Origin of the sequence: Nocardia sp. NPDC049149 (assembly GCF_043197455.1) — a bacterium.
Lineage (GTDB): Bacteria > Actinomycetota > Actinomycetes > Mycobacteriales > Mycobacteriaceae > Nocardia.
In genome coordinates this window covers 561,096-675,971 of the sequence record NZ_JBICTD010000001.1, presented here as the reverse complement: position 1 = coordinate 675,971, position 114,876 = coordinate 561,096, and the positions used below count along the sequence as shown (strand labels likewise).

At 66.1% G+C, this 114,876-nt stretch carries 106 protein-coding genes (2 of these 106 running past the window's edge); 72 read left to right on the top strand and 34 right to left on the bottom strand.

Going from position 1 to position 114,876, the window contains the following annotated elements:
• Positions 1–668, bottom strand: the 5' portion of a protein-coding gene (locus ACGFNJ_RS03250; protein ID WP_393443737.1) for an NAD(P)-dependent oxidoreductase. The gene continues 286 nt to the left of window position 1, outside the view; the window shows 668 of its 954 coding nt (coding positions 1–668); its start codon is at positions 666–668; its stop codon lies off the left edge, out of view.
• 95 nt (positions 669–763) lie between these two features.
• On the opposite strand from ACGFNJ_RS03250, the gene ACGFNJ_RS03245 reads away from it, so the two are divergent.
• The gene (locus tag ACGFNJ_RS03245; protein ID WP_393442823.1) at positions 764–1,114 is read left to right on the top strand and encodes a winged helix-turn-helix transcriptional regulator; all 351 of its coding nucleotides are present in this window, start codon (positions 764–766) and stop codon (positions 1,112–1,114) included.
• A gap of 133 nt (positions 1,115–1,247) precedes the next feature.
• Here the strand turns inward: ACGFNJ_RS03245 and ACGFNJ_RS03240 are convergent, their stop codons facing one another.
• Positions 1,248–2,372 carry a glycerate kinase gene (locus tag ACGFNJ_RS03240; protein ID WP_393442821.1) on the bottom strand — a complete coding sequence of 375 codons (1,125 nt, stop codon included), beginning with the start codon at positions 2,370–2,372 and terminating at the stop codon, positions 1,248–1,250.
• A 163-nt stretch (positions 2,373–2,535) separates the two neighbouring features.
• On the opposite strand from ACGFNJ_RS03240, the gene ACGFNJ_RS03235 reads away from it, so the two are divergent.
• The gene (locus ACGFNJ_RS03235) at positions 2,536–2,982 is read left to right on the top strand and encodes a nitroreductase/quinone reductase family protein (protein WP_393442819.1); all 447 of its coding nucleotides are present in this window, start codon (positions 2,536–2,538) and stop codon (positions 2,980–2,982) included.
• A gap of 39 nt (positions 2,983–3,021) precedes the next feature.
• On the opposite strand, the gene aroQ is transcribed toward ACGFNJ_RS03235, so the two are convergent.
• Positions 3,022–3,462, bottom strand: a complete 441-nt coding sequence (gene aroQ / locus ACGFNJ_RS03230; protein WP_393442817.1) for a type II 3-dehydroquinate dehydratase — start codon at positions 3,460–3,462, stop codon at positions 3,022–3,024.
• 132 nt (positions 3,463–3,594) lie between these two features.
• Complete coding sequence (locus tag ACGFNJ_RS03225; protein ID WP_393442815.1) at positions 3,595–4,206, bottom strand: hypothetical protein; 612 nt, start codon at positions 4,204–4,206, stop codon at positions 3,595–3,597.
• Between the two features lie 397 nt (positions 4,207–4,603).
• On the opposite strand from ACGFNJ_RS03225, the gene ACGFNJ_RS03220 reads away from it, so the two are divergent.
• Entirely contained in the window at positions 4,604–6,295 is a 1,692-nt protein-coding gene (locus ACGFNJ_RS03220; RefSeq protein WP_393442813.1) for an NTF2-like N-terminal transpeptidase domain-containing protein, read from the top strand.
• 8 nt (positions 6,296–6,303) lie between these two features.
• Here the strand turns inward: ACGFNJ_RS03220 and ACGFNJ_RS03215 are convergent, their stop codons facing one another.
• The 3 genes from ACGFNJ_RS03215 to ACGFNJ_RS03205 form a co-directional block, all read right to left on the bottom strand.
• Entirely contained in the window at positions 6,304–6,684 is a 381-nt protein-coding gene (locus tag ACGFNJ_RS03215; protein WP_393442811.1) for a DUF3054 domain-containing protein, read from the bottom strand.
• 112 nt (positions 6,685–6,796) lie between these two features.
• Positions 6,797–7,882: a YbhN family protein gene (locus ACGFNJ_RS03210; protein WP_393442809.1), complete on the bottom strand. Its 1,086-nt coding sequence runs from the start codon at positions 7,880–7,882 to the stop codon at positions 6,797–6,799.
• A gap of 4 nt (positions 7,883–7,886) precedes the next feature.
• On the bottom strand, positions 7,887–9,407 hold the full coding sequence (locus ACGFNJ_RS03205) for an adenylate/guanylate cyclase domain-containing protein (RefSeq protein ID WP_393443734.1): 1,521 nt from the start codon (positions 9,405–9,407) through the stop codon (positions 7,887–7,889).
• A 103-nt stretch (positions 9,408–9,510) separates the two neighbouring features.
• On the opposite strand from ACGFNJ_RS03205, the gene ACGFNJ_RS03200 reads away from it, so the two are divergent.
• The 4 genes from ACGFNJ_RS03200 (at position 9,511) to ACGFNJ_RS03185 (ending at position 13,453) form a co-directional block, all read left to right on the top strand.
• Positions 9,511–10,767 carry an AI-2E family transporter gene (locus ACGFNJ_RS03200; protein WP_393442807.1) on the top strand — a complete coding sequence of 419 codons (1,257 nt, stop codon included), beginning with the start codon at positions 9,511–9,513 and terminating at the stop codon, positions 10,765–10,767.
• 5 nt (positions 10,768–10,772) lie between these two features.
• Positions 10,773–11,948, top strand: a complete 1,176-nt coding sequence (macS, locus tag ACGFNJ_RS03195; RefSeq protein ID WP_393442805.1) for a MacS family sensor histidine kinase — start codon at positions 10,773–10,775, stop codon at positions 11,946–11,948.
• 81 nt (positions 11,949–12,029) lie between these two features.
• Complete coding sequence (locus ACGFNJ_RS03190) at positions 12,030–12,662, top strand: response regulator (RefSeq protein WP_393443732.1); 633 nt, start codon at positions 12,030–12,032, stop codon at positions 12,660–12,662.
• A 92-nt stretch (positions 12,663–12,754) separates the two neighbouring features.
• The gene (locus ACGFNJ_RS03185; RefSeq protein WP_393442803.1) at positions 12,755–13,453 is read left to right on the top strand and encodes a DUF1707 domain-containing protein; all 699 of its coding nucleotides are present in this window, start codon (positions 12,755–12,757) and stop codon (positions 13,451–13,453) included.
• Between the two features lie 23 nt (positions 13,454–13,476).
• Here ACGFNJ_RS03185 and ACGFNJ_RS03180 read toward each other — a convergent pair whose 3' ends face one another.
• Entirely contained in the window at positions 13,477–14,667 is a 1,191-nt protein-coding gene (locus ACGFNJ_RS03180; protein ID WP_393442801.1) for a helix-turn-helix domain-containing protein, read from the bottom strand.
• Between the two features lie 148 nt (positions 14,668–14,815).
• Here ACGFNJ_RS03180 and ACGFNJ_RS03175 point away from each other — a divergent pair, with 148 nt between their 5' ends.
• The 4 genes from ACGFNJ_RS03175 to ACGFNJ_RS03160 all read left to right on the top strand — a co-directional run bounded on the left by ACGFNJ_RS03175 (position 14,816) and on the right by ACGFNJ_RS03160 (position 18,507).
• Positions 14,816–15,328, top strand: a complete 513-nt coding sequence (locus ACGFNJ_RS03175) for a hypothetical protein (protein WP_393442799.1) — start codon at positions 14,816–14,818, stop codon at positions 15,326–15,328.
• Positions 15,329–15,463: 135 nt separating this feature from the next.
• Positions 15,464–17,599, top strand: a complete 2,136-nt coding sequence (locus ACGFNJ_RS03170; protein ID WP_393442797.1) for a DUF2339 domain-containing protein — start codon at positions 15,464–15,466, stop codon at positions 17,597–17,599.
• Positions 17,600–17,636: 37 nt separating this feature from the next.
• Positions 17,637–18,233, top strand: a complete 597-nt coding sequence (locus ACGFNJ_RS03165) for a type II toxin-antitoxin system Phd/YefM family antitoxin (RefSeq protein WP_393442795.1) — start codon at positions 17,637–17,639, stop codon at positions 18,231–18,233.
• A gap of 4 nt (positions 18,234–18,237) precedes the next feature.
• Positions 18,238–18,507, top strand: a complete 270-nt coding sequence (locus ACGFNJ_RS03160) for a Txe/YoeB family addiction module toxin (RefSeq protein ID WP_393442793.1) — start codon at positions 18,238–18,240, stop codon at positions 18,505–18,507.
• Positions 18,508–19,546: 1,039 nt separating this feature from the next.
• Here ACGFNJ_RS03160 and ACGFNJ_RS03155 read toward each other — a convergent pair.
• The 5 genes from ACGFNJ_RS03155 to ACGFNJ_RS03135 form a co-directional block, all read right to left on the bottom strand.
• Positions 19,547–19,765, bottom strand: a complete 219-nt coding sequence (locus ACGFNJ_RS03155) for a hypothetical protein (protein WP_393442791.1) — start codon at positions 19,763–19,765, stop codon at positions 19,547–19,549.
• Between the two features lie 85 nt (positions 19,766–19,850).
• Positions 19,851–23,207 carry an MMPL family transporter gene (locus ACGFNJ_RS03150; RefSeq protein ID WP_393442789.1) on the bottom strand — a complete coding sequence of 1,119 codons (3,357 nt, stop codon included), beginning with the start codon at positions 23,205–23,207 and terminating at the stop codon, positions 19,851–19,853.
• 1 nt (position 23,208) lies between these two features.
• Positions 23,209–23,937: an NYN domain-containing protein gene (locus tag ACGFNJ_RS03145; RefSeq protein WP_393442787.1), complete on the bottom strand. Its 729-nt coding sequence runs from the start codon at positions 23,935–23,937 to the stop codon at positions 23,209–23,211.
• Positions 23,934–24,788 carry a tRNA (guanosine(46)-N7)-methyltransferase TrmB gene (gene trmB / locus ACGFNJ_RS03140; RefSeq protein WP_393442785.1) on the bottom strand — a complete coding sequence of 285 codons (855 nt, stop codon included), beginning with the start codon at positions 24,786–24,788 and terminating at the stop codon, positions 23,934–23,936. The genes ACGFNJ_RS03145 and trmB overlap by 4 nt, the downstream gene beginning before the upstream one ends.
• A 59-nt stretch (positions 24,789–24,847) precedes the next feature.
• On the bottom strand, positions 24,848–26,194 hold the full coding sequence (locus ACGFNJ_RS03135) for a lipase family protein (RefSeq protein WP_393442783.1): 1,347 nt from the start codon (positions 26,192–26,194) through the stop codon (positions 24,848–24,850).
• A gap of 174 nt (positions 26,195–26,368) precedes the next feature.
• Here ACGFNJ_RS03135 and ACGFNJ_RS03130 point away from each other — a divergent pair, with 174 nt between their 5' ends.
• From ACGFNJ_RS03130 to ACGFNJ_RS03115, 4 genes are all read left to right on the top strand, one after another.
• The gene (locus tag ACGFNJ_RS03130) at positions 26,369–27,151 is read left to right on the top strand and encodes an SDR family oxidoreductase (RefSeq protein WP_393442781.1); all 783 of its coding nucleotides are present in this window, start codon (positions 26,369–26,371) and stop codon (positions 27,149–27,151) included.
• 53 nt (positions 27,152–27,204) lie between these two features.
• Positions 27,205–28,338: a hypothetical protein gene (locus ACGFNJ_RS03125; RefSeq protein ID WP_393442779.1), complete on the top strand. Its 1,134-nt coding sequence runs from the start codon at positions 27,205–27,207 to the stop codon at positions 28,336–28,338.
• A complete protein-coding gene (locus tag ACGFNJ_RS03120) occupies positions 28,325–29,983 on the top strand; it encodes a hypothetical protein (protein ID WP_393442777.1) in 1,659 nt (552 codons plus the stop codon). The genes ACGFNJ_RS03125 and ACGFNJ_RS03120 overlap by 14 nt, the downstream gene beginning before the upstream one ends.
• A gap of 279 nt (positions 29,984–30,262) precedes the next feature.
• Positions 30,263–32,095, top strand: a complete 1,833-nt coding sequence (locus ACGFNJ_RS03115) for a phosphoenolpyruvate carboxykinase (GTP) (protein WP_393442775.1) — start codon at positions 30,263–30,265, stop codon at positions 32,093–32,095.
• Between the two features lie 69 nt (positions 32,096–32,164).
• Here the strand turns inward: ACGFNJ_RS03115 and ACGFNJ_RS03110 are convergent, their stop codons facing one another.
• On the bottom strand, positions 32,165–32,815 hold the full coding sequence (locus ACGFNJ_RS03110; RefSeq protein ID WP_393442773.1) for a phosphohydrolase: 651 nt from the start codon (positions 32,813–32,815) through the stop codon (positions 32,165–32,167).
• Positions 32,816–33,392: 577 nt separating this feature from the next.
• Between ACGFNJ_RS03110 and ACGFNJ_RS03105 the strand changes: the two genes are divergently transcribed.
• Entirely contained in the window at positions 33,393–33,596 is a 204-nt protein-coding gene (locus ACGFNJ_RS03105; RefSeq protein ID WP_069162977.1) for a hypothetical protein, read from the top strand.
• Here ACGFNJ_RS03105 and ACGFNJ_RS03100 read toward each other — a convergent pair whose 3' ends face one another.
• Positions 33,597–35,042 (bottom strand): aldehyde dehydrogenase, encoded by a 1,446-nt coding sequence (locus tag ACGFNJ_RS03100; protein WP_393442771.1) that lies wholly within the window; start codon positions 35,040–35,042, stop codon positions 33,597–33,599.
• A gap of 209 nt (positions 35,043–35,251) precedes the next feature.
• Between ACGFNJ_RS03100 and ACGFNJ_RS03095 the strand changes: the two genes are divergently transcribed.
• Positions 35,252–35,554, top strand: coding sequence for a hypothetical protein (locus ACGFNJ_RS03095; protein ID WP_069162979.1), 303 nt, complete (start codon positions 35,252–35,254; stop codon positions 35,552–35,554).
• A gap of 4 nt (positions 35,555–35,558) precedes the next feature.
• Here the strand turns inward: ACGFNJ_RS03095 and ACGFNJ_RS03090 are convergent, their stop codons facing one another.
• Positions 35,559–36,335, bottom strand: a complete 777-nt coding sequence (locus ACGFNJ_RS03090) for a class I SAM-dependent methyltransferase (protein WP_393442769.1) — start codon at positions 36,333–36,335, stop codon at positions 35,559–35,561.
• 132 nt (positions 36,336–36,467) lie between these two features.
• On the opposite strand from ACGFNJ_RS03090, the gene ACGFNJ_RS03085 reads away from it, so the two are divergent.
• A complete protein-coding gene (locus ACGFNJ_RS03085; protein WP_393442767.1) occupies positions 36,468–37,640 on the top strand; it encodes a glycosyltransferase family 4 protein in 1,173 nt (390 codons plus the stop codon).
• 80 nt (positions 37,641–37,720) lie between these two features.
• Here ACGFNJ_RS03085 and ACGFNJ_RS03080 read toward each other — a convergent pair whose 3' ends face one another.
• Positions 37,721–39,640, bottom strand: coding sequence for a hypothetical protein (locus ACGFNJ_RS03080; RefSeq protein WP_393442765.1), 1,920 nt, complete (start codon positions 39,638–39,640; stop codon positions 37,721–37,723).
• Positions 39,641–39,746: 106 nt separating this feature from the next.
• Here ACGFNJ_RS03080 and ACGFNJ_RS03075 point away from each other — a divergent pair, with 106 nt between their 5' ends.
• The 3 genes from ACGFNJ_RS03075 to ACGFNJ_RS03065 all read left to right on the top strand — a co-directional run bounded on the left by ACGFNJ_RS03075 (position 39,747) and on the right by ACGFNJ_RS03065 (position 42,030).
• Positions 39,747–40,052, top strand: coding sequence for a hypothetical protein (locus tag ACGFNJ_RS03075; protein ID WP_393442763.1), 306 nt, complete (start codon positions 39,747–39,749; stop codon positions 40,050–40,052).
• Positions 40,053–40,326: 274 nt separating this feature from the next.
• On the top strand, positions 40,327–41,562 hold the full coding sequence (locus ACGFNJ_RS03070) for a polysaccharide biosynthesis protein (protein WP_393442761.1): 1,236 nt from the start codon (positions 40,327–40,329) through the stop codon (positions 41,560–41,562).
• A 108-nt stretch (positions 41,563–41,670) separates the two neighbouring features.
• Entirely contained in the window at positions 41,671–42,030 is a 360-nt protein-coding gene (locus tag ACGFNJ_RS03065; protein ID WP_393442759.1) for a VOC family protein, read from the top strand.
• A gap of 58 nt (positions 42,031–42,088) precedes the next feature.
• Here ACGFNJ_RS03065 and ACGFNJ_RS03060 read toward each other — a convergent pair whose 3' ends face one another.
• Positions 42,089–43,207, bottom strand: coding sequence for a DUF3068 domain-containing protein (locus ACGFNJ_RS03060; RefSeq protein ID WP_393442757.1), 1,119 nt, complete (start codon positions 43,205–43,207; stop codon positions 42,089–42,091).
• 200 nt (positions 43,208–43,407) lie between these two features.
• Between ACGFNJ_RS03060 and ACGFNJ_RS03055 the strand changes: the two genes are divergently transcribed.
• On the top strand, positions 43,408–44,586 hold the full coding sequence (locus ACGFNJ_RS03055) for an acyltransferase family protein (RefSeq protein WP_393442755.1): 1,179 nt from the start codon (positions 43,408–43,410) through the stop codon (positions 44,584–44,586).
• A gap of 18 nt (positions 44,587–44,604) precedes the next feature.
• Here the strand turns inward: ACGFNJ_RS03055 and ACGFNJ_RS03050 are convergent, their stop codons facing one another.
• From ACGFNJ_RS03050 to ACGFNJ_RS03030, 5 genes are all read right to left on the bottom strand, one after another.
• Positions 44,605–45,051, bottom strand: coding sequence for a DinB family protein (locus ACGFNJ_RS03050; protein WP_393443729.1), 447 nt, complete (start codon positions 45,049–45,051; stop codon positions 44,605–44,607).
• Between the two features lie 256 nt (positions 45,052–45,307).
• On the bottom strand, positions 45,308–49,585 hold the full coding sequence (locus ACGFNJ_RS03045; RefSeq protein WP_393442753.1) for an alpha-(1->3)-arabinofuranosyltransferase family protein: 4,278 nt from the start codon (positions 49,583–49,585) through the stop codon (positions 45,308–45,310).
• 142 nt (positions 49,586–49,727) lie between these two features.
• On the bottom strand, positions 49,728–49,898 hold the full coding sequence (locus ACGFNJ_RS03040) for a DUF2613 domain-containing protein (RefSeq protein WP_083894819.1): 171 nt from the start codon (positions 49,896–49,898) through the stop codon (positions 49,728–49,730).
• Between the two features lie 263 nt (positions 49,899–50,161).
• A complete protein-coding gene (locus ACGFNJ_RS03035) occupies positions 50,162–51,256 on the bottom strand; it encodes an isochorismate synthase MenF (protein ID WP_393442751.1) in 1,095 nt (364 codons plus the stop codon).
• A gap of 208 nt (positions 51,257–51,464) precedes the next feature.
• Positions 51,465–51,950 (bottom strand): universal stress protein, encoded by a 486-nt coding sequence (locus ACGFNJ_RS03030; RefSeq protein ID WP_069162987.1) that lies wholly within the window; start codon positions 51,948–51,950, stop codon positions 51,465–51,467.
• 144 nt (positions 51,951–52,094) lie between these two features.
• On the opposite strand from ACGFNJ_RS03030, the gene ACGFNJ_RS03025 reads away from it, so the two are divergent.
• The 3 genes from ACGFNJ_RS03025 (at position 52,095) to ACGFNJ_RS03015 (ending at position 55,261) form a co-directional block, all read left to right on the top strand.
• On the top strand, positions 52,095–53,258 hold the full coding sequence (locus tag ACGFNJ_RS03025) for a glycoside hydrolase family 3 N-terminal domain-containing protein (protein ID WP_393442748.1): 1,164 nt from the start codon (positions 52,095–52,097) through the stop codon (positions 53,256–53,258).
• Positions 53,259–53,347: 89 nt separating this feature from the next.
• Positions 53,348–53,947 (top strand): TetR/AcrR family transcriptional regulator, encoded by a 600-nt coding sequence (locus ACGFNJ_RS03020; protein ID WP_393442746.1) that lies wholly within the window; start codon positions 53,348–53,350, stop codon positions 53,945–53,947.
• 105 nt (positions 53,948–54,052) lie between these two features.
• Positions 54,053–55,261: a DUF5685 family protein gene (locus tag ACGFNJ_RS03015; RefSeq protein ID WP_393442744.1), complete on the top strand. Its 1,209-nt coding sequence runs from the start codon at positions 54,053–54,055 to the stop codon at positions 55,259–55,261.
• Between the two features lie 53 nt (positions 55,262–55,314).
• Here ACGFNJ_RS03015 and ACGFNJ_RS03010 read toward each other — a convergent pair whose 3' ends face one another.
• Positions 55,315–56,181: a MaoC family dehydratase gene (locus tag ACGFNJ_RS03010; protein ID WP_393443727.1), complete on the bottom strand. Its 867-nt coding sequence runs from the start codon at positions 56,179–56,181 to the stop codon at positions 55,315–55,317.
• The gene (locus tag ACGFNJ_RS03005) at positions 56,181–57,539 is read right to left on the bottom strand and encodes a 3-oxoacyl-ACP reductase (RefSeq protein WP_393442742.1); all 1,359 of its coding nucleotides are present in this window, start codon (positions 57,537–57,539) and stop codon (positions 56,181–56,183) included. Before ACGFNJ_RS03005 ends, ACGFNJ_RS03010 begins: the two co-directional genes overlap by 1 nt.
• A gap of 272 nt (positions 57,540–57,811) precedes the next feature.
• On the opposite strand from ACGFNJ_RS03005, the gene ACGFNJ_RS03000 reads away from it, so the two are divergent.
• Positions 57,812–59,134, top strand: coding sequence for an acetyl-CoA C-acetyltransferase (locus ACGFNJ_RS03000; RefSeq protein ID WP_069162993.1), 1,323 nt, complete (start codon positions 57,812–57,814; stop codon positions 59,132–59,134).
• A gap of 58 nt (positions 59,135–59,192) precedes the next feature.
• Here the strand turns inward: ACGFNJ_RS03000 and ACGFNJ_RS02995 are convergent, their stop codons facing one another.
• On the bottom strand, positions 59,193–60,947 hold the full coding sequence (locus tag ACGFNJ_RS02995; RefSeq protein WP_393442739.1) for an SDR family oxidoreductase: 1,755 nt from the start codon (positions 60,945–60,947) through the stop codon (positions 59,193–59,195).
• Between the two features lie 426 nt (positions 60,948–61,373).
• Here ACGFNJ_RS02995 and ACGFNJ_RS02990 point away from each other — a divergent pair, with 426 nt between their 5' ends.
• A complete protein-coding gene (locus ACGFNJ_RS02990; protein ID WP_393442737.1) occupies positions 61,374–62,645 on the top strand; it encodes a hypothetical protein in 1,272 nt (423 codons plus the stop codon).
• 1 nt (position 62,646) lies between these two features.
• A complete protein-coding gene (locus ACGFNJ_RS02985; protein ID WP_393442735.1) occupies positions 62,647–63,981 on the top strand; it encodes a lipase family protein in 1,335 nt (444 codons plus the stop codon).
• Positions 63,982–64,139: 158 nt separating this feature from the next.
• Here ACGFNJ_RS02985 and gnd read toward each other — a convergent pair whose 3' ends face one another.
• Positions 64,140–65,168 carry a phosphogluconate dehydrogenase (NAD(+)-dependent, decarboxylating) gene (gene gnd / locus ACGFNJ_RS02980; RefSeq protein ID WP_393442733.1) on the bottom strand — a complete coding sequence of 343 codons (1,029 nt, stop codon included), beginning with the start codon at positions 65,166–65,168 and terminating at the stop codon, positions 64,140–64,142.
• A 333-nt stretch (positions 65,169–65,501) separates the two neighbouring features.
• Here gnd and ACGFNJ_RS02975 point away from each other — a divergent pair, with 333 nt between their 5' ends.
• Positions 65,502–67,403 (top strand): VanW family protein, encoded by a 1,902-nt coding sequence (locus ACGFNJ_RS02975; RefSeq protein WP_393442731.1) that lies wholly within the window; start codon positions 65,502–65,504, stop codon positions 67,401–67,403.
• Positions 67,404–67,659: 256 nt separating this feature from the next.
• The gene (locus ACGFNJ_RS02970; protein ID WP_393442729.1) at positions 67,660–67,920 is read left to right on the top strand and encodes a hypothetical protein; all 261 of its coding nucleotides are present in this window, start codon (positions 67,660–67,662) and stop codon (positions 67,918–67,920) included.
• A 177-nt stretch (positions 67,921–68,097) separates the two neighbouring features.
• Here the strand turns inward: ACGFNJ_RS02970 and ACGFNJ_RS02965 are convergent, their stop codons facing one another.
• Complete coding sequence (locus tag ACGFNJ_RS02965; protein WP_393442727.1) at positions 68,098–68,316, bottom strand: helix-turn-helix domain-containing protein; 219 nt, start codon at positions 68,314–68,316, stop codon at positions 68,098–68,100.
• A 196-nt stretch (positions 68,317–68,512) separates the two neighbouring features.
• Between ACGFNJ_RS02965 and ACGFNJ_RS02960 the strand changes: the two genes are divergently transcribed.
• From ACGFNJ_RS02960 to ACGFNJ_RS02785, 36 genes are all read left to right on the top strand, one after another.
• Positions 68,513–68,737 carry a helix-turn-helix domain-containing protein gene (locus tag ACGFNJ_RS02960; protein ID WP_393442725.1) on the top strand — a complete coding sequence of 75 codons (225 nt, stop codon included), beginning with the start codon at positions 68,513–68,515 and terminating at the stop codon, positions 68,735–68,737.
• A gap of 112 nt (positions 68,738–68,849) precedes the next feature.
• Positions 68,850–69,095, top strand: coding sequence for a hypothetical protein (locus tag ACGFNJ_RS02955; protein ID WP_393442723.1), 246 nt, complete (start codon positions 68,850–68,852; stop codon positions 69,093–69,095).
• Complete coding sequence (locus tag ACGFNJ_RS02950) at positions 69,092–69,406, top strand: hypothetical protein (RefSeq protein WP_393442721.1); 315 nt, start codon at positions 69,092–69,094, stop codon at positions 69,404–69,406. Before ACGFNJ_RS02955 ends, ACGFNJ_RS02950 begins: the two co-directional genes overlap by 4 nt.
• A gap of 96 nt (positions 69,407–69,502) precedes the next feature.
• Positions 69,503–70,318: an alpha/beta fold hydrolase gene (locus ACGFNJ_RS02945; RefSeq protein ID WP_393442719.1), complete on the top strand. Its 816-nt coding sequence runs from the start codon at positions 69,503–69,505 to the stop codon at positions 70,316–70,318.
• Positions 70,319–70,328: 10 nt separating this feature from the next.
• Positions 70,329–71,111 carry a hypothetical protein gene (locus ACGFNJ_RS02940; protein ID WP_393442717.1) on the top strand — a complete coding sequence of 261 codons (783 nt, stop codon included), beginning with the start codon at positions 70,329–70,331 and terminating at the stop codon, positions 71,109–71,111.
• 40 nt (positions 71,112–71,151) lie between these two features.
• The gene (locus ACGFNJ_RS02935; protein WP_393442715.1) at positions 71,152–71,841 is read left to right on the top strand and encodes a hypothetical protein; all 690 of its coding nucleotides are present in this window, start codon (positions 71,152–71,154) and stop codon (positions 71,839–71,841) included.
• A 454-nt stretch (positions 71,842–72,295) separates the two neighbouring features.
• A complete protein-coding gene (locus ACGFNJ_RS02930) occupies positions 72,296–72,535 on the top strand; it encodes a hypothetical protein (RefSeq protein WP_393442713.1) in 240 nt (79 codons plus the stop codon).
• Between the two features lie 613 nt (positions 72,536–73,148).
• On the top strand, positions 73,149–73,346 hold the full coding sequence (locus tag ACGFNJ_RS02925) for a hypothetical protein (RefSeq protein ID WP_393442711.1): 198 nt from the start codon (positions 73,149–73,151) through the stop codon (positions 73,344–73,346).
• A 486-nt stretch (positions 73,347–73,832) separates the two neighbouring features.
• Complete coding sequence (locus ACGFNJ_RS02920) at positions 73,833–76,805, top strand: polymorphic toxin type 15 domain-containing protein (protein WP_393442709.1); 2,973 nt, start codon at positions 73,833–73,835, stop codon at positions 76,803–76,805.
• Positions 76,806–76,808: 3 nt separating this feature from the next.
• On the top strand, positions 76,809–77,450 hold the full coding sequence (locus ACGFNJ_RS02915) for a GAD-like domain-containing protein (protein WP_393442707.1): 642 nt from the start codon (positions 76,809–76,811) through the stop codon (positions 77,448–77,450).
• A gap of 31 nt (positions 77,451–77,481) precedes the next feature.
• On the top strand, positions 77,482–78,249 hold the full coding sequence (locus tag ACGFNJ_RS02910) for a hypothetical protein (RefSeq protein ID WP_393442705.1): 768 nt from the start codon (positions 77,482–77,484) through the stop codon (positions 78,247–78,249).
• Between the two features lie 48 nt (positions 78,250–78,297).
• Entirely contained in the window at positions 78,298–78,939 is a 642-nt protein-coding gene (locus ACGFNJ_RS02905) for a GAD-like domain-containing protein (RefSeq protein WP_393442703.1), read from the top strand.
• 271 nt (positions 78,940–79,210) lie between these two features.
• Positions 79,211–79,819, top strand: coding sequence for a hypothetical protein (locus ACGFNJ_RS02900; RefSeq protein WP_393442701.1), 609 nt, complete (start codon positions 79,211–79,213; stop codon positions 79,817–79,819).
• Positions 79,820–79,840: 21 nt separating this feature from the next.
• A complete protein-coding gene (locus tag ACGFNJ_RS02895) occupies positions 79,841–80,275 on the top strand; it encodes a hypothetical protein (RefSeq protein ID WP_393442699.1) in 435 nt (144 codons plus the stop codon).
• Between the two features lie 183 nt (positions 80,276–80,458).
• Positions 80,459–81,043: a hypothetical protein gene (locus ACGFNJ_RS02890; protein ID WP_393442697.1), complete on the top strand. Its 585-nt coding sequence runs from the start codon at positions 80,459–80,461 to the stop codon at positions 81,041–81,043.
• Positions 81,044–81,167: 124 nt separating this feature from the next.
• Positions 81,168–81,458 carry a hypothetical protein gene (locus tag ACGFNJ_RS02885; protein WP_393442695.1) on the top strand — a complete coding sequence of 97 codons (291 nt, stop codon included), beginning with the start codon at positions 81,168–81,170 and terminating at the stop codon, positions 81,456–81,458.
• Between the two features lie 62 nt (positions 81,459–81,520).
• Positions 81,521–81,835 (top strand): DUF5361 domain-containing protein, encoded by a 315-nt coding sequence (locus ACGFNJ_RS02880; protein ID WP_393442693.1) that lies wholly within the window; start codon positions 81,521–81,523, stop codon positions 81,833–81,835.
• Positions 81,836–81,897: 62 nt separating this feature from the next.
• Positions 81,898–84,405: a hypothetical protein gene (locus ACGFNJ_RS02875; RefSeq protein WP_393442691.1), complete on the top strand. Its 2,508-nt coding sequence runs from the start codon at positions 81,898–81,900 to the stop codon at positions 84,403–84,405.
• Positions 84,402–85,295, top strand: coding sequence for a phage tail protein (locus ACGFNJ_RS02870; RefSeq protein ID WP_393442689.1), 894 nt, complete (start codon positions 84,402–84,404; stop codon positions 85,293–85,295). The genes ACGFNJ_RS02875 and ACGFNJ_RS02870 overlap by 4 nt, the downstream gene beginning before the upstream one ends.
• Positions 85,295–86,914 (top strand): phage tail protein, encoded by a 1,620-nt coding sequence (locus ACGFNJ_RS02865; RefSeq protein ID WP_393442687.1) that lies wholly within the window; start codon positions 85,295–85,297, stop codon positions 86,912–86,914. Before ACGFNJ_RS02870 ends, ACGFNJ_RS02865 begins: the two co-directional genes overlap by 1 nt.
• 22 nt (positions 86,915–86,936) lie before the next feature.
• On the top strand, positions 86,937–87,977 hold the full coding sequence (locus ACGFNJ_RS02860) for a hypothetical protein (RefSeq protein WP_393442685.1): 1,041 nt from the start codon (positions 86,937–86,939) through the stop codon (positions 87,975–87,977).
• A 6-nt stretch (positions 87,978–87,983) separates the two neighbouring features.
• Entirely contained in the window at positions 87,984–89,069 is a 1,086-nt protein-coding gene (locus ACGFNJ_RS02855; RefSeq protein WP_393442681.1) for a hypothetical protein, read from the top strand.
• Positions 89,066–90,121, top strand: a complete 1,056-nt coding sequence (locus ACGFNJ_RS02850) for a hypothetical protein (RefSeq protein ID WP_393442679.1) — start codon at positions 89,066–89,068, stop codon at positions 90,119–90,121. The genes ACGFNJ_RS02855 and ACGFNJ_RS02850 overlap by 4 nt, the downstream gene beginning before the upstream one ends.
• A gap of 100 nt (positions 90,122–90,221) precedes the next feature.
• Positions 90,222–91,508: a hypothetical protein gene (locus tag ACGFNJ_RS02845; protein WP_393442677.1), complete on the top strand. Its 1,287-nt coding sequence runs from the start codon at positions 90,222–90,224 to the stop codon at positions 91,506–91,508.
• A gap of 292 nt (positions 91,509–91,800) precedes the next feature.
• Complete coding sequence (locus tag ACGFNJ_RS02840; protein WP_393442675.1) at positions 91,801–92,196, top strand: hypothetical protein; 396 nt, start codon at positions 91,801–91,803, stop codon at positions 92,194–92,196.
• A gap of 43 nt (positions 92,197–92,239) precedes the next feature.
• Positions 92,240–92,704, top strand: a complete 465-nt coding sequence (locus ACGFNJ_RS02835; RefSeq protein WP_393442673.1) for a hypothetical protein — start codon at positions 92,240–92,242, stop codon at positions 92,702–92,704.
• Between the two features lie 76 nt (positions 92,705–92,780).
• Complete coding sequence (locus ACGFNJ_RS02830) at positions 92,781–93,224, top strand: hypothetical protein (protein ID WP_393442671.1); 444 nt, start codon at positions 92,781–92,783, stop codon at positions 93,222–93,224.
• A 65-nt stretch (positions 93,225–93,289) separates the two neighbouring features.
• Positions 93,290–94,063 (top strand): N-acetylmuramoyl-L-alanine amidase, encoded by a 774-nt coding sequence (locus tag ACGFNJ_RS02825; protein ID WP_393442669.1) that lies wholly within the window; start codon positions 93,290–93,292, stop codon positions 94,061–94,063.
• Positions 94,063–94,272, top strand: a complete 210-nt coding sequence (locus ACGFNJ_RS02820) for a hypothetical protein (RefSeq protein WP_393442667.1) — start codon at positions 94,063–94,065, stop codon at positions 94,270–94,272. The genes ACGFNJ_RS02825 and ACGFNJ_RS02820 overlap by 1 nt, the downstream gene beginning before the upstream one ends.
• A gap of 15 nt (positions 94,273–94,287) precedes the next feature.
• Positions 94,288–94,572, top strand: coding sequence for a hypothetical protein (locus ACGFNJ_RS02815; RefSeq protein WP_393442665.1), 285 nt, complete (start codon positions 94,288–94,290; stop codon positions 94,570–94,572).
• Between the two features lie 81 nt (positions 94,573–94,653).
• A complete protein-coding gene (locus ACGFNJ_RS02810) occupies positions 94,654–95,253 on the top strand; it encodes a hypothetical protein (protein ID WP_393442663.1) in 600 nt (199 codons plus the stop codon).
• Positions 95,254–95,537: 284 nt separating this feature from the next.
• Positions 95,538–98,336 (top strand): hypothetical protein, encoded by a 2,799-nt coding sequence (locus tag ACGFNJ_RS02805; RefSeq protein ID WP_393442661.1) that lies wholly within the window; start codon positions 95,538–95,540, stop codon positions 98,334–98,336.
• A gap of 9 nt (positions 98,337–98,345) precedes the next feature.
• Complete coding sequence (locus ACGFNJ_RS02800) at positions 98,346–98,771, top strand: hypothetical protein (protein WP_393442659.1); 426 nt, start codon at positions 98,346–98,348, stop codon at positions 98,769–98,771.
• A gap of 55 nt (positions 98,772–98,826) precedes the next feature.
• Complete coding sequence (locus tag ACGFNJ_RS02795) at positions 98,827–99,729, top strand: DUF6881 domain-containing protein (RefSeq protein ID WP_393442657.1); 903 nt, start codon at positions 98,827–98,829, stop codon at positions 99,727–99,729.
• A 68-nt stretch (positions 99,730–99,797) separates the two neighbouring features.
• On the top strand, positions 99,798–100,340 hold the full coding sequence (locus ACGFNJ_RS02790; RefSeq protein WP_393442655.1) for a hypothetical protein: 543 nt from the start codon (positions 99,798–99,800) through the stop codon (positions 100,338–100,340).
• 759 nt (positions 100,341–101,099) lie between these two features.
• A complete protein-coding gene (locus ACGFNJ_RS02785; RefSeq protein WP_393442653.1) occupies positions 101,100–102,284 on the top strand; it encodes a diguanylate cyclase in 1,185 nt (394 codons plus the stop codon).
• A 51-nt stretch (positions 102,285–102,335) separates the two neighbouring features.
• Here ACGFNJ_RS02785 and ACGFNJ_RS02780 read toward each other — a convergent pair whose 3' ends face one another.
• The gene (locus ACGFNJ_RS02780; protein WP_393443725.1) at positions 102,336–104,171 is read right to left on the bottom strand and encodes an acyl-CoA dehydrogenase; all 1,836 of its coding nucleotides are present in this window, start codon (positions 104,169–104,171) and stop codon (positions 102,336–102,338) included.
• 228 nt (positions 104,172–104,399) lie between these two features.
• Between ACGFNJ_RS02780 and ACGFNJ_RS02775 the strand changes: the two genes are divergently transcribed.
• Entirely contained in the window at positions 104,400–104,996 is a 597-nt protein-coding gene (locus tag ACGFNJ_RS02775; protein ID WP_393442651.1) for an alpha/beta family hydrolase, read from the top strand.
• A 160-nt stretch (positions 104,997–105,156) separates the two neighbouring features.
• Positions 105,157–106,611 carry an alpha/beta hydrolase family protein gene (locus ACGFNJ_RS02770; RefSeq protein WP_393442649.1) on the top strand — a complete coding sequence of 485 codons (1,455 nt, stop codon included), beginning with the start codon at positions 105,157–105,159 and terminating at the stop codon, positions 106,609–106,611.
• 2 nt (positions 106,612–106,613) lie between these two features.
• On the opposite strand, the gene ACGFNJ_RS02765 is transcribed toward ACGFNJ_RS02770, so the two are convergent.
• The 4 genes from ACGFNJ_RS02765 to ACGFNJ_RS02750 all read right to left on the bottom strand — a co-directional run bounded on the left by ACGFNJ_RS02765 (position 106,614) and on the right by ACGFNJ_RS02750 (position 110,675).
• Positions 106,614–107,303 carry a class I SAM-dependent methyltransferase gene (locus ACGFNJ_RS02765; RefSeq protein ID WP_393442647.1) on the bottom strand — a complete coding sequence of 230 codons (690 nt, stop codon included), beginning with the start codon at positions 107,301–107,303 and terminating at the stop codon, positions 106,614–106,616.
• A gap of 31 nt (positions 107,304–107,334) precedes the next feature.
• Positions 107,335–108,540: an erythromycin esterase family protein gene (locus ACGFNJ_RS02760; RefSeq protein ID WP_393442645.1), complete on the bottom strand. Its 1,206-nt coding sequence runs from the start codon at positions 108,538–108,540 to the stop codon at positions 107,335–107,337.
• 101 nt (positions 108,541–108,641) lie between these two features.
• Complete coding sequence (locus ACGFNJ_RS02755; protein WP_393442643.1) at positions 108,642–109,751, bottom strand: DUF4185 domain-containing protein; 1,110 nt, start codon at positions 109,749–109,751, stop codon at positions 108,642–108,644.
• Between the two features lie 177 nt (positions 109,752–109,928).
• On the bottom strand, positions 109,929–110,675 hold the full coding sequence (locus ACGFNJ_RS02750) for a crotonase/enoyl-CoA hydratase family protein (RefSeq protein ID WP_393443723.1): 747 nt from the start codon (positions 110,673–110,675) through the stop codon (positions 109,929–109,931).
• 135 nt (positions 110,676–110,810) lie between these two features.
• On the opposite strand from ACGFNJ_RS02750, the gene ACGFNJ_RS02745 reads away from it, so the two are divergent.
• Genes ACGFNJ_RS02745 through ACGFNJ_RS02735 form a run of 3 tightly spaced genes read left to right on the top strand, consistent with a single transcriptional unit; the run spans position 110,811 to position 113,808 of the window.
• Positions 110,811–112,343, top strand: coding sequence for an acetyl-CoA acetyltransferase (locus tag ACGFNJ_RS02745; protein WP_393442641.1), 1,533 nt, complete (start codon positions 110,811–110,813; stop codon positions 112,341–112,343).
• Positions 112,340–113,158 (top strand): crotonase/enoyl-CoA hydratase family protein, encoded by an 819-nt coding sequence (locus ACGFNJ_RS02740; protein ID WP_393442639.1) that lies wholly within the window; start codon positions 112,340–112,342, stop codon positions 113,156–113,158. The genes ACGFNJ_RS02745 and ACGFNJ_RS02740 overlap by 4 nt, the downstream gene beginning before the upstream one ends.
• A 50-nt stretch (positions 113,159–113,208) precedes the next feature.
• Entirely contained in the window at positions 113,209–113,808 is a 600-nt protein-coding gene (locus ACGFNJ_RS02735) for a TetR/AcrR family transcriptional regulator (RefSeq protein WP_393442637.1), read from the top strand.
• Between the two features lie 36 nt (positions 113,809–113,844).
• Here the strand turns inward: ACGFNJ_RS02735 and ACGFNJ_RS02730 are convergent, their stop codons facing one another.
• Positions 113,845–114,633 carry an alpha/beta fold hydrolase gene (locus tag ACGFNJ_RS02730; protein ID WP_393442635.1) on the bottom strand — a complete coding sequence of 263 codons (789 nt, stop codon included), beginning with the start codon at positions 114,631–114,633 and terminating at the stop codon, positions 113,845–113,847.
• 182 nt (positions 114,634–114,815) lie between these two features.
• On the opposite strand from ACGFNJ_RS02730, the gene ACGFNJ_RS02725 reads away from it, so the two are divergent.
• Positions 114,816–114,876: the beginning of a hypothetical protein gene (locus tag ACGFNJ_RS02725; protein WP_069163046.1), read on the top strand. 164 nt of this gene lie beyond the right edge of the window; 61 of the gene's 225 nt are visible here — the first part of the coding sequence; it begins with the start codon at positions 114,816–114,818; its stop codon lies beyond the right edge, outside the window.

The following is a 114,876-nucleotide window of genomic DNA, read 5'->3' as shown; positions in this document are numbered from 1 at the left end:
TGGCCCGACTTCTCGATCATCGCGGTGGCCTGATCGAAGGCGAGCAGCCACGGATGGAAGATCGTGAGCAGGCCCTGGTAGAAGATCTGCGCCAGGCCGTCATCGGCGCCGAGGTACTCCTGCGGGCTCAGCGGACGCAGCAGCTCGGCGTGTGCGTCGAAGACCTCGCGCGGCCCGCTGTAGAAGATGTACGACGCGGGATGGGTGATGTTGTCACCGGCCGACATGACGCCGCCGGAAAGGAATTCCGCACCGTGCGAGCGGACCCATTCGCCGCCCGTGCGCGCCTTCTCCGGGGAATCCGAGGACAGGTTGGCGATCACCTTGCCGTCGAGGTGATCGACCGCGGGGCCGAGCACGTCGTACATGGCGGCGTAGTGGGTGAGGCTGAGCACCGTGACGTCGTTGGCGTCCAGCGCGTCGGCGACGGTGGCCGCCCGCTTCGCGCCGAGTTCGACCATCGCATCGACCTTGTCGGTGCTGCGGTTCCATACGGTCACCTCGACGCCTGCCGCCAAGAAGGCCTTGACCATCGACTGACCCATCGGGCCGAGGCCGACGACGGAGACGGAACGGCGGGTGGTCTGTTCGGACATTGTGTGCCCCTTCGGTTCTGGATCGGTGAGTGGTTTTGATCCGGTTCGGATCGTCTCGGCGCCGGAATCCATCGTGCGTTGCCGCAGGTAGGGTCGGGAAGACCGCACGTTCAGGTGTGGTTGCTTACCTCGAGGTTCGAAATATCGTCAGAAGGGTTTGGGTAGGCATGAGCGGTGACGCAGATCACGACGTGTGCGGCATGTCGATGGCGATCGATGTCGTCGGCGGCAAGTGGAAGCTGCACCTGATGTGGGCGCTGAGCGCCAGCCCGCAACGCTTCGGTGAGGTCCGCCGCCTGCTGACCGGGGTCAGCGAGAAGGTGCTCTCGGAGAACCTGCGCCAGCTCGAGGCCAGCGGGATCGTGCACCGTGAGATCTACCCGGAGATCCCACCCCGCGTCGAATACTCCCTCACCCCGCTCGGCGAGGAACTCGCCGTCGCCCTGAAGCCGCTGGAGGATTGGGGCGACAAGCATCGCGACGAACTCCTCGGAAAGACCCTCGCCTCGGTCGTTTAGCGTCCGACCCACACGCCGAGTCCCGTTGCCCCGCGCGATCGTTGGTGGGTTTACCGGACCCACAAACCGTTCACGCGGTTCACAGACCCAAGAGGGCTTGTGAACCGTACGAAGGCTCTGTGGGTCTAGCCCTTCAGCACAGGTGGCGTGCGGCTATCCGGGCGCCGAGATCCTCGAGCAGTGGGCCCGCGTGCGCGATAGAGCGGGCCGGGTCCGGTTCGAGGTCGCTGAGGGCATAGCAGGCGGTGAAGCCTGCCGCGCTGATCTCGTCGGCGCTGAGTAGTGTGCGGCCGACCGCGGCGACGACCGGAATGCCTGCCTTGCGTGCGGCATCGCAGACACCGATCGGAGCCTTGCCGTGCAAGCTTTGCTGATCCAGCGAACCTTCGCCGGTGACAACGAGATCGGCGTCGGCCAGCAGCGTGGGGAAGTCGAGCAGCTCGAGGATCACCGCGATGCCGCTGTGCACGTGCGCGCCGAGTATCGCGAGCGCGCCGAAGCCGGTGCCGCCTGCCGCGCCTGCGCCGGGTTGGTCGGCGAGGTCCGGACCTGCGAGCCGCGCCCAGTTCGCCAGTGCCGCTTCGAGAATGTCGAGATCGGTTGGGCTCGCGCCCTTTTGCGGTGCGTAAACCGCGACGGCGCCGGTAGGGCCGAGCAACGGGTTGTCGACATCGGAGGCCACCGTGAAGGTGGTGCTGCCGATCCGTGGGTGCAACTGTGCGCGATCGAGTGTTGCGGCGTGCGCCAAAGCCGCGCCACCTGTGGATAATTCGCGACCATCGGCATTGAGGAGGCGTGCGCCCAGCGCCTGCGCCATGCCTGCGCCACCGTCGGTGGACGCGCTGCCGCCGAGCCCGAGGACGATCTCGGTGGCACCTCGATCGAGGGCGTCGGCGATCGCGACGCCGAGGCCGAAAGTGCTTGCCCCGAGTGGATCTCGGTGTCCGCCAGGCAGTTTCTCCAGCCCGACGACGGTCGCCAACTCGATCACCGCGGTGGTGCCGTGTACCGCGTACGCCGTCTCGCCGAGAACCCCGGTCGGACCAGGTGCGGTGATTGCGACCCGGGTCCACCCGGCGGCCACGAACGCGTCGACCGTTCCGTCGCCGCCGTCGGCGACCGGCACCTGCCTGACCTCCGTCGTCGGCGCGACCCGCGCGATGCCCGCCGCGAGGGCGGCCGCCACCTGCGGTGCCGTCAGCGACCCCTTGAACTTGTCCGGTGCCAGCACCACCCGGCGAACGGCCTCGCGCGTCATCCCCACATTCTCGGCCGTTTCCACGCATGTCGCATGCCGACCCGACCGCAGAACGCCGCTGACCAGCAACAACAAGAAAAGAGAGCAGTGCTCTTGACTTCGTGGTCGTCAAAGTGGAACACTAATCACAACAGAGAGCAGTGCTCACTAAGAGGAGTTAGTCATGGACCACAGCACCCGCTACATCGGCCCGGCCGGCCTGGATCCGATCATGAACCGGATCTTCAACATGCTGCCCAAACTGGGCATCAGCGTCATGGGCTCGCGGCTGCTCGCGGTGCGTGGACGCAAGAGCGGCGAGTGGCGGACCACGATGGTCAACCTGATGGTGCGCGAAGACGGCGCCCGCTTCCTGGTCGCCCCGCGCGGCCACACCCAGTGGGTGCGCAATCTGCGCGTCGCAGGCGGCGGCGAACTGCGGCTCGGTCGCAAGGCCGAGGAATTCACCGCGACCGAGATCGCCGACGCCGACAAGGTCCCGCTGCTGCGGCTGTACCTGCAGAAGTGGGGTTGGGAGGTCGGCAAGTTCTTCGAAGGCGTGACCAAGGACGCCACCGACGCGGAATTGGCCGCCATCGCACCGGGATTCCCGGTCTTTCAGATCAATTGAGCGGCATCGGGCACGGCACGAACTTTCGCGCCTGCCGGATCAGGAAGTGCGGACCAAGAATTCGACCGCGGCCGCATACCCCTGAATCCCCATCCCGGCGATCACCGCGGTCGCGATCGGCGAGATATACGAGTGATGCCGGAACTCCTCACGCGCGTGCACATTGCTGATATGCACCTCGACAATGGGAAGTTCCGGGATCACCAGCGCGTCCCGCAGCGCCACCGAGGTATGGGTGAGGCCGCCGGGATTGATCACGATGCCCGCCTCGGCACCGCGTGCCTGATGAATGCGGTCGATCAGCGCGCCTTCGGAATTGGATTGGAAGGCGACGATCTCGCGGCCGTAGCGGTGCGCGGTCTGCCTGCAGAGCTCGACGACGTCGTCGAGCGTCGCCGCCCCGTAGACCTCCGGCTGGCGCGTGCCGAGCATGTTCAGGTTCGGGCCGTTGAGGACCAGAATCGGACCGTGTGCGGACATGCCAGCAACAGTAGTCGCACCGCGCCGCCGGACCGTTGTCCTCGAGGCCTGTGGAACTGTGTTTCCGGAGGCCCCGCGGACCTTTGTTCTAGAGGCCCTGCGGATGTTCTAGAGGCCCTCCGGAGCTGTGTTCTAAAGGCCCTGCGGACCTTCCGAACGCAGGTCGTCCACCTTACGCATGGCGCCGCGCAGTTCCTCCAGCCAGGCTTCCGCATGCTTGCCCGCCAGCTTCACCGTCCAGGCCAGCGCGTCGGCGCGGGAGCGGGCCACGCCCGAGTCGACCAGGGTGTCGAGCACCTGGCGTTCCGGCTGGCGCAGCCTGGTCATGACCGGAACCGCGAGGTGGGTGAACATGATCCGCTCGCCGTCCACCGAGACGCCCCACGCGACGCTGCGTCCGTAGCGGTGCTGCGCCTCGTCGGCGATCTGCATCCGGGCCGGGCGGGTCGACTCGCGGAAGCGCGAGATGGCGCCGTCCTTGGTAGCCTGCGGAACGCTCTCGGCGGGCGTCTCCGCGTCGACCTTCGCGTCCGGATCGGCGGTGGTCTTCTCGGGCTGCGGTATCGGCAGCTCGCCGACGACAACGATCTCGTCGCGATCGATCTCGATGACCGGCGCGCCGGTGAACCAGTTGTCGGGCAACCTGCCCGCGAACCAGTCCGCCGCGTCCGAGGGATCCGGGAGGTCGGCCTGCTGCCAGCCGCCGGATCGACCGAAACCCCGTCCTCGATGTGTGTGCCTCATGAGGGGTTCACCTACTTACTGTGAAGTGTTGCTTACATTGATTACAAGATTACTTCGCATCGGCTCGGAATGGTTCCGCTCTGTGCGAACGTAGTTAGCCGGTGATTCACAGGCACGATTCACGGTTGGTTGAAGGTGCATGTGGGTACTCATTGATCCGAAACGCCGAGTAAGGCAGTAAGTGCACAACTTTGCGTGGGTCCCGGTACGGTAGCGGCGCCGGTTCGTCGCCGTAGCAGTGGACAACGATCATGATCGCTCCCCAGCGATGGGAGATTTCGGGCACAATTGAGATGCTGAGCATGGGTAACGTCCTTGCGGCGGAGGCACCGCAGACAGGTCTTTTTCAGGTACGGTGGTCTTGTTACTGGAGTGACAAGAGTGAAGAGTGGGCGACATGGATGTGTGGGGATCCCGCCGCTTTCGCGTCCGCGGCGCTATGGCACTCGCGGGGGTGGCGGCGCTTGCGATCGCGATGGGATCGTGCGGGATACACGAGAGCAAGAATGAGGCCGAGGCTGTCGTCGAGCGCTTCACCGAACTGCTTGACAAACAGGACTACACGAAGGCGTCCGAGCTGACGTCGTACCCTTCTGCGGCTTCAGCAACGCTGAAGCAAATGTTCGCGGGTCTGCAGCCGGGCAAGGTCGACTACCGCAAGACCCAGTTCATCGGCCTCGATTCCGACGCGGCGATCTTCAGCATGGACGCCGACTGGACCTTCGGTGACCGGAAGAACTGGAACTACAGCCTCCAAGGCAACGTGCGCAAGCTCGCCATCGGCTGGCGGATCTCCTGGGATCCGGCCATCGTCATGCCGCAGCTCGACCACAACCGCACCGTCCGCCTGGTGCGGACCCAGCCGTCGCCCGCCCCACGGGTCAACGACATCGCGGGCCAGCCGTTGATGACCGAGCAGACCATCAACGTGATCAAGCTCGACCCCTCGAAAATGCCGGACCCCGTCGGCTCGACCAACGCGCTGGCCAAGGCCATCGAGCCGGTCGCGCCGCTGATCACCGGACCGTCGCTGATGCAGCAGGTCGCCACCTCGCAGGGCAAGCCGGTCATCGCGGTGAACCTGCGCCAATCCGACTTCGAGCTGCTGGAAAAGGACATGGCGCCGATCCAAGGCGTGGTTATGGAGAAACAGCCCCGGCTGATCTCCGCCGACCGCAGGGTCTGGTCGCCCATGCTGGACGCGCTGCGCAAGGTGCAGCAGGAAAGCCAGGACCAGCACGCGGGCTGGGGTGTGCAGCTGTTCGAGCAGGACGGGCGGTTCGTCAGCCAGCTCGCGGGCGAGCAGGGTCCACCGGGCCCCGACATCGCGGGCACCATGGATCAACGCCTGCAGCGCGCCGCCGAGGACGCGGTCGTCAGCTCGGCGACGCCGTCCTCGATCGTGGCGATTCAGCCGTCCAGCGGCGCGGTCGTCGCGGTCGCACAGAACAGCCAGGCCAGTGAGCACGGACCGGTCGCGTTCACCGGGCTCTATCCGGTCGGCGGCAATATCGAGCTGTTCCGCGCGATCGCGGCCGTCAACAAGAACAAGGCGCCGCACGACGTTTCGGTGCAGGAGGCGGCCGAGGCCGCGACCGCGCTCGGCGTCGGCATCGACTTCAAGGTTCCCGGACTGGACGAGGTGACCGGGCGGCTTGCCGTGGCAGGTCGCGGCGCCGAACAGGTCCGGCAGGGCGGCGGGTCGGATGCGGTGCTGGCCAGCCCCTTCGGGATGGCGATCGCCGCCGCCGCGATCGCGCGCGGTGAGGTGCCGCCGCCACTGATCGAGGTCGCACGGCCGAGCACAACGGACGCGCAGCTTGCCCCGCTCTCGCCCGCGATCAGCGATCGGCTGCACGGCATGCTGCGCGACGCGACCAACGCTCCGGAATTCGCGAGCCTGCGGATGTACCGCGACGTCACCGGGTTCAGCGCGACCGCAGGCCGGGACGGCTGGCTGATCGCGATCATGGGTGACCTCGCCTTCGCCGTCCACATCAACGACGTGGACAGCGGCGACGCCACCGCGCGGATGGCGGCGCGGATGCTGCAGTCGCTGGCGACGCCGGAGCCGACCGGCCAGCCGTAGTCAGTGCCCTAGTTCAACGCCTTGATCGCCGCACGCCAGCCGAGCAGGAACAGCGCGAGGACGGCGCCGGCGACCAGGATGAAACTGGCTGCCGTGCCCTGACCGCTGACGACGCGTAACAGCATGCCGCCGCAGAGCGTGCCGAGCCAAACCAGAATTCCGGTGGGCCACAAGGCGGTTCCGTCGAACCGCGCGTCCCGCCCCGCATCGCCGAACACCCTGCTCGCCGCGGCCACCGCGACCAGCCAGCCGATCGCGAGGCCGATCGCGAACGGCCATAGCGTGTGCAGTAGTCCGGCGACCACCGATTCGTCGTGGCTGCGCCTGCCGATCGCACAGAACAGGATCACCAGCAGCGCATCGACAACCAACGGCACCAGTTTCTTCACGCGGCCAGAGTAATGGGCGCAGTACCAAGACATGTGAAGCGCGACCGTTCGTCCACAACTCGACCACCACGCGCGAGGCTATCGAGCGCGAACCACGCCGCGGCCACGCGGCCTAAAACCTGCGCTGGGAGAATTCCTTCTCGAACTCGGCGTCGTCGGCTTGCGGTGTGCGGAACAGGAACAGGAAGACGATCCAGCCGACGATCGCCACCAGGATGAAGCTCACCAGCCGGTAGACGAACGCCGCGGCGACCGCCTGCGCGGCGGGCAGCCCGGCGGCCGCGGTGAGGCTGTAGATGAGTGTCGCGTCGACGTAGACGATCCCGCCCGGCGCGAACGGGATCGAGCCGACGGCCTTGCCGATCGCGAAGGCGAGCAGCAGCCCGGCCAGCCGTGGTTCCGCGCCGACGGCGTAGCAGGCCGCACCGAGGCAGGCGACGTCGGCGAACCGATGCACCAGCGCCCACACCGCGACCCAGGCGCCGTCGCGCTTGCCGAGATCCACCGACTCGAGCTGTGCGAGCACGTCACCGATCTTGTTGGCGCCCTGGTCGGCCGGGCGCTTGCGCAGCCGGTTGACCAGGCCGAGCGCCTTGCGCAGCAGTGCCTCTAGCGAGCCGGGGTTGCGCGAGACGTAGTTGCCTGCCCACACCAGGGCGATCACCCCGACCACCGACAGGATCAGCTTGAACGGCCCGACGCTCCCGCCGGACAGCAGCGTGCCGCTGACGCCGAGCAGCGCAAGCCCGGCCGCGGCGACCACGCCGGAGAACACTAGCTGCCAGGAGGCGACGATCGGGCTCGCGCCGAAGCGCCTGGTCTGCCGATAGGTGAAGGCGGTGGAAAACACCTGGCCCGCAGGCAAACTGACGGACATGGCGGTGGCGCCGTAGACCACGGCGACGGATTTGCGCTGACTCACCTCGACGCCGCCCGCGTGCAGCAGTTGTTTCTGCACCCGCCCGAATCCGCTCATCGACAATGCCTGCAGCCAAATGCAGGCGGCGACCCACCCCCAATGAATGTCGCTGAGTTTGCGCCACGATTCGTGTAGTCGTGGCCAGAGATAGATCCCCTCACCGATCAGCAATGCCAGCAGGGCGGCGCCTAGCAGCCATTTCACCCACCAGAATTTGCCACGGCGGGGTTCGGCCGTGGGCGGCGGCGGTTCCCCTGCCAGTTCCCCGTTGGCCGTCACCCGGTCAGCCTAACGAACGCACCGTTTCGGCGTCTGGAACGTCGAGCGCGTCGACGTGGTCTCGCGGCCAGGCCAGCAGAGTTTTTCGGCGCCGTCCGCGCAGCTGTACCTCGTCGCCGGTTTCCCACTTGTCTTGCTCGCTTTCCTCGGCGAAATACAGCGCGCTTCCCGAGGCCAAGGTACGGCCGGGTTGGTCTTTGGCGAGCTCGGTCAGCCTGGATGCCTCATTGACCGGATCCCCGATCACCGTGTATTCGAAACGATTTGCCGCACCGATATTTCCGGCGACGGCAAGTCCTGCCGAGACGCCGATACCGATATCGAGGCCGGGCACTTCTCTGAGCACCTCGCGCAGTTCGCGGGCGGCGGCCAGCGCGGCGGTCGGCGCGTCGGGGCGGTCGAGCGGTGCGCCGAAGATGGCCAGCGCGGCGTCGCCGACGAACTTGTTGACGAAGCCGTTGTGCCGGTCGATGACGTCGACGACGATCCGGAAGAACTCGTTGAGCAGGCTCACCACCTCGGTGGGCGGGCGCTCGGCGGCCGTCGCGGTGGAACCGACCATGTCGACGAACAGCACCGCGACGAACCGGGTTTCGCCGCCGAGCTCGGTGCCGTAGTCGAGGGCGCGCTGCGCGACTTCCTCGCCGACGTGCTGACCGAACAGCTCCTGCAGCTGGCGCCGCTTGGCGGCCTCTTCCATCATCCGGTTGAAGCCGACCTGCAGCAGGCCGATCTCGCTGCCGTCGAACACCTCGACCTGGACGTCGCGCGCGCCCTCCTGCACCCGGTCGATGGCCTGGCTGAGCTGGCGCACCGGGTCGGAGATGCTGGATCCGGTCAACATGGACAGCGCCAGCGCCTGCAGGATCACCACGCCGCAGAGCAGCAGGATCGAGATGGCCAGCGACTGGGCGGAGAACTTCACTTCCGACGAGATCTGGGTGATGCAGAGCAGCACGATGGCGATGGTGGGGGCGAAAGTGCCCATGCCCCAGGTCATCGCCATCCGCGTGCCGACGCCGGGCGTCAGGGTGTGATCGAAGGTGCCCGCGGTCAGCGCCTCGGCGGCGACCGGGCGCAGGATGCGCTCGCCGAGCATGTAGGTGAAGCCGAACACAATGGTCGCGGCCATGCATTCGGTGACGATCACCGCGCCGGCCAGCTTGGGTTCGTCGGAGATGATCAGGGCCGCGAGGATGGCGCCGCCGATCATCCACAGCGCCAGATGCAGGATCGCCTGGCGCAGCGGCGCATGCAGCGCGGCCATCTGTTCCTGGCGGCTCGGCGGCCCGCCGCGCATCTGCCAGCGCATCACCGGGCGCAGCATCAAGGCCGACGCGCCGACGCTGAGCAGGCCGCCGGTCACGAAGACCAGCGCGGGGATCACCAGGCCGGTGCCCCTGGCGCCGTGTTCGGCGCCTTCGGGGACAGGCAGCCCGTACTGGATGAACGCCCACACCAGCACCGCGCCGAAGGCATTGGCCAACAGCATCGAGGCCAGGTACAGCGGCCAGCGCGTTCGCATGGTCTGTTTGACCGCTTCCAAGGGCGCTGACACAACCAACAATCTAGCGTTTCGGTCATGTGAGCATGTTCTCGGCGCAGCTGAGCCGGTTAGGCTCAGCCAGGTGACGGACCCTAAGCCAAGCTCATCGCGGAAAGCCTCCCTGACGCGGCCCGCCGCGGACTCGGTGCACCCGATCGTCCGAGTGTCGGCGGAATGGGGCTGGCGGCTGCTCATCCTGTTCGCGGTGACGCTCGCGCTCGCCGCGATCGTGCAGAAGCTCGCGACCGTGATCATTCCGATGGCCATCGCGTTGCTCGCGGCCGCGTTGCTCGCGCCGCTGGTGGACTGGCTGCAGCGACTAGGGGTGCCGCGCTCGGTGGGGGTGTTCGTCGCGCTGATCGGCTCGCTCGGGCTGGTCGCGGGGGTGATGACCTTTGTGGTCGAGCAGTTCGTCGCCGGCGTGCCGCAGCTGTCGAACGAGTTCACCAACAGCATTCACAAGATTCAGGATTGGCTGATCACCGGCCCGCCGCACCTGAGCAACGAGCAGATCGGCAATGTGGGCGACCAGATCGTCAAGACGATCCAGTCCAATCAGGACCGGCTCACCAGCGGCGCGCTGACCACAGCGACGGTGATCTTCGAGCTGTTGACCGGCATCTTCCTGACCTTGTTCATCCTCATCTTCTTCCTCTACGGCGGCTACCAGATCTGGCACTTCGTCACCAGGATCGTGCCGACCCCGCAGCGCGAACGGGTGCGCACGGCCGGACAGCTCGGCTTCGGGACGCTGGTCGGGTTCGTGCGAGCGACCGTGGTCGTCGCGGCGGTGGACGCCATCGGCATCGGCGCCGGGCTCGGCATTCTCGGTGTCCCGCTGGCACTTCCGCTGGCGTCGCTGGTGTTCCTCGGCGCGTTCATCCCGATCATCGGCGCTTTCGTCGCCGGGTTCGTCGCGGTGTTCATCGCGCTGGTGACCAAGGGCCTGATCACCTCGCTGATCGTGCTCGGCATCATCATCGCGGTCATGCAGCTGGAAGGGCATGTGCTGCAACCGTTGCTGCTCGGTCGGGCGGTGAGCATCCATCCGCTCGCGGTGGTGCTGGCGATCACGGCGGGCGTCGTGCTCGGCGGGATCGCGGGCGGTCTGCTCGCGGTGCCGTTCGTCGCGGTGATGAACACAGCCATTCGATCACTGCTCGCGGAAAGCCCGGAGGAGTTGTTCGAGGAACTACAGACCGGCGAGAGCGAGGTCGAGCCGGACGAACCCGATCCTGGCCGCTTCGATGTGCCGACGACGCTGGCGAAGGCCGCGGCCGAGACACCGGAGGGGCGGGCGGGCGAGGCCGGATCCGATGACGGCGTCCTGAAGGACTGAATTCGATGCAGGCACGCAAGGCTGAGCCGCGTCCCTCCGACGTGGCGACCACGCCGCTGTGGCGGGCCGTGCAGGCGTTGCGGCTGGTGACGCTGCTCTACGCGGTCGGACAGCAGTTCGCGTCCGCGCCGTACTACCAGAACCAGCGGTTGAGCTGGGTGTTGATCGCGTTGATGGCGGTGTGGTCCGGTGCGTCGGCAATCATGTTGTCGCAGTGGCGAGTTCCCGACGTGCGGCGGTTGCGGGCCTGGGTGGTATTCGGTGACCACGTCGTTGTCATCGCGTTGATGGCCGCGACCAGGCTGGTCGCCGACTACGACTGGTATCACGGGCATCAGACGCTGCCGACCACGTTGTGGGCCGCGAACGCGGTGATCGGGGCGGCGATCCTGCTCGGGCCGATCGCGGGGGTGTGCTCGGGCGGGCTGATCGCGGCGGTGGCGCTGACCGTGCGGGATCAGTGGGGGCAGGACGTGTGGACCGATGCGACCGTTCCGGTGCTCGTCTCGGTCGGCCTCGCGCTCGGGTTGGCCGCGAGCACCGCGCGGCGAGCACAGGATCAGCTCGAACGCGCGGTGCGCTTGACCGCGGCCGCCGAAGAGCGGGAACGACTTTCCCGTGAGGTGCACGACGGCGTGCTGCAGGTGCTCAGCTACATCAAACGGCGTGGCACCGAGATCGGCGGCCCGACCGAGGAATTGGCGCAGCGAGCCGCCGAACAGGAAGTGGCGCTGCGCGTTCTGCTCTCCGAGCAGGGCGATCGTGGCGATTCCGGCGGGGCCGAGGTCGATCTGCGGCCGTTGCTGACGGTGCATGCGAAGCCGACGGTGTTCGTCTCGACGCCGGGTAGTCCGGTGCTGGTCGGGCGTTGGGCCGGGTCGGAGATCGCCGCCGCGGTGGCGACGGCGCTGTCGAATGTCGAGCTGCATGCCGGGCCCGACGCGAAAGCCTATGTGCTGCTGGAGGACACCGGGGACGAGCTGGTGATCAGCGTGCGCGACGACGGGGTGGGGATACCGGCAGGCCGGCTCGCGGAGGCGGAAGCCGAAGGGCGGCTCGGTGTTTCCCGGTCGATTGTCGGGCGGATCGGCTCGCTCGGCGGCACCGCGGATCTGCTGACCGAGGTCGATGGCGGGGTCGGTTTCGGCACCGAATGGGAATTCCGGGTACCACGACCATGACGGGTACGAGGCGAGGACACCCGAAGCAGAGCAAGGAGGTGCGCTGTGGCCGATGATGCTGTGGCTCAATCCATTTCCGTGATGGTGGTGGACGATCACCCGATGTGGCGGGACGGAGTCTCCCGCGATCTCGCGGAGGCGGGCTTCGAGGTGGTCGCCACCGCCGACGGGGTCGGCGCAGCGGGCAGGCGGGCGGCCGCGGTGCGGCCTGCGGTGGTGCTGATGGACATGCAGCTGCCCGACGGCAACGGCGCGCAGGCCACCGCCGAGGTACTGCGGGTTTCCCCGGAGAGCCGGGTGCTCGTGCTGTCCGCATCGGCGGAGCGTGAGGACGTGCTCGACGCGATCAAGGCCGGTGCCTCGGGTTACCTGGTGAAAAGTGCGTCGGTGCTCGAGCTCATCGAGGCGGTGCGAGCGACCGCCGCCGGGCAGCCGGTGTTCACGCCGGGGCTGGCCGGGCTGGTGCTCGGCGAGTACCGGCGGATGGCGACGGCGCCCGTCGCGCCCGACGAGCCGCACCGGCCCGCGCTCACCGACCGGGAGACCGAGGTGCTGCGGATGGTGGCGAAAGGGTTGTCCGCCAAGCAGATCGCGTCGCGGCTCGGGCTGAGCCATCGGACCGTGGAGAACCACGTGCAGGCGACGTTGCGCAAGCTGCAGCTCGCCAACCGGGTCGAGCTCACCCGGTGGGCGATCGAGCAAGGCCTCGAGTAAAGGGCCGCGGACAGTGCCCACCTCGAGGCGTAGTGGGGAATCGGGGATCGCCCTGATACCCGCGCGGCCACCGGATCGGTAATCTCGAAACCATGGGCGGACCCGAATCGGCTTCCAATGGTGTCGGCTCCGGCGACGCGGTAGGCGAGCGAGACCTACGCGTGTCCGATGTCGAGCGCGAACATGTCGGCCAGCTGCTGCAGCGGGCCGTCGGCCTCGGCATGCTCTCCCTCGGTGAGTTCACCGAGCGGATGGACACCGCGCTGGCCGCGAAGACCCGCGGCGAGTTGAACTCCGTGCTGATCGATCTGCCCGGCGTGCGGTTGGTCGGGCAGCCCGCGGCGCCGCCGACAACCTTCGTGAACACCGCGCCGTCGATGGTGAAGCACCCACGCCCGGTGCCGCCGATCGCCGCGGCCAACACCGCGGGTGGGGTGATCCGCGCGCGGATGTCGGGGGTGAACCGGCGCGGCCCATGGCAGGTCGCGCCGTCGCTGCAGCTCAACAATTGGCTCTCGGGCGTGACCCTGGATTTCACCGAGGCCATCATGTCGACGCAGGTGGTCGAGGTGATCGTCGACGACTACTGCAGTTCGCTCACCTTGATCGTGCCGAAGGAGGCGACCGTCGATCTCAACGAGGTCGATCTGATCGGCTCCAGCATCAACAACAAGGTCCGCACCGGCCCTCCGATCGGTCCACTGCACCTGGTCGTCCGCGGCCGTGTCCGCTTCGGCTCGATCACCGCCAAGCACACCTTCCTGTCGCACTGGCGCCGGATGATGGGCTAGCGCGTTCCTACGGAATTCGTGACCTAGGTGTTGACGCCGAGGCGACGGGCGAACGCGCGCAAGGGGACTCGACGATCGTGGTCGAGGAGCTCGGAGACTATGTGGCGGGGCAGGGACTGATACTTGAGCCAGTCTGGGCCGCCGACGCGTTCGGCGGTCAGCAAGGTGTCGAGTGCACGCTGGTGCTGGCCGGTGCGGGTCAGCGCGACAGCGGTGTCGGTGAGGTGGCGGGCTCGCGACGACTGCGGGAGGCCGCTGTTGGCAGGCATGTCCTTCGCGGCCGCCAACGCCTCGGGGTAGCGCTCCGAGGACACGTTCACGTCGACCGTCTGCATGACGACTTGGGAAGGGCCGAAATAGGTTTCGTAATCGCGCCGGTCGATGCCGATGCGCAGCGCGACCTCGCTCGCGGCATCGACAAGTGCCAGCGCGTCCGGCACCCGCTGGGCTCGGCCCGCGGCCGTCGCGCCCTGCAGCACCAGCGATCCGTAGGCAGACAGCTGCGCCTGGCTGACCTCGCCTGCGGGTTCAAGATCCGCCGCAGCGCGCAACGCCACCCCGCGCGATTCCTCGTAGCGGCCCTGCACCAGCAACTGCCAGGCGACCGAGCCGCGGATGGTGCCGAGCAGCAGCGGGTCGTTGCCCGCCTGCGCCGCCGCCAGCGCCTGGCGGATCGCGAGGAAGGCCGGATCGGTCTGCCCGAGATGCACCAGGGTGCAGCCGGTGACCCAATACATCCTGGCGAGTAGCTCGTTCGCGGGCGCGACCGAACCGTTGCGGGCGGCGTGCACGGTGGCGCGCAGCTGGGTGATGCCGAGCGGCAGGATCGAGGTGAGCAGTTCGTAGCGGCCGACCCAGTAGGCGCCCCACGCGTAGTCGACCGCGCGGCGGCCGTCGTCGAGGGTGACCGCCGCGTCCTCGTTGGTCTCGCCGAGCAGATCGTCGACCGGGGTGAGTGCGCGTCGGATGGCGACGATGCCGGAATCCGGGTCGGTGGACGGGACGCCCGCGCGTTTACCGACGAGATCGGCGATGTCCACATCCAGTGCGCGGGCCAGCTTCTGCAGGCTGGCGATCGAGGCGGTCTGGCGGCCGCCCTGCTCGAGTTTGCGCACTAAATCGACGCTGACCCCGGCCTGATCTGCGAGTTGCCGCTGGGTGAGCGTCTTGCCGCGGAACATTCGGATGCGAACGCCGATCGACGAATCGTCCATGGACCCAATTCCTTTGTTAAATCTGGGTTTCAGGGTACGACGCTAAGTCATCGCACTCGCGCAAAGTGGGACATTACGTACGACTCGTTGACTGCTGGATGGAATACCGTTGCCTTTCTGCAACTTTCATAACAAAGGGCGGCGGCAAATGAACATCGTGCCGAACACCACCGCGCAGGCCGGGGGCGCTGATCGCGTGCCTGGCCCCGAGCGCTGTCCCACATCCCTCGAAATCGCAGCTTTTCTCCGTCATCGCTACGGTCTTCCGGTCCAGCTGATCGCAGGCAGGCCGATGGTCACCACCGGCTCCGTCCTCGGCGCCATCGTGATGCCGCCCGAACTAGGGCGCAAAGTTCTCGCCACGCTGGACCGCACGCACCCCGCACCGGTGATCGTCGAACCGGAGGAGTCCAGCTGGACTTTCCTGGTCACCCCGCCGATTCCGGCCCGCCCCGTCGAGTTGGCGGTACGGCGCTGTCTCGCCGGACACCAGGTCACCGTCGTCCCCGGCGGCCACCACATCATGCTGCCGACCACCGACGCCACTCCCGGCTGGCAGTGGGCGGGGGAACCCGCACCCGGTGCGTTACGGATGCCGCCGCGCGCAGCCGTGATCACCGCGGTGCATCAGGTGACCACCCAGCAGGCCGTCACCCGCTGAAGATCGCCCGCTGAACATCGGCCGCACCCGAACTGTTCGGGTGCGGCCCTGGCTGCCTGGAATCAGGTAGAACTTGCTTGCCTACCAGGGGTTACTACTCATGTTTCTCCGGTGCCGGAGATTCAGCATGGGGTTATGACCACGTCTATCGATCCGGCGCTGATTTCGCGCCTCTCGGGGGAATTCACTGCGTTGGGGACGCAGATGGGTGTGCTCGGGCGCGACCTGGAATTGTTGCGCGCCCAGGTCGTCGGGGGATCAGCTGCGGCACAGGAGGTTTCGTCGGAAACCGGTGCCGCGCCCGTCGCCACCGGATCGCCGGAGGGGCCGCGGGTCTCCTCGTCGCAGACTCCGCAGCCTGCTCCCGCTCCTCCGTTGCCGGGTGCAGTGAATCCGCAGGGAGGTTCTTCGGTGCCGCCCCAGGGTGCGCCGATCCCGCAGGCTCCGGCTCCGGCTCAGTGGCCGACACCCGTTGCGGCTCCCGTCGGCTCGGTACCGCCTGCACCGCATTACGTGCCCAGGTATGCCCCGGCCGGAGCTGCTGGGTGGGGTGCGCCTGGGGTTCCGATGCCACCGGGCGCGCAGCCGCCGATGCCGCCGCGCGGGATGGCGCCGATGGCGCCCGGAATGCGCCCGCCCGTTCCGCCGCGAGGCAAACCGCCTGTCCCGCATGCACCTTGGTGGCAGCGCGACGGAGTGATCAGCCGGGTGCTTGCGATCGCGGGTGTGGCCGTCACGCTGATCGGCGTGGTCATGCTGCTTGTGCTCGCCGCACAGGCTGGCTTCTTCGGGCCGGTGCCCCGGGTCGTCGCGGGTGCGCTGTTCTCGGCGGGCCTGGTGGCCGCGGGCATTCGGGTGTTCGGCAGGACCGGTGGCCGCGTCGGCGGTATCGCGTTGGCGGCCACCGGCATCGCGGGCGCCTACCTGGATGTTGTTGCGGTGACCGCGATCTACCACTGGCTGCACCCGGTGCTCGGGTTCGCGGCCGGGCTCGGCGTCGCGGCCGGTGGTGTCTCGTTGGCGGTGCAGTGGCGTTCGCAGCCGTTGGCCGTGCTCGTCGTCGTCGGCGCGGCGGTGCTTTCGCCGGTGCTGACCACGGAACTGGTGCTGCTCGCGTTCCTGATTGTGCTGCAGTTGGCGTGCACGCCAGTCCAATTGGTGCGTGACTGGCCGTTCCTGCACGTGGTGCGGACACTGCCCGCGGTGCTGGCCACCTTCCTCTTCGTCGCCGGCGCCATCTTCGATATCTCGTCCGGCAGTGCGCGCGCCTCGCTGCTCGGCGCCGCCGCGGCGGTGGCAGCGGTCGGCCTGGTCGGTACGGTCCTCATCGTCCGCCACCGACCCGCCGACGTGACCGCTTCGCTGATGCTCGCGGTGGCCACGGTGCCGATGTTGGCCGCCCCGGGGATGTTCGACCACGACCGGGCTGTCGCGTCGCTGATCGCCGGTGTCTTCGCGGCGGTGCTGCTCGGTGTGGCAGCGACCGCGCTGATCCCCAAAATTGCCGCGGTAGTGAAGATTCCGGGACACACCGCGATTGTCACCGCCGTCGCAGGCTCGATCGCCCTGCTCGAAGTCTGTGTCGCCGTGACCGATCCGCGCTCCCTGCCGATCGCATGGTTCCTCGTCGCACTCGCGTATCTCGGCGTCGCCGGACAACGACGCTCCGGTTTCTCCGCAGGCATCGGTGCGGCCTTCGCGGTGCTCGGCGCCTTTGCTTTCCTGAACGTCGCCAGCCCGGAAGTCCTGGCTTCCCAGCACTATTCGGAGGACAACCTGGGCGTCGCGACGGTACTCGGCGCGACGCTGGCGCTCGCGGTGGTCGCCGTCGCCATCTGGTGCGCCCGCCGTCTGCCCGCCATGCACGCCACCGCTGAACTGCAGTGGATCGCCGCCAGCCTGGCCGGCCTGTACGCCGTGACCGCCGCGACGGTCGCGATCGGGGTCGCCACCGGCGCCGCCGACGGCTTCCTGATCGGCCACAGCGCCGCCACCATCCTGTGGATGGTCGCAGCCACCGCATCCCTGTTCTACGGCCTGCGCAATCTCGCCAAGCCGACCAACGTTCCCAAACTCGCCCTCGCCTCGGGCCTGTTGGTCACCGCGGCGGCCTTGGCCAAACTGTTCCTCTTCGACCTGGCCACCCTCGACGGTCTCGTCCGAGTAGCCGCCTTCCTCGCCGTCGGCGTCCTCCTCCTCGTCGTAGGCACCCGCTACGCCCGCGCCTTCGCCGAAGCGGGCGCCAAATCCTCCCCCAACCCGCCGGCCTGAAATTGGTACAACAAGTCGTACGACTTAGCTGTACGCTATGTCGTACGACAACCAGGAGGACCGCATGCAGGCACTGCCGATCTCGAACGTCCGCCAAGACCTATTCGGCCTGGTGAAGAAGGTCAACGACAACCATGACCCGGTCACGGTCGTGACCAAGACCGGCGACAATGCGGTCCTGGTGGCCGAGTCGGATTGGAGCGCCATCATGGAAACGCTCTACGTCCTCCAGACGCACGGCGGCGCACAGCTGCTGGCCTCGGTCCAGGACGCGCGCGTTGGCCGCACCGAAGCCCGCGCCCTCCTCGACCCGGACGCCGACGGCGCCGACGAGGAGACCGCTTCCCGGCGGCGGCACGATGTGACCTGGCTGGACTACGACCTGCCCTCCGGCAGAAAAACGAAGCACTACGTGGTCGCCCCGGCCGAGATGCTCGCGGCGATCGCCGAGAAGGTCTACGGCGACGACGCAACCGACACCCGCCCGGACAACCGCTTCCAGCGTTTCGCAGCGGAGCTGCAGGCCAAGGGAATCGACGCATCCGACGTCGAAAAGTTCGTCGCCCTCTGGAAGTCGATCGCGCGCGACGACACCGCGGCCACCTGGTTCGACACCCGCCGAACGACAGCGTGACGCCATGACCGACCGAAAGCTGACCTTCACCGACCATGGGTGGCGTAGTTACTCAGCGTGGTTGTCCCGGGATCGCGCGGTGCTGAAGGCTGCCAACAGACTGATCAAAGCTGTACTTGCTGAGCCGTTTACGGGGATAGGTAAACCGGAGCCGCTTCGCCACCACCTCACGGGGCATTGGTCGCGCCGGATTACGCATGAACATCGGTTGATTTATTACGTGACCGATACTGAGATCGCGATAGTTCAGGTAGGAACCCATTACGAGGACTAGGCGACTCAAGGCTTTTGATATTGAAGCTCTCGAAACGAGAGCACAGCCAAGTAACCCGGCTGGGGCAAGAGAATGCGTGATCGACTGCGGAGGTCAGCCGGGTACGGCAGGCGACGCAACCACGCTACTCCAGTGCAAACCCTTGGCTGCCGCATTCGTCAGGAGACCGTATACCCGAAGGAGCTCTGCCTTCGCCAAGCCCAAAGCGGCACGGACACAGCCCAACCCGACCCGTGGGGCGCGGCCTCGGACGGGCGCGGCCTTGGGGCGGGCGCGGCTTTGGACGCGCGCGGCTTTGGGCTGGTGCGGGTTTCGTAGAGCGTGTTGCGTTTGGGGTGGTGGTTTATCCGCGGGTTGAACGGTCTCCTGGCGAGTGGGACGGTCCCGGGGTTTGCACTGGATAGCGTGGTGGCGTCGTGTGCCGTACCCGGCTGACCTTCCGCTGTCAGTCACGGGTTCTCTTGTCCCAGCCGGGTTGCTTGGCTGTGGTCCGGTTCAAAGATCTTTTCCAGGAAGTGATCTTGGAAATGTTGACGGGAGTTCAATGGTGGGCGTCTCGGTGCGTATTGCCACCATATGACTCCCGTCGATGAAGTTGATCAACCATTTGACTCCCGTCGATGGGGCAACAACCGCTTCTCTCCCGTCGATGCGAGGCTCGCGGCCTCAGCGGGGGTTCCGACGTGAGAGTTGGTGCAGCCATGTCCCGTTCGCGCGGGTGGTGGTTCGCGGACGGGACATGGTGGAGGCATTTACGGCGTGTCGGCTCCACCAGGTCCCACTCGTGGAGTGGTGGCTTATCGAGTGGGACCTGACTGAGGATTTGTCGCGTCGCCAACACCAGGTCAACTTGTGCGGGAGTGACTCGCTTCTCCTAGAGGAGTCGGGGCCAGGCGTGCCAGCATTGGGTGCAGTCGGGGGGCGCGGCAGTGCATCCAGCCGTCGCAGGTTTGGTCGGGTTCCCAGATCGTGTGGTCTGCGATGGGGTGCGGGCATTGCGTGCAGACTGCGGGGGCGGTCCATGGTTTGGTGGGGGTGTTCATGGGTGTTGCTCGGTGGGCTCGGGGGCTGGGGTGTCGGTGTGGGTGGGGTGGCGGCGCGTGGCGTAGAAGTCGCGGGCGATGAGGAACAGCGCGGCGGCGGACCAGACTACGGCGTAGACAACGGCGCGGGTCGAGCTCCAGTTTGCGGCGAGTAGGCCGATGGCTACGGCGGCGAGGACGCCGAGAACCAGCATGGTGTTCTTGTAAGTCCCCATCGGGGGATCATTGCATGGTCTCGATGCGAGGGGTGTTCGAGACGGTGTAGACGCGTCTCGCTGGGCAGCGGGCCCGTTGGACGGACTACTCGCGGTCGCGGCGGCGGAGGAGTTCGTTGACGCTGACGGTGCGGCCGTCGCCGCCGCTGTGGCGTCCCTCGTCGGGCTTGCCTGCGCGGCGGGAGGAGCGGAGTTCGGCCATCCAGTTTTCGATGCTGTTGCGGTTCGGTTCGCCCTCGTCGCTGTCGGTGGAATCGGCGGGCGACGGGTCCGGTGCGGCATGGTGGGTGGGCTGGTCGGCGGGGACCTGGTCCGGTGGGGTGAATTCGGTGTAGGTCGGTGCCGGAGTCGGGTCGGCGACGCCGAAGGGAGCCACGGACGGCGTGGGTTGGGTCGGCTCGAACTTGGCCTCGGGGCGTCTGGTCGGGTCGAAAGCGACCGCCGGAGGGGCGGGTTGCGGCGCGCTGGGAGCAGCGGCGGGCGGCTCGAAGGTTCCCGCGAGCGGCTCGAAGGGGCGCGGTTGGAAGCCGCCTGCGATCGGTTCGAAGGGCCGTGCCGCTGGCGGTTCGAACGCTCCCGCAGGCGGTTCGAAGGCACCTGCAGGTGACTCGAACGCCGTTGCGGGCGGCTCGGCGAACGCCTCGAAGGGGGCGCCCGACGACAAGTCGGTATGCGCGGGCGGGGTCGGCCGTGGCCCGGTCGGGTCGTGCGGGGTCGCCGAGAACGGGCGCGGTGCAGACGATTCCGTCGGCGTTGGCCGTGGCCCGGTGGGGTCGTGCGGGGTCGCGGAGAACGGGCGCGGTGCAGACGATTCTGCGGGCGTTGGCCGCGGTCCGGTGGGGTCGTGCGGGATTGCCGGGAACGGGCGCGGTGCAGACGATTCTGCGGGCGTTGGCCGCGGTCCGGTGGGGTCGTGTGGGGTCGCTGAAAACGGCCGCGGTGCAGGCGGTTCCGTCGGCGTTGGCCGCGGTCCGGTGGGGTCGTGCGGGGTCGCCGGGAACGACGGCCGCTGCATGCCCGGGTCCGACACGAAACTCGAAGGCGGCGTTGGCCGTTGGCGAGTCGGGTCGAGCGGGGCTGGTGCCGGGGTGGTCGGCGCTTTGGGGGCCTTCGGCACCTTCTTGAGGTGCTTGGTCGGCGCTTCGGCCTCGATTTCCTCGACGGTGCGCGGGCGCCGCGGCTTGCGTGGGCGGTTGGCGTCGGCGATCGCGGGGATCTGCATGGTGACCGGATCGGTGATCGGGGTGGTCTTGACCAGGTCGACGAGTTCGCCGCCGCCGGGGCGTTCGTCGTCGAGGATGGGTTCGCCGAGGCCGATCTTCTCCTGGATCTTCTTCATCCAGGCGGGTGCCCACCAGCAGTCGTCGCCGAGCAGCTTCATGGTGGCAGGCACCAGCAGCATGCGCAGGATGGTGGCGTCGATGAACAGCGCGGCGATCATGCCGTACGCGAGGTACTGCATCATCACCAGGTCGGAGAAGGCGAAGGCGCCGGTGACGACGAGCAGGATGAGCGCGGCGGCGGTGATGATGCGCCCGGTCTGCGCGGTGCCGATCCGAACGGCCTCGGTGGTCGAGGCACCCTGGGTGCGCGCTTCGACCATGCGCGACAACAGGAATACCTCGTAGTCGGTCGACAGACCGTAGATGACGGCGATGATCAGCACCAGCACCGGCGACATGATCGGCTGCGGGGTGAAGTTCAACGTCTGCGCGGCATGCCCGTCGACGAAGATCCAGGTGAGGATGCCGAGCGTCGACCCGAGTCCGAGCGCGCTCATCAGCGCGGCCTTGATCGGTAGCACCAGCGAGCCGAACGTCAGGAACATCAGCAGCGTGGTGACGAACAGGACCAGCGCGATCATCCACGGCATCCGGTCGAGCAACGCGTCGATGCTGTCTTTCTGGATGACGGGCTGCCCGCCGACGTACATGGTGACGCCGTCGGGGATGTCGACCGAGCGCAGATAGTCGATGGTCGGGTCGGCGTCTTCCGAATCCGCCAGTGTCGCACTCGTTCTGAAGACGGTGGGGTCGTTGGTCGATCGCGACGGCACCTCGAAGCTGCCCGCGAGGCCCGGCGCGTTGTTGGCCTCTTTCCACACCTTGCCGACGTCGTTGCTGTTCTCCGCGACGAACACCAACTGGATGGGGTCGGACTTGCGCAGCGGGAAGATGGAGTCGAATTTGGCCTGTGCCAGGCGAGTCGAGTTGTCCGGCGGCAGGTACCGCTCGTTGATGCCGCCGAAGGCGAGGTTCTTCACCGGGATGATGAGCAGCAGCAGGCCGATGCAGATCGGGATGGCGATCTTGAGCGGGTGCCGCATCACCCAGCGGGTGATGTTGCCCCAGAAGCCGTTTTCCACCTGCTCGGCGGTTTGGGTCTTGCGGAACTTCTTCAGGCCGAGCATGTCGACCTTCGGCCCGAGCACGCCGAGGATAGCGGGCAGGATCGTGATGGAGGTCAGCGCGGCGAGCGACACCGTCGCGATGGAGCCGTACGCGATCGACTTGAGGAAGCCCTGCGGGAACAGCAGCATGCCGCCGAGGCTGGCGATGATCATGGTCGCGGAGAACACGACGGTGCGGCCCGCGGTCATCACGGAGCGGCGCACCGCGGCGGGCGTGCTGTAGCCCTCGGCGAGTTCCTCACGGAACCGGCTGACGATGAAAAGCCCGTAGTCGATGGCCAATCCGAGGCCGATCATCGAGACGACGGGCGCGACGAACGAGTTCACCTCGGTGAATCTGGTGATGAACAGCACGATGCCCTGTGCGCCGATCACGGTGAGACCACCGACGACCAGCGGCAGACCCGCGGCGACCAGGCCACCGAAGATGAAGAACAGCAACACCGCAACGGCGGGGATGGCCAGGATCTCCATCCGGTGCTGGTCTTCGGCCATGGTGTCGTTCAACGTGCCCGCGACCGCCTGTAGGCCCGCGACCTGAACGTCCACGCCCGGAATGCCGAAGACACCCTTCACTTTCCGGAAGTTGTTCAGCATTTCCGTGTCGTTGTCGCCCTTGATGGCGATCGACGCGAAGGTGTATTTCTTGTCCTTGGAGCCGAACACGATCGGCGAGGACTGCCCGGTCTTGGTCGGCCAGTACGCGCCGTTGATCTTGCTGATCTCCGGGTACTGCTCGGGCAGGCGGTTCAGGCTTTCGAGGACCTTCTCCTTGAAATCCGGGTCATCGATCGTCTTGCCCTCCGGCGCGGTGTACAGCACGATCACGTCGCTGCTGTGGTCGCGTCCGAACGAGGCGTCGGCGATCTTCGCGCCCCGCGAGGACTCCGAGGTCGGATCGTCCCACCCGCTGGAGCTGAGGTGGTCTCCCAAGCCGAGGCCGTATCCGCCCAGCGCCAAAAGAGCGGCTGCCACGATGCCGATGACGGCAAAGCGCAGCCGGAAGACCAGATCGCCCCAGCGTGTGAACACTTTAAGCGACTCCTTGCGCGGGGCGAGAGGTGAGCAGCGCCGACAGCGGCCGGAACGGCTGCAGCCATGCGCCCTCGTCGGGCAGCGAGTCGAGGCTCACCCTGGGCAGTGGTTCACGGAACACGCCCGGAATGTCCTCGAGATCGATGAACTCGAGAGTATCGGATGTGACGGCCCAACTCGCATGCTCGCGGAAGCCGAGCACCTGAACGGGGATTCCGGCGGCGGAGAGTTCTTCGAGCGGTTCACGGAATGCCTGGCCGTCGGCCGAGGCGACCATGATGCCCGCCAGCCCGGCGCCCCGGCTGCGCAGTTCGATGTGCGCGAGCATGTCGGCGTCGACGTCGGAGTCCTCGTCGATCTTCGGCTTGGCGAAGACCGCGTATCCGACGTTGCGCAGTGCTTCTACCCACGGCCGCACCACGTCTGCCGTGCCTGGCGCGATGTTGGTGAAGACAGTGGCTTCGGGTTCCACCCGGTGCACGGTGCCGACGGACAGTTCGGCGGTGCGCGCCAGTAACCAGCGGCCGAGCGCGTCGAACCGCGGGCGGTAAGCGGCGGTCGGCCGCCCACCGAGGATGGCCCCGAGGCCCATGTCGAGGTTCGGGGCATCCCACACCAGCAGGACCCGGCGCACGTCCGGCGTTACGCCACCCAGACCTTCCGATCCGGTTCCCTGCACCTCCCCGGCAACATCGACCACCTCGTGGGCCATCTCACTGACACTCATATTTTGATCTTCCCCCATATGAGCTCTGTGATGGCGCTACCGGCACGATGTGCCTTGCCTTCGAATTTCGTGACCGGCCTTTCGAAGCCGATCGGCGCGGTGTCCCGATGCGCCGAACTGACTCCTCCCGTGCTCTCATTTATGCCTTTGAGCAGGGGTTCTTCTGCGCCGACCGCAGCAATGTGTTCCGCGTAGTCCGCGTGGTCGGTTGCGACATGCAACACGCCGCCCGGTCTGAGTCGATTGGCGATCAACGCGAATGTCGCGGGCTGCAGGAGTCTGCGCTTGTGGTGTCGCGCCTTCGGCCACGGGTCGGGAAAGAAGACTCGGACGCCAGTCAGCGACTCTTCAGCAATCATGTTTTCGAGCACGTCGACGGCGTCGCCGCGCAGCAGCCGGATGTTCTCGATCTGTTCGCGTTCGATGCGCTGCACCAGTTGCGCGAGCCCGGGTTGGTACACCTCGATGCCGATCAGGTTCAGGTGCGGTTCGGCCTGTGCCATCGCGGCCGTCGCCGTGCCGGTGCCGCAACCGATCTCGATGACGAGCGGCGCTTCGCGGCCGAACCAGGCGGCGGCGTCGAGCGGTTCGTCGGCCACATCGCGGCCGATCGTCGGCCAGGTGCGGTCCCACGATTGCTGCTGGGTCGGGGTCAGTGCGCCACGGCGGGACCGGAAACTGGTCACGCGTGGGTACAGGCGGGAGCCGGTGCTGTTCCGTTGCCTGCGCGCAGGAGCACGGTCGGCGGCGGAGCCGACGGGGGTGCTCGACTCAGCCGGGGCCGATCCTGTGGACGGCGGGCCCGGAACTGACTCGGCAGTATTGTTCGCGGCGTCGTTCACGGCGTCCATTGTCCAGCATCGGAGGAGTGATGCGGCAATCGACTGTGTGCTTACCGCCCAGCGGGAGGTCAGGCGGCGCGTGCGGTGGCGATCCTTGCCACCGGTTCGCTCTCCTGCCGCAGTGGGCGACCGAGTGCGACCTTGGCTACGGTCACCACCATTTCCAGCAGGCCACGCGCGCCCGTCGGCGACGCGGCCACCGACCACACCGTGGTGTCCCCGCCATCGCCAGCCGGTTGCCCGGCCAGTCGGTCCGCCAGCCATTCCAGGCTGAGCGGGGTGGACAACGGCAGCAGCGAGAAGTGTTCGCTCAGCCGGTCACGGACGTAGGTGACCAGCGCGCCGCCGCGGCGATAGCGGTCGACCTGACCGTCGATGCCGTCCATGTGGATAACTTGGTCGTGCACCGGCTGCAGCACCAGCAGCGGGCAGGTCGGCGTCGAATTGCCAAGGCGCAGATCGTCGAACATCGCCTGGAACTCCGGGGTGTCGATCACCTCGTCGAGCGGGCGGCCCAGATAGTCGTCCATGCGCTTGTTGGCCAGGCCGAAGATCGCGCCGAACGGCGTCGAGCTCTCCGCGCGGGCGACGAACCGGTGGCCGTCGAGGGTGAGCTCGTTCTGCAGCACCGCGCCGAGCGCGGGATACAGCCTGCGCAGGGCCGCGATCACGATGGCGGGCAGGCCCGCGTACTTGCCGCCGTTCAACCGGGCGAACACCTGGCCTGGATCGCCGACCGGCGCGCCGAGCACCGCGCCGACGATATCGAGCTCCGGTGCGTAGCTCGGCGCCATCTCGACCGTCCATGCACTGGCCATGCCGCCACCGGAATAGCCCCACACCGCGATTCGCGTGTCCTGGCGCAGGCCGAGCGGCGCGAACCGCAGGGCCGCCCGGATACCGTCGAGGGCGCGATAGCCGGGTTCGCGTGGGGCGCCGAAGTTTCCGCGCGGACCCTCGTGATCGGCGATGGTGACGGCCCAGCCGCGGCGCAGCGCGTTCGCGACGAGCAGCCATTCGAACTGGGTGACCGAGCCGAGCGCGCGGGCGCCGTAGCGCAATGCGTAAGAAGGAGAACACCGCTCGGCGACCGCGTCCATCGCGGTCTGAAAGGCCAACAGCGGCCGGTCCTCCCGAGGATCGGCGTCGAGGGGCAGCAGCACCGTGGTGATCGCCACCTCGGGTGTGCCGTGCATATCGCTGCTGCGATAGAGCAGCTGCCAGGCCGAGACCTGCTGGGGCACAACACCGAACAGGGCGAGTTCGATCTGCCGGGTGCGCAGCACCGTGCCTGGCGGTTGTGCCGCATAACCCTTCGGCGGCCGGAGGAACGGGTCGGTGCTCGGTAGCAGTGGTTTCCGGTCCGCCGCTAGGGCAGGCTCCGATTCGACACCACCGATGGCGTCCGCCGTCATGGCAACCTCCTCATCGGGTTCCGTCGGAACCCGTCGGTATGAGGTCGTTGCCGCGTTCGAAAAGCGAAGTTGCGCACAGGCACTGGCGCCGACCACTGCCAAGCAGGGTAAATGACCGGAAGCAGGTCTGGGAAGACGGGGGTAAGGGGGTTTTCCGGCACTAGACTCCGCGGTATGCGCAGACCGACAGTGTTCATCACCGGCGCGGCAGCCGGGATCGGCCGGGCGACGGCACTGCTTTTCGCTGCGCAGGGGTATCACGTCGGCGCCGCTGACATCGATGAGGTGGGGCTGACCAGGCTCGCGGCCGACATCACCGGCAACGGCGGTAGCGTGCACACCGCGGTGCTCGATGTGACGAACGACACCCAGTGGGCCGAGCGGCTTGCCGAGTTCCACGCGGACGCCGGACGACTGGACATCCTGATCAACAACGCGGGCATCCTGCGCGCCGGTTCGTTCGAGACCTTGGCGCTGGCCACGCACCAGGCCATCTTCGACGTCAACATCGGCGGTGTGCTCACCGGAACGCACACCGCCTTTCCTTATCTCCGTGACACTCCCGGCGCCCAAGTGGTGAATCTCTGCTCTGCCTCGGCGATCTACGGCCAGGCCGAACTCGCGAGCTACGGCGCGAGCAAGGCTGCGGTCAAAAGCCTCACGGAGGCACTGGATCTCGAATGGGAGCGGCACGATATCCGGGTGATCGCGATCTGGCCGTTGTTCGTGGACACCGCGATGGTGGACGGGGTCGAAACCGGAACGACGAAGTCGCTCGGGGTGCGGTTGACCGCCGAGGACGTCGCGTCGGGAATCTGGGCGGCCACCCGCAAGCGCGGACGACTGCCGAGGGTGCACTACGAGATCGGCGCCCAAGCCAAGGTGTTGGCGACCGCCGCCAAGTACGCGCCGAACTGGGCGGTGCGTACCGTCAACAAGTACTTCAGCGGCAGCTGACCGGTTATCCACGACTTCTGCAAGAATTGCGCACCGTAAAGGGGGTGCAGCCCATGCCGACAGGCACGGAGACCGACGGACCGTTGCGCGAACGCGGCGTACCAGCGCGCGAACAGGACCAGCTCGACCAGCTCCTCGCCGATCTGCGGTTCGGCACCGGGCAGGACACGCAGATCGGCTACGCGGCGATCGCCGCCGTCACCGCTTGGCGCAAGCCGCCACGCATCCAGGTCACCGGCCGCGCGCACGCGGGCCGGACATCGGTGCTGCACGCACTCGCGCTCATGTCCGCCGTCGAGACCGATCCGGTGGACGAACCGGACGCACCCGATCCGGTGCTCGACGCCGACATCGTCGTCTACGTGCTGTCCACCGCGCCATCGCCCGCGGATCGGCGGGTGCTTGCCACGCTGGCTCCGGAGCGCACGGTGGTCGTGTTGAACAAGGCCGACGCGATCGGCGGGCGCTGGGCCGACGCGGTCGCCGCCGCCGAGCAGTACGGCAGGGAGCTCGGCATGCCGGTGCTTCCGGTGGTCGCCTCGCTGGCCGTGCGCACCAAGTCGGGTGCGATGACCGACGACGACCTGGCCGCCCTGCGCAGAATCGACCCGAATGCCGATGCGTCGCTGATGCTTTCACCGGATCTCTTCGTCGCGCCCGGCCCGGATCTCGCCGACCGCGAGCAGCTGCTGCAACGCTGGGATCTCTACGGCGTCGCCTGCGCGCTGGCCGCGCTCGACCACGACCTCGTGCTCGCGCCGCAGACACTGTTGCAAATCCTGCACGGCGCAAGCGCAATCGACGCGGTGCACCAGCTGCTGCATCGCCGCTACGAGCAGGTCTCGGCGCTGCGCGGCGGCGAACTTCTCGACGAGCTGGCCAGATTGGCCGCCCGCGCAGTACCGGGGGACGGCAGCCACGCGCGAGATATCTTGGAGGCCTACCTTTTCGGCGATCATGCGCGGTGGCTCGGCCTGTGCGCCGGGCTCGCCCATCCCAGCGTTGCCCACTTGGCCGCAGGGTATCCGGCCCCGGCGCCCGCCGACGCCGATGACGCAATGGCCCGCGCGGACCGTTGGCGTGCAGTAGTTTCCAGCGATATGCCTCCCGTGGCCCGCCGTGCGGCCCAACGCGTCCATGACGGTTACATCCGACTATGGGAACGGATGAGCAGTGCCGGTCTCTGAACCCCCGCTCGACCCGACACTCGACGCCGAGCGGCGAGCGCACGCGGACACCGAGCCGATGCACGGTTCCGCGCAGGGCACCGGACCGGTCGCCGGCGTGGATCGCTCGCTCAGCTTGCCCAACGACACGGCAACGCCACCAGACCACGCGGCAGGTCCGTCGGCCGAGGTGGAAGCCGTGGTGGCACGCTGGAATCCGCAGGGCACGGCGCTGTTACGCGCGGTGCGCGGCAGCGGCGCCGCGGGCACGGTCATGCTGATCGGGCCCGCCGACGCCGCAACCACCCTGTTGCGGACCGAGCTGGCGCGGTTCGAGCCGCGGATAGATCTGTCCGATCCGGTGGCCGACGCGAACGCCGCGGTGGAGACGACCTCGCCGTCCGGGACCGCACCGGCGGCGGTCGCGCTGGTCCTGCTCGATGCCGGCACCACCATCGGCGCCGACACCTTGCGCGTCATCCACCGGCTGCGCGCGGACGGCACCCGCATCCTGCTCGCGATGAACGGCATTCACGCGCATCAGGATTGGCGCTCGGTGCAGACCCGCGACCTGGACTTGCTTGCCGCACAGGACATGACCGACCTCGACATCGTGCCCGTCTCGGCCAGGCTCGCGGCGGCCGCGCGCACCGCGGGCGATGCCGGACTGATGGACCGATCCGGATTGGGCGCGCTGCACGCGGCGCTGGCCGCGACGGCCGCGGGCGCCGAAGCCGACGGCGGCGACCGGATCGCGGCTGTGACCGCGCGGGTGCTGTCCGACACCAGGCAGCGGGTCGTCGAACAGGTGGCGACGCTGCGCTCCGGCGGCGAACCGGCCAGGCTGCGCGAGGAACGCGCGGTGCTGCTCGCCGGCCGCGACGGCGGTCGCGCCACCGCCATGTCCACGCTGCGCGGGCAATTGCATCTGGCGCGCGTCGACCTGATGACCGAGGTCGGCGCGCGAATCAGGGCGCTGCACACGGTGACCCGCGGCGACCTCGACCGGCTCGGCCGCGCCGCGCTCGGCGCCTACCCCGAGCGCCTGCAGCAGGCCGTCACCGAATTGACCGGCGCGGTCGACCTCGCCATCGACCGCAGGCTCGCGGAACTGTCGGCGCAGATCGACGGCGCCGACGAGCAGGCAGCACCCAGCCCGCCGCGCCGCCGCGACCCGGCGCCGCGGGTCGGGCCCGACCCCGACCCACGTCACCGTGGTGTCGAAGATCACCTCATGATCGTGCTCGGCGCGTCGGCGGGTGTCGGCCTCGGCAGGTTGCTCGTTTCGCCCCTTTCGCTGGTGCCCGCCTTGGATTTCGCGAGCGTGCCGGTGACCCTGCTGCTCGGCGGCGGCGCGGCGGCCTGGGTGGTGCGGGCGCGCGGCCAGCTCGCCGAGCGCGCGCACATGCGGCAATGGGTCTCTGACGCGCTGGTCAACGTAAAGGCCCAGCTCGAGCAGCGGGTCGCGACGGCGCTGGTGGAAACCGAAACCGCGCTGGCCGACCGGGTTGTCCGGGTGAGCGCGACGCGGATGGTGGACACTGATCGTCGAGTCGCGGAAGTCGAGGCCCGTTTACGGCGCATGGTTGCCGAACAACCCGGACAACTCGCCGCATGTGAACGCGATATCGCGATCCTCGATCGATGGATCTCCTCGTTTGACTAAGTCTTAAGAATGGGTACAAAGTGACGAACCCGATTCCGTAGGGGCCGTCACAGCGCGTTAACCTCTAAACAGGAACCAGGGCGTCCGCTAAGTCCTCGTCCGCCGTCCAGCCGGGGCGCGCTTTCGATTGGTCGTAGCGGGTGCCCTCCCGCCAATGGTGGCACTAGGTGCGTTCGCGCTGGTCAAGGGCCGCATCGTAGCGACTGCTTGTAGGTCGCTCGAAACGGTCAGCCCAGAGGGCGAAGCATTGTAGGGACCGCCCATCTCAGGAGAGTTTTCATGACCTCAGCGACCATTCCTGGTCTTCGTGGATCCGACGGCAAACAGCCGACCGAGCACAGCGAACTACTCGCCTGGGTACAGGAAGTCGCCGAACTCACTCAGCCGGAGCGAGTGGTCTGGGCGGATGGTTCCGACGACGAATGGGACCGCCTGACCGCCCAGCTCGTCGAGGCGGGCACCTTCAAGCGCCTCGACGAGAAGCGGAAGCCGAATTCCTTCCTCGCGCTCTCCGACCCCTCCGACGTGGCCAGGGTGGAGTCGCGTACCTACATCTGTTCCAAGAGCGAAGCCGACGCCGGACCGACCAACAACTGGGTCGACCCCGCCGAGATGCGCGCGACCATGACCGAGCTGTACCGCGGCTCGATGAAGGGCCGCACCATGTACGTGGTGCCGTTCTGCATGGGCCCGCTCGGCGCCGAGGACCCCAAGCTTGGCGTCGAGATCACCGACTCCGAGTACGTGGTCGTTTCGATGCGGGTGATGACCCGGATGGGCAGCGCGGCGCTGGAGAAGATGGGCACCGACAAGCCGTTTGTGAAGGCGCTGCACTCCGTCGGCGCGCCGCTGGCCGACGGCCAGGCCGATGTGCCGTGGCCGTGCAACGACACCAAGTACATCACCCACTTCCCCGAGGACCGCGAGATCTGGAGCTACGGCTCCGGCTACGGCGGCAACGCGCTGCTCGGCAAGAAGTGCTACTCGCTGCGCATCGCCTCGGCGATGGCCCACGACGAGGGCTGGCTGGCCGAGCACATGCTGATCCTCAAGCTCATCTCGCCGGAGAACAAGGCCTACTACATCGCCGCCGCGTTCCCGAGCGCCTGCGGCAAGACCAACCTCGCGATGATCCAGCCGACCGTGCCGGGGTGGCGCGCCGAGACCCTCGGCGACGACATCGCGTGGATGCGCTTCGGCAAGGACGGCCAGCTGTACGCGGTGAACCCGGAGTACGGCTTCTTCGGCGTCGCGCCGGGCACCAACCGCAGCTCCAACCCGAATGCCATGGCCACCATGGAGGCGGGCAACACCGTCTACACCAACGTCGCGTTGACCGACAACAACGACGTGTGGTGGGAGGGCCTGGAGGGCGAGCCCGATCACCTGATCGACTGGAAGGGCAACGACTGGTTCCTGCGGGAGACCGAAACGCTTGCCGCCCACCCGAATTCGCGCTATTGCACGCCGATGTCGCAGTGCCCGATCCTGGCGCCGGAGTGGGACGACCCGCAGGGTGTGCCGATCTCGGCGATCCTGTTCGGCGGTCGCCGCAAGACGACGGTTCCGCTGGTCACCGAGTCGTTCGACTGGCAGCACGGCGTTTTCATGGGCGCGACGCTGTCGTCCGAGCAGACCGCGGCGGCCGAGGGCAAGGTCGGCACCGTGCGCCGCGACCCGATGGCGATGATCCCGTTCATGGGCTACCACGTCGGTGACTACCTGAACCACTGGATCAACCTCGGCAAGAACGCGGACGCGACCAAGTTACCGAAGATCTTCTACGTCAACTGGTTCCGGCGTGGTGACGACGGCCGCTTCCTATGGCCTGGCTTCGGTGAGAACTCCCGGGTGCTGGAGTGGATCGTCGGCCGGGTCGAGGGCACGGCCGAGGCCGAGGCCACCGCGATCGGCAACGTCCCCGTCGCCGCTCAGCTCGACCTGGAGGGCCTGAAGGTCGACCCCGCCGACGTCGACGAGGCACTCAAAGTCGATGCTGCGGAATGGCGCAAGGAAATCCCGCTCATCGAGGAATGGTTCGAATTCGTCGGCGACAAGCTGCCTTCCGGCGTCCGCGATGAATTCGAGGCACTGAAGGAACGCCTCGGCTGATCGACGCGAACAGCGAACCGCCCGCACCATTTATCTCATGGTGCGGGCGGTTTCATTTGCGGGGCAATATTATTCGGCGAAGGGTGATGCTTCGATCTTCGAGAGTGCGCCTCTGCCGATCAGCCAGCTGGTTCGGCCGTGCGGCACCGCGGCGGCCTCCGCGGTGAGGGCGGCGACCATGCGGCGCTTGAATTCGTGGCGCGGGTGGCGTTCCAGGAGTTCGGCTATCCAGGCGGGGTCGAATTTGGACAGGCGGGCGCCTGCGACGTCCGCGGAGGCGCCCGCGGCGATGAAGCCGCCGGGGTTGCCTAGGTCGGCGTCGGTGCCGGGGGTGATGTGGGCGGCGATGGCCGCGCCGATCGCTTGGGCCACCTCAGGGGTGGCGCCTGCCGAGGTCACGAATTCGATGGCGCGATGCGCGCCTGTCACGGCGAAGCAGCGGCCTGGCGTGGGATGTTCGAGCTGGAGGTCGTGCAGCAGGCAGGAGACGTAACAGAGTTCGTCGTCGTAGCGGACGCCTGCGAGGTCGGCGAGGACACGGCCGAAGAAGTACGTGCGGTAGGAGTGACCGAGCACGTGGCTCGAGAGTTGTTCGTGCGCCTCGGTTTCCGCGGCGCGCGCAAGCGATGAGTCGGGTAGCCGCAGATCGGCGAAGTCGAGCCGACCGGTGCCGCGCTGAGCGCTTGCGGTTCGCGGCCGACCAGCAACCAATCCGGTCACCACCCGCTCCATGTCGAGTGAAAGCTTGCGGCGCTGTGCATCTGACAGCAATCCGTCTGTTCGAACAGCCCATTCCCAATCGATCTCTGTTGACGCGCGCACAGTGCTCACCTCTCGTTGATCCGGATTTCGGGCAATCACCTTCGCCAGCAAGTTAAGTGCGCTGGCGGCGACGCAGGGGAGTGGGAAAAATGCCACCATTCCACGGATTCCGGCCAAGCGGCCACGACGCGTTCGCCCTGGCGTATACACGCGGCGTGCGGTCACGATGCTGGAACATCCGACCGGGTTGTGCGTGTTTCTCATCGCGATGGCCCGGACGTGTGGTGCTATGGGAAGAAGTCGACGGACACGACTTGCGAGCACCCAAGGTTTGCCGAGGCGCGGCGTTGCCTAGTTGCCCGGTGTGCGAGGTTTGTGCACCAGTGGCCTATGCTAGGGCCGTGTTCTTGGTCTCATGACCTGCCAGTCCGATTGCTAACCGTTAACTGATCGACTGAACTACTTCCCTATCGACATCGCGTCCCGCGGCACCCGCGGCGCACGAGGAGATCGACGCGCGAGAGGTGGTTGGAGCATGACCGATCTGGAGACCGGCGCGTCTATCGCGCCGCTGGTGGCCGGCTTCGAGCTGGCGACCGCAAGCACGCCGCTACGCCGGGCCGCCGGGCGCCTGCAGGCCGTCCTGCCCCCGGGCTGGCGCGTCGAGATCGTCGACGCGCCGACCCTGACCGGCAAGGAGAGCGAGCCCGCGCTGCGCGTTGTCATGCCGACCGAGTGATCACCCGGCCCACCCCATCGGCATGAGCAGCGACTTCTGCTCGCAGAACGAGTCGAGCCCTTCCGGCCCGTTCTCCCTGCCCAGCCCGGAGTTCTTGTAGCCGCCGAACGGTGAGCTGGGATCGAAGGCGTACCAGTTGATGGCGTAGGTCCCGGTCCGCACCCGCGCCGCGATCTCGGCGCCGTGCTCGACGTCCGCGGTCCACACCGACCCGGCCAGGCCGTAGACCGAGTCGTTGGCGATGGCCACCGCCTCGTCCTCGGTGTCGTAGGGAATGACCGCGAGCACCGGGCCGAAAATCTCCTCCTGGGCGATGGTCGACTTGTTGTCCACATCGGCGAAGATGGTCGGCTCGACGAACCAGCCGCGATCGAGACCTTCGGGGCGGCCGCCGCCCAGTACCAGGCGGGCGCCGTCTTCCTTGCCCTTGGCGATGTAGCCCTCGACCCGGTCGCGCTGGCGTTCCGAAATCAGCGGGCCCAGTTGCACACTCGGATCGGCGGGGTCGCCGACCTGCATTGTCCGCACGTGCGCGACCAGTGCGTCGAGGATCTCGTCGTAGCGGCTGCGCGGCGCGAGGATTCGGGTCTGCGCGACGCAGCCCTGTCCGCTGTTCATCAGGCCGGAGAACGCGAGCACCGGGATGCTCGCCGCGATGTCCATGTCCGGCAACAGGATTGCCGCGGACTTGCCGCCGAGTTCGAGCGAGACGCTCTTCAGCTGTCCGGTGGCGATGGCGCCGATTTTGCGGCCGACCGCGGTGCTGCCGGTGAAGGTGACCTTGTCGACGCCGGGGTGCGAGATCAGATACTCGGCGGCCTCGGGGTCGGCGGGCAGCACCGAGAGGACGCCCTCGGGCAGGCCGGCTTCGGTGAAGATGTCGGCGAGCATGTTCGCGGTGATCGGCGTCAGCGGTGCAGGCTTGAGCACCACGGTGCAGCCTGCCAGCAACGCGGGGGCGAGCTTGTTGGCCGCCAGGAAAAGCGGGACGTTCCAAGCGGTTACGGCGGCGACGACACCGCGCGGCTCCCTGCTGACACGGGAGGTGCCGAACAGTCCGGTGCGAGTTTCCTGCCAGGGGAACGACTTCGCGAGCCCGGCGCACGCGTCGAGTGCGGCGACCGCCGGAATCTGGTTGAGCGTCATCGCGATCATCTGCGGGGCGCCCATCTCCGCGGTGAGCGCGGCGAGCAGCGTGGCGGAGCGCTCCTCGATCAGTCGCGCGGCGCGGGTGAGCACCTGGGCCCGCTCCTCCGGCGGGGTGGACGGCCACGGCCCGTGGTCGAAGGCGTGCCGTGCCGCGGCGACCGCGGCGTCGACGTCGGCGCGGTCCACTGCGGGGACGCTGCCCACCGGCTCGACCGTGACCGGCGAGATGACCTGAACGCGCTCGGCGGTGGCTGACGCGGTCCAGCGGCCGCCGATGAACAAGCTGTCGTAATGCATGAGAACACGTTACAGTTTTGCGCTTCGGTTGTCTGCAACCTGTTCTAGTTCTGTGCTCGGACCATCCCGCTGAGCAGGACAGATCCAAACCCGTCGGTTCGCTTTTCGGAGAACGCACTATTGCGTTCTGTTGCTGGAAGGAGGATGCTTTAGCTACTGATCAGCTCGCTCGATTTCTGGACCGATACCGCAATTGGGGAGACCGAGTTATGGCGGTGCAAGTAGTCGATCGGTCGCTGATGACCAGCGATCAGACCGAACACCAAGCGAAGAGTGTTGGCGCCGGCGGATGGGTTGTGTCCTTCCTTCCCGGTCGCACGCTCACCATCGAGCAAGCTACCGCGGCCATGCAGGCCGCTGAGGCCGTCGCCGTGGTCGGGGCTTTAGCCGACCTGGTCGGACTCACCACGCTGGAGACCGTAGGGCTCGCCATCCAGGAATCGCCGTGGAACAGGCCGCTGCACGAGAACTGCGGTCGGCGCTCTTGGCGGCGCGGCTGGCTAGAGCACTAGCCTGCTAATTCTTGGTCGCCACCACGACGAGGTTACTCACCAATAGCTCGCGCACCAGCGGGATCCGGACCAACCACCAGGCCCAGCGCGGGTGGTAGCGCGGGAATACCGACCGGACATCGGCGGAAGTGCCTGCCGCCCACCGCAATCCATCCACCGCGCGCACCGCGAACAGTGATTCGCCGAATCGGTTCTTCGGTTCCTTGCCGAGCTTGCGGCGATACCGGCGCGCGGCGTACTCGCCGCCGAGGTAGTGCCACGGTCCGGTCTCGTGCCCGCCGAACGGTCCGAACCACACGGTGTAGGACAGCACGATCAGCCCGCCGGGCCGCGTCACCCGCACCATCTCGTCGGCCATCTGCCACGGCTGCGCCACGTGCTCGGCAACATTCGAGGAAAAACAGATATCCACCGAGTTGTCGCGGAACGGCAAGGCCATGCCCGAGCCGCGCACCGCGCCTGCCACCGACAGGCCTGCCGCGTGCATCTCCGACGGATCCGGTTCCACCGGGATGTAGCGCGCACCCGTGCGCACGAACTCGTCGGCGAAATAGCCGGGGCCGCCGCCGACATCGAGGATGGTCGCCCCCGCCAGGTCCCTTCCGGTCACGTCGGTGTAGAAATCGCCGATCAGCGCGGCGCTGTCGGCCGCCAGACCGCCGTAGAACACGGCGGGATCGGACTGCTCGAACCGGAAACTGCCGAGCAACCGCAACGACCGGCGCAGCGTCGCCCGACGCGCGAACCGTGGTGCGGTGCCGGAGGGCGTTTCTTTGAGCACGGCGCCGAGTCTCGCACAAACCACGGGTGACCTTGCAAACCGGTGATCGACTCGACGGCGGATGCTCGGGTTAGGGTGTAGCCCGATATCCGACGTCCCGACCGGGACCACCTGACCGAGAGAAGCTCGACCGTGCGCGAAGTCCTCCTGCTGTGCTGGCGTGACACCGGGCACCCGCAGGGCGGCGGCAGCGAACGATACCTCGAACAGGTCGGCGCGCAGCTCGCCGCGCGCGGGGTCAAGGTCACTCTGCGCACCGCCCGCTACCCGGGAGCGCCGAAGCGGGAACGCATCGACGGCATCGACATCAGCAGGGCAGGCGGCCGCTACTCCGTGTACCCGAGGGCGCTGGCGGCGATCGCGCTCGGCAGGTTCGGCCTCGGGCCGCTGCGCGGCGTGCGACCCGACGCGGTGATCGACACCCAGAACGGCATTCCGTTCTTCGCCACCGCCGCGGCCGCCGCGCCGTCGGTCGTGCTCGTGCATCACGGGCACCGGGAGCAGTGGCCGGTGGCAGGCCGATTGGTCGGCCGGATCGGCTGGTGGATCGAGTCGCGGCTTTCGCCGCGGGTGCATCGGCGTAACCAGTACTTGACCGTCTCGCTGCCATCGGCCGAAGAACTCACCACGCTCGGTGTGGCGCAGACGCGGATCGCGGTGGTGCGCAACGGCGCCGAACCGGTTCCAGTGGACGCGCCGACCGGCGCCGCCGCAACGCGCACCGAGAACCCGCGCATCGTGGTGCTCTCGCGCCTGGTGCCGCACAAGCAGATCGAGGACGCGCTCGCCGTCGTGGCACGACTGCGCACACGTATCCCCGGACTGCACCTCGACGTGATCGGCGACGGATGGTGGGCCGACAACCTGAAGGCCGACGCCCGCGCGCTCGACATCGCCGACGCGGTCACCTTCCACGGTCACGTCGACGAGCGCCGCAAACATGAACTGCTGTCCCGTGCTTGGGTGCATGTGCTGCCTTCCCGCAAGGAAGGGTGGGGGCTCGCGGTCATCGAAGCCGCGCAGCACGGTGTGCCGACCATCGGCTACCGCAGCTCCCGAGGGCTCACGGACTCCATCGTCGACGGTGTCACCGGAATGCTGGTCGACGATGCCGCGCACCTCGCCGATGCGGTCGGTGAACTGCTCGACGACCGTGCCGCCCGCACGGTGATGGGGGAGAAAGCACGGTCGCGTGCGCGTGAATTCTCTTGGGAGCAAACCGGAAACGGTGTGTATGAGGTGTTGGCCGCGGTGGCGCGTGGCGAGCACACGTCCGGGTTGATCGCGCCTCGTCCCGCGGACTGAGGTCGTCCGCCGCCTGGCGATCGGTGAGTGGGCTGTCCGGCAGCGCTGGCAAACGTTCTCGGCGAGGACCACTGGGCCTGTCAGGTTCGGGTCCGGGACCCTGTTCGGCGCATGGTTACTGCGGTGAGTGCTCCGCCGATGAGTAGCGCGGCCCACAATGCGTGAGCTACGGCGGACAGCCGGCGATACGTCGGCGACGTGCTGTGCGCATCGATGGAACCCGGCACTCGGTACAGCGTGAGGTCGGCATCCGAGTACGCCTGATCTAGTTGTGCGAGAGTTGCTTTCGACTCGCCGAGCGGGCCGGGTGTGCCATGCTCGAGCAGTACCCAGCCGACACCGTTGCGCGCCAGATCCTGAGCTGAACCGCCGTGCAGCAGGAGGTCTTCCACGGTTCGGGCGCGCGCGCCCTCGCCGGCGACGGTCCGTCCGCGCACCGGCAGTTCACCGGTTTGCAGCACATCGCGGGGCAGCATTCTCGGTGCGGGATCAAGGACCGGGGCCTTTCCGCTGTACCGGAACTTGCGAAACATCCCGCCCGGCAACACCGCGATGTCGCCGGGCTCCGCTACTTCTTCAGCGACCCGTTCCCATCCAGCGGGGTAACGCACGGCGCGAACGGCTCCGCCGACGCCCCAGGCGAGATCGAGCAGTGGCAGTACCAGCGCGGCGATGAAAATCGTTGCGAACCACCGCGATGCGGACGATCGGTGCTGCGTCACGACAGGTGATGGGTCGGCCTTGCCTGCTTCCTCGAGATAGCGATTGTTCGTCGATCGGTCGACGCCGATGCCCGAAAATCGTTGGGCCAGAGCCATGCAGCCTGCGGCGGCGCACAGGGCATACGCGGGCATCGCCAGCGCGACGTATTTCTGGGTGTCGCGCAGCAGGCCTGCGCCGGGCACGTGCGCGACGAGCCACTCCAGCACGTGCATGCCCCACGGTGTCGCGCCGAGTGCGGGCAGTAGGACGGCGAGTGCTCCCAGTGCGACGAGGGTACGGCGGACGCGCTGAGAATCCGTCGGTGTTGTAGTCGCCCCGCTGGTAGCGCGATCCGCGGCGGTGTCTCGATCCGCAGTGGCGTCTCGATCCGCGGTGGTGTCTCGACCCGTGGTGGTGAGGACTGTGCGCAGGCCGGTGGCGACGATGACGAGCAGTAGGACTGTCCCGAGCACCGCGAGAAGGGTTGTGCGCGAATCGGGTACCGCGTCGCCGTTCCAGATGCCGCCGAGCCCGGCCAGGCTGCCCAAGGTGCCGAGCCAGGGTTCCGCCCGGGCGGCGAACGCGGCGATGCCCGCGGGGTCGGACGGTTCGCTGCCTGCGCCGGACAGCGCGGTGGCGATCAACCATGGCGCGGATGCGACGACGAGAAGCGCCGTCGCACCGGCAAACCGGCGCCACCCCAGCAGTGCGAGCGCGGTGATACCCGCAAGCAGCGCACCTGTCGGCGTGAGTCCCGCCGCGGCAAAGGATCCCGCCAAACCCGCCCACGTGCCCACGGTCTCGCGCCATCCATCACCACGGTTCGCCGTCATACGAATCCGCCACGCGCCCAAGACAACCCAGGGCAGCGCCGCATATCCGGCGAGCAAGCTCCAGTGCCCCTGCAGCAGCCGCTCGGCCACATACGGATTCCACACCGCCACCGTGCAGGCAACCAGCTGCCCGGCAACAGGTGCTCCCAACAATTCCCGCGCGAGGACCGCAGCCCCGTATCCGGCAGCCCACAGCGCGAACACCAGGATCGCCTTGACGATCACCCCACCATCGACCACCGGCGACAACACCGCAAGCAACGCATCTTGCGGAACCGCTCGGGGCGCGGCATCCCCGAGCCCGAGCGCGGAATCAGTCAGGTAGGACCGAGGCGTACTCACGGCATCCCGCAGCAACAAATACCCCGGCCTGAGCAGCGGCCCCACAATGAGCAGCGCAAGCACCGCGCTGTACCCGGCAGGCGCAGCCCACCGGCCGCGTTGTCCCCAGCCGCTCGCACTCACGCTTGTGCACCCTACGGTTCGACGTCTGTCCGCACCCACTCGCACACCGGCCGCGACGGTCGAAAAAGAATTCGGCACTCGCACTACGCAGTCATATCCTGAGCCGGTGGAGCGGAGATCACCTCAGGAGAAGAAACAGCTGAGCTACGCCAAAGATCGCCGCAACAACTACGGCGAGAACGACAAGGCGTCGCGCAAGAACCTGCCGCGCAAACGAGCTCGGGTGCACCGCGCCAACCGGCACCAAGCCCATACGGATCTGCACGGCGCGATCGGGCCGGTCGATGCCGAGGCGTCGGACGCCGCCGAAGTCCGGCTGCGTGGCCGCCGACCCAAAAGCTTCTACAAGCGGCCGGATGTCCCGCTCGGGACCTTCGTCCGCTGGCAGCTCGAGCGCCGACAGGAGAGTTGATCGGCCCCAGCGGCAAGGTGGGATCCCACCGACCCGCACCCTCCGTGGATCAGCACCCCTTCTGTAGATCCGCACGCCCTCTGTGGATCGGCACCCCTTCTGTAGATCTGCACTCGTTCTGTAGATCTGCACTCGAGATCTGCACTCGTTCTAGCAACCCGCAACCAGTGCGGATCCACAGGACCGGTGCGGATGCCGAGAAGGGTGCGGGATCTCGGTGTCGGGCGGGCCTGAGGTGGGGCGGAGACCGGGGTGATGGGGTGGGGGTGGGACGATGGCGGACGTGTCTGCGGTCCGTCGGTTTCCTGTGGTGGCGGATCTGACGTTGGTGACGGCGGGGGCGATGACCGCCAACGTGGCGGGGTATCTGTTGCAGCTGCTGGCCGGGCGGTGGCTCGGGGTCTCCGGATACAGCGAGTTCGCGAGTCTGCTCGCGGTGCAGCTCTTGTGCGCGGTGCCCGCGTTGGCCTTGCAGAACGTGGTGGCAAGGGAGTTGGTTCGCGGCGCAGGTGCGGCCGCGCTGCGAGGGTTGCAGTGGCGGTGCGCGGTGATCGTTGCCGTGGTGGTCGCGGTCTTGGTTCCGGTGGTGACCGCGGCGCTGAACGTGGGGGTCGCGGCTTGCGCGGCCGCGCTCGGTGCCGCGCCTGCCCTGGTGCTGCTGTCCGGGGAGCAGGGAGTTCTCCAGGGCGGCAGGCGGTTTCGGGCGTTGGCCGTTGTGCTCGGCGCGGCCGGTATTTTCCGGGTCGTGCCTGCGCTGGTGGTGCTCGCCGCAGGCGGCGGCGCCGCGCTCGCGCTGTGGGCTGCGGCGGCGGGCATCGCGGTGGCGGCGGTGTTCGCCAGGTTCGTCGCCGGATCGCCGCGGGTGCGCGCTCGCGCGGATGAGGGCGACGCTGTGCAGTCCATCGGCGTGCTGCCGGTGCTGCGAGCCGCGCAGGTGCAGGCGGCGTTGATGGCGTTGTCGTCCGCGGATCTGATCGTGGTCCGGATGGTGCTCGACGACGCGGACGCCAGCCGCTACGCGCTCGGCACCATCGCGACGAAGATCGCGTTCTGGCTGCCGCAGGCGGTCGGGGTCGTGCTCTATCCGCGGATGGCGCAGCCGACACATTCGGCGCAGGCGATTCGATCGGCGCTGGCCGTGCTGTCCGGTATCGGCTGCGTGGCCGTCCTCGGCGCCGCCCTCGCCGCGCCGCTCGCGCCGCTGCTCGCGGGCCAGGACTATGCCCCGATCCAAGGCATGCTCTGGCTGTTCGCGCTGCACGGCGCCATTCTCGCTGTCTTACAAGGCGTCATGCTGTCGGCCATCGCGGTCGACCGCACCGCCCTCGCCACGCTGACCTGGCTCGGCCTCGCAATCGAAGTGACGCTGATGGTTTCGTTCGCCCGCTCGATCCCCGCCCTCATCACCACGGCCGCGTCGGTCGCCGCCACCACCACGCTGCTGGTGGCGATCATCGTCCTGCGCACCGCCGATCGCGACCAACCCCAGGAGTCCGGCGCGCACCTGTAGTGCCACGAACCGGAGCCGACATGGTTGGCTTTCGAGAGCCTTCGAGATCGGCGACAAGCCGCGCTGATTTGCCCGCATCGTGCCTGTTGGCGGCCTACGCTCACGCGCATGATCACAGCTGTGCACACACTCGTCTACGCGACGGACGCGCAGGCCGCTCGGGAGTTCTTCCGCGACGTGCTGGAGTGGCCGAACGTCGACGCACGCGGAGGCTGGCTCATCTTCGCCACCGGGGCCAGCGAACTGGGCGTACATCCGGCGGAAGGCACACCCAGCCACGAGATTTCGCTGATGTGCGACGACATCGAACAGACAGTGGCCGAATTATCGGAGCGGGGTGCGGAATTCGCGAGCGAGATCGTCGATCGCGGATTCGGCCTGTGCATCGATATGCGCGTGCCGGGCGCCGGGACGATGCTGCTCTACCAACCGCAGCACCCTGTCGCCTACCCGCTCGCCGAACAATAAGGGCCGGAAACGAATTCGGCCCCCGGTCAAGAACCGGGGGCCGAATTTCGACTGTGTACTACTTGGTGATCCTGATCTGCTCGGTCGGCGGATCATTGTCGGGGCGCCGACCGCCGGACTTCTGGCTCAGCGCACCGCCCGCGGGGGCCGGGGTCGACCCGCTGCCGCGCACGCCGAGGATCGCACCGACGATCAGCGCGATCACACCGACGACGCCGAAGACGATCGGCATGGTCCGCCCATACAGCGACAGCTTGTCGATGTTCTCCTTGGCCACCGCGATCTGCGACTCGACGGTGTTCTCGTCGAACACGATGTGCGACTTCAGCGCGGTGACTTCGGGCTTCTCCCCGCTGCGTGCGTAGAACAGGTGGATCTGCTCGCCACCCTTGATCACGGTGCCGGTCTGCGGCTCGATCCACAGGTCGCGGGTGTTGGTGTACCAGCGCGACATGGTGACGTCACCCTCGCCGGGCACGCCCCACTTGGCGGCCGGGAAGGTCAGCTTGTTGGTCGGCGTCTTCACCACGTTGTTCAGGTCGGTCGCCGGAATGGACTGCTTGAAGTGGTAGACCTTCAGGTTGTTGATCTCGGTCTCCTCGACGAAGTTGACGTCGAAGGCCTTGCGCGCGTTGAGATCGAAGTACGGGTAGGTCTTCTTCTCGGTGCCGATGGGGAACCGGTACTGCTGACCGATGTGCTGCACCGGGTCGGCGACCGGCTGCAGGTCCTTGTTCACATTGACGGCGATGGAGCCGTTGGGGTCCTTGTCGACCGGCAAACCGGTCTTGCGGTCGATGGTGACGCGGTCGATGGTCGCGGTCAGCAGGCCGGTGTCGCCTTGCTTGTCGATGCGACGCAGCGTCTGACCCGCCTGGACCGTCATCTCGGTGGCGTCGGAGGGCTCCTCGACGGTGAGGAACCGCTGGGACACCAGCGGGACGTTCGTGTCGATCTTCGCGGCGCCGTCCGGCGAGGTGAGCGACTTGGAGTCGAGCACCAAGCTGTCTTCGCCGGGTTGGTTGGTCGCGATCGTGGTGATCTCGAGATCGAGAGGAGTCTTCGCCAGTTTGCCGACGGTGTAGGTCGGGATCAGCAGCGCGGCGACGATCAGCAGCGCGCCGAGACCCACGAGCAGGCAGGCCACCGTCCTTCTGGTTCCGGCACTCAGTGCCATGCAAACACTCCTCGTCGTAGAACAGGGTCGTTCCGGCGAGCACGCGGCACCCCCGCTGCGCTCGTGAGCCCCGACACTAACAGTCCGGTGTCGTACCATGCGGCGTCGAGGCCGGAAACGGCCGAGAAATCGCCCGAGTTTAGCGCGAAATCTGAAACGTGGAGTTATCACCTGAGAATCGGCAAGGCAGACTGGACCCGATGACCGCAACCGTGCCCGTGTCCACCGATGTCGTCGACCCTGCGTCGGAATCGGTTCGATCCCGCGCCTTCCTTCCCGCGCTGGAAGGTATGCGTGGAATGGCCGCTCTCGGTGTGCTGTTGACGCACGTCGCATTCCAGACCGGCGCCGCGGGCACCCCGGTGATCGGTCGGGTGTGGGGAAGATTCGACATGGCCGTCGCGGTGTTCTTCGGTCTCTCCGGCTTTTTGCTCTGGCGTCCGCACGCCGCCGCGGCCCGTGGCGTGCGGCCCGCGCCGTCGGTCGGCTATTACCTGCGGCATCGCGCCGCGCGCATTCTGCCTGGGTACTGGGTGGTGGTGTGCGCGGTGCTCGTGCTGCTGCCCGGCGCGGCAGGGACGGCGGGGCTGCGGGTCTGGATGTCGAATCTGGCGCTGCTGCAAGTGTTCGTGCCGCTGACATTGACCGACGGGCTGACTCAGATGTGGAGCCTTTCGGTCGAGGTGGCTTTCTATCTGGTGTTGCCGATACTCGCGTTCGCGGTGGTGCGGTTGCGCGGCGCCGCGGCCCGCCTGCGGGTTCCGGTGATTCTCACGGCGGCCCTCGTGTGCCTGGGTTGGAACTTCATTCCGGTGCCGACGCCCGACGCGATTCATTCCGACAATTGGCTGCCCGCATATCTCCCGTGGTTCGCGATGGGAATGGTGTTGGCCGAGTTGTCTTTTGATAGCAAACAGCTATCATGCAGGTGGCGGTTCCTCGGTAATCAGCCGCTGATGTGGGCCATTGCCCTGATCGCCTTCCTGGTCTCGGCAACCGATGTCGGCGGGCCTGCCGGGCTCACCCACGCTGAGCCGTGGCAGTACGCGGCGAAGATGGCACTCGGTGCGATCATCGGCTTCGCGCTGCTCGCTCCGCTGGTGCTCGGCGCCGCAGGCCGATCGCACCGCTGGCTGGAATCACGGGTCGCCGCGACCATCGGGCGCTGGTCCTACGGCATCTTCCTGTGGCATCTCGCGGTGCTGTCGGTGGTGTTCCCGGTATTCGGAATCCTGCCGTTCCGTGGGAACTTCGGCTACGTCCTCATCCTGACGATCGCGCTGACGCTGCCCATCGCGGCGGCCAGCTATGCGTTGATCGAGGAACCGATTCGGCTGTGGACGCGCACCTGGGACAAGGCGAAGCCGGTGCGGGAGTAACCGCACCGGCGGTCCTGATCAGACGGGGCTGGTATCCAACTGCCGATGCATGTCGAGCAGATGGTGGCGGAGCTCGTGCAGGGTATGCACCGCGAGCCAGCGCAGCGTGCGTTCCTGTCGCTCGGGGAATGGGAAGAGCAGCGTCCGTTCCCAGTCGGCGGCATCGAGCCGTTCGAGCACGTTGGCGAAAAGCAATGCCGCGTCCCTGAGTTGGCGGCCGACGTCTGAAGGGCGTTGCTCCGCATAGCCGTCGTGCTCGACCCGCTCGTCACGACCCATGGGGATGGCTTCCGGCGTCGTGGCGCGCCGGGCGGCCAGGACACGTTCCCGTTGCGCGAGAAGCACATCCCGCATGTGGCAGGCGTACTCCAGCGGCGACCACACCTCGGGTTCCGGCCGCTGCCGCAGCTTCGGCGAATCGGTCAGGAGTAAGTCGGCGTACTCAACGGCGTGCTCTCTGGCCAGCGTCGCCACTTCGGGTGCGCGGGTCAGATCGTAGACGAAACCGCATTCGGCACAGGTACTCACGACTTCACCTCGCTGACGCTCGGTTCCGTCGCGCGCACCAGCACGCTGTATTTTCGGTTCACTCGCTGACGCTCGTTCACGCGTCGTGACACTAGCAACGAGGTGCGTTGCGGCGCAGCCCAACTGACGGTCCGCGCAGGTCGGCGTCCCGAATTCGCTGGGTACGGGCTTGCTTCGGTCCCGGATACCGGACCTAGTCGGTCTTGCGGCGGGGTGGCAACGCGGCAACACCTACGGCGATCACCGCAAGCAATGCGGGCACCTGCGCCCACAACGAACCACCCATATACCCACCCGAAGCGCGCCACGGACCGGTGGACAGCGCCGCCGCCGACAACGCCGTGCCCATCCCCGCGACGATGACGAGCGCCCTTGGAGTCCATTGCGGCAGGAAACGGGCGGCGGCGACCGCCCCGACGGTGACAACGGTGCCGACTGGACCCGCGATGAGCGTCGCCGCTGCGGCAAGGCCGAGCGCGCCGAGCCAGCGGGTATCCCACGTCTGCGGTGCGGATTGCGTTGCGCCACCAATGGTCAACGGCTCGGCCGTGTGCGCGGACGCGCCGTTTCGCTCGGCGATGTCGGACGTGCCGTATCGCGAGGAGGGGACGCCCACGTCGCTGGTGCCACCTCGGTGTGGCGTCGTGTTCGTATCGGAGCCAACCGATTTCCGGGCGCGTGGTCGCCACGGAATGGCGAGGGCAATGAGGGGAAGCAGGAGCAGGAGGCCGCCGAAGATGCCGAGGCGATACCAGCGGTCGACCGGGAAGGAGACGGTGATCGGGCCTGTCGCGTCGGCGGGGAGCAACCAGGCTTGCTGCCAGCCGTCGATGACGAGGGGCGCCAAGGTGCGACCGTCGGACGTCGTTGCACGCCAGCCGACGTTGGTGCTCAGCGGCAACACCAATACCCGGGTGCCCGACGCCGATTCGGCCGGAGCGGGAACGTCGGCCCGATCGAGGCGGAGCCGGTCGACGAAGAACAGCTCGGTCGGTGCGACGGCGACATCGGCGCGCCCCGCGGCCAGTCCGAAGGTCGTCGACGCGCCGGAATCGGGCTGGGCAGGGCCGTCGTTCGGGCAGACGCGGGCGGAAACCGGTGCCCCGGAGCGCAGTTCGTCAGCGGTGGCGGTGACGGTGGTGCGCAGGAGCTGCCCGCCGACATTGATCACGGGGCCCGTCTCGCACGGCACGGTGATCTCCCGGTCCAGCGCCGCAGGGGCCGGGTAGTCGGGACCGAGCACCGACACCTCGGCCAGTCCGGTGGGCTGCGACAGGGCGAAACCGAGTGCGGTCCGGTCCAATACGGGCCGCCATGTCTGCACGCTGAGCTCGATACGGTCGGTCACCGTCGGATACAAGGAGATCCGGACAGGCACGCCCGGGTCGGCCTTGTCGAGCGCACGCACCTGCGGTCCGGCACCGAGGTTCACCACCACCGAGGTCGGCGCGGCGGGCAGGCCGCCGAGCGACGGCGTCAACTCCAGTCCGGTCACCAGCGTCGGCGCGGGCAGCTCGAGCGCGAGGGTGGGCTTGGCGCCGGTCAGCACCCGCACCGACTCTTCCGGCGCGGTCCAGCTCGTGCGCGGATCACCGTCCGTCGCGGCGAACGCGGCACCGCGCAGGTCGCCGACATCGCCCTTGCCCCGCGCGACCGGGCGTTCGGGGTCGGTGAGCAACGCCTCCAGCGCGGGGCCCTGCCTGGTGCGGACGGTCAACTCCGGGGTGACGAACATCGGCTCGGGCACCGACAAGGTGCGTTCGAAGGTGCCGGGTTCCTCCGGCGCCAGCGCGAGTCCCTTGCTGCACCGCACCCGGTTCGGTGAATCGAAACAGGCACTGCGCCCGGGGAATTCCTGCCCGAGATCCCACCCGCGCACCTGCGCGCCCTGCTTGGTCGCCGGCAGCACGGTCCGATGCCGGATATCGACAGGGACAGGTTGATCGTGGACGGAGTAGTCCTCCAGCGTCAGCTCGCTGATGCCGAACTGCGCACCACGCTTGCCGTTTTCGGTGCGGATGGCGGTCATCGTGATCCACTGCGTCGTGCCCGGCGGCAGCGAAACCGACACCGGTGCACCGGGTTCGGGTATCCGGGTGGACACGGTGCCGTTGGCGGTGCGCACCTCGACCCACTTCACCGGGTCGCCGATGGCGGCCGCGCTGGTGCGGAAGCTCAGCTGGCCTGCCTTGATCGGCTGTGCCAAATCGAGCCGAAGCCATTGCCCCAGCGCGTATTCGGTCCCGTTGCTGATCCAGGCCGTTGCCGGGTCGCCGTCGACGACGGCCGCGGTCGAGCTGCCCGGCGCCGCGCCGCCGAGTTGAGTGGCGTCGGCGGCGGAGCTGGACGCCGTGATGACGGCGCCCGACCATTCCCCGCGCACCGGTTCGGCGCCGGGCACCGGATAGTCGGGTACGAGATTGTGGGTGCGACGGGCATCGTCGGGCGCGCGCACGGCCGAATTGTGGTTGTCCACGCGACCGAAATCGGTTTCGCGAGCCATCGGAGTGTCGGTGACGGTCATCGGGCCGATGGGCAGCCCGGCCCGCGCCGCGTCGGCGGCGAGCAGGGTGGGGGTCCCGGTGCCGCCGCCGTCGCGGTGCAGGCGTTCGAGCACCTCGGGCCCGCCCTGCACAACAGGAAGCGACTCGAGCGGAACCGTGTACGCGCCCGGAAACGACGGCGGCGCACCGGTTCCGGAGCGCACCTTGGCCGGCGTGCCAAGCGTCGGCGTCTCGACGCGGTAGATCTCGACCGCCGGGTACGCGGGACGCAGGTCGCCGTCCGCGACCAGATCCTCGGCGATGACGGCAGGCTCGATCGGATCGCCGAACGCCGCCACCTTGGTCAGTCCCGGCGAACCTTCGATGGCCCGGTGCGCGAGCATCGGACGGGTGGACCGCGACGTCTCCGGGTCGAGATCGTTGCGCAACACCAGGATTCCGATGCCCTGTCCGGCGAGCGTCGCGGCGAGGCCGGTCGACGGCCGTCCATCGGCGATCAGCCGCTGCACGGAATCCATCGCGCGGATGGTGCCTGGCGGGTTGAGCGGCACGGAGTCGCGGACCGCCCACGGTGTGCTCGCCAAGGCTTGCAACGGCTCGTCGCGGGTCAGTCCCCACACCTGACTGCCGAACGGCGCACCGGGCACGACCAGGGCGCGGGTGTCGGAAGCATTGCGGTGCAACCAGTCCGCGGTCTGCTCCCAGTACGCGGGTACCCGGTCGTAGGCCCCGCGCGGCGCCAGCTTGCCGGTCCAGGCCAGCGAGGTGGACAGGGTGAGGGCGGTCAGGATCAGGGCGGCCACCGCGACCACGCGATCGCGCTCGGGGTGCGCGAACGCGCTGCGCCACACCGGCATCGGCACCGAGGCAGGCAGCGGCACCCTGGCCAGCAGCTGAGCCAGGCCGAGCACCAGCGGGATGCGGATCAGCGGCTCCAACTTGTGCACGTTGCGCAGTGGCGCGCCACCGGAATCGAGGAACAGTCGCACCGATTCCGCGAACGGTCCACCGAGCTCACCGACATACCCGGCGCAGATACCGACCAGCCCGACACCGAGGATCAGTGCGAGCCGACCGCGATAAGGCATGGAGCGCAACGCCAAACCGGCCATGCCTGCCGCGGCGAGCAGCCCGGTGGCGAGCACGGCGGCGGGCTGGGTCACCAGCACCGCGCCCGCGATGCGTTCGGGCGAGACGAACGGCGTCCAGCTGTCGGTGCCGCGCAGCACCTCGGCCAGCGACGCCCATTGCGTTGTCACGCCGGAGGATTCGATGTAGTCCAGGAACGGCGGACTCACCTTGCCGAGCAGCAGCAGCGGCACCGCCCACCAGAACGTGGCAAGCACGAGCAGCGGCACCCACGCCATGGTGAAGCGCCACCATGCCCGATTCGGGCGATACGAGGCCCACCACAGGAGCGCGGGCAGGAACGCGGCAACGGTCGCGACGGCGTTGACCGAGCCCATCAGCGCTACCGCGAGCGCGCTACCGGCCGCGGACTTCGCACCGCCGCGCCGGAGCCTGCCGAGCGCGGCGGGAGCGAGTAAGACCCACGGCGCCAACATCATCGGCAGCGTCTCCGACGAGATCGAGCCGAGCGTGGTGAGTACGCGCGGTGCCAGCGCGAACGCGATCGCCGCGATGATGCGGGAGCCGCGGGTGCCGATGCCGAGCGTTTCGCAGAGCCGGACGATGCCCCAGAAGCCGGCGAGCAGCAGCAGTGCCCACCAGATGCGTTGGGTGGCCCAAGCAGGCAGGCCGAGCACGTGCCCGAGGGAGAAGAACGCGCCGTGCGGGAAGAAGTAGCCGTAGGCCTGGTTCTGCACCTGGCCCATCGGGGCCTGGCTGCTCCACAGATGGCTGGCGCGTTCGAGGAAGCCGAGTGGGTTCTGCGCCAGGTCGTATTTGGTGTCGGCGACGGTGAGGCCCGGCGCCTGCAGGAAGGTGAGCAGGAACGCCACGAGCACCGTCGCGGCGAACCAGCGCCTACCGAGCGGAGCGGTGTCCTGCTGCTTCAGCGCGGATTCCGCCCGCCGCCGCGCAGCACTGTGCCGCCGTGGCGCCGCGGACGTTGCGGGCGAATCGGCAGGTGAAGCGGGGGTCAGTGGCTCAGCGACTGCCGTACTCGACGTTGTTCAGCAACGAGGAGTCCTTGTCGCCGCTGCGGTCGATGTCCGGACGCGAGTTCTGCTGCACCGCCACCGTCACGAGGAGCACCGCGATCACGCCGAGCACAGCGCCGCCGACAGCACTCGCAACACCAGGAACAGCAAACTTCATTGCGGTACTCCAATACATCGATGCAGGCACATTCCCGGTCAACCTAGCAGCACACGGTCGTCTCCGGTGCGTTCAGCCCGCCGATTGCCAGTGGCGATCCGCGGACGCCGTAGTTGTGGCGGTGCTCACCAGAGGGAGTCCGGTGCGGCCGAAGCTCGTCGATGTCGAGAGCTCGGGCAGCGCCCACCGATCCGATATCACCCCTGCTCGCCAGTTTTGCCGAGTTCGTCGGAAGAGTTCGGTGTGCCGTGTGGGTGCCCGCGCTAGTGCGTAGGCACCACACAATTCAGACTGCCGAGCAGAGTGCGGAGTTTGGCCGTGGTCTCGTCGAGTTCGGTCTTCGGATCCGAGGCCGCGACGATGCCGCCGCCCGCGTAGGCCTGCATGGTCCGTCCGTCGGCGGACAATTCCGCGCTGCGGATCGCGACCACCCATGACCCGTCGCCGTTCGCGTCGCACCAGCCGACCGCGCCGCCGTAGAAGCCGCGGTCCTCCTCCAGATCGGCGATCGTGTCGAGCGCCAGATCGGTCGGGGTGCCGCAGACGGCGGGGGTGGGGTGCAACAGCAGCGCGAGGTCGAGCGCGGTGGTCGCTGGATCGCGCAGCCTGCCGGTGATCGGGGTGGCGAGGTGCCAGACCTCGTGCGTGTGCACCAGTTCCGGGCCGTCGGGGATGGACAACTCGGCACAGAGCGGGCTGAGCTGCTCGCGGATCCATTCGATGACGAAGGCGTGCTCGGCGCGATTCTTGGTGCTGGCCAACAGTTCTCGTGCCTGGGCCGCGTCGGCGTCCGGGTCGGCACGCCGTGCCAGGGTGCCTGCCAGCGGGCGCAGTGTCACCGTGTCGCCGTGCCTGGCGATCAGCACCTCGGGGGTCGCGCCGACCAAGGTCGCTCCGGTGCGCCCGGCCGGTGTCAGGTCGACCGCGAAGACATTCGCGTGAGGATGCCGCGTCAGCAACTGCGCCGCCACGAGTTCGGGCTCCAACGCCGCGGCCGCCTCGGCGAGCACCGATCGTGCAGCGACGACCTTGCGCAGCGGCTGCGCCGGATCGTTGAGCTGCTCGACCAGCTTGGTCACGCGCGCGATATGTTCTGCCGCACTGGGGATCTCGGTGACAACCTGGACGGCGGGCAACTCGGGCAGCGCCGCAGGCCGCCACGGGCCAGCGGTGTGTTGCACGCGTTCCGGCACGCTGAGTGCGGCAGGTCGACGCGGATCGAACGGCAGCGCACCGACGATCCAGTCCGCGCTGCCCGCGCGCAACGCGGCTACTGCGCGATCGGCCTCATCGAAGGCGACCCGGCTACCGAATGCCCGGACGACCCCGTCCGGCTGTGCAAGCAGGAATCCATCCATGATTCCTCGACCCTAACTCCGCCCCCGCCCCCACACCCCGTTGAGCGACCCACATCTCACCCCACCCATCCACGACAACCGCAGCTGCACCGACCCGGGACTGTCCGTCAGCCCGTTTGTTGGACCACAGAGGTTCCATACGTTTCACAGAAGCTGTACGCCCTGTGAAACGTGTGGAGGGTCTGTGGATAGCCCACCGGCCGACCCGCTAGCGGGATTTCGCAGGCTCCTTACCGGGCGGGACCATGAGGACCGGCCGGTGGCAGTGCTTGAGGACCGCGTCGGCGACGCTGCTGTGCATGAGGGCGCGGATGCCGGTGGCGCCGCGGGTGCCCGCGACGATGATGTCGACGTCCAGGTCGTCGGCGCATTCGACGATGGCGTTCCAGATGGTCGTCGTGCATTCGGCGGTGCGTGCCTCGGCGTTGAGTCCGGCGAGCTTGGCCAACCGGACGCCCTCGGTGTTGATCGTGCGGGCATCGACGTAGGCGACGTCCTCGATCTCCTCGTCGGGTACCCATTCCGGTTGCATCACCCCGGACAGACCGGACAGGCGAGCGGCTTGCCGCACCATCGGCTCCCACGCGGTCAGCACGATCGCTCTGTTCGCACTGAGGAACCGCCCGGCGTATTCAATGGCCCGCTTGGCGTTCTCGGATCCGTCGTAGGCAATGAGCATCAGATCGCAGGGCACGGGACCTCCTGGTGGGAGACTCACGGCTATCCAACAAGGTTACCCTCGGTGGGCCGTCCGCACTGGCTGGCGCGCAGGATCGCACCGCAAACGCCGCCCACCCGACCGTGCCGTGACGGCGGGCGAACAGTACGGTTGTCCCCCATGCGGAAGACGCCCCTGCTCGTGCTCGCCGTGCTGGCCGCCGTCGCGACCGCCTGTTCGAACGGCGGTGGCAGCGGCCCGACCCCGTCCTCGGAGGCGAGGCCAAGCGTGACTCCCGGATCGTCAACGCAAGCAACCACATCCGCGCCGCGGGATTGCTCCGCCGGCTATCTGGCCACGCTCACCACGCGCCAGAAGCTGGCCCAGCTGTTGACCGTTGGCATCACCGGCAAGGCCGATGCGACGAATGTGGTGTCCACCGAGCAGGTCGGCGGGATCTTCGTCGGCAGCTGGACCGAGCCGTCGCTGCTCGCCTCCGGTCAGCTCGCGCAGGTCAAGCAGGCGGCCAAGGTGCCGCTGATGGTGACCATCGATGAAGAGGGTGGTCGCGTCTCGCGCGCCAAGAATCTGATCGGGGTCGCACCCTCGGCCAGGTCGACCGCGCAGTCGATGACGCCCGAGCAGTTCCGCGACGCGACCGTGACCAGGGGTCGTGCGCTGAAGGACCTCGGTGTCACGGTGAACTTCGCTCCCGATGTCGATGTGAGCAGCCAGCCCGACGACTCCGTCATCGGCGACCGTTCCTTCTCCGCGGACCCCGCCGAGGTCACCCGCTACGCCGAGGCCTACATCCAGGCGATGCGCGAGGTCGGCGTCGGCACCGTGATGAAGCACTTCCCCGGCCACGGCTCCGGCTCCGGCGATTCGCACCGCGGCGCGGTCCGCACACCGCCGCTGGACAGCCTGCAGACCGTCGATCTCGTCCCGTACCGCGCGTTGATCGGCTCCGGCGCCGCAGTGATGGTCGGCCATCTCGACGTGCCAGGTCTCACCACCCCCGACGTGCCTGCGAGCATCAGTCCCCAGGTGATGGCGCTGCTGCGCGAGGGCAAGGGCTACGGCGCCGCACCGTTCCAAGGCCCGATCTTCACCGATGACCTCGGCGGCATGGCCGCGATCACCAACCGGATGTCCATCGAGGAGGCGGTGGAGGCCGCGCTGGTGGCCGGCGCCGACAACGCGCTGTGGATCACCACCGACGCGGTGCCGAGCGTGCTCGATCGGCTCGAGCAGGCCGTCAAGGCTGGGCGCTTGCCCGCCGCGCAGGTCGACGCGTCGGTGCTGCGGATGGCCAGGTTCAAGGGGGCGCTGCCGCACTGCTGAGGTGTGGTTCCCGCGACTGGGGAGCAAATCCAACCCGCGGAACTTACCTTGGAGTAATATATGAACTTCACCATGCGGTAGGAGAGTGGATGGCGGGCGGAACGAAGCGACTTCCTCGGGCGGTTCGTGAGCAGCAGATGCTCGATGCCGCCGTCGAGGTGTTCTCGCGGAAAGGCTTCCACGATACGTCGATGGATGCCATTGCCGCCGAGGCGAAGATATCGAAGCCGATGCTGTATCTCTACTACGGCTCGAAGGACGAACTGTTCCGCGCGTGCATCCAGCGCGAGGGGCTTCGCTTCATCGAATCGGTGGTTCCCGCGGGCAACCCGCAGCTCTCGCCGCACGAACAGGTGCGCGTCGCGCTGGAGGGTTTCCTCGGTTTCGTCGACCGCAACCGCCGCTCCTGGCAGGTGCTCTACCGCCAGGCCATCGGCCAGCAAGCGTTCGCGTCCGAGATCGAGAACGCCCGCGAGCGCGTCATCGAACTCACCGCCAAGCTGCTCGAATCCAGTGCCAAGCACGCCGAGCCCGGCACCAACTTCGACGTGGTCGCCGTCGCGGTGATCGGCGCGGGCGAGGCCATCGCCGATCGGGTGGCCAGCGGCCGCATCGAGGTGTCCGAGGCCGTCGATCTGCTCGACGATCTGGCGTGGCGCGGTCTGGCCGGACGCAAGAAAGCCGAATAGCACCGGGAATTTCGGCGTTGCGGTTGCCGCGTCGGCGACGGCCTGCGAGAGTGCCGGAGATCAACACGTACAGACGATCTCGGGTCGGGGAGAAACGGGGCGGAATTGTTCGGCTTGCTCAGGCCGTGTGCGCATGGTGCGGCGAAGTACGGCATCGATAGGGCGGAATGGCGCGCGCATCTGTGCGGACTGTGCCTCGGCCTACGCGACGGACACGGCCAGTTGGCCCGTGCGACAACCAATGTCGACGCGCTCACCGAGGCGCAGCGGTCCGGCGACCCGTCGCGGACCACGGCGGGACGTTGCGCGCTGCGCGGCATGCAACGCGCATCGGTGGCGACCGCCGATTCACCCGGCGTGCAGCTGGCTACGACCGCGTCACTGTTGTTGGCATCGGCCAAGATTCGCGATCACGTGGCCGACGGCGATGCTCGCGCGCTTGCTCGCACGCCGATGGCGAAGGCGGCGGCCCGGTGGGCCGGGCAGGCACGGGAGAGCGCGCAGCGGATCGGCCTCGATGTCGAGCCTTTGGTCGCCGCGCTGGGTGCGCAGACGCAGTTGGAGGCGGCGGCGCTGGCCGGCGCGAGCACCATCCGCGTCCCCGAACCCCTGGCTGCATCCCGGTTCTGGCGCGAAGCGATGAGCGACGACGCCGAGCCGTTGGCGTGGACGACCGCGCCGACGCAACTGTGCGCGTCGGAGTTCTTCGCGCACACAGCGGTATTGGCCGATCGCCCGGACAACATCGACGCCCTGCGCGCTGCGGGCTGGCAGTTCGGCCGGATCGCGCACCTCGCCGACGCGGTGCAGGACTACGAGCAGGACCAGGCGCGCGGCCGATTCAATCCGCTCGCCGCCACCGGAACCAGCATGCCGCAGGCGTACGACCTGCTGCGCGAATCGAATTCACGGCTGCACGAGGCGGTCGCAGCAGCGGAACTCGACCAGGTCCCCACCGTCCGCTGGATGCTGCTCGATCCGCTGGCCTCGGCGCTGCGCAAACTCGGCCACGGCATCGGCTCCGTGGTCGGCCACGCCTGCAATGTCTCGCACGAGCGCGCCGACGTCCGGCTGGACAGCCGTGACACCAGGCATCGCCGACCCGGCCTCAGCGAGTCGCTCACCCTCATCCTCGGTTCGTACTGCACCGGCTATGCCTGCTGTGCCGAGCACACCTCGCCATGTACCGGCGAACGCAAGGAACCCTGGATCAACAAGTGTGACTGCAGTAGTTGTGATTGCAGTGGTTGTGACTGCGGCTGCGGCGACGGCGGTTGCTGCGATTGTTGCGGCTGCTGCGACTGCAGCTGCTGAACGAACAGAGCCGCACCCGATGGAACGGGGTGCGGCTCTGTCGTTTCCGTACGTCAGCGCAGGGTCGCGGTGAGGTGCGGGAAGCCCTTCTTCGGGTTGAGCACGGCCAGATCCCAGCCGCCCTCGACCTGATCGGCGTACACGTTCACCGTCGAAGGCAGGAAGATCGGCTTGCCGAACTTCACCTCATAGGTGGCCTTGCCAGGCACCCGGCCCTCGATCGTGCCGAGAATGTGCGCGGCCGACCACATTCCGTGCGCGATCGGCTTCTGGAAGCCGAAAGCCTTGGCGCCCAAGCCCGATGTGTGGATCGGGTTGTGATCACCGGAGGCCGACGCGTACTGGTTGATCGTCTTCTGATCGACCCGCCAGGTGCGCAGCGGCGGCGGCGGAACCTCGTCCGGCTTCGGCTCGGGCTTCGGGCCGCCCGACAGCGAGGTGCGCTGCTGGTGCAGGAAGGTGGTGACCTGCCGCCAGACCAGCTCGCGGCCGACACTGATCTCGGTGATCGCGTCGACGAGCAGCCCCTTCGGGTGCTCGCGCAGGTTCTCGATGTGCGACTTGATGTCCAGCGGCTCGCTCACCGAGATGTCGCGGGTCCGTTCGATCACGTTGTTCGCGTGCACCGCACCGACCGCGACGAACGGAAAGTCGCGCTGCACAACGAGTTGCATCACGATCGGGAAGGTGAGGACGAACGGATAGGTCAGCGGCAGCGCATCGTTGAACCGCAGCCCGGTCGCCCGGCAGTAGGCGGCCAGGTGATCCGGATCCACCTTCAGACCGTCGAGCTGGATCGTCCGGTCCGGCAGCTTCGGCTTGCGCGCCGAAAGCAGCGGCAGCGGAACCGCGCCCAGCGCCGCCTTCACGAACAGCGGGCCGTTCTTGGGCGGTGCCTTCAGCGTGATCTTCTGGGTCATCATGCTCCGATCAGGCTCTGCCCGCAGACCCGAACGATGTTGCCGGTCACGGCATTCGACGCCGGGCTGGCGAAGTAGGCGATGGTCTCGGCGACGTCGACGGTCTGGCCGCCCTGCGACAGCGAGCTCATCAGTCGGCCCGCCTCACGGGTGGCCAGCGGGATGGCGGCGGTCATCGCGGTCTCGATGAAGCCGGGGGCCACCGCGTTGATGGTGATGCCCTTCTCCGCCAGCTTCGGCGCCTCGGCGTCGACCATGCCGATGACGCCTGCCTTGGAGGTGCCGTAGTTGGTCTGGCCGCGGTTGCCCGCGATGCCTGCGATGGAGGACACGTCGATCACTCGGCCGCCGTCCTTCAGCGCGCCACGGGACACCAGGCCCTCGGTGATCCGGTGCGGCGCGGCGAGATTCACGTTGAGCACCGAGTTCCAGCGACCGTCGTCCATGTTGGCGAGCAGCTTGTCGCGGGTGATGCCCGCGTTGTGCACGACGATGTCGATGCCGCCGAAGCGCTCGGTGGCGAACTCGGCCAGCTTCTCCGCGGCGTCGGGCGAGGTGACGTCGAGTGCGAGCGCGGTGCCGCCGACCTTGTTGGCGGTCTGCGACAACGCCTCACCGGCGGCGGGGATGTCGGCCACGATGACGGTGGCGCCGTCCCTGGCGAACACCTCGGCGATGGTGGCGCCGATGCCGCGCGCGGCGCCGGTGACCACGGCGACCTTGCCGGCCAGCGGCTTGTCCCAGCTGGCAGGCGCGGTGGCGTCGTCCTTGCCGACTCGGATCACCTGACCGTCGACGAACGCCGACTTGCCCGAGAGCAGGAAGCGCAGCGTCGACTCGAGGCCGGTCGCGCCGGTCGATGCCTGCGGGTGCAGGTACACCAGCTGCGCGGTGGCGCCGCGGAGCAGTTCCTTGGCCACCGAGCGGGTGAAGCCCTCGAGCGCGCGCTGGGCGATCTGCTCGTCCACGCTGGATGCCAGCTCCGGCGTGGTGCCGATCACCACGATGCGCCCGGAGGCGGCGATGCTGCGCATGGCGGGCTGGAAGAACTCGAACAGCTGCGACAGTTCCTCGATCGAACCGATGCCGGTCGCGTCGAACACCAGGGCGCCGAGTTTGGTTCCGGCGCTCGGCGCGTCGACGAAGGTGTAGTCCGACAGCAGCAGCCGCACCGGCTCGGCGACCCGGCCCTTGCCGCCGAGCAGCACCGGGCCCGGCAGGGCGGGTTCACCCGCGGTGTAGCGGCGCAGGTTCTCCGGCTGCGGCAGACCGAGCTTGCTCGCCAGGAACTGTCCGGGGGAGGAGTGAACGAACGATCCGTAGAGGTTGGGAGCACCCTTGCTCTTGCTGGCTGCCACTGTTCCTACCTTTTCTGTGTTTGACAGGCGGCGGTCACGATCCTGACGTTGGCACGCAAGCTACCGCCGCCGGGACTGTCGCGCACGCCGCGATGTTCGGGTCTGGTGGCCCCGTCAGGTCTGCTGGCGCACATTTTGCGGGGTACGGTGTCGACAACTAACTTACTCCAGAGTAAGTTTAATGTAAACCAACCGCGACGGGGCGCCGATCAGTGGAGATCTCCACCGGACTCCGGAGCGCCGGACACCCCCAACGAGACCTGGAGACTCGAGTGACAACCAAATCCCGTTCGGCGAAGAGCACCGCCAAGACCGGTAAGACCACCCGCCCGGTCGCGATCGTGGGCGGCAACCGGATTCCGTTCGCTCGCTCCGACAAGGCATACGCGCACGCCTCCAACCAAGACATGTTCACCGCCGCGTTGGACGGCCTGGTCAGCCGCTTCGGCCTGCAGGGTGAGCGGCTCGGCATGGTCGTCGGTGGCGCCGTCCTCAAGCGGGTCGGCGAGCACGGCATGATCCGCGAGAGCGTGCTCGGCAGCAAGCTGAGCCCCTACACCCCGGCCCATGACCTGCAGCTTGCCTGCGGCACCGGCCTGCAGGCCGTCGTCACCGTCGGTGACGCAATTGCCCAGGGCCGCATCGAGGTCGGCGTCGGCGGCGGCACCGACACCACCTCGGACGCGCCCATCGGCGTCAGCGAGGGCATGCGCGAGTGGATGCTCGACGCCAACCGCGCCAAGACCAACAAGGACCGCCTCAAGCTGGTCGGCCAGCTGCGCCCGAGCATGCTCGGCATCGAGATCCCGCGCAACGCCGAGCCGCGCACCGGCCTGTCCATGGGCGAGCACGCCGCGATCACCGCCAAGGAATTCGGCGTGCCGCGCGAGGCGCAGGACGAGCTGGCCTACCTGTCGCACAAGAACATGGCCGCCGCCTACGACCGTGGCTTCTTCGACGACCTGATCACCCCGTTCCTCGGGCTGACCCGCGACGACAACCTGCGTCCCGGTTCGACCATCGAGAAGCTGGCCACCCTCAAGCCGGTGTTCGGCGTCAAGGCGGGCGACGCCACGATGACCGCGGGCAACTCCACCCCGCTGACCGACGGCGCCTCCGCGGTGCTGCTGTCCAGCGAGGAATGGGCCACCGAGCGCAACCTGCCGGTGCTGGCCACCCTGGTCGACAGCGAGGTCGCGGCGGTCGACTACATCCACGGCCCCGACGGCCTGCTGATGGCGCCCACCTACGCGGTGCCGCGCCTGCTCGCCCGAAACGGCCTGACACTGCAGGACTTCGACTACTACGAGATCCACGAGGCGTTCGCCTCCGTGGTGCTCGCGACGCTGTCCGCGTGGGAGTCCGACGCGTACTGCAAGGAGCGCCTCGGCCTCGACGGCGCGCTCGGCGCGATCGACCGCAGCAAGCTCAACGTCAACGGCTCCTCGCTCGCGGCGGGCCACCCGTTCGCCGCGACCGGCGGCCGCATCGTCGCCTCGACCGCGAAGATGCTGGCGGAGAAGGGATCCGGCCGTGCGCTGATCTCCATCTGTGCCGCCGGTGGTCAGGGCGTCGTGGCGATCGTCGAGCGGTAATTCTCAGGTGCGGAGGCGGTACTCGGTCTAGACGACCGGGTACCGCCTCCGTCGTCTGTCAGCGCACCAAACTCGCTCGGGCTGCGGCGAATCGGACGACGCCGGGGGCGATCCTGCCGAACAGGTACTGCGCCTTGGCTTCCGGTGTCACCGGGACGACGTCCTTGTTCTTGCGCACCGCCCGGACGATCTGCGCGGCGACCTTGTCCGGGCCGTATCCCCGCAGCCGATAGAGCCGGTCGTAGCGCTCCTGTCTGCGCTGCTCTTCTTCGGCGGAGACGCCGGACATCTTCGTGTTCCGGACGATAGCGGTGTGCACAACGCCGGGGCAGATCGTGCTGACACCGATTCCGTGCTCGGCCATTTCGGCGCGCAGGCAGTCGGAGAACATGAACACCGCCGCCTTGCTCGTCGAGTACGCACTGAACGCCTGCTGCGGGGTATAGGCCGCCATGCTTGCCAGGTTGACGATGTGCCCGCCGAGCCCACGCTCGACCATGGCCGCGCCGAAAGCCCGGCAGCCGTTGACGACTCCGTGCAGGTTCACATCGAGCACCCGGTCGAAGTCATCGGCAGGGGTGTTGAGGAAGCGCCCGGCCTGTCCGATGCCCGCGTTGTTGATCAGGATGTCGGGCACGCCGTGTTCGCGGAGCACGCCGTCGGCGTGCTTGCGCATCGCGGTCTCGTCGGACACGTCCACCTCGTAGGCGTGGCCGACGCCGCCCGCCTGGGCGATCAGCGCCACCGTCGCCTCGGCCGCGATGCCGTTGACGTCGGACACCACGATCTCCGCGCCGTCGCGGGCGAAGGCGAGCGCGGTCGCCCGGCCGATGCCGCTGCCGCCGCCGGTGAGCACGACGAGTTGGTCCTCGAACGGCGTGCGCGGCACGCCCATTCGCGCCCGGCGCAGCGCCCTGGCCTGCGGTGCCCCGGTCACCGCGTCGATCAGTTCGACGGTCGCCGATGCGAGCAGGCGTGGATGCGAGAACGGCAGCCAGTGCCCGCCTTTCACCACGCGCAGCCAGACCTGGTCGGCCCAGCGGTCCTCGTCGGCGTAACTCGACTGGCGCACTGCGGGATCGCGGGTGCCGACGATGATCTGCGTCGGGACCGTGGTGAACGCCTCGCGGGACCGCAACGGGTTCGCGGCCCAGGTCGACCGGTAGATGCGCAGGCCGTTCGCCATGTCCGCGGTGAAGGTCGGGCCGAGGTGGATGTCCTCCGGCGCGGCCCCCTCGGCAGCGGAAAGTGCTGCGCGCCAGCGCTGTTCGCTCACCCCGGCTTTGATCACCAGCTTCGGCAGTACCGGCAATGCCAGGAAGGTCGAGTAGGCGAACGACCCGAGCTGGGCCAGCGGCAGCGCGATATTACGCGGCGTCGGCCGGGAGAGCCGGTCGCGGGCCCAGGTGCTGACGTGCGCGATGCTCGGCCCCGACACCGAGGTGAAGGACGCGACCAGGCGTTGCGCCTCGGGGCCGCAGACGATTTCCCAGCTGGCGACGCTGCCCCAATCGTGCGCGAGGATGTGCACCGGCGCGCCGTTGCCGAGTGCCTCGATCACCGCAATGTAGTCGGCGGCCAATGTGGTGGTCGAAATGGCCGAGGTGCCAGGTGGATTGGTGGATTCGCCATGGCCGCGGTTGTCCACACTCAATACCCGGAATCGGGTGCTCAGCTCCGGAACGACGTTGTCCCACAGGTGATGTGAGTCCGGCCAACCGTGCAGCAGCAGGACCGTCGGTCCCGCCGGATTGCCTTGCTCGTAGACGGCGATATCGACGTCGCCATTGCGGACCACATGCTTCTCGGCCATGGATTCACCCCACTATCCGGTCCGCGCGGGTCGCGGTCCGTAGCTCTGGGTCCATTCTGTCTGAGACGGTGCGATTCGGGTAGCCCCTGGTCGCGTCGACTGTCCCGCTTGTCGGGCTTGTGAGTTATCTCATGAATTCCAATTCACATTGTCGGTGAATTTGCCACGTCGACGGCTTGATTTTATAGCTACTAGCAGGCAACTTTGATGTTACAGATTTTATTCGGCCGCCTACTACTTGTTGCATGGCTCATTGCGGCGGGTCTGATCTCTGTGTTTACCTGCACGTCACCTACTCTGCTAGCGGAGTCGGGTAGTCGCTGTGGCGCTATTGGTGTGCCATATCGACATACAGCTACTGACAGGACATCTCTTCAGATTCAAGAACTCTTCGAATCGTGCAAGTAGAGGAAGGCTGAACAGCTGATGCGTATCGGTATGGCGTTGCGCGCCACGGCACTGGCTCTGGCGGCCGCGATCGGTCTCGGACTGGGGTCGACGGCCCCGGCGGGAGCCGTCGGCGAGCTGGACCGCTACCTGGATCTGCCGCTGGTGAACCGGGATGCCTCGGTCGCCCCCGGCGGCGTCAACGCAGAACTCCCGTACGACGCGGCCCAGCTGCGCGCGCTGTTGGATGCGGCGCGCGCCCAAGGTATTGCGCCGACCCGATACGCCGCCCTGCTCTACCAATACTGGCTCGTCGACGCGACCAACCAGGCAGGCATCGACCTGCGTTCCTGGGATCCGCGCGCCGGCGTCGAGGCCAACCGCGTCAATCTGATCAACTCCTACCGCTACTACGAAAACCTGCAGCTGAACCACCGTGAGCTGCAGTGGGCAGGCATGGGCGGTCAGGTCGGCGCCGACTTCGGCGGCGGTCTTGTCGATTTCGAGCTGATGGGCAACATCTACGCGCTGCCAGGCCTGTCCGAATCCGCGCGTGGCGTCGTCGCCGCGGTCGACCAGGCGGCGGGACCACAAGCGGTGGCCCAACTTCCGCGCGGACTGCTCGCGCTGGCCGAGGCGGGCTCGCAGATCACCCCGGACGATCTGCGCCACCTCATCGGGATGATCCTGGTGATGCAGAAGAACATCTTCTCCGACCTGATGCCGATGCACGACGCCTACGTCACCGGCGGTCTGCCCGCGCTGGCGGAGTTCCAGGCGGCCGGGCTGTTCGATGCCGACGTGATGCAGGCCTGGCAGGACGTGGCCTCCGGCGACGAGGGCCGGATCGCCGCGGGCAACGCGGCCTTGCTGCGCCGCGAACAGTCGTGGGCGATCCGGGACCAGTGGGATGCGACGCGCAACTACAAGGGCAGCGTCGGCGAGGCGATCACCTACGCCAGCGGCGCGGCAGGCTCGCCGTCGGTCGCCGGTGTCGCGCCGCCGCGACAGTTCCGCCCGGTGCGCATGCCGGTCACCATGGCCGACGGGCGGCCGGGAATCTTGACTTTGCCGCTGCCGGAATGGAATTGGTCGGATTTCGATGCCCGCTGGGACTACATCACCTCGGAGCTGCTGCCGAAGTACAAGTTCCAGGTCGAGAACAACTGGCCCGCACTGGAAGCCGTGATGCGCACGCCCTACGAGATTCAGATGGAGACGCATCGCCCGCTGTTCAACGTGCCGCAACTGCTCGACTCCGCGGCCAGGCAGCTCGACGTTTCCCCGGTCGATGCGACGGCGGTGCGCTGACATGAAACACCGCACCCTTGCCGTCGCGGCGGCCGTCGTGGCAACGCTGTACACCTTGACCGCGGGAACCGCTGCGGCGGAACCGGAACCGGCGGGCACGCCCGGCCTGGACAAGGTGTTCAACGGTTTCGTCGTCGGACAGATCCAAGGCGCCCAACCGGTTCCGCCGGACCAGGCGTTCCAGGCGCTGCTCGCGAACGACCCGTTCTATCAGGAGCCGCCACGCACGGGCACCGAGGCGCCGGGAACCCTGTTGAAGGCCAAGAAGGTCGACGTGATGTTCCTCGGCATCACCCCGCCCGACATCGAGGCCTACAAGCTGATGTACGTGACCACCGGCATCGACGGTGTCACCCCGGTGGTCAGCACCGGCATCGTGATGATCCCCAATCACGGTGCGCCCGTTGGGGAAAAGAAGGTGATCTCCTATCAGGAGGCCAACGACAGCGTCGGCTGGTCCTGTCATCCGAGCACTCAGTGGACCGGCGGTGATCCGCTCGACGGCTCGTCGTGGTCGGCGCTTGGCCCGCTCGCGTTGATGTTCGACAAGGGTTACGCGGTGATGATCTCCGATGTCGGCAACGACGGAGATCGCAACCCGCACGCGGTGTTCGCGGGCAAGTTCGCCGCGCACGCCCAACTCGACGGTGTTCGTGCGGCGTTGGCCTATCGGGACGCCGGGCTGAATCCCGAGGCGCAGGTCGCCTTGTTCGGCATCGCGGGCGGCGGTGTCGGCGCGGCCTTCTCCGCCGAACTGCAGCCGACCTACGCGCCCGAGCTGAACGTGAAATCGGCGCTGCTGGAAGGGATGGTCGTCAACCCGCGCAACTTCATGCGGGTCGCCGACGGTTCGGTGGGGTCCGGTTTCGCGCTGGCGACGCTGCTCGGTCTGGAACCCGCGTACCCGGAAATGCAGGTCAACGCGAAACTGAACCCGGCAGGTATCGCGCTGGCGAACGCCTTCCGCACCCAGTGCCAGACGCCTGCCTACTTCGGGCTGCCGTTGCTGCCGCTCAACACCCTGTTCAATTCGGGTCTCGGCCCGGCGGACGAGCCTGCGTTCCAACGCGCGTTCGAGGACAACATCCTCGGGCGCTCGGGGACGCCGAAAGCCAAGGTGGCCATCACCTCCTGCGCCGCCGACGACTCGTTCATGTCGCTGGTGCCCGCCAAGGACGCCAAGGATCTGGCCGACACCTACCGGGCCGGTGGCGCCGAGGTGACCTACCAACCCACCAACTGCAGCATGGTCCGCATGCTCACCGATATGTACGGCTGGGGCACGGACCTGTTCGGCATGCAGACGATCGACTGGATCGACAGCACCTTCGAGTGAAAGGAACTGCCTGCCATGGCATTTCTCTACGGAATCAACTACCTGTTCTGGTTCGGCCCGCTGGCGGTCGCCAAGTTGCTGGCTCAGGCCGCCGGCTTCTGACCCGTCGGTAGCTACACCCGCCGCGGCTCCCGCTTCCTGCGGGAGCCGCGGCGGTGCTACTTCCCCGGCAGCTCGTGGTGCCCGCCGAACGCCTGGCGCATCGCCGAGAGCATCTTGTCCGCGTACAGCGATTCGCCGCGGGAGGAGAACCGCTGGAACAGCGCGGACGCGAGCACCGGCACCGGAACGCCGGTGTCGATCGCGGCGTCGACCGTCCATCGGCCTTCCCCGGAATCCGAGACCCTGCCGTCGAAGGAATCGAGGTTGGGGTCGGCGTAGAGCGCACCCGCGGTGAGGTCCAGCAACCAGGAGGCAACGACCGAGCCGCGCCGCCACACCTCGGTCACCTCGGGGATGTCGATGTCGTACTGGTAGTACTCGGGATGCTCGAGCGGGGTCTCCTCGGCAGAGAACTCACCCGAGTGCTCGGCGCCGTAGTTGGCCTTGTGCAGAATGTTCAGGCCCTCGGCGTAGGCGGCCATCGCGCCGTACTCGATGCCGTTGTGCACCATCTTGACGAAGTGGCCTGCACCGGCCTGTCCGCAGTGCAGGTACCCCTGCTCGGCGGACGAGGGCTCGCCGCTCCGGCCTGGCGTCCGCGCCGCGGCCTCGACGCCGGGAGCGATGGATTTCAGCAGCGGATCGAGGTACTTCACCGGCTCCGCCTCGCCGCCGATCATCAGGCAGAAACCGCGACTCAGGCCGAAAACACCGCCGGAGGTTCCGATATCCACGTAGTGGATGCCCTTGGGGCGCAACTGTTCGGCCCGCTTGATGTCCTCGTGATAGCGGCTGTTGCCGCCGTCGATGACGATGTCGCCCGCCTCGAGCAACTCGGCCACCTGGTCGATGACGGCGCCGGTGGCACCCGCCGGGATCATGACCCACACCACCCGCGGCGTCTCGAGTGCGGCGACGAACTCCGCGAGATCGGTGCTGCCATGGAAGCTCTCGCCCAGCTCCTCGCGCAAAATGTCGATCTGATGCGCGCGGCGTTCATAGCCGACGGCGGTGTGCCCGTCCTTGACGATGCGGCGCACGATATTGGCGCCCATCCGGCCGAGGCCGATCATTCCCAGCTGCATGCCATCCATCTCCCTCGGTATGTGGTCGCGCCGGAGGTCCGTCCTAGCGAGCCCTGGTGGCGAGAGGTCTGTTCGATTGTCTCGCGTCGGTTCGATCCTGCTTCGTCCGGCTGTGTAACGCATGGTGCTCGGCTCCGATAATCAGATCGGCTCCGCGTAGTTGCCAGACCCCCGACCCGGCAACTGCGCGGGGCCTTTGCATGTGCCTTCCGGAACATTGCAGGGTATTTGCTGGTCATCAGTGCACCGCTGACGTTGTCGGCGGGGCGCACTATCGTTGGCGGAGACTCGCACGGTGCGGGTCCCAACTCAACCGAACGGGGAGGACGGTTCGTGACGAGCCAGTCGAGCACCGGACGCCGCGGCCAACAACCAGCAGGCGAGGTCGGCCTACGCCAGCTGCTCGAATCGGCCCAGGCGAACGGGGCGAACCGGCCACCGGAATGGTCCGGCGACTCGGCACCCACCGAACCGCTGCAACACTCTCCACGGGCCAGCCACCGTGCCAAACACGGTGAGCGCCCGGCCGGACAGCGTCGGCCCGTTTCCGGTCCGCCGCCGAAGCGGTTGAACCGCACCGCTGTTCGGGTCGGGATCGCGGTCGGCGCGGTGCTCGCCGTTGCCGGCATTGCCTACGCCGTAGACCTGGCGCTGTCTTCTGGACAGGTGCCGCGGGGGACGGTCGTCGCGGGTGTGGACGTCAGCGGTATGACTACCGCAGCGGCCGATGCGAAACTGCGTGCCGAGCTCGGCCCCAGGTCGGAGCGGGAATTGCCGCTGCGCATCGGTGACGTACAGACTCGGCTTGTCCCCGCCGCGGCGGGCCTGGGTGTCGACTGGGACGGCACCTGGGCCCGCATCGGCGACCAGCCGCTCAATCCGGTCACCCGTCTCCTCTCGTTCTTCGGCAACCGTGACGTCGCGGTGGCCAGCGCGGTCGACGATCTCGCACTGGATCGCCAGCTCACTGCGCTGCGGGTGCACGATCGGCCCTCGGTCGAGGGCACCATCGCGTTCGACAAGGCACGACCGGTGGCCGTGCCGCCGGTGCCCGGCCGCGTGCTCGACATCGCCGCTGCCCGCGACGAGCTCATCGATCAGTGGATCGCCGGTGCGGTACTCGATCTTCCGGTGCATCCCGCGCCGCTCACTGTGCGGCCGGAGGCGGTCGACAAGGCGTTGCGTGAGGTGGCCGAGCCCGCGGTGCGCGCACCGATCACCTTCGCGGGCAAAGGCGCTGCCGCCAAGCTTGATCCGGAGCAGATCGCGTCTGTCGTCTCCTTCGCGCCCGACGGTCAGGGCGGCCTCGGACTCACCGTCGATCAGAACATCGCGGTCGGTTTGCTGGCGCCGCAGCTGGCGGCCTCGGAGGTCGAAGCCAAGGACGCGACCTTCGCGCTGACCGGCGGCAAACCTACGGTGGTTCCCGCCGTCATCGGCGACAAAATCAACTGGCCCAAGACCTTCGAACAGTTCACCGCGCTGCTGGCCGCGCCGCAGGAGCGGACCGGTCAGGCCGTCTACGAAAAGGTCGACCCGAAGCTGACCACCGAAGCGGCGCAGGGGCTCAACGTGGTGGAGACGATGGGGTCGTTCACCACCAACGGCTTCAGCGGGCCGTCCGGTGTCAACATCCGGGTCGTCGCCAGGAAGGTGAACGGCGCCGTGGTCAAGCCGGGCGACACGTTCTCGCTCAACGACTTCACCGGGCCGCGTGGCTCCGCGGAAGGCTATGTGGAGTCCGGCATCATCGACCACGGCAGGCCGAGCACCGCCGTCGGCGGCGGCATCAGCCAGTTCGCCACCACCCTCTACAACGCCGCGTATTTCGCGGGTATGGAGGACGCGGGGCACACCGAGCACAGTTACTACATCTCCCGCTACCCGGCGGCGCGCGAGGCGACCGTCTTCGACGGCGCGATCGATCTTCGCTTCCGCAACAACACGCCGAATGGTGTCTTCATCGAGGCGATCACCACGGATTCGGAAGTCACCGTGCGGCTTTGGGGGACGAAGACGCTCAACGTCGAATCGATCACCGGCGAGAAGAGCAAGCCGACCGAGCCGACGACGATCAAGTTGCCGAAGGGTAAGGACTGCATCGCCTCCGAGGGGGCGCCCGGATTCACAATTTCTGACACCCGGGTGATCAGCGATCGGCGCACCGGTCGTGAGGTTTCCCGGGCGACTCGGACGGTCAAATACGATCCGATCCCCGTCGTGAAATGTGAGTGAGTGTAAAGCTTTTGGAGGCGCGCGCGGCACTCGCTGAAAGGGCGCGCTGCGAACTCTACCAATAAGTAGCGAACAAGCAGCTATCTCTCAATGCGGCGCTGGTTGGCACGGGGGGCCGTGAAACATCGTGCGGCAGGGGGACTTTGGTGAGCGACCCCTCGGCGAATGGGATATAACTACGCCAGATTCCGGGACGCCAGTCCGGTTCTGTTTCGGAGTGGGGCTCAAGGTAGAGCAAAGTGAAGGGGAAACAGTCGTGGAGCAGATCGACTCAGTCAGACCGTTTGCGGCAGGGCGGGCAGCGGACGCGGCAGTCATGCTGGGTGCGACCATCGGGGGCGACGTCGCCTTGCGAGTTGTGCAGGGCAGTGGAACGTTGTGCGATGTCGTTCTCGCCGCGTGGGCGTTGGGGGTTGAGCCGATCGAAGCGGTTCTCCAGTACGCAACGGCGGCCACCGGCGTGGTCTTCGAGAACCTAGCGGTGGTGGACGGCGGCGCGGATCCGCGCTGCGCCTAGCGATTTCGTGCCGTGCGGCATTCGGGGTGCCCGCACGGTTGGGTGGTTGACGTTGATCAACTAGGTGTCTCTGTGGCATTCACAGCCTTCACACGACGTCATCTCGACGCACGTTCTCGGGCAGTCGCTTTCGCGCTGCCGGGATCGGATGACGTCGTCGGTGTGTGTGGTGCCGGGTTACTCCTCGGGGCGTTCGACGTTCTGCAGTGCGGCCGTCACGAACTCCCGCATCGGGATGTCCAGTGCGGTGCACAGCGCGTGTAGCTGCTGCATGTCCGGCGAGCGGTCGCCGTTCTCGAAGCGCTGAATAGTGCTGACGCCGAGGCCGGTCAGCGCGGCGAGCTGGGGGCGCGTCAGCGCGCGCCGAGCCCTGGCCGCGCGGAGCTCTGCGCCCACTGCATGGTTAATGTCCGAAGCCACCTTTTTCACACCCATACGGACCATTCTGAGGTCCGATTGGCTACCTGGCAAACGACATGCCGAACGGAGTGTGCTTCGGCGTGCCGCGCATACCCCCAGCTAGCTGGGCATATCGCCCATAACGGTCTGCGATGAGTTGCAACAGGTCCAAACGGACCTTAGTGTGCTCCGTATGGAACACCTAGACCACGTGGTTGCCGAGCGAGTGCGGCGCGCCATGTCCGATGCGGGATTGTGTCCCGAGGACCTGGCCGCGCGTTCCGGGCTACCGGCGTCCGACCTGCGCAGCCTGCTCGCCGCGCACGGCTCGTTCACGGTCGACGAGCTCAGTCGGATCGCCGCGGCAGTGCATTGCCGCATCGTCGACCTGCTGCCCGACGACGGGGATTTGTTATGAGTTCTTCACCTACCGGGTCGCCGTTCGGCGAGTCGCATCAACGACCTTCGGCGTGTCGTACCAAACATTTTGTGATGCGAATCACTCTGTCGTGCAGGGTGGATGAGCGTTGATGAGCGATCGATCAGCAACCGCTCAGCGGGCGCTCGATGAGGTTGCGCGCAACGTGCCGCGACTGGACGGATTCGGCGCCTGGCGTTCGGGGACCCCGGACTTGGCGTACCGCACCGGCATGGAAGCGCATGCCGTCGCCCTGGTGCTCATTCATGATCCCCGCGACGCCCGCGTCCGCAGCACGACACTTATTGCCACGCCCCAGCGTTCGGCAGGCGTGCCCGCCGCGCGAGGCCTCCGATGACCCGCAGGGCGCGGACCCGCCGCGCAGACCCGGCCCTCGACGCGTTCCGCAGGCACATCGGCGCCCGCGTCGTCTTCACTCCGGCGACGCCGGAACGCGGTGGTGTCGAGCACGGCGTCATCGTCGACGTCGACCACCGCATGGTGTACGTCGACTACGGCTACCGCAATCCGGTATGGCCCGAGCTCGGCTACGCCATCGCCACTCATCCGGCGAACCTCAAACTGGAAAACCCTGTCGCACAAGTAGATACCTGCGATCACTGTGGATCCGCCGAACGGCGAGGTCCGGCCTTTCTCGCCGCCCGCTGATACCAGCGCAACTCCCATTCTCATCTGTCCGACGTCGAGCGGGCGTGCTCTGTCATGGGCTCGTCCGGTCGTGTCGTCCACGAAAGGAAAGTCCCCGTGGCTGTTTTCGGGCCGTATCGCCGTTTGTTCGGCAAGCTGATCGCCGTCGATGAGGTCATCGACGTCCTGATCGTCGGAGGTACCTGGAATCCGAACGGGGATCCGGTCACCGCGGCATTCGCAGAGGCGTTGGATACCAAGCACTTTCGAGTCCAGATGGTGCCCTATCCGGCCGACTACGGTCGTCGGGTCGCCTTCGCCGACAGCGTCGCTCTCGGCAGGAAAGCGCTGATCGAGGCGGTCGAGGCGACGCCGAATCGGGTAGTGCTTGCGGGATATTCGCAAGGCGCGGCCATTGCGGGTGACCTGGCCGCGGATATCGGACAGGGTTTGTATCCGCACCTGGAGGTGGTGGCCTGCGCCCTCATCGCCGATCCGCTCCGCCCGCAAGGCCGGTGCATCGGCGACGATCCCGGTGGCTACGGCGTCGTCGGCCAACGTCGGATCGAGAACGTTCCAACATATTGGGTTGCCGCGCAAGGTGATCCGATCACCGCCTTGCCTGCGGGAAACCCGCTGCGGCTGATCGCCGATATCACCGCATACTTCAGCCTGACCAGCCCGGAAGCCATGCTGCGCTGGGGTCGAAGCATCATCGAGGTCGCGACCAGCCGCCAATTGCAGCGCTGGTGGTCACCGGCGAACTGGCGCACCTGGGGTGGCGCCGTCGCCTACGCCCGCGGGTACCTGTTCGACGGGCGGCACACCGACGACTACATCCGGCACGGCCACGCCCGGCGGCTCGCCGAGGTGGTCAACCGTGCGGTGGTCGAGGGGGCGGCCTCGCGCATTCGCGGGTCGCAAGCGCGCTGAGCACGCTGAGATGCCCTGGTTCCAAGTCGACGATCAGCTCGGTTTCCATCCCAAGGCCGTCGCGGCAGGCAACGCCGCGATGGGCCTGTGGGTGCGTGCGGGCTCCTGGTCGATGCAGCAGCTCACCGAGGGCTTCGTCCCTGCGGCGATCGTGCGCGGCCTCGGTTCGGCCGCGCAAGCGAAAAAGCTTGTGGAAGTAGGCCTGTGGACGGCTGTGGATGGCGGCTACCGCTTCCACGACTGGACCGAACGGCAGATGTCGAAGGCCGAGATCGAAGACCGACGCCGCAAACGAGCCGCCGCAGGCCGCAAAGGCGGACAGGTCTCGGGGCAGGCACGCCAAGCAAGAGCGCAAGCACATGCTTCGGCACCTGCTCGAACAAGCTCTGCCCCAACGGCTTCAGCTCCTGCTGCACCGGTGACCAAGCAAACCGGAACCCCTGTCCCTGCCCCTGACCTTGGAAAAACTGCCAAGGGATGGCAATCCACGCCCCCGCCCCGGCAATGCGTCGTCCACCGAAACCACCCGGCCCCGCCGCCATGCGGTGGCTGCGCCGAGGCGCGGCGCACCAGGGAGCGCTGGGATGCCGCCCACAGCAACGACCTCCGTGCCGACGCGGTGCACCGCCGCGAGGCCGCCCGCCATTGCCCGATGTGCGACGACGCAGGGTGGCGCAACCCGCCGCCCGAACTGCTCGCCGTCAACCCCGATCCGCCGGTGCTGCGCTGCGACCACCACACCGCGACCACGCTCGACCACTGGCATTCCACCGAAGAGGAAGCGACACCATGACGACCTCCGCCGCCACCCGTGCCTTGCCGGTCGGTTCCCGATGACCGAGAACCCGAACCACCTCTACCTCGATCGCGCCGATATCCTCGCCCTCGCCGCATTGCTCCGCGAAATACCAGACCTGGCAGAAGATCTCGCCATCTCGCTGACCCGGCAATCCCGCCTCAGCACGCGCGGCGACTACCGGATGAATCGCAGGCCGAGCGAGCAGCCACTGCCCTACAACCCCGCGGCGTCCCGGGCCACCGACGAACTGCACGCGGTGCTCGTGGCCTGGGTGCGTCTGGTCTGTGAACAACGCGCCATCGCATACACAGGCGCCACTTCCACGCCCGGCCTGGCCCGCTGGCTCGACCGCAATATCATCGCGCTCGCTATGACCGAAGGAGCGGAAGGCGCACTCCCGGAGATCCGTTCGGTGGTGCAAGCCGCGGCATGGATCATTTGTCCACCCGTCGCGCCGACCGTGCTGGACGACCGGAAACTCGAGCAGGCGCGCCGGCACCGGCTCAATGCGTCCGGGATCGCCATGCTCGCAAAAGAACTCGGCGAGCCCTTCCGATCTCTTACCGTCCGGCGGATCCAAACCTTGCGTGATGCAGGCAAGATCGCCCCGTTGCCCGGCCCGTGGGCGCCGGAGTGGCCCGAGCTGTATCTTGTCGGCGACGTGCTCGACGGGCATCTGGCCCACCCGATTCGCCGCCGCGCTCGCGCCGCCATATCGAATTGAGTTGTGCGGAAATACGATTCGACATCGGCGTGATCAACTGGCGTGTTACATATGCACCATATGATGTGAATCACACCATAACCCTTGAATTGCTGAGGCTGCAATCCGGTGGCCTCGCCTCCATTTGTGATGCCTGAGGATTGCCGGATGGTCGAATCATTTTGCTATCAACGCATGAGGGGCGTGCCGCCGACCCGCTGCACAGGACGCAAGAGTGCTGATCACGGCCGTGCGATGGCCCCACGGGCGTAGAAAACACGGCAGGACAACAGGTTTGTTGACATAAATTCGAGATCTGCATGGTGCATGACCCGTTACCAATGGGCAATCAATGACTGTTTCCCGCGTCTGCTGAAGGGTCGCTGGCTGAACAACCCTTGTGATAGAAAATTTGTGATCGGTCACCACCAGGTCGCCGATGAGGGACCAACTGTTTTAAGAGGGAAGACTTTTCATGAGCAAAATGCGTGTGTTCGGTGTTGTTCTCGCGGCCTCCGGCCTGATCTTCGCGGGCTCCAGCCTGGCGTCGGCGGCGGTGCTGCCCCTCGAGAGCGCCCCCGCGCAGTCCATCGATGGCACCACGCCGCCGCCGGCCGGGACCCCGGATGCGGGCTCCACCACGGGTTCGGCCGCGATCCTGAAGGCGCTTGCCACCGGTTCCGCCGGGAAGCCCGCGCCTGCGCCGGCCCCCTAATCAAGCGCCGGAGAGGCGCACTAACCCATCAAGTGTGCCTGTCCGTTTCGGAGGAGACATGATTGCCCCGCCTCATCTGAGGTGGGGCAGTTGTCGTTTCGGAGGTCTGCAGCCTGCTGCGGCTCGATCGCCAAAAAGGTTCGCTACCTGCTTCTTTCGCTGCCCGATGTACATCGGGCTTGACATCTCGGTTCGCTTGGGTGAAGCTTTGTGCAGCGCCAGAGCTGCGCCCTCCTCCCGCTTCATCGGGAATCTTCCTTACTTCCAAGACATTTCATAGTCCAACATTCGTGGCCTCGGTTCCTCATGGGACCGAGGCCACGAGCGTTTGCGCACCAGGACCTTCTCCCGTCCTCCGCCGATCCCGTGTGGCACGCCCCCGAAACCTCTTCAACGTCAACGACGAGCGGGCCAGAGCCTGCCACATGCCCGCCCCGGAAACCACGCTCCCGTCTCCCGCTGACCCCTCACGCGCGGTCGTAGACGGACGAAGCATCCGGGGCGTTCCGCCCCACCCCGGTCGCCCCTGGACCGGGGTGGGGCTCCAAACCTCTCCGATCACCGGCGACGAAATCAGCTGCCGCCAAACCCCTCTCACCGATCGAGGCCTGACATGGACATCCCCGTGCTCGAACAACTGGAGCTGGCAAGCCACGCCACCCCCAAAACCCCCTTGACCATCGACCACGCCCACCAAGCCATGCGCCTGCACCGCGCCTGCGCCCTCGACCACTGCCACCGAAAAGCCCTCGCCTTCGCCACCCTCATCGCCGCAGGCCGCATCGTCCCCGACTCATCCCGCAAGCGCTGACGAGAGGAGGTGAACCCTTTGCTCGCCATCGTCCTCGACCTCCTGAAACTGGCCTACGACCTCGCCCCCTTCATCCTTCCGCTCCTGGGCCGGTAAGGCCGGCTCCGGCTGAGGTCCACTCCGGCGAAGCCGACCCCCATCGAACGCGGCCGACCTATCGCCGGTCCAACGGCAAATCCATCGGATTCGCGTCAGCGCAGGCCCGCTGACAAACAACGGCGCCTGGCAGATCGGCCCGATCCGGGTGCGTGACGGCTGGCAGAACTTCTTCTACACCCAACAGGTCCTCCGCAACGGCAGCTGGATCGCGATCGATCCACCGGCCGCGTAGGCCGCAGAGCGGACCGGAATTTCCCAGTCCGGATTCCGACCCCACCCCGCCGACTCACGGCTGGGTGAGGTCATCTCCGCAGTCGGTTCGGCGTCCGCGACCCGTTGCGGTCGGTACCTGCCCGTTCGGGCCGAATCAGTTAGCGAGGTTCCGCCATGGCGACGGATACTGTCCGCCCGACCGCTGAGACCTTTCCGCAGTGGGTTCCCGCACGTGCGTCGAACCTGTCGGCAATGTCGAACAGCGGTCTGGCATCTGAGTATTCGGACCGCGTGGATGCGCAACGCGGTGGGCGAGTACACAACTTCCACGGCATGACGCCGAACTCGTCGGCTCGAATGGTCGACCGGCTATTTACACGTAGGGATCTTGCTGCCGGAAGCGACGAAATACGCCGTGCGGCAGGCGTCGCCGACTCACTGGCAGTGGACTATGCGGAGCCCGTGCCGCAAGTGCAGCCGATCAGCGATCCCGTTCCGAGCGCCCCGCCAACCGCGCCTGTGGTGTTGCCGCGCGCAAAGGAAATCGTTGACCCACAAGCATTCACGCCGATGGACGAGTCCGGGAACCGGCCGCCACAGGCCGACACAGTTCCGAACCCGAACAACACCGCGCTCGCGCCGGGGCCTGCACAGGCTGCCCCGCCGCAGAATGGCCCTGCAACCGTGCCGCCGACTGTGCCTGCGGTGCCGGCCCAGCAAGCCCCGCCCACTCAGCCAGCACAGCCTGCGGCCACACCCGACCCGGATGTTTTTGATTTGCCGGACACCACAGGTCGTCAGCCTGGTGACGAGTGGGACTCGACACTGCCTGACGGCCGGATCGTGCACAACCGAATTCCGTTTGGAAACGGCAATAAAACCGTTGACCAAACGATTCCCGATGGCAAGGGCGGGTTCACCCAATCGCGTGTTGCGGGTAACGGTGTGGGAGGCTGGCAGCGCTGGAATGTCAATGCAGATGGCACTGCCTTCTACGGCAGCAAAGAAAACCGTGAATCCGGCATGTATGCCCAAGATTTCAACGCGGGCTCTTCGACATCCGGAGCCCCGGATCGGGTGTATGTTGCCACGCCGGATTACAAGGGAATTCAGAATCCTTCCTTCGACGCGGACGGAAACTTGGTCGGTGTCGATATTGCGGTGCCGAACAAATACGGGATGTACGACAACTACCACTACGACAACTACAACAATCTGACGATATCGAGTGCCCGGCCTGATGGAAAGGGCGGTATCGAAAGCATATTCATCGGTCAGTTGGACAGCAACAATGAGGGTTGGCAACTGGGACCCGACGGTAAACGTTGGGAAGTAGGCAAGGATCTCCAGGGCCGTACGACAATGGGCCGAACGGAACAGCTGGTCACTGGTACTCACATCTACTTTGTTGACCACCGTGGCGTTCTTTTCGATACCTTCAACGGTATCGGATCTGAGAAGTCTTACACCGATATCTACGATGACAAGAACGCTTTTGTTCGAAAGTATCGAGATGGTGTTGTTGTAAACTACGACCCGAATGGAAAGCCCCTTTCGGTGCAGCTGCCGCCAGATCGCCGCGACGCTGTACAAAAGGGCTGGGATTGGTCTGTCGGCGTCGGCAACAGCCTCAAGAACTGGGGTGCGGACCTGGCGTCCAATTTCAATTTCGCTCCCGGTCTGCTCGCTGCCAGTAATCCGATGAACCCTGCTTACCAGGCTGCCGCTGCCGATCATTACGACCGAACGGCGAATGCGGTCGCCGCGCCTGGTCGTCTGCTGTGGAATGGCGTCGTAGATTCCGCCACCATCGCTTCCGACTGGTGGCGCTACAAGGTTGTCGGCGCTATGTACGGTTTGGGCAGCGACCCCGTCACGCCTTCCGGGCGGGCGCGTATGCAATTTGCGCAACAACAGATGGAGAAGGCACCGGCCGACTGGGAGGCGGCCCTGGCCCTCACCACATTCCTGCCCATCGGCGGGGCATCTGTTCGTGCGGGGACAACTGCGCTACGGAGCGGTGAGATCGCAGTCGCGGAAGCGGCCGCGGCGGCTGCTGCTCGACGGAGTCTGCCAGCGGCAGTCAATCGGACATTGTCCGATTTGAGTGCCTACAACCCCTTGCGCAATCTTCCTGATTTCGCGAAGAACAGTTTTGACTCCATGCGCAATCTGCCTGGTTTCGCCGCCAACGGATTGCGAAACGTCCCTGGTGTGACCAGCGCTGGTGAAGCGCTGCGGAACATCCCCGGCAACTTGGTGTCGGGTCTCGAGCGATTCCGTACCGTTCCTGAACGGTTCCAAGTCTGGCGCGATGCGAAGATCGAGAGTCTCATCGAGTCAGTTGCACACCTTGAAACGACTGCTCGCGTCGGTATGGACAATACCGGTGCCGTATTGGATAGATTGCGGTTCCGTCTCGGTTTCACCAGCCTTGAGCCGCAGCTTGCCACCGGAGTTCGCGCCTTCTCCGAGGTCGATAACCTTTTGGCAGATACCCTGCGAGCGAGGTTTGCGGCAACTCACGGTACGGGAGCTGGGTTCATCCCACGGTCCGGTGGCTCTGTTTCCATGCCGAACAATATGGTTGGGCCGGTACGGCCTCGGACAACGCAGAAGCATACAGTGGATTTCAACCGTGGTAAGACCGTAAATACTCGGACCAAGGTAGGTGAGACTGTTCGTCAGATCGACGGCCAGATCGCCGGCGTGAACAAAATGACCGCCAACGAGCTGCTGCACAACATGAAGACGGTCTCACGAAAAGGTAAGGCTCAGAAGGCGGCAAACAAGACTTACAAGGATGCAATTCGCGACGAGGAGTTATTGAAAGCCCTTCAACTGCAGCGTGACAACCCAGCACAACTGGGCGGCAAGAAGCCGACCCGCTATGCCGAAGATCAGATGAAGGCGCGCACAAAGGACTTGGCGGCGCTCCATGAACAGGACATCGTTGCCGGTGGTCTGGACGTGATCGGTCTCGACGTCAACGGGCTGCCCAAGATGGGTGACACTTTTGTGAACTCGTCGCTGGGCAGCCAGTGGGCGCATCGCGGGTTGGCGGACGACCTCAGACGGTACGCTGAGGACTTGGTCCGAGCGGGCCAGGGCGATTATCTGTTGAATGTCGAGTGGATTCTGAGGTAGGGGATGTCGTTTCCGGTCAAGGATGTGACCCGTAAGTGGGGTCGTCCGAGTTTTTCGGTTCCAACCCCCGAGGAACGATTCGAGAAGTACGCAGGTCAGCTTCCGAATTTTCTGCTCGACCTGTGGCGTGAGCTCGGTTTCGCTGGTTTTCGGAAGGGGTTGCTGTGGTTGTGTGACCCTGAGGCGTGGCAACCGGTGGTGGATGAGTGGACGTCGGGTGTCGACTTGCCGTTCGGTGAGGACAAGTGGATCGCGGTGACCCGATCGGCCTTCGGGAAGATGGCGCTTTGGGGGCAGCGGACCGGATTGAGCCTGACGATCACCCCCCACTACGGTTGGCTGTTGCCCATGGGCAAGTCGGACTATATGTCGGACGACTACTTGCGTGATGCACAGATTCTCTCCTCATTGCAGGCGGCGAGCCAGGAAACCTTCGACGTGGATGGTGATGACGACAAGCCGCTGTTCAAAAGGGTTTTGAAGCGGTTGGGGCCGGTTGGCCCGGACACCATGTACGGATTCGTTCCCGCTCATGCGCTCGGTGGACCGCTGCTGCCCGACCACGTGCAGATCGTAGACGCGGCGGTGCACATGCAGATCCTCAGCCAGGTCACACCGCGAACGATCATGGTCAATCCGTACTAGCTGACAGATGCCAATCAGCGGGGGAGGAACGATGCCGGACAAGTCGATTCGCGACTTGCTCTTCACTGATTTCGACGGTGCACCGGTGGAGGATCCCGACGAGGTGATCCTCGATGCCTTGGATGATCCCCGCTATCTGCAACGAGTCGCGCCGCTCGAGTGGATTCTCGAAGAGGAATCCAATCCGCCGTACGATCGCTTCCTGGCTTGTTGCGCGCTGGCTTCCTGGGCCGAACCTGTTGGCTTCCAAGCGATTGTCGAGGCGGCGCGGGCCGGCACCGAAGCGGCCTGGTTTGGCGCGCTGATCGATCGGCGATACTCCGTGGACGAAACGTTCACCTATCTCGCCGAGGCCGTGCGGGTCAGCAAGAACTTCGTCGTCGAAAAGTCCACTGAGCAGGATCGTTTGGCTGCACTGCGTGCGCTGGTCGGTATCGCTGATCGCTTCTACTTCGATTGGCACCTCGCCGGGGCGATCGACGGCAGCACGGCCGTCGCCGTCAATGCAGACGTGGCGGCCACTGTCCGGCGGGGCATCGCCGCGTTGACCAACGGTGACCGACCGCACTTCCATCTCGGGGCCCAACTGGCCGGATTGGTGGTGTCCCTCGCCGTCGCTGACGAGCCGACAGCTATTCAGCTCGGCTACGAGCTAGCTCGAATCGACAGCACCCCAAGCACTCTCATCCGTCTTGCGGCGATCGCATCACCTGGATCGACACCCGACAGTCGGTCGTTCGGCGAGTACCTCAGCACGATCGGCGACGATCGAGTGCGAGCCGCGATCGCAGAAACTTGAGCAGGCTCCCGGTAACCTGTTGAATGCCGAGTGAATTCTGAGGTGGGGATGTCGTTTCCGGTCAAAGATGTGACCCGCAGGTGGGGTCGTCCGAGTTTTTCGGTTCCCGTTCCGGTGGAGCGGTTCGAGCAGTATGGAGGTCAGGTTCCGAATTTTCTGCTCGACCTATGGCGTGAGCTGGGTTTCGCTGGTTTCCGGAAGGGGTTGCTGTGGTTGTGCGATCCCGAGGAGTGGCAGACGTCGGTGGACGAATGGACATCAGGTGTCGACTTGCCGTTCGGCGATGACAAGTGGATCGCGGTGACCAGATCGGCGTTCGGGAGGGTGTCTCTCTGGGGGGAACGGACTGGCTTGAGTCTGACGATCATCCCTTACGCCGGGTGGGTGATGCCTATGGACAACTCGAGCGAGATGTCAGATGACTTCGAGCGAGACCTGCAGATCCTCTCCTCGTTGGAGGTGGCGAGCGGGGATCTCCTTGACCCGGATGGTGATGACGACAAGCCGCTGTTCAAAAGGGTTTTGAAGCGGTTGGGGCCGGTTGGCCCGGACACCATGTACGGTTTCGTTCCCGCTCATGCACTCGGTGGACTGATGCTGCCCGACCACGTGCAGATCGTGGACGCGGCGGTGCACATGCAGATCCTCAGCCAGGTCACACCACGAACAATCATGGTCAACCCCTACTAGCTGCCAGACGCCAATCAGCCTAGCTAGAAGCATGTTTCACGGACTTTGAAATTTGATCTTGCGTTAGGTGAAGGTCTTTTGCTAGGCTGAAGCCGTTGGCGCGATGTGTACCTGCTAGCCATCTTTGTAACCCAATCCCGTTGTCGGGGTTGGGTTTTTTCATGCCCCTCTCGGGCGACCCCATGACCGACGGTCTCTGCGCAGGCATTCGAAAGATCTATCTCGAACCATGCAGTGCACCAACCGAGTTCAGATCAGGTGACGAAAAACATTGTCTGACAAGGAAATTGTCGAATCCATTCAGTTCGCCAACCATCAGCCGCCACCGGAGTACGTGAAGACCGACACCGGTCAGCTGGTCACGCCGGAGTTCCTGGCATTCATCCAGCAGGCGCTCAGCGGCAAGCTCGCCGAGTCCGCGGAAACCGCGGCATTGGATCCGCAGGTGCAAGCATTGGCCGAAGAACTGTCGGTGATCCACCTGCCGGAATGGCGGAGCACGCAGTCGCCCAAGACGGCAGAGCCGACCGTGACCGGGATGAAGCAGGCGACGCGCGTCGCCGAATACCTCGTAAAGCGCGGTGTGCGTGTGCATCCCGAGCTGGAGGAGATCCGCTGGGTGGCCACGCCAAGTGGCCCGCCCGGTGCTTTCGACACCGGACTCCACGTCACCAAGGACGAGAACGGCGAGTGGCCTGCCCCGGATCCGGAGTCGTTCTACGACCTCGACGACATCAAGACCAGCCAGACCGACGACGGCCACTGGTACGCCGTCCATCCCCGCGGCCTGTCCTTCGAGGCCGCGACCAAGACCGAAGCCTATGCGGGAGTCGTCGATCAACTGCGTCAGCGGATCGAGCAAGCCCGGCAAGAGCCATAGCCACGAAAGGGTGGTAGCGCGATGACTGAACGAATCGTGTTCCCCGACATCGAGAAGACTCTGGTCGATTATCTGACCGCGCAACTCGTCGCCGCATCCGACACCGCAAAGGTTGTCACCCGGATTCCGGACCCGCGGCCGCCACGCATGGTGCGCGTCCTGCGAAATGACCGAAAACTGCGGCAGGACATCGAAGATCGAGAAAGCCGCCGTGGCCCGAACTTGATCCTGGATCGTCCTCGCGTCGTTCTCGAGTGCACGGACAGCTCCGGTGCTGCAGCAGATTTGGCCAGCCTTGTTCGCACCATCCTTTCGGCTGCCGTGCCCGGGTATCTCGGCACCGTGTGGTGTGACTACTTCGAGGACGCCGGCATCGAGACCGACATCGACCCGGCGAGCGCCGCACCACGGCAGACAATCGTCGCCGACCTTGTTGTGCGGGGAAAAGCTGTCTGACACGCATTGCCGCGCAATATAACTCATACGTCAGTCCGCACGCTCGTCGGTCGAACTCGGCGTGGCGCTGCTTGACGATTTCAATCGTGCGAGGCATACAACTCGCCCGACTCCCTCTCATGGGAGCCAAATTGAATAACGAAATCCCATGGGCCTGCGCACAATCCCAAGGGAGAATTCAACATGGCTGCACCTTCCAGCAAGTACATCGGTGCCGGTACTCCGGTCTCCGTTTCCGGCGGTGTGCTGGTCGCACCACTGAACACCGCGCTGCCGGTCGGCACGGTCGCCGCGCCTGTCCCCGCGTTCAAGCCGCTCGGCTACGTCTCCGAGGACGGCATCGAGTCCAAGGGCGAGCGCAAGATCGAGCAGATCAAGGACTGGAACGCCGACATCATCGCCAACCTGCAGACCGAGCACTCGGTCCGCTTCGGCCTCACCCTGTACGCGGTGTGGGACGAGGATGTCCTCACTCAGGTGTTCGGTGATGGCAACGTCACCCCGACCGCAGCGTCGGCCAGCAGCGGCAAGCTCTACACGATCAAGGAGACCGGTTCGGTGCTGCCGCGCCGCGCCTGGATCTTCGACATGCTGAGCGAGAACAAGAAGATGCGCATCGTGCTGCCGAATGCCTCGATCTCGCAGGTTCAGGAGCGCAAGTTCGTGTCCAAGGAACTGGCCGGTTTCACCATCACCGTCGAAGCGTTCAAGGACGACTCCGGCGTTAAGGCGTACCGCTACCTCGACGACGGCATCAAGACCGCCTGATAAAGCCCCCAACGGCGGCGGGTCAACACACCTATGCGCAGGCCCGCCCGCCGCCGTTGGGCCCTATCTCTCAATACTTCTCGATTCCTGCGCACTCAAATGTCATGAAAGGGTCTGCGAACCAATGACTTCCCCGAAAGCTCCGATTACCTTGAACCGCCCGGTCCAGGTGAAGGACGACTTCGTCTACAAGGTGGACGGCGTCGACCTGCATCTGCCATCGCTGTCGTACCTCAAGCCAGGCCTGATCCGCCGTATTCGCCGTCTCGGCGATGTCGACGCGATGTACACACTGCTGGAGCTGACTCTGTCCGCGGAGTCGCTCGCCGTGCTGGACGATATGGATCCGGACGCCTACCACGAGCTGCTCGACGCATGGCGCACCCACTCCGGAGTCAACCTGGGGGAATCCTAAGCCTCGATGCTCTTCTCGAAGAGCATTGCGAGGCAATCGAATACGACCTGATTACGCTTGGCTTGCGCCTGCATCAGCTCGGTACCGAGGTACTCGGCTGGCGTGAGCTGAAGGCGATCATCAGATGGTTGCCCACCGAATCCGCGCTGTTTCGCGCGATGAACCCCGAAAGCCATCGCTGGCAACTCGACCAGTTCTTACTTGCCGATATCACCGATTCACTGCGCTGGCTGGTGTGGGCGAAGACCGACGACGCCAGAAACGGGCGCAACCGTCCCGAACTCGTACCGCGACCCGGAGTGAAGTCCGATCGCGAGCGAATCGGCACGGCCACCGGGATCGACGAGATGAACGAGTTCCTCAACTGGGACGAGTAGCGATTCGCGGGTGTTGATCTGCGCAAGCGGCCGAGAAAGTAGATGCGAATGTGGAGAAACAAATGAGCTCCGATGTGCGGACTCCGCCGGACTCGAGCCGCCCTTCGGCGGCTGATACCAATACTTCTCGGTCCGAGCAGACACGCCCGCCGGTCATGGCGATGCCGGACATTCTCGCCATGGCCAACAGCGGCCAGCCCGCCCCGGGGCAACGAGTCACGCTGCCGAGTGGGGCGGTCTGGGAGGGCGGGAAGGTCACCGGGACATCGATCATCACCCTTCCCGGTGACGATCCGATCCTGGTGGCCGGCGATTCATCGGCGAACGGGATCACCGGCGATTCCGTCCAGATCGGTTCGCTGGCAAAGGCTTTCCAAGAAGTCCTCGGCGCGGTGCCAAGGTTCTTCGCCAACTGGATTTCGACCGGCGCGCTCAACCGCTATGACCCGGACGCGAAGGGGGCCAAGACTCGGACCCGAGTCGTTCGGGTCAGCTCGAAGGCGACCCTGTCCGGTCTAGCACCGGGCAAGGGCGACAACGATTCCGGCGACGACGTAGTCGACGTTCCCGACTCGGGTATCGATGGCCGGACACCGCAGCGCTTCGCGAGCGGCGGCATGGTGTACGGGCCGGGCGGATCGCGGGACGACCGGGTGCTCGCTCGGTTGTCTCCTGGCGAGTTCGTGGTCAACGCCGCGGCGACGTCGAATGCGTTGCCGCTGTTGGCCGCAATCAACGGCGGTTGGGTGCCGTCGCCGTCCTATCTGGGCGGCATGCTGCCCGGCTTCGCGGATGGCGGTCTGGTCGGCGGGGATTCCGCGGCGTCATGGCGTGATCTGCTCCGCAACCCGATCGCTCCCGCCGGAGCAGACGCGGCCTTCCGGCCGCAGGACTTCGGCCTGTTCGGCTTGGTCGCAGATGCGTTGGGCGGCATCGGAAATGCCGCGATCAACGCGGGCGGCGCCGCCGGTGCCGCGCTGGGTTCGCTTATCGCGCCTGCTTTCGGGCCGGGCGGCATGTTCAGCTCGGTGTTCGGTACGTCAGCCGGTGGCTCGACCCAGGAGTCGGCGACTCGCTCGGATCCGGCTGAGGGCGCTGGACTCGATCCGATGAGCGCCGCGATGCGGGTGCGGACCGAGGGCAATCCGGAGGCGCTCGGCTTCGGTCGCGCGTACAAGGCGCCAATCGGAACCATGCCGACCGGCGATCCGGCCCGCCAAGAGGCGCTGCGACCCGAGGGCCTCAGCCAGATGGGCTCGTTGTCCACTGCGCTGGCGCAGGGCATCGTCGGTGCGGCCACCGAAGCGGGCGGTCGAGTCGGTGCCGCATTGGGCACGGCACTGATACCGGCACTGGGACCTGAGGGTGCCTTGGCGCCCGAGATCGGTGCTCAGCTCGGAAGTTTGATCGGCTCGAAGTTCGGCGGCAGCCTGTCGGCGTCGATGACGTTGAGCGGCCAATCCGGCGGATCCGGTCTCGCTCCGAGCGGACCGACCAGCCTCGGTGAAGGAGGAGTCGACACCGAGGGTGGGAATTCGTTCGTACCGGGGCAGCCCGAATCGAGCACGGAGACTGGCGATACGGGAGCCTCGTATTCCGGTGGCGGGTCGAGGTTCACCTATGGCGGCGGCTCGTCGACGGTCGGGCAGTCCCCAACAGGTTCGTATCTCGTCCGCAATCGCCCGAATACCAACGGGCTACCGGCTCAGAGCGATGGGTCCGCAACCCCCGGCGCGGCCTTGGACGGTTCTGTGCCACAGGGTGATTCAGCGGTCGTCGGTACCCCGTCGGACGGCGCGGCCGGATTCGGCGCACAGTCACTCGAGCTGAGCGACCGGATCTACGACCCGACGAAGGACAGCTTCAAGGATTTCCTCAACGTCGCCGGCGGCAAGCTCGGCGGTGATGCGGCCTCCGCGATCGCGCCGCTCCTCGGCGAGAGCGGTAACCAAATCATCGAAGCAGGCGCGCAATTCGGCGCCCGGCAAGGCGACGCCCTCGGCGACTTCTACAAGAGCGTCGACCCTGAAGGCAAGTGGTCGTCGAGCATCGCCTCGGTCGTCAAGCAGTACACCGGCATCGACTGGAACCCAACGGGCAAACAGAGTGAGACACCGCAGCTGTCCCAAGCGGATCAGGTCGGACTCGCGGCTTTGCAAGGTGGCATCAGCGGCCTGCAGCAGCACGGCCTGGTCGGCGGCATCACCGGCGCTATCAAGGGCGCCGCATCGACGGTCGGCAACCTGGCTGGTACCGCCGCCGGAACGTTGCTCGCCCCGGTCCTCGGCCCACTGGCGCCCGTCATCGGCGGAATGCTCGGTTCGATGATCGCAGGCACCGCCGCGGAGGTCGTCACCAAGCCGATCGAATTCGCAGCCAATGTCGCGAAAGAGGAGATCGGCACCGGTTTCGGCCTGACCAACCTCGCCAAAGGTCCGGGCGGTCGCACCGCCCGAGGAGATATCTACAACTTCAACGGCATGGACCCCAAGAGCGCCGCCATCGCGGTGGAGCGGGTTCGCCGGCGTCGCACGGTGGCGCAACAACGCGGAGGAGGGCTCGGCCGATGACCCACCAGCTATTGGAAAGCCAGTACACGAAGGTCGTCCTGTGGGACATCAACGGCCGGGTGTGGCATCTGTCCGGCGCGAATGCCGGCCGGGAAGGTGTCCGGCTGTCGAATCAGACCGGATACATGTTCGCCCCGGTGCAGTTGCTCGTCAACGAGGGCGCCCGCCAGGATGGCGCGACCTTCCAGCGGTCGGTCCGCGCGAAGAAGGAATGGGATTTCATCGCCGTGATCTCCCCGGCGGCGAAAAGCGCTGGCACCAACCCGTTCCGCGACTTCTATGCAGTGCACGACGCTTGGTTCCGCGGCTGGTCTACCGACAAGCCGTCCACCATCGGGTATTTCACCCGGCACCAGGGCTGGCGGTTCCAGCAGGTGCAGCTCGACAGCGCACCGGAGGCGGTCGGCGAGATCGATCCGGCACGCAATGCCGTTGCGCTGTACAAGATGTCGGCGACCGCGATGGACCCGCTGGAACGTCATTTCGACGAAACAGCAGTATGGACAAACACTTTGGCGCTGGGCCAGGGCATGGTGCGAGCGCGGAACGCGGCCGATCAGCCTGCCTGGCCGCGATACACGATGAATGGTCCAGGGCGTTGGGCGATTCTGGATCCGACCGGCGGTGAAATACCTCGGATGGTGCAGACGCCGAGGATCACGGCCGGCCAGACATTGCGGATCGATACTCATCCGCGACACCGCACTGCGCGTTTGTACTCGGGCAACTCGAAGATCGTCGAGAACGTCTGGGGCCAGTTGGCCGGTCGTCGCTGGCTGGCCGCACTGCCGCCATGGAGCGCCACCGACATCATCGTGGAGGTCGACGGCGGCACGGTGCAGTCCAGCCTGGTCGTTTCGGTGACGCCGCGATCCTCGAGGCCGTTCTGATGACGACGCCGGCATGGGACCCGCAGGCAGAAGCTCTGCGAATGGACAAGGCGCACAAGGACGAACAGGAACAGCTACGCGATCCCGATGTCCTGGTGCGCTATTGGGATAAATGGATGCAGGAGGTCGGCGAAGAGCACAGCTACCTCTCGCTGGAATTCACGTACCCGCGCAACGCACCGGGCGGGCTCAAGATGATCTGCCCGCGCGACATGGTCCATTTCGACCACCTCTTCAACAACGTGGACCACGAAGATGCCACCATCCCGATCACCGTGAACACCAAGGGGTTCCGCTGGGACGGCTACATCACAAAGGCCTCGATCGTCCGGGACGAGTACGGTGTCGAAACCGTCGATATCGAGGCAATCCACTGCTGGAACCACATCTCCACGATCTGCTGCTGGGCAAGTCCTTTCGCGCCGATCCTCGCGCAGTTTCCACGGCACATGATCCAGTTCGGGCCGGTGCGCACCATCATCACCAACTATCTGACGGCGAACCTGATGCGCCTGCAGGCGCCAGGGTGGGTGCCGCCCAAGAACGCGGGGGATCCCCGCTGGGGCGATACCGGTAACCTGCTCTTCCCGATTGCCGTCGTCCCGGTGGATCCGCTGCACGACACCAGCAAATGGAGTGCGGCATCGGCGCGCTTCGACATGGCCGACAAGCTGTTCGCGCCCATGCTCGAAGACTCCGGCGTCATGCTGACCGCCAGATTCTTCCTGCCCGACGAGGACGAACAGCCTGCGCCGGAATGGTTCCACCTGGACCGGCCGACCGTCGTCCTCGAGACGGTGGACAAGTCCGGTGTCACCGGAGCCACCGGCACGCTGCTCGACGGAATCCGTTCCTGGATAGAGGAATTCTCGGGCGACGGCACCACGCCGCACCGCTATCCGAACCTCGACTCGACCACCGAATACGAAGCGGTGTACGGAGAGCGGCTCAGCCAGGGCACATTCCGGAACTACCCGTGGGTGTGGTACTTCGAAGGCGAATACTCGGGTATCGGAAAATCCGAGATCGCGCTGCACAAGCCCACTGCCACCGACATCATCATCGGCGGTCGATCGCCCGGTTGGGTGAACGCGGGCATCGAACTCGTGATCAAGGGCTTGCTGTCGCTGATCGGTCTCGGCTGGCTGTACCGCGGCCAGCTCAACGACGTATTCCTCGCGTGGAACGTCTACCGCAATATGGAGCGAGTGGATCGCGCAGGCCCGTATGCCTTCCGCGAGCTGTATATCTCGGGTAGCGACAAGGCATTCAACCTCGACGGCTTGGTTGCCGCCCGTCAGGGCATGCACTTGACCCGCGGCTACACCAGCAAGCGGGTGACCGTCGAGGACAACGCCCCTTACATCCTCGGCAAGGACTACGGGCTCGGCGATCAGATCGGCTTCGCATTGGACGGCCAGATCTTCACCGACTACGTGACCGAGCTGACCTTCACCGACGATCGCGAGACCGCCGCGAAATGGCACATCGTGGTCGGCGACGGATCCGATGAAGAGGACTCGATCGTCAAGGCATGGCAGCGGCTCGGCCGCGTCGCCGCCGCGATCAAGGATCTGGCTACCGACGTCGGCGCCGATCTCGACCTGCTCATCTTCTGAGCCTTTTCGAAGAGGAGAAACCATGGCGGACATAACCTTTCCCGCCCATATCACCGTCAGGCGGGCGCCCGATGTCGACGGATTGCCCGTCCTGACTGCGCAGACGACCGTCTCGGCGGATATCGCGGGGTTGGAGCTCCCGCCGGGCCCGCTCGGCGAGACCGGCCAGCGTGGTCGGCCCCGAACCACGTTTCGGAAGCGGGGTGAGATCGCCAACGCGGCGGCGCGGCCGACCGGGCTCGGTCCGGAGGATCGCGGCAGCTGGTGGCATCGGCTCGACGACAACGGCATGGACGTGTGGACCGGTGCGGAGTGGCGGCATTCACCTGACGCGGTCGGACCTCGTGGGCCGGTCGCCACACCGACCACCATCACCGTCACCGAGACAAAGCACCGCGAGGACCTGATTGTCCCGGCAGTCGAGTTTGCCGGGACAGGTGCCGAGCAGAAGGTGAAGGTGACCGTCCCGGCCGGCCTGCGTGGTCCGAAGGGGCCTCCGGGTGCCTCCGGGCAGATCGCCGAGTCCGCGGACTACGACAAGGCGCGCACCCCCGGTGCCGGTGGTGTGTTCGCCTACGACCGGTCCAGCCGGAAGTTTCGCCCGGTGGCCCCGCCCCTCGGCCTCGGCCCTTGGTCGTGGTTTCAGGAGGACTTCATCGCCGAACGGAACGAGAATGTCGGCCGAATCGACGCCGCTACGTTCACCATTCCGCCGCTGCCCTTCCGGTGGCGACCCGTCGTGTACGGGCACATGTTCACCCGCGCGGATGGCGGGGCCGACACAGCCGCGGAAGGGACTGTGCGCCTGCATCATTCGCAGGGCGAGATCGTGTCCACTTCTATCGCCGCATCGGGCGGCTGGCTGTACATGCCACTTACCCCGTGCTACCGCGACGGCTCCACCTCGAAAGTGCTGTCGCCGACCTCGGATTTCGCCACCGTCGCCGCGGGGCAACCCGCGAATCTGGTGGTCGGTGTCGAAAAGGTCGGCTCCGCCGGCGTCAAGATCGGGTTCCATCCCGGTGGCGCGTCTCTCGTCGTCTTCGCAGAACCTATCGAGTGAGGTGAAATGTCTACTGTAAGAGAATATTTCGCATCCACGCAGATCCGGGGCGTCGACGAGGGCGTCGGCACACCTGGTGTCGTGCAGTCCATGCACGGTACCCCGCGTGACGGTTCCCTGGAGTTGATGACCGGCACGCCCGGAAAGCAAGGCTTGCAAGGCGAGCCTGCCCGGCCGTTCCGCTGGGAAGGCGACGTCACCGACCAAGCCGCGCTCTCTGCGATTACCCCGAAGCTGGGGATGGCGCATGCCGGCAAAGCGTGGCGAATCATGTCCACCGGCGCGTTGGTGTATTGGAACGGCGCCGGATTCGACGAATTCACCGATGCTTTCGGTGCCGCGGGACCCGACGGGCAACCGTGCACGGTCACCATCGGTACCGTCGACACCGGGCCCGTCGGGACCGATCTCCTGGTTACGGTGACCGGCACCGCACCTGATCTGACGTTGAATCTCACGATTCCGCGAGGCGTCAAAGGAAAGAAGGGCGCAGTCGGCGGCCCAGGGCCGATCCGCAACGCGGCGGACTACGCGGACGGTCCGCACGTAGATCGAGCCGTGCCGACCTGGGATTCGACGGCTGGGAAGTGGAAACCTCGGCCGTATCCCGGCCTACGCGGACCGTGGACCATCCTCGAAGGGCGTTCCTGGGATGATGGTCCCGGCTTCGTCGCCTCGCAGAACGGGATCACCGCTCCGACGAAAAACATTGCGCAGCTGAATATCCCGGCGCAGGACGTCGACTGGCGTCCGATGATCACCGGTGGCGTCGTTGTCCGCGCCAACGAGAACTGGGATCAGCTCACCACCCGTATCGATGCCGAAGTACGCATCGGCTCGGCGACCGGCCAGATCGTCGCGCTCGGTTGCGGTTTCGTGACCGGCGCGAGCACCCGCGCCCGATTCCAGCCCTTCTACGGCGTGCGCGGAATGACCCCGGACAGCACCGTCGGCGTCGTACCCGCAGGACAGCCGGTGACGCTGTATGTGCTGCTGCGTCGGAACAGCACAGACAACTCCAACCCCAACTACGACTACCAGATGGCCGACGCACAGATCGTGTGCATGGCCCGACCTGTGGGGGCACCGTGACCAGCGACAACGCCGCGAGCAGCGAACCGACCGTCGTCTACGAGGACGACATCATGATCACCATGCGCGGGGTCGCCGACTCGATCGGGCTGCCCTACACGGTGAATCCCTTCGACCTGGTCGATCGGGAAGCTCTCATCGAGCTTCGCGAAGGCAGCCAGGGTGCGGCCGGGCCGGAAGGCGACGCGGCGTGGCCGTGGTCGTGGCAGGGCGATATCGCCAATGTGGCTGCCCTGAGCCAACTGCAGCTCAGCACCGCGGACGCGCGCAAAGCATGGCGCGTGGTCGCGGACAACTGCATCTACTACTGGACCGGGATGGGATTCATCCTCTTCGACAAGGCCTTTCGCATGATCGGTCGTCGGGGGGCGCCGAATCTGTTGACCGGAACAGCTGTCGTGGGAGCCACCGGTTCGGCCGCGGCGGCCCGGGTTACGGGGAGCGCGCCTGCCCAGCAGCTGGAGATCACCTTCCCACGCGGTGCGACCGGCGACGTCGGCGATCCTGGTGTGGCGGGTCGGATCCAGGATGCGTCCGATGTGCTGATCAACGAAGAACGCCCGCTCGGTCAGGACCATGTACTCGCGTGGGATGCTGCCGCGCAAAAATTCCGTCCTATCCCCACCCCGAGGCCGATCGGGCCATGGGTGATCGGTGAGAAGCAGTTCATCGCCGCTCAGAACATCACGGACGAAACGAGAGTCTTTGCCACCATTACGATTCCGGCGCAGCCCACCGCATGGCGCCCGATCGTGGAGGGTGGCGTGATGGTGCAGACGGAACAGCCGACGCGCTGCAATATCGAGGTCCGTATCGCCAGCCCCAAAGGCGACCTTGTCGCGCTCGGCTGGAGTCATTGGGTCGCGCGTTTTCCATACGTGCTGGTCTCGCCCGGCTTTCAATATCCGATGAAACCCGGCGCGACCTTCGGCGTGGTACCTGCGAACCAGACGATCACCCTGTACGTCGTCGCACATCGGGTAGCGGGCACCGGGGGCTACAACATCCAGTCCAGTTATTCGCATCTACATGTTCGCGCGCTACCCGTGTAGTCGCCGACCGCACCTCTTGTACGGCTGAACTACGGCCGCTCTCATTTCCGCAAAACGGTATGCCGTCTCCGGCTGCCTGCTGTCCGAAAGGCATTGATCCATGGCCGATCTGCCCCCGTTGAAGTACGGCAAAGTCGTCGGGCGCTTCCTCGCGAACATCATCGACGACGGTGACAGTGGTGACACCCCCGAGTTTCCGGCGTTGACCGGCACCCTGACCTTCACCGCCAACGCACCGAAAGTGCTTGTCCCAGGCGCACAGTTGGGCCCGGCGACCTATGTCCAGCTGCCGAGTCACTACGAGTGCCAGTTGGACGAATGGGGTTTCATTACCTGGCGTGGTCGCCGAGGTGTGCGGCTCGTCGCACCCAGCGCTGCCACGAATCCCTCCGCGTGGACCTGGCGGGTCTCGTTCGACCTGTCCTACGAGGGCGAACAGGTTCCGATGGAGCCCTTCAGTTTCACTGTGCCCGAGTATATTCCGGGCGCCGACTCGCAGAACCCGGATGCGGGCTCGACCGGTCTGGTCGATCTGACGTTGGTCTCACCGGTGCCTGCCTCCGCGGGCAACGCCATTGTCATGGGGCCGCGCGGTGAAGGCATCAAGATCGATGGACAGGTGGGCACCTATGCTCAGCTGCCCGCCGCCCCCGCCGAAGGCGCCCAGTATGTGGTGAAGGCGGACGGGCTGCTCTACGTGTATCACGCAGCTACGGGAGGCTGGTTGCCGAACGGCCAGGGTGTTGTCATCCGTGGCCAGGCGGGCACCACCGAGTGGGCGGGTATCACCGGCAAGCCCGCGACGTTCGCGCCGATCATCGGCGATACCGCGACAACCGCTGTCGCAGGCGACGATCCGCGTTTGACGAACCCGCGCCCGCCGACTTCGCACACCCACCTGGCGAATCAGATCGCCGATTCGACCGCGCTGGGGCGTACCCTGCTCACTGCGGCCAACCCGGCGGCCGTGCGGACGGCGATCGACACGATCGTCAGCACGGATGCGCGGTTGTCCGATGTCCGGACACCCACGCTGGCCGGTCAGGTCTACGACATTGCGTTCAAGTCGCACAGCGGAACTCGTGTCGCCGGCGTGGGCAACGTGATGCCGGAGGGTCTGCGGATCGAACGCAAGGTTGCGGTCAGTTCGGTGACCTATCGAGGTGAAACCGCAGGCACTGGAAACCTTGTCGTCGAACTGCGGGTGAACGGCACTGCGGTTCCTGGCTCGTCGGCGACCATCACCCCGGCGAATCAGACTGGGGATACGACGATTCCGCTCACTGTGACCGTCAACCCCGGCGATCGGCTCACCGTCTTCATCACCACGCTGGATACCGGCGCCGGTAAGGGAGTGCAGGCCAGCCTCAAGGGAGTGACCGTCTGATGCCGTCGATACGTATTGGCTTGCCTATGTACTACGGGCCGCTTGACGTGAATGAACTACCCGTTTCGGTCGGCTCAGGCACGGCGCCGAAGCCGCCAGGAACTCCTGCCGGTTCCGGCGGGGACGGTTCCAGCACAGCGCCGAAGCCCTCGGAGACGCCTGCCGGTTCCGGTGCGGACGGCACTGCGCCCGCCGCATCCGAAACGGCTACGGGCAGCGCATCTTCACCCGTGGTGTAGTGATGCCGTTTCTCGTTGCGGCAGGTGTAGCCGAATCCGCAGTGCCGATGGGTATGAACAAGAACGGCTCGCAGTCGGTCCCCGGCGACAGCTCGAACAGCAAGGTGACAGGCTGGGTCGTCCGCAGCGGCTACGGGCAGACCGTCATCAGTGCGAACGACGAACTCGTTTCCAGTGGGCCCGGCACGGTGACCGTCAATTGCCGGCTGGAGGTGTCCGGCAATCTCGGCTTCAACGAAAAGCGCAGCTTCGACGTGATGCTGAACGATACCTCGGTCCAGACATTCGCCACCGCTGCTACGTCGGTAGTCATTCCGGCCACGACATTGACCCTGGCGCGGGGCGACCGGGTGTGGTTGCGAATAACTGGCTCGTCGTTCCTCAACTGGGCCACCACGGTCGCAGGAGGCGTGAACACCTACCTCTCCTTCGACCTCAGCCAGCCGTAGCGCGGGCCGTCGACAAACTCGCTCATCTTCTCGGAAGGATCTGATGTCGTTCGTCATTGTCGCTGGGATCTCCGGCTCATTGCCGTCCCGCATGACGAAAAGTGGTGCCCAGCCGATGCCGGAAGACGCCGAATGGGGCCAAATCACTGGTTGGGTTGCCGACACCGAGGGATACCCCGGGTCCATCGTCGTCGGACCGAAGAAGGAGGGCCTCAAGGCTCTCAGCGAACAGAAATCCGCCACGGTGACCGCCGCCATTGCCTATACCGGCGCCACTAAGGGCCGTGGTGCCGCAACGAAGCTCCAGGCGCGACTGCGCGTCAATTCGACGATTGTGGCGACCTCGCAGCCTCCACTGGACGGCCCGGCGGGCACCTTGTCGGTCACTGCGACTGTGGACATCGCCGCGGGTGACGTCGTGACAGTGGAGGCGCTCTCCGTGCCCGTTTCAGGTGGGGAGGCGGGCAACGTATCGGCCAATGCCGGAACCTTCGTCCAGATCACCTGATTTGCCCGAACACAGTGCGGCAGAGGCTCATACACAACTACTACAACCCGGCACGAGCCGGATGAATAGAGGAACCATGGCCTTCGTCATTGTCGGCGCGTCAGCACCCGCTACGGCCGTCTCCATGGGTATGAACAAGAACGGTGTGCAAGCGGTTCCGTCGAATCCGGACATCAAATTGGTCAATTGGACGGTGCGGCCCGGATATCCCGGAACGGTGATCGAGAATCACGAACTCGTTGCCAGCGGACCTGGCACTGCCACCGTGCGTTGCGGTGTCGAGTTGTCGGCGAATATGAGTGCCGGACAGTCACTGTCGGTCATGTTGATGGTCAACAACGCGACGGTCCAAACAGGCACCATCGGGTCGTTCAGCAAATCGGTCGAACTCGACGCCAAGGTCGTCACACTCGCTGCGGGGGACAAGATCTCGGTGCACGTCGGCAACGAGGGGAGCTTCAACGGCCCGAATGTGGTCGGCGGCGCGACCACATACGTCTACTTCGACGTCACTCCCTGACTCGAGTCGTGCTCCCCTCGAAAAGCTCGTATCAGTGCTGAGTTTCAGCGAAAGGCAGGACAACCATGTCTTGGACCGGTGATCCGGTATGGCTCGCGGACGTGCTCCGCGCGGAAGGCTTGCGGGTCGTCGAGTTCCCCGGCTGGCGCGAGCGCGGCCACGGTGATTTCGGGGAGATCTGGGGCATCGTCGCCCACCACACCGGTGGGTCCGCGACGCCGGCTACCGAAATAGCTTATGGGCTGCCGACTTTGGAGGGCCCGCTCTCGCAGTTGCATTTGGCCAAGGACGGGACCGTCACCGTCGTCGCTGTTGGCGTCGCCTGGCATGCGGGCGCCGGGTCCTGGCCCGGCCTGCCCGAGGACAACGCGAACTACCACACGATCGGCATCGAAGCCGTCAACAACGGCACCGAGGGCTGGTCGGACGCACAGTACGACGCCTACGTGGGAATTTGTGCGGCGATCCTACGCAAACTCGGCCACGGCGCCGATCGGGTGATCGGCCACAAGGAATGGGCCGGGCCCAAACAAGGCAAGTGGGATCCCGGCGCCATGGACATGGACCGCTTCCGCGCTGATATCACGGATCGATTGAAAGGCAGTGCACTGATGGCACTTTCAGATATGGAGCAGCGTGAGCTGCTGGACAAGTTGCGCAGGGTGCACTTCGAGTTGACCTACGGCTTCCAGTCCAGGGTCGCGGACTCCGAGTACCGCGACACCGTCGCCGGTTACGTGCTCAATTCCGATGCCGCCGACTACCGCAACGAACAGCGCTTGAAGGCGCTCGAACTCAAACTGGACCGCCTACTGGCGGCGACCGAGAGGAAGATCTGATGTCTATCAAGAGGATTCCCGAGCCGGCACTGATTCGGTCGGTGCTCGTCGCCGTCACCGGTGTCATCGCGTTCATCGTCGGCCACCAGATCGACACCTCGTGGATCGAGGCGGTGCTCACGGTCTACGGCCTGCTCACGCCCGTGATCGCGGGGATCGTCATCCGACCGGCGGTCACGCCTGTCGACCTGCCGGAAGGCAGGCTATGAATGAGTCAGCAGTGGATGAATCCCGAACTAGTGCAGGCCTGCGGCATGGCCGTCGCCACCGTGATCGGTGCGATCACGGCCTGGCAGGCGCGTGAGGTCAGCAAGCTGCGTACCCGCGTCGATGTCTTGGAAACCCAAGCGGCAGATGACAAGAAGCGCTTCCGCGATGCGATCCGCCTGATCCGCGCCCTCCAGCACCACATCGACGAACTCCGCAGCTTCCTGCGGTTGCACGTCCCCGGACAGGAGCCCCCGTCGGCTCGATACCGGATCCCGCCTTCCCTCCAGGAAGAGCTCTGACGAACGTCCAACCATCAACTCTGCAGTCGAACTCTGCCTCCAGTAACCCTCGAAGACTTCTGAATTCGGAAAGAGCTCCCCATGGAACAATCTGTGACTCTGCGCGGCCACGCGTGGGTAACCGAACTCGCTATCCCCGGCTTTGTTCGTATCGATGAAATGCGTCAGGTCGGCGAGTATGGCGAGGTCGACATCTACGTCATCTACGACGATACGAAGCTGCACGAAGTACATAATGTGTTGATTACCAACAACGGCCGCGCACCGCTGCCGTCGCGGAGCGGCGCGCAGCCGTTGGGCAAGTTCTTCATCACCAGCGACGCTTTCTACTCGGATGGTGGTTGGATCTTCTCCTACTACTACTCTTCCGTCGCAGAGCCGCTGGCGCCTGGATCGCCGAACGCGCTGAAGACGATGGTCGTGTACGGCACTCCGGGCGGGATGGGCATGCAGTTCTATGTTCCCGGATTCGTGCGCGTCGACAAGATGCGCCAGGTTGGAGCGGGCGATCAATTCGAGCTGTACGTCGTCTACGACCGGACCAAGCTCACCGAAATCCACCGTATGAAGCTGAATTGGGGCGACCAGAACCCGAATGTCCAGCCGGGCAAGCTGAAGCTGGACATCGTGTACCGCCAGGGGCTGTGGAGCTACGCCGAGCTCGAAGACACAGTGCTCTAACCAACGACCCAAATCTGAAAAGACAAGCGGCCCGGAGAATTCCGGGCCGCTTTGCTGTCTTGCCCCTGTTCCCGGGCTGAGCCCGCGGCATCTTCTGCTCTCTCGAATTCTGATTGCAATCGAGGTCTGTTATGGCGAGTAGTTCGGCGTGGCCGACGCAAACCGAAGTGGCGCCGTGGGCTTCGGCGCGTGCCGCGCACCTGGCCTCGTTGTCGACAGGTGGTGTCGCGGTTGATGATTCGGCCGCATCCCGTGGTGGCGGCCGCGTATACAACTTCCATGGGATGACCCCGGCCTCGTCAGCCCGGATGGTGGCTCGTTCCTTTGTCCGGCAGGAGCTGACGGAGTCAGCGGCCGGATTGACGTCGACTGAGAAGACTTCCCATGTCGCTGCGGTGGCCGACACCGGTGGTGTTCCGAATGACGAGCGGCCGGTGCCCGACGTGGTGCTTCCATCGACGGCACTCGTCGCGGACCCCGACTCGGGCTCGATACTCGGCCCGGACGGGTATCCGATACCGCAGCCGGGGCATGTCCCGAATCCGGGGCAGCGCACTGGGCCGACGCAACCAGTTCAACCGAACCCGCCACCAGCCCAACCGAACCCGCAACCAGCCCAGCCGAATCCGCAGTCTGGCCAAAACCAACAGCCGGCTACGACGAACCCGGGCACAGGCAAACCTGTCGACGACAAGACCCAGACCGGTCCGTTGCCGGGGCAACCCATCGCGCCACCTGCGGAACCTGCCGCTCCTCGGGTCGAAGGTGTTCCGCAGACTGTGCCGACCCAGAACGGCGGCACACTGACCAGCACCATCGTGGCCGGCACCGGAGGCCAGACCGTCGACAGCGAAACCGAAGACGGCCATGGCAACATCACCCGGTCGCGGGCGGTGATGAATGACCAAGGTGGCGTCACTATTTGGACTGCCCATGCCGATGGCAAACACTCGGTCACCTATGTCGCAGGCCCCGGCCAGGAAAAGCCCTGGACCACCGAGACCTACACGTACGACTCCGCCTCGGCCACCAGCCTCGCCAAGGGCCCCAATGAGTACATAGAGGGCGATGGAAACGGCAACTGGCTGAAGCAATCCCAAAACGCCGACGGCTCTCCGTCGGTGAAGATGATTCAGAAGCAGACCGATGGTGTCACCGTCTACGAGACCGAACGGCTGCCCGGAGGCGGAACCAGAACATACGCGAGTCGTCCTGGCGATCCGGAGTACAGCACACCCTGGTTGGTCGGTGAAACGAAGCCGGATGGCTCGGGCACGCTGACGCGGATCGACGGTTCGACGAAGGAGACGCGACCCGACGGTTCCGGAACAATCAGCGGTGGAATCGACGGGACGACAACAAACTTTGGTACCGATAAATGGGGCCAGAAATTCGTCCAAACATATGACCCTGCGAATGATCAGATCGTTACTCGGGTCACCAAAGACGCTAATACCGATAAGCCGTGGGAAGAGATCATTACCAGCGATCTCAAAGGCGGATTCGAAGGGCACTATCGTGAAGGCGTCGGCGGAGAACGCGAGCTCATCTGGCAGATGCTCGCCGATGGTTACAAGCTTACTCCGAATGGCCTTGGCGGCAGAAATGTCGAAAAGAATGGCGTGGTTGAAGGCGTCTTCACAAGTGAGCAGGACGGAACGCTCCGGTTCAAGCCCAATAAAGCATACAAAGATCGGACTGGTGCCGAGCTCACGCAAGAGATCGTCATGGTGCCGGGGCAAGGGCCGAAGACTCTGTGGGGCAATGGTCGGGACGGCGATAAACGTATTGATTTCCGCCCGCTCAATACACAGCATGGCGAAGTTCCGGGCATGCCATGGGTTGGTTCAGAAAAAGGGCCCATAGGTCAAGATTACGATTCCTTCGCCGCCAAGTTCGGCATGGCGATCATCAATACGTATGACGGCATACTCCCGCTGATCGGCCAGGGCGGATCGAGTAACCAGGGCTTCAAAGAAGCATGGACTGCTCTGGGTAAGAACGTAGCGAAAACTGCTGCTATTGCGGCTCTTACCGCGCAAGGCGGGCCAGGTGGCTACGAACTGGCCAACAGTGGGGCGATCCCCGGCCTGAACAAGGGTGAGGCGAATCAGATCGTCAAGGATCTGGCCAACAGCCTTGGCTACTCGGACTTCAAAGAAGGACGTATCGGTGCTGGCATGGGAACGCTCCTCGGCGGTCTCGCTGCGGGCTCTGCGCTAGGAAAGCTCGGCGGGTTTGTCACCCGGCCACTGGCGGCTGGAGCACGGGGGGTCATCGGTGCCGCGCTTCGAGACGGAACCAGTGGCCCCACCGGTATGCCGGGCCGCGGCCTTCCGGAGTTCCCCGAATCCGGACACTTCCCCAACCGAAACGAGGGAAGTCCGGCGCAGGGAACCCCATCTTCACAGCCAGCTGATCGCACACCCATACCCAGCCGCCGTGGCCCAGCTGAGGCTAACTCCGGGACCCCTGCTCGGCCATCGAACACAGGACCGACGTCGAAGATTGGTGCACTGATCGAGGCCGAGTTCCGGCTCTGGGGCGAAACCTTCCGGGACTTCGGCCAAGCCCTCCGCACGGCGATCGAAGGTCCAGGCCTCGCGACCGCTGGTGTCCCGAGCAGATTCTTCGACGGACGAGCCCGCAACCCTGGTGCGGCAGCAAACCGATTCGACTCCTCTGCGACCGGCGGCGGGTCGCCACAGCGTAATCCAAATAATTCTCCACCCGCAGGTTTCGGAAGTTCGACGTCTACGGATTACCGCGGCACGTTCTTCGCGGCGAACCCTCATCTGAATCCGAATGACTACGTGGTCCATCACGCAGTGGAACAACAGGTTCTCACTCGGTTCCCCGGCGTGGTAACACCATCTGAGATCCACTCTCTCGAGAATCTGCGAGGAATCCCAAGGGGAATAATTAACAGCAGGGTCCATTTGAGTCGAATCAGGAAAGAATGGAACGCATTTTACAAACCCTTCGTGGCGAGCGGTACAAAACCGACGAAGCAGCAGTTGTTGGACTTTGCAACGCAAGTGGATCGCAAGTACGGGTTCATATTCAATCCGCCCTTATGGTAGCGTGCTTTCATGTCCTTCTTTGTGGTCGAGCCTGAAGTGGCCGGCGAGCTTGGGCCTGGTACCGAGTACGATCGTTCGGCCCAGCCTGCTGTTGTAACGAAACTCGAGTATCGGTTCAGTGACTGGCTCGGTGACGCGATCGTCGAATCAGTTCCATGTTTTATCGCTACTGAGGATTTGGCGCGGGCAATTTCTGAAAGCTCGCTGACTGGTGTTTCATTTGCCGATGTGACGGTAACAATTTCGCCGGAGGCTGAGATGCTGATGACGGATGAGTTGCCGAAATGGCGATGGATGCAGTTCTCCGGATCGCCGTACGAGTCGGATTTCGGGCTGAGTGGCGATCTATCTCTTATCGTATCGGAGCGTGCTCTCGCGGTGCTGCGTCATGCGGGTATCAGTAATGCCGACTATTATGAGGCGGGAAATTCGTAAGCGCCAACATGCATCGCCTGGCTGGTGTCAATAAAAGAAGCATATAAGATCGACAATGTCTAGCGAAGCTGACAATCGTGGCGTGCTCGGGTTGCTCCGGCAGCAGATGTTAATCCAGCGAATTTCTGGAGAGATGTCGACGCAGGCACCGCTGAAGCGGACTGAAATACGTGCCACCTATATGGCGGTGGGTCATACTGTAGAACTCGAGCTCGAGATAGATACTGTCGATGGACCGTATTCGGGCATACCGAATATTTTTCCTTCTGAGGCTATTGGCGAGCTTCGAGATATTATGTACTCCCAAGGCCGGGGAACCTGGTCCACCATGAATATTGACGTGGTCGCTGACGGTGGAGTGAGCACCAGTTTCGATTATGACAGTCGGCCCGCCAGTGAAACGCCCTTCGGATTTGCGCTGGAGGATGACCTGCAGATGTATCCGCGTGACTCAGTTCCTCGGTGGATTTTGGATGATCTGAATGAAACTCACCGCAGGCACGGATATAGAGATGGGCAAAGCGTGCCGGGTCCAGCTGCCCCTAGCGGATCTGACGTCAAACGAGACAATCGCGTCGTAGATGTTGAGAACGGGCTGACCGTCAGCCGCGACAAGGCTGCAGAGATGGCCGTTGACTTCGTTCCCGAAGAGTCGGGTATGCGGTACATGAAGGTGATGCGGACAAATGCCTCAGACGATGACCCCGCGATTGTATTCAGTGAGATCGATGATGATGGATACGAGAGCCGGAAGGTTGAAATATTTGTCAGCGGGAGGTCCGACTTCGCAAGCGTCTCCATGGAGGGTGAGCCAACCTGGTTAGCAACTGCGCCTCTACCGTCCGCTGACGAAGTATCTCTCCAACCCGGTTGCAAAGGCGAAGATATTTCTGCCGTTGAGTTCCAGGCGGAATGGTTCGCCGCCGGGGCCCCGCCGCATGGTGAAGTCTTTATGTAATGTCATTATTGCGCGGTTGGCAACCTCCTCTAACAAACGGAGCTCACTTGATTGATCATCTCCGCGAGATGAGTGAAAAGATACTATTGTTGCGCAGCCTGAGATCTGAAGATGAGATGGATCGCCGATGGGCGGAGGACTATCAGGATGAATACGATAGGCCACGCTTGTTTATCAGCGATGGGATCGAACTGTCCGATGAGTATCCGGCCGGACTGCGGGCATTGTATCGTTTATCGGACAGCCCCGCCTTCGGCGATGTGTATTTCAATCCGCAGCATCTTTTCAAGAGGCAGCCGCCAATTGATGATCAGGGAAACTGTGTGCGCGACGGCAATCTGATTCAAATCGGAAGCGTCGACGAACAATCTCTGCTCCTCGATCTGGATACCGGTGCCGCGCTAATATTTGATTTCTTATACTTCAGGCACGGTCTGGCGGACGGGTTCGTCCTGGAGTGTCCTGATGTAGCTGAACTGGTGAACACCGTCGCGCTCGGTCCTCGTTATTCGGCGATCCACGGCCCGCATGGGCTATGGGCAGAGCCCTGGTGGACAGACGATCCTTGGTATAACTATCTAGTTGAGATAGGAATGATTGTCGGCTCTTGACCAGCATGAGGGGATTCAGTGACCGACCGTCAAGAATACGTGGACGCTTGGGGTTCGCTCGCTTCATCGACGAGGACACGGGGATAACAGGGCGGTCAGAAAGAGCTACCGAGTTGCGGAAAGCCCTTATGGAGATCGATGCGGCGGCATTCAGCAACCCGGAGTCCTGGTGGGCGATGGCACTTTCGAAGCTCGGCGCGAGTACCGTTGGGTAGGCATTTGCGCCGCCTCGAGGTGGGCGCGATGGCTGGGCGGCAGATATCGAATCTCGGTGACTCTCGCATGACGCGATGCGGCTAGATGTCTGCCCACGTCCGTGTGGTTCAAACGCGTGTAATGGCTGACGACCAGAATCAGGAACGGCTCCAGCAAGGCGTTGTGGACACCATTGAAGCGGCGTGTTGGCCGGCAAGTCGATCCTGATCCCGCGGTCGGCCGAGTAGCTAACATCCAAGGTTTGCTGGAGGTCGGCGGCGAAGAGTCCCGGCATCGAAGGGTGGCCTGGAGGAATCCGGGCCACTCGCGGATATCAGTCCAATGGCCGAGCATCGGACGCATTATGCCTGATCAGGCGGTTGCGCGCCGCTCTGCAACCCTGTGCCGACCACCACACCAACCTCACCCCACCCCAACTCAGCGAACAGTCGTACACTGAGAAAGTTAGCTGGTGAGATTCCAACGGCGAAATCTCGCGTTCTGCGTGTGCGAAGCAATGGTCCCTCTCGACGAGGCGGTGGCCCTGTGGACAACGGTCGCGCGATGCTCGAGGCTTGGTGGCGAGACCCCGCCGACTACGCCTGGCTGGCGCGCGCCCTCAACTCCCACGTCGCGATTCGGTGGACGAAGGTCGCTATCGGCGCTGGTGGGGTGTTCTTGGCGGGCATCACGCTGCTCGTGTTGTCATCGGAGACCGGGCCGAGCACTCCGCTCGGTCGGCTGCTCGACTGGATCATCACCGGGTTCGCGGTGTTCTGGGCCGTGCGCTGGTGGACGTTGCCGTGGCCGACGCGGACTGAATCGTTGCTACTGTTCGCCGCCGCGGATGTCTCGATCACGGTGGCCAACCTGCAGGAGTCGAACCGGGTATACGGCGCGATCGGCGTCATTCTGCTGGTCGTCACCGGCGGCTATCTCGCGGTCATGCACAACGCCAAAGTTCTTGCCCTGCATGCGGGTTGGACGGTGTTGTCGAGTGTCGCGCTGACGGCGCGCATGGTGGTGGCCGGCGGTGACCTGTTCCTCGGCGTCGCGATCGTGTTGATCTCGCTGGTCGCTGGCGTCATCATGCTGCCGTCGATGCAGTTCTTCTACTGGGTGCTGCGCCAGGACGCGGTCACGGATCCGCTGACGAAGCTGTTGAACCGGCGTGGCCTGGAACTGCACCTGGTCAAGATGGTCGAGACGGGCTGGCACGGCCCGGTCTGTGCGATCGCGGTCGATCTCGATCGGTTCAAGGACGTCAACGACAGTTTCGGTCACCGGGTGGGTGACGAGGTCCTGACCAGCACAGCAAGCCGGTTGCGCGCGGTAGAAACGTCCGGGATGGTGGTGTCGCGGACGGGTGGCGAGGAGTTCCTGATCTTCGGGCGGCTCGACGCGTCGACGGCGCGCACCGCGGCGGAGTTGATTCGTCGAACGGTCGCCGAGCAGGAGGGCCCGGTCGCGGTGACCGCGAGCGTCGGCGTCGCGTTGTTCGACGGCCGCTGTGCCTCGCCGACGCCCTACTCGCTGATCAGCTGCGCCGATACCGCGATGTATCGCGCCAAACAACTCGGCGGCAATCTGGTTGTCGTCCAAGAACTGTCAGCTCGAACGCCACCTGTCGTCGTACCCCGAACGCCACCTGACATCGGCCCCCGAACGCCACCTGACATCGGCCCCCGAACGCCACCTGACATCGGCCCCCGAGCGCACCATGAAGGACAGCACTCGCACATCCCGTGACAACGAAAACGGCCCGGAGCAATCCGGGCCGTTTTCGTCGTTGTCAGTGGATCAGAACGCCGCTTCGTCCAGCTCCATGATGTCGTTGTCCAGGTTGGCCAGCACCGCGCGCACCGCGGTCAGCTCGGGAAGCATGTTGCGCGCGAAGAACTGCGCAACAGCGACCTTGCCCTGGTAGAACGACTCGTCGGCGCCGGTGGCCCCGTTGTCGAGCGCCTTGATGGCGACCTCGGCCTGACGCAGCAGCTGCCAGCCGATGAGCAGGTCGCCGACCGCGAGCAGGAAGCGCACGGAACCGAGGCCGACCTTGTACAGCTCGGACGGGTTCTCCTGCGCGCCCATCAGGTGGCCGGTGAGCGAGGCCGCCATGGCCTGCACGTCCTCGAGCGCGGTGGCGAGCAGCTTGCGCTCGCCCTTCAGGCGGCCGTTGCCCGCCTCCGACTCGATGAACTTCTGGACCTGGCCTGCCACGTGCGCCAGCGCGACGCCGCGGTCACGGGCGATCTTGCGGAAGAAGAAGTCCTGCGCCTGGATCGCGGTGGTGCCCTCGTACAGCGAGTCGATCTTCGCGTCCCGGATGTACTGCTCGATCGGGTAGTCCTGCAGGAAGCCGGAGCCGCCGAGGGTCTGCAGCGATTCGGTCAGGTACTGGTAGGCCCGCTCGGAACCGACACCCTTGACGATCGGCAGCAGCAGGTCGTTGACGCGGAACGCGACATCGGCGTCCGCACCCGAAACCTGCTGGGCAATATCGGCATTCTGGTGTGCGGCGGTGTAGAGGTACACCGCGCGCAGGCCCTCGGCGTAGGCCTTCTGGGTGGCCAGCGAGCGCCGCACGTCGGGGTGGTGGGTGATGGTCACGCGGGGCGCGGCCTTGTCGGTCATCTTGGTCAGGTCGGCGCCCTGCACCCGGTTCTTGGCGTAGTCGAGTGCGTTCAGGTAGCCGGTCGACAGGGTAGCGATGGCCTTGGTGCCCACCATCATTCGCGCGTTCTCGATGACGTCGAACATCTGCGCGATGCCGTTGTGCACCTCGCCGACGAGCCAGCCCTTGGCCGGAATGCCGTGGCCGCCGAAGGTGACCTCACAGGTGGCCGAAACCTTCAGGCCCATCTTGTGCTCGACACCGGTGACGAAAACGCCGTTGCGGTCGCCGAGTTCGCCGGTCTCGTGGTCGAAGTGGAACTTCGGCACGAAGAACAGCGACAGGCCCTTGGTGCCGGGCCCTGCGCCCTCGGGGCGCGCCAGCACCAGGTGGACGGTGTTCTCGAACAGGTCGTCGGCGTCACCGGAGGTGATGAAGCGCTTGACGCCCTCGATGTGCCAGGTGCCGTCTTCTTGCTTGATGGCCTTGGTGCGGCCCGCGCCGACGTCGGAACCGGCATCGGGCTCAGTGAGCACCATGGTGGCGCCCCAGTCGCGCTCGACGCCGATCTTGGCCCACTTCTTCTGCTCTTCGGTGCCGTTGTTGTAGAAGATGGCGTTGAAGCCGGGGCCCGCCGCGTACATGTAGGCGGCAGGCGCCGCACCGAGGATCATCTCGCTGATGGCCCAGTGCACGGTCTTCGGCACGGCGAGCCCGCCGAGCTCCTCGGGCAGGGCGAGCTTCTCCCAGCCGCCTTCCTGCAGAGCGCGGAAGGACTTCTTGAACGACTCGGGAATGGCGACGGTGTGGGTTTCCGGATCGAACACCGGCGGGTTGCGGTCGGCGTCGGCGAAGGACTCGGCGAGCGGGCCTTCGGACAGGCGACGCACCTCGCTGAGCATCTCCTTGACGGTGTCTGCGTCGAGGTCGCCGTAGGCGCCGCTGTCGAGGATGGAGCCAAGACCCAAGACCTCGAAGAGGTTGAACTCCAGGTCGCGGACGTTGCTCTTGTAGTGACCCATGTCGGTACTCACTCTCCGTTGAGTTGGTGCGGTCGGTTGGTTAGCCGTTCCCGCCCGTTTGTTCGCTCCACCGGTAGCCGGTTTTCCGCATGCTACTCGCGGGTAACTTAGAGCCCATATTACCGACCAGTAATGGGCTCGCAAAGGCTCGAGCGAGCAATGTGACGCGAAAAACAGCGACACGCGGTGGGGCGCGGAGTAAACACGCCGACCCGGTTACCGTGAAGTGTGCGCATCGAGACGAGTGCCGGACCGGCCGAGATCGAGCTCGACCAGCCGCGTAAGCCCGCCTTCCTGCTGCTTCTCACGCATGGCTCCGGCGGCGGCGTCGACGCCAAGGACATCCTGACCGTGCGTGATGCGGCCGTTCAACTGGGTGGCGCGGTGGCACGGGTGGTGCAGCCGTATCGGGTCGCTGGACGGCGCGCGCCGGGGTCCGCGGTGAAGCAGGACGAGGCGTGGCTGGAGATCGTCGCTGCCTTGCGCGCGCGGAAGAAGAAGATTCCGTTGATCCAGGGTGGGCGGAGCAACGGGGCTCGCGTGGCCTGCCGGACAGCGATCGAGGTCGGCGCGCGCGGGGTGATCGCGCTGTCGTTTCCGCTGCATCCGCCGGGGAAGCCGGAGAACTCGCGCCGCGCGGAGTTGCTCGCACCCGGCGATATCGAGGTGGTCGTCATCAACGGCGGCAGCGACCCGTTCGGCATCCCCGATCCGGCCGATGCCGCGGAGGTCAAGGTGATCGCGGGGCAGCCGCATTCGTTCCGCACCGGATTCGATGTCATCGCCGAGACCGTCACGCCGTGGCTGCAGCGCTGGAGTGCATGATCGGAGGCATCGGTTTTCGTCGGTCGGAGATCGGTGTAGTACCGCAGTCGACCCACTGCCGCATCCCTCGTCGGCGGGATGGCTGAAAGTGCTTGTCGGACTGGGGTTCTAGCTCCACGGCCCGATGTAGTAGGACGGCTCGGTCACTACCGTTCCACCCATGCAGATCGGCCTTTTCGCCTGGTTGAAGCGCAATTCGTCACCACTACGCACGCCGGCGCTCGTCGCGGTCGGGGTGCTCGCGTGCCTCGGTATCGGCGTACCCGCCGCGTCCGCCGAGCAGGACATCGTGCAGCAGGAAGTCACGTTCGACAGTCACGGCGTGACGCTGCACGGCACCGTCTTCGTCCCCCGCGCCGACGCCGCCGTGCCGAAGCGTCCAGGCATCGTCCTTGTCCACGGCGCTGGGCCGGGCCCGCGCGCCAAATACGCGCCCGAGGCCGAGGTGTTCGCCCGCGCGGGCATCGTCACGCTGGCCTTCGACAAACGCACCGACGGCTACTCCCTCGCGCACCGCGACTTCGACCTGTTGGCCGACGACGTGCTCGCGGGCGTCGCGACGCTACGCAACCGCGCCGACGTCGATCCGACGCAGGTCGGTCTGTGGGCATTGAGCGAAGGCGGCTGGGTGGCGCCACTTGCCGCCGCGGCCGCGCCCGACCTCGCGTTCCTCGTGACGATCGGCGCCTCCGGCTTCGAGCCGCTACGCACCCAGACCTGGAACCTGGGCAATCAGCTACGCCACCAAGGGATTTCCGAGCCGCTCCGGGACGTGATCGCCGGACCGGGCGCCCAGCACATGGCCGACACCGGACTCTTCCCGGAAGCCTGGCACGACCCGGTGCCCGTGTTGGAGCGCCTACGCCTGCCGGTGCTGGCGCTGTGGGGTGAGCACGACACGTTGTGCCCGCCCGCCGAGAGCGCCGCGGTGTTCCAGCAGGCGTTGGCGCGCGCCGGCAATCAGCACGTGACGATCCGGTTCGTCCCTGGCGCAGGCCATACCGGGCACGTGACCACCGATGGCTTCGACAAGGTCGGCGGCCTGATCTTCAACGGCAAGCCGCTCGGCGCGCTCGGGCCGGTCTACACCGAAACGATGACATCGTGGATCCAGTCGGTCGTCGCAGGTCGTGCGCCGGTGTCGAATGCCGAAGCTGTTCCTGCGCAATCTGATACGAGCCGCGCGCCGTCGAGCGGAGCCTGGTACGAGGCGGCCGCCGTGCGATACGCCGCCTTGGCGGTGATGCTGATCGGATTCGCCGGGTATCCGTTGTCGGCGTGGGTCGGGCGCACCGGCCGCAACCCCGTGCGATGGCCTGCCCGAGGGTTGGCCGCGGCCGGGCTCGTTGCCGTCGTCGCGACCCTGTCCTATCTCCTGTCGATTTTCGCAACCAGCGGCGAAGGCGCCACCGCTCTGGTGGCAGGACGCACCCTGCCGTGGTTGATGTTGCAGATCAGTGCCGTCGGGGTGCTACTTGCCACCGCCGCGACCGCGATCAGTTGGTGGCGTGCCCGCGATCAGGTGGTCGGGGCGCTCCGCGTTCGGCTCTGCGTGCTGGTGCTCGCCGGTCTGGTGTTCATCCCGTGGGCACTGGAATGGCAGCTACTGCGGTGACCTCATGCGCCGGACTCCAACTCGGCCGGTCCTGTCACCGGGCGGGTGGCGATGACCAGGGCATCGATCGCATCGCGACCCTCGGTGGGTCGATAGACGCGGTCCGCGAGCCGGATGCGAATGGGGCTGTCGCCCAGGTCGGCCGCGATGTCGTCCGGAGTGAACAAGATCGAAGGGTCCTGCGGCCCGCCGTAGCCCTCGGTGAGGTTGAGGGTGTCGTGGCCGAGCACGAGCAGGGTGCCTTCCGGGGCAAGCAGTTCCGCGGCGGCGCGGAGCACGACGCGCCGCTCGTCCTTCGGCAGATGCAGGAAGACCATCAGGATCAGCTCGAACGGACCGGTGATCTCGGCGGCATCGAGGTCGGTGACGTCGGCGCACTGCCAGGTGATGCGGCTGCGGACCGAGCGGGACAGCCGAGTGGCGACGGTGCGGCCCTTGTCGACGCCGACCTGGGAGTAGTCGACGGCGTGCACCTGCCAACCGTGGGTGGCCAGCCACAACGCGTTGCGACCCTCACCGCAGGCCAGGTCGAGGGCGCGCGGCAGCTCGGGGGCCGGACCGTCGGCCGTGTCGGGCTGGAGCGGCGTGCGGCGCTCCAGCCCGTAGACGTGCTCCACCACCGTGTTGTTCGGTGGTGCGCCCCAGACCAATTCAGTTTGCGCGTAGCGCTCGTCCCAATCGGTCGCATCCATGTCCGCGAGTCTATTGATCGTGGACCGGGGCTTACACGGAGACAGGCTCCGGCAACCAGTGCACCGGTGTGGCTTCGCGAATGTGCACCAGGACGTCGAAGGCACCGGCCAGCGAGTCGACCGCGAGATACGCGCCTGCATCCTCGGCCGGGTCGTACATGCCGCTGATGATGCGCGCCTTGGCCGGAGCGTCGAGCCATGCGCGCACCGCTTCGGGCGCGTCGGCATGCAGGTCTACGTAGTAGACGGGCAGGTCGATGCCGCCGAGGATCGCATCGATCAGCTCCGGTTGTGGATCGGGCGCGACGGCGACGCCGAGGTCGCCGTGGTGGAAACCGATGGCCACCGACGTGTATCCGGTGCCGAACGCGTCATGCAGGTAGGTGCCGATGCCACGGAATGCGGCCGTCCCCAACGCTGCTCCGAGGTTCATCGTGAGGGCGATGCCGTCCCAGTAGACGACCTTCGCGCCGGTGCGGTGCTGCCAGTCGATGACCCGCTGGCCCGCGGCGCTCGAGTCGCGGCCGAATCCGCCCTTTCCGGCGACGCTGTTGGCGTGGAAGTCGACGATCAGCTGCGCGTGCGCCAGTGCCTCGGCGTATTCCGTTGTTTTCGGCAAGGTTTCGACCAATGCCAGGGCAGCGCGCGCGTCCTCGACGAAGGGGCGACCTGGATGGATGCCCCGATGCCGCTGGATGTGCTCGTCGATCCGGTGCGCGGTGCGGATCGGCGCGAGGTGAGTGTCGATGGCGGACAGTCGATCCGGTGCCACGCGTCGCACGTAGTCGAGGACAGCGTCGTAGTCCGTGGCTTCGGCGCGCGGCGGTTCGACGCCGAGGATGCGGATCGGGTCGTCCGGATGCGCCTGGTTGAACGCGCGGATCCAGCGCAGTGCCGCAACGGTTTCCGTGGTTCGCCAGGGCGCCCACGAGTCGGCCAGCACCGATTCGGGGTCGCCGATCCCGGCGCGCACGTAGTCGTCCCAGCGGGCACCGGACCGGGCACTGTCTTGGATGGCCAACCCGCGGAAGCCATATCGTTCGACCAGTGCGCGGAACACCCGCTCCTGGATTCCGGACACCTGCTGGGAGAAGCGCGTCGACTCGCCCAGCCCGACCACCGTCGCCGACCCGAGCCGGTCGATCAGCGGATCGAGATCGGCGCCTGCGGCGTTCGGATCGGTGCCGAGCACTGGCCGGGCGTTGGCGCTGAGCCATTCGCGCACTGCGGTTTCCATGGTTCCTCCTGAAAGACGATCCGACGCGACCCAGCCTCATACATGAACTAACGTTGAGGTCAAGGGTCGCGCCGGATCGTGGAGAACCCGTCGCGAAACCTTTACAGCGTCGTGCGCATGAGCAGCACGTTGTACTGACTGTGCACGGTCGTCAGGTAGTACAGATCACGCCCGGTCTGGTACGGGAAGATCGACGGGGCATACGCGCTCGGCAGCTCCCTGGTATCGATCAACACCTCGGGATCGCTCCACGGCCCCGTCGGCGCGGCCGCTCGGCGCATGACGACCGAGTTGAACGGGTCGGTGGTGAGCGAGAGGTATTGCCCCAGATACGCGTTGTACATCACCGAGAGTTCGCCGACGCCCCACATGATCGGCGCTGCGGCGTTGACATCCCCGCGCCGCCACCGCTCGCCGTCCCAGTACTCGTATGCGCCGAGGTCGGTGATCTCCGCCTCGGGCACCCGCGCGACGAACGCTTGGTTGTTGCGTCCCGGCGGTGTGCCGTACTCGTAGACGAAGCCGCCGTCCTTGAGGAATGCGTTCATCTGAAAGTTGCTGTTGCCGCCCTCATCCGGCCGCCGGGTAGCGGGCAGTTCGCCCCAGGTTTCCCCGTTGTCGCCGGAGGCGGCGAGCCCGGAATAGTTGGTGCTCCACTGGCCGACCTCGTCCCAACTGCGCACCGACATCAAGCTCATGAATTGCACGCCGCCGACCGAAATGCCTGCTGTCGGAATGCGACTGATCTCCAGGAAGGGAATCTTCGGACTCGGTATCAAATCACGGGCCTGACCGAATACATCCCGGACCACGCTGTCGAAATAAATCCCATTCGCCGGGTTCTGGGTATGGCTACGCGTCAGAATATTCGAGCGCCACGCCCAAAAGCTGCCCGCGAGCAGATTGGGGAAGCCGAGGCCTGCGGTGTCGCCGAAGGCGGTGAGCAGCTCGCCGTTCCCGTTGTCCCACATGATCCCGAGGTCGGTGCCGAGCACGTTGTAGGCCTGGGTGTTGTTCGGGCTTGCCATGCCGGTCATCTGGAACACGGCCTTGCTGCGGCCTGGCAGATTGGGTAGGCCGTTGCTGCCGTTGAGCACCGGAATCGGATTGATCGTGTTCGGGTTCGCGGTGGCCGGGGTGGCAGTGACGGTGAGAAGCAAGGCCGAAGCACCCGCCAACGCTGAAAGCACGATGGATGCTGTTCTGGTCAAGTCTGTGAGCCCTCCGGATTCTCGCCGAGAGCGATGCGAAACACAGACTTCCCGCGATACACAGACCCCTCGCGGTGTGTAACGCACCACAATTCGACTGGCTGGCAAATCCCTCAAATATTAGCAGTGAATTCGCCAAAATGTGGTGCCGAGCCCGGGGGACAGGCCGTTGCCGCGTTAGCTTTTCGAGGACTTCCCCTGTGTTGCCAGCCGAATGATCAGCGGTAGCTGGGTCGCGCGTTCCACTGCGAACGTGCGGCGTGTCGAGGCGTGCCATGCCTTGTCGAAGAGTCGTTTGGCGCCTGCGACGGCATGCGGGGAGCGGGTCGCGATCCGCTCGGCGAGCTTCTCCGCGGCGGCGACCGGATCCGCGGTGACCTCGGTGACCAGGCCGATGCGCTCGGCGTAGGCGGCGTCGACGGTGTCCGCGGTCATGGTCAGCAGCAGCGCCTTGTCGATGCCGATCAGCCGGGACAACGTGGCTGCGCCGGTCATGTCGGGCACGAGTCCGTGCTTGCCCTCCATCACCGAGAACTCCGAGTCCGGGGTGGCGAAGCGGACGTCGGCGGCCAATGCGAGTTGCAGCCCGCCGCCGTAGCAGCGGCCGTGCACCGCGGCGATCACCGGAACCCGCAGCCTGCGCCAGGACCAGCAGGCTTCCTGGAAGGTGTTGGTGCCACGCCACGGTAGCGGCACGAAGCTGCGGACGATGGACAGCGGATCGCCGGTGGCCTTGGCGATGTCGAGTCCGCTGCTGAAGCTGGGGCCGTTGCCGGACAGGATGACCGCGCGCACGTCGTCGCGGCCCGCGATGGTGTCGGCGGTGCGGATCAGGTCTCGGAGCATGTCGATGGTGAGGCCGTTGTGCTTGTCCGGCCGGTCGAGCGTGACGTAGGCGCGGTCGCCGTCGAACCGCAGCGCGATGTTGGTGCCCATTCTCGGATCTTACCCGTGAGTCAGTTCTGGTCCAGTGGGTCATTGCCCGGTGGAACGGGGTCTGTTCTAATCGAACTCAAGTTACCGTCAATGCTGACGGTAACCGCGAGGAGCGGAGGAACAATGCTGCCAGCGGGAATGGACCCCCGAACGCCGGTGCTCGTCGGCGCCGGGCAGGTCGTGCACCGAAACGACGAGCCTGGACTGCCGGGGCCGGTCGCACTCGCCGCCGAATCCCTGCGCCGCGCGGGCGCCGACAGCGGCACCGCCGACCGGCTGCTGCGCTCGGCCGACCTGATCGCGGCCGCCGCGCCGGTCAGCAGGCCTTACGCGGACCTCGGCGCACTCGTCGCCGCCGAACTCGGCGCGACACCGAAGCGGACGATGCAGTCCGTGCGCTTCGGCGGCGACGCACCGCAGCGCCTGCTCAACACCGTCGCGCAGGCCATCGCCGACGGGCAGTCCGACATCGCGCTGATCACCGGCGCCGAGGCGGTGGCCGCATGGAACACCGCGACCCGCACCGGCGCCGCGCTCGACTGGCCGGAGCAGCCGGACGACCTGGCGCCGAGCGAACTCATCGGCTCGGACCGAGCGCCCAACTCCGACATGGAAACCGACGCCGGGATGTGGGGCCCGGTGTACTTTTATGCCCTGATGGAAACCGCGCTGCGCGGTCGGCTCGGACTGGGCGAGGCCGAGCATCGAGCGCGGATCGGCGGCCTGTGGTCGCGGCTGTCCGATATCGCGGCGCGCAATCCCTATGCGTGGCAACCGGAGTCGCACGCCGCCGCCGACCTGGTGACGCCGTCGTCGACGAATCGGCTGGTGTCTACGCCGTATCCGAAGCTGCTCATTGCGAACCTGTCGGTGAATCAGGGCGCCGGGCTGATCGTCTGCAGCGCGGCCGCTGCCGACGCCGCCGGGGTGCCACGGGACCGGTGGGTGTTCCCGCACGGTGGGGCGACCGCGACTGACGAGTGGATCGTCACCGAACGTGCGGACATGTCCGTCTCGCCTGCGATTGCGGCGGCCGGGCAAGCCGCGCTCGGCGCCGCTGGCATCGGCATCGATGAGGTCGCGCACATCGACCTGTACTCGTGCTTTCCGGTCGCGGTGCAGGTCGCTGCCGAGGCGCTCGGCCTGCCGATCGACGATCCGGCGCGGCCGTTGTCGGTGACCGGCGGGCTCACGTTCGCGGGCGGGCCAGGCAACAACTACACCACGCATTCGATCGCGACACTCGTCGGCTTGTTGCGCGAAGACCCCGATGCCTACGGTCTGGCGACCGCGCTCGGCTGGTACATCACCAAACATGGCGTTGGCGTGTACTCGGCGAAACCGCCTGCGCGGCTGTTTCATTCGATCGAAGCGGAGGTGCCTGTGGCGCGCCGTGCGGCCGCGCCCGGCTACACCGGGCCGGTAAACGTCGAGTCCTACACCGTCGTCTACCGCAAGGGCCCCGCACCGGAGCATGCCGACGAGGCGGAGGCTGTTGTGGTCAGTGCCCTCACCCCGACCGGCGCCCGCATACTGGTTCGGGCGTCGGATGCCGAGACTGTCGCCGCATTTGTCGACGGTGATCCGCTCGGCGCTGCGGCCGAGATCGCCGCAGCTGACAAGCTCGCCCTGCTCACCGAGAGGACCGTCAAATGAATTCAGCGTCGCAGAGCGACTCCATGAGGGGTGGTGATCGGGCGGCGGGTGGGCCAGAAGTGATTCTGGTGGAACGGCGTGACGCCATCACCGTGCTGACCGTCAACCGGCCCGAGGCCCGCAACGCCATCAATCTGGCGACCGCACAGGCCATCGAGGCCGCCGTCGACGAGTTCGAAGCCGACGACACCGCCCGAGTGCTCGTGCTCACCGGCGCTGGCGGAACCTTCAGTGCCGGTATGGATCTCGTCGCCGCGTCGAAGGGCGAGATGCCGATGACGCAGCGCCGCGGTCCGCTGGGCATCGCGGCGAAACCTCCGGTGAAGCCGATGATTTCGGCGGTCGAGGGTTTCGCGCTCGCGGGTGGATTCGAGCTGGCGCTCTCCGGCGATCTCATTGTCGCGGCGAGCGATGCCCAGTTCGGCATCCCGGAAGTCAAGCGCGGGCTGGTCGCGGCGGGTGGTGGCGTGCTGCGTCTCACCCAGCGGTTACCGCGCAGCATGGCCGCCGAGCTCGCGCTGACCGGCGGGCGGGTCAGTGCCGAACGGCTCTATCAGCTCGGCCTGGTCAATCGGGTGACCGAGCCCGGTGGCGCGTTGGCCGCCGCGCTGGAGCTGGCCGCCGAAATTGCCGCTGCCGCACCGCTTGCCGTCGCCGCGAGCAAGCGGATCATCGACGAGTCACCGGACTGGACCGTTGCGGAGGGATTCGCGAAGCAGGGTGAAATCGCTTTGCCCGCACTGTTTTCCAAGGATGCCGCCGAGGGTGCGCTGGCCTTCGCGCAGAAGCGCGAACCCCAGTGGCAGGGGCGCTGACCTCCGTGGGAGTACGCGTCCGGGAGACGCAGGCGCAGCGCAGGGCGCGCATGCGCACGCGCCTCCTGGACGCGGCGCTGGAGAGCCTGATCGAGGACGGCTACGCAGGCACAACCACGCTCGCGGTGCAGAAGCGGGCCGGGGTGCCGCGTGGCACGCTGCAGCATCACTTCCCGACCAAGGCCGAGCTGCTGGCCGGTGCGGTCGAACACCTTGCCGCGCGCAGATATGACCAGCTGACCAAGGAGTTCGAGGACATTCCCGCGACGGCGGATCGGCTGGAGGTCGCCGTTGAGTTGACCATGCGGATGCTCAGCGGGCCCTCGTTCCTTGCCGCGCTGGAGATCTGGGTGGGTGCGCGCACCGACCCGGAACTGCTTGCCGCGTTCCTGCCGCTGGAGCGTCGGCTGTTCGAGCTGATGCACAGCAGCATTCGGGACAGTTTCCGGGCGGAGTTCCCCGACGACCCTCGGGTGCCGACGATCACCGAGTTCACCATCGAGATCATGACCGGTCTCGCGATGCGGGTGTTGCTGACCGGTGAGGTGGATCGGAATCTGGTCATCAAGCAGCGCTGGCGGAACGCGGTGCGCATTCTGCTGGGGACGGCGCATCCGGACACGTTGACGGAGCCGCGCCGAGGTCGATAGGCAGGTGGCCCGCCCGTCTGGAAAGTTGTTGTGGCGCTACCGGATCCCGGTGCCCGCGGTGTCGAACACCGCCCGCGCGCACGCCTCGGGGTCGTCGTAGAACGGGGTATGGCCGCTACCGTGCAACGTGACGTGCCTGGCATTCGGCAATTCCGTTCGGGCGCGGCGACTTTGCGTGAGGTAGGTCAGCAGGATGTCGCGACTACCCCAGGCGATGGTGACGGGGATGTCGGCCAGATTGCCCTCGTCGTGCAGCTTGGCGTCCGCGAACGACGCGAGGGCGGACTCGAAGCCGGGTGCGTCGACCGCGCCGTTCGCGGTGGCGACCGCGACCTGTGCGTTCACCGCCCACGCTTTGCCGAAAACCAGACTGAGGAATGCGGTGCGGCCCGCCGCGGTGCCGAGGATCGTCGGCAGCGCTGGCTGCAATCGGCGCGCGAGCATGCGTGACTTGCCGAGCGACTGCTGGCACCAGATCCGACCGCTGGTGTCCCAGAACGCGATCGGCGAGAACGCGGTGACCGACCTGGCGAGCCCGCGCGCACCGAGGTTCAGCGTGATGAGCCCACCCATCGAATTGCCTGCCAGGTGTGGCCGTTCGAGCCCTTGCGCCGCAAGGAACTCCGCGAGCGCGTCGGTGAGGGTGTCGACGGTGGTTTCCGCCAGTGGCGCCGAATCGCCGAAGCCGGGCAGATCGACCGCGATCACCTCGAAGGACTCGGCGAGCGCGCCGATGACCGGCTCCCACACCTGCCATCGACTGCCGATCCCATGCACCAGCACCAGCGGTTCGCCGTTGCCGATTCGGTGATGGTTCAACGTCACTGTCCCGCCTCTCCGCGTATTCAGGCCAGACTCAGGTGCGTCAACAGTGGCGTTGGCGACCGGCGGGATGCCTGTAGGAAAGTTGGCCCGTACCCGGCGAGTTACCCATGTGCTCGATAAATCAGCCGTCCCGTCACAGGCGATTGTGGCAGACGGCCCGCATCATCGGTACGGTAATTGGTATGGCAACGCGTAAGGTCACCCTTTCGCTGGACGAGGCCGCCTGGTCCTATGCCGAGCAGG

Coding starts and splice junctions, on each gene's coding strand:
- ACGFNJ_RS02860 (WP_393442685.1), top strand. CDS start 86,937: ATGGCGGACATAACCTTTCCCGCCCATATCACCGTCAGGCGGGCGCCC.
- ACGFNJ_RS03190 (WP_393443732.1), top strand. CDS start 12,030: ATGGTGGTGGACGATCACCCGATGTGGCGGGACGGAGTCTCCCGCGAT.
- ACGFNJ_RS02840 (WP_393442675.1), top strand. CDS start 91,801: ATGAACAAGAACGGCTCGCAGTCGGTCCCCGGCGACAGCTCGAACAGC.
- ACGFNJ_RS02870 (WP_393442689.1), top strand. CDS start 84,402: ATGACCCACCAGCTATTGGAAAGCCAGTACACGAAGGTCGTCCTGTGG.
- ACGFNJ_RS02785 (WP_393442653.1), top strand. CDS start 101,100: ATGCTCGAGGCTTGGTGGCGAGACCCCGCCGACTACGCCTGGCTGGCG.
- ACGFNJ_RS02915 (WP_393442707.1), top strand. CDS start 76,809: ATGTCGTTTCCGGTCAAGGATGTGACCCGTAAGTGGGGTCGTCCGAGT.
- ACGFNJ_RS02950 (WP_393442721.1), top strand. CDS start 69,092: ATGACCCGCAGGGCGCGGACCCGCCGCGCAGACCCGGCCCTCGACGCG.
- ACGFNJ_RS03065 (WP_393442759.1), top strand. CDS start 41,671: ATGATCACAGCTGTGCACACACTCGTCTACGCGACGGACGCGCAGGCC.
- ACGFNJ_RS02960 (WP_393442725.1), top strand. CDS start 68,513: ATGGAACACCTAGACCACGTGGTTGCCGAGCGAGTGCGGCGCGCCATG.
- ACGFNJ_RS02910 (WP_393442705.1), top strand. CDS start 77,482: ATGCCGGACAAGTCGATTCGCGACTTGCTCTTCACTGATTTCGACGGT.
- ACGFNJ_RS02940 (WP_393442717.1), top strand. CDS start 70,329: ATGCCCTGGTTCCAAGTCGACGATCAGCTCGGTTTCCATCCCAAGGCC.
- ACGFNJ_RS02800 (WP_393442659.1), top strand. CDS start 98,346: ATGTCCTTCTTTGTGGTCGAGCCTGAAGTGGCCGGCGAGCTTGGGCCT.
- ACGFNJ_RS03020 (WP_393442746.1), top strand. CDS start 53,348: ATGGCGGGCGGAACGAAGCGACTTCCTCGGGCGGTTCGTGAGCAGCAG.
- ACGFNJ_RS03185 (WP_393442803.1), top strand. CDS start 12,755: ATGGGCGGACCCGAATCGGCTTCCAATGGTGTCGGCTCCGGCGACGCG.
- ACGFNJ_RS02925 (WP_393442711.1), top strand. CDS start 73,149: ATGGACATCCCCGTGCTCGAACAACTGGAGCTGGCAAGCCACGCCACC.
- ACGFNJ_RS02765 (WP_393442647.1), bottom strand. CDS start 107,303: ATGGATGCGACCGATTGGGACGAGCGCTACGCGCAAACTGAATTGGTC.
- ACGFNJ_RS02865 (WP_393442687.1), top strand. CDS start 85,295: ATGACGACGCCGGCATGGGACCCGCAGGCAGAAGCTCTGCGAATGGAC.
- ACGFNJ_RS02790 (WP_393442655.1), top strand. CDS start 99,798: ATGAGTGAAAAGATACTATTGTTGCGCAGCCTGAGATCTGAAGATGAG.
- trmB (WP_393442785.1), bottom strand. CDS start 24,788: ATGGACGCCGTGAACGACGCCGCGAACAATACTGCCGAGTCAGTTCCG.
- ACGFNJ_RS03220 (WP_393442813.1), top strand. CDS start 4,604: ATGGATGTGTGGGGATCCCGCCGCTTTCGCGTCCGCGGCGCTATGGCA.
- ACGFNJ_RS02895 (WP_393442699.1), top strand. CDS start 79,841: ATGACTGAACGAATCGTGTTCCCCGACATCGAGAAGACTCTGGTCGAT.
- ACGFNJ_RS02795 (WP_393442657.1), top strand. CDS start 98,827: ATGTCTAGCGAAGCTGACAATCGTGGCGTGCTCGGGTTGCTCCGGCAG.
- ACGFNJ_RS03205 (WP_393443734.1), bottom strand. CDS start 9,407: ATGCGAACGCGCTGGCCGCTGTACCTGGCCTCGATGCTGTTGGCCAAT.
- ACGFNJ_RS02830 (WP_393442671.1), top strand. CDS start 92,781: ATGGCCTTCGTCATTGTCGGCGCGTCAGCACCCGCTACGGCCGTCTCC.
- ACGFNJ_RS03105 (WP_069162977.1), top strand. CDS start 33,393: ATGACCGATCTGGAGACCGGCGCGTCTATCGCGCCGCTGGTGGCCGGC.
- ACGFNJ_RS02930 (WP_393442713.1), top strand. CDS start 72,296: ATGAGCAAAATGCGTGTGTTCGGTGTTGTTCTCGCGGCCTCCGGCCTG.
- ACGFNJ_RS02995 (WP_393442739.1), bottom strand. CDS start 60,947: ATGGCCGAGAAGCATGTGGTCCGCAATGGCGACGTCGATATCGCCGTC.
- ACGFNJ_RS03035 (WP_393442751.1), bottom strand. CDS start 51,256: ATGGATGGATTCCTGCTTGCACAGCCGGACGGGGTCGTCCGGGCATTC.
- ACGFNJ_RS03055 (WP_393442755.1), top strand. CDS start 43,408: ATGACCGCAACCGTGCCCGTGTCCACCGATGTCGTCGACCCTGCGTCG.
- ACGFNJ_RS02760 (WP_393442645.1), bottom strand. CDS start 108,540: ATGGAAACCGCAGTGCGCGAATGGCTCAGCGCCAACGCCCGGCCAGTG.
- ACGFNJ_RS02770 (WP_393442649.1), top strand. CDS start 105,157: ATGCAGATCGGCCTTTTCGCCTGGTTGAAGCGCAATTCGTCACCACTA.
- ACGFNJ_RS02845 (WP_393442677.1), top strand. CDS start 90,222: ATGGCCGATCTGCCCCCGTTGAAGTACGGCAAAGTCGTCGGGCGCTTC.
- ACGFNJ_RS03235 (WP_393442819.1), top strand. CDS start 2,536: ATGGACCACAGCACCCGCTACATCGGCCCGGCCGGCCTGGATCCGATC.
- ACGFNJ_RS03125 (WP_393442779.1), top strand. CDS start 27,205: ATGCCGACAGGCACGGAGACCGACGGACCGTTGCGCGAACGCGGCGTA.
- ACGFNJ_RS03145 (WP_393442787.1), bottom strand. CDS start 23,937: ATGAGTGTCAGTGAGATGGCCCACGAGGTGGTCGATGTTGCCGGGGAG.
- ACGFNJ_RS03225 (WP_393442815.1), bottom strand. CDS start 4,206: ATGAGGCACACACATCGAGGACGGGGTTTCGGTCGATCCGGCGGCTGG.
- ACGFNJ_RS02935 (WP_393442715.1), top strand. CDS start 71,152: ATGACCGAGAACCCGAACCACCTCTACCTCGATCGCGCCGATATCCTC.
- ACGFNJ_RS03160 (WP_393442793.1), top strand. CDS start 18,238: ATGACCGACCGAAAGCTGACCTTCACCGACCATGGGTGGCGTAGTTAC.
- ACGFNJ_RS02740 (WP_393442639.1), top strand. CDS start 112,340: ATGAATTCAGCGTCGCAGAGCGACTCCATGAGGGGTGGTGATCGGGCG.
- ACGFNJ_RS03155 (WP_393442791.1), bottom strand. CDS start 19,765: ATGGGGACTTACAAGAACACCATGCTGGTTCTCGGCGTCCTCGCCGCC.
- ACGFNJ_RS03170 (WP_393442797.1), top strand. CDS start 15,464: ATGACCACGTCTATCGATCCGGCGCTGATTTCGCGCCTCTCGGGGGAA.
- ACGFNJ_RS02905 (WP_393442703.1), top strand. CDS start 78,298: ATGTCGTTTCCGGTCAAAGATGTGACCCGCAGGTGGGGTCGTCCGAGT.
- ACGFNJ_RS02885 (WP_393442695.1), top strand. CDS start 81,168: ATGACTTCCCCGAAAGCTCCGATTACCTTGAACCGCCCGGTCCAGGTG.
- ACGFNJ_RS02890 (WP_393442697.1), top strand. CDS start 80,459: ATGGCTGCACCTTCCAGCAAGTACATCGGTGCCGGTACTCCGGTCTCC.
- ACGFNJ_RS02875 (WP_393442691.1), top strand. CDS start 81,898: ATGAGCTCCGATGTGCGGACTCCGCCGGACTCGAGCCGCCCTTCGGCG.
- aroQ (WP_393442817.1), bottom strand. CDS start 3,462: ATGTCCGCACACGGTCCGATTCTGGTCCTCAACGGCCCGAACCTGAAC.
- ACGFNJ_RS03180 (WP_393442801.1), bottom strand. CDS start 14,667: ATGGACGATTCGTCGATCGGCGTTCGCATCCGAATGTTCCGCGGCAAG.
- ACGFNJ_RS03240 (WP_393442821.1), bottom strand. CDS start 2,372: ATGACGCGCGAGGCCGTTCGCCGGGTGGTGCTGGCACCGGACAAGTTC.
- ACGFNJ_RS02920 (WP_393442709.1), top strand. CDS start 73,833: ATGGCGACGGATACTGTCCGCCCGACCGCTGAGACCTTTCCGCAGTGG.
- ACGFNJ_RS03175 (WP_393442799.1), top strand. CDS start 14,816: ATGAACATCGTGCCGAACACCACCGCGCAGGCCGGGGGCGCTGATCGC.
- ACGFNJ_RS02735 (WP_393442637.1), top strand. CDS start 113,209: ATGCGCACGCGCCTCCTGGACGCGGCGCTGGAGAGCCTGATCGAGGAC.
- ACGFNJ_RS02815 (WP_393442665.1), top strand. CDS start 94,288: ATGAATCCCGAACTAGTGCAGGCCTGCGGCATGGCCGTCGCCACCGTG.
- ACGFNJ_RS02805 (WP_393442661.1), top strand. CDS start 95,538: ATGACCCCGGCCTCGTCAGCCCGGATGGTGGCTCGTTCCTTTGTCCGG.
- ACGFNJ_RS02780 (WP_393443725.1), bottom strand. CDS start 104,171: ATGGGTCACTACAAGAGCAACGTCCGCGACCTGGAGTTCAACCTCTTC.
- ACGFNJ_RS02810 (WP_393442663.1), top strand. CDS start 94,654: ATGGAACAATCTGTGACTCTGCGCGGCCACGCGTGGGTAACCGAACTC.
- ACGFNJ_RS03130 (WP_393442781.1), top strand. CDS start 26,369: ATGCGCAGACCGACAGTGTTCATCACCGGCGCGGCAGCCGGGATCGGC.
- ACGFNJ_RS02745 (WP_393442641.1), top strand. CDS start 110,811: ATGCTGCCAGCGGGAATGGACCCCCGAACGCCGGTGCTCGTCGGCGCC.
- ACGFNJ_RS03095 (WP_069162979.1), top strand. CDS start 35,252: ATGGCGGTGCAAGTAGTCGATCGGTCGCTGATGACCAGCGATCAGACC.
- gnd (WP_393442733.1), bottom strand. CDS start 65,168: ATGCAGCTGGGAATGATCGGCCTCGGCCGGATGGGCGCCAATATCGTG.
- ACGFNJ_RS03070 (WP_393442761.1), top strand. CDS start 40,327: ATGGCGGACGTGTCTGCGGTCCGTCGGTTTCCTGTGGTGGCGGATCTG.
- ACGFNJ_RS02820 (WP_393442667.1), top strand. CDS start 94,063: ATGTCTATCAAGAGGATTCCCGAGCCGGCACTGATTCGGTCGGTGCTC.
- ACGFNJ_RS03135 (WP_393442783.1), bottom strand. CDS start 26,194: ATGACGGCGGACGCCATCGGTGGTGTCGAATCGGAGCCTGCCCTAGCG.
- ACGFNJ_RS03040 (WP_083894819.1), bottom strand. CDS start 49,898: ATGAAGTTTGCTGTTCCTGGTGTTGCGAGTGCTGTCGGCGGCGCTGTG.
- ACGFNJ_RS03115 (WP_393442775.1), top strand. CDS start 30,263: ATGACCTCAGCGACCATTCCTGGTCTTCGTGGATCCGACGGCAAACAG.
- ACGFNJ_RS02855 (WP_393442681.1), top strand. CDS start 87,984: ATGTCTACTGTAAGAGAATATTTCGCATCCACGCAGATCCGGGGCGTC.
- ACGFNJ_RS02990 (WP_393442737.1), top strand. CDS start 61,374: ATGCGTATCGGTATGGCGTTGCGCGCCACGGCACTGGCTCTGGCGGCC.
- ACGFNJ_RS03060 (WP_393442757.1), bottom strand. CDS start 43,207: ATGGCACTGAGTGCCGGAACCAGAAGGACGGTGGCCTGCCTGCTCGTG.
- ACGFNJ_RS02985 (WP_393442735.1), top strand. CDS start 62,647: ATGAAACACCGCACCCTTGCCGTCGCGGCGGCCGTCGTGGCAACGCTG.
- ACGFNJ_RS02825 (WP_393442669.1), top strand. CDS start 93,290: ATGTCTTGGACCGGTGATCCGGTATGGCTCGCGGACGTGCTCCGCGCG.
- ACGFNJ_RS02835 (WP_393442673.1), top strand. CDS start 92,240: ATGTCGTTCGTCATTGTCGCTGGGATCTCCGGCTCATTGCCGTCCCGC.
- ACGFNJ_RS02955 (WP_393442723.1), top strand. CDS start 68,850: ATGAGCGATCGATCAGCAACCGCTCAGCGGGCGCTCGATGAGGTTGCG.
- ACGFNJ_RS03010 (WP_393443727.1), bottom strand. CDS start 56,181: ATGACCCAGAAGATCACGCTGAAGGCACCGCCCAAGAACGGCCCGCTG.
- ACGFNJ_RS03165 (WP_393442795.1), top strand. CDS start 17,637: ATGTCGTACGACAACCAGGAGGACCGCATGCAGGCACTGCCGATCTCG.
- macS (WP_393442805.1), top strand. CDS start 10,773: ATGCAGGCACGCAAGGCTGAGCCGCGTCCCTCCGACGTGGCGACCACG.
- ACGFNJ_RS03100 (WP_393442771.1), bottom strand. CDS start 35,042: ATGCATTACGACAGCTTGTTCATCGGCGGCCGCTGGACCGCGTCAGCC.
- ACGFNJ_RS03025 (WP_393442748.1), top strand. CDS start 52,095: ATGCGGAAGACGCCCCTGCTCGTGCTCGCCGTGCTGGCCGCCGTCGCG.
- ACGFNJ_RS03245 (WP_393442823.1), top strand. CDS start 764: ATGAGCGGTGACGCAGATCACGACGTGTGCGGCATGTCGATGGCGATC.